108 protein-coding genes and 2 tRNA genes (2 of these 110 only partly in view) are annotated in these 111,419 nt (G+C 63.0%); 49 read left to right on the top strand and 61 right to left on the bottom strand.

Annotated elements, in window-relative coordinates:
• On the bottom strand, positions 1-85 hold the 5' end (the start) of the coding sequence (locus tag GJV18_RS07460) for an SDR family oxidoreductase (protein ID WP_160344061.1). The gene continues 983 nt to the left of window position 1, outside the view; the window shows 85 of its 1,068 coding nt (coding positions 1-85); its start codon is at positions 83-85; its stop codon lies off the left edge, out of view.
• A gap of 76 nt (positions 86-161) precedes the next feature.
• On the opposite strand from GJV18_RS07460, the gene GJV18_RS07455 reads away from it, so the two are divergent.
• Positions 162-533 carry a MerR family DNA-binding protein gene (locus GJV18_RS07455; RefSeq protein WP_160344060.1) on the top strand — a complete coding sequence of 124 codons (372 nt, stop codon included), beginning with the start codon at positions 162-164 and terminating at the stop codon, positions 531-533.
• Here the strand turns inward: GJV18_RS07455 and GJV18_RS07450 are convergent.
• The 21 genes from GJV18_RS07450 to trmJ form a co-directional block, all read right to left on the bottom strand.
• Entirely contained in the window at positions 520-1,302 is a 783-nt protein-coding gene (locus GJV18_RS07450; protein WP_160344059.1) for an amidohydrolase, read from the bottom strand. The two genes, GJV18_RS07455 and GJV18_RS07450, sit on opposite strands and share 14 nt — an antisense overlap.
• A gap of 79 nt (positions 1,303-1,381) precedes the next feature.
• Positions 1,382-2,530 (bottom strand): pyridoxal phosphate-dependent aminotransferase, encoded by a 1,149-nt coding sequence (locus tag GJV18_RS07445; RefSeq protein ID WP_160344058.1) that lies wholly within the window; start codon positions 2,528-2,530, stop codon positions 1,382-1,384.
• 249 nt (positions 2,531-2,779) lie between these two features.
• Positions 2,780-4,252, bottom strand: a complete 1,473-nt coding sequence (gene der / locus GJV18_RS07440) for a ribosome biogenesis GTPase Der (protein ID WP_160344057.1) — start codon at positions 4,250-4,252, stop codon at positions 2,780-2,782.
• A 115-nt stretch (positions 4,253-4,367) separates the two neighbouring features.
• Complete coding sequence (gene bamB / locus GJV18_RS07435) at positions 4,368-5,519, bottom strand: outer membrane protein assembly factor BamB (RefSeq protein ID WP_160346030.1); 1,152 nt, start codon at positions 5,517-5,519, stop codon at positions 4,368-4,370.
• Positions 5,512-6,096, bottom strand: coding sequence for a tetratricopeptide repeat protein (locus tag GJV18_RS07430; RefSeq protein WP_218572065.1), 585 nt, complete (start codon positions 6,094-6,096; stop codon positions 5,512-5,514). Before GJV18_RS07430 ends, bamB begins: the two co-directional genes overlap by 8 nt.
• A gap of 136 nt (positions 6,097-6,232) precedes the next feature.
• Positions 6,233-7,522: a histidine--tRNA ligase gene (gene hisS, locus GJV18_RS07425; protein ID WP_160344055.1), complete on the bottom strand. Its 1,290-nt coding sequence runs from the start codon at positions 7,520-7,522 to the stop codon at positions 6,233-6,235.
• 19 nt (positions 7,523-7,541) lie between these two features.
• Positions 7,542-8,651 (bottom strand): flavodoxin-dependent (E)-4-hydroxy-3-methylbut-2-enyl-diphosphate synthase, encoded by a 1,110-nt coding sequence (gene ispG / locus GJV18_RS07420; RefSeq protein ID WP_160344054.1) that lies wholly within the window; start codon positions 8,649-8,651, stop codon positions 7,542-7,544.
• Position 8,652: 1 nt separating this feature from the next.
• On the bottom strand, positions 8,653-9,660 hold the full coding sequence (locus GJV18_RS07415; protein WP_160344053.1) for a RodZ domain-containing protein: 1,008 nt from the start codon (positions 9,658-9,660) through the stop codon (positions 8,653-8,655).
• Positions 9,660-10,418, bottom strand: coding sequence for a type IV pilus biogenesis/stability protein PilW (gene pilW / locus GJV18_RS07410; protein WP_160344052.1), 759 nt, complete (start codon positions 10,416-10,418; stop codon positions 9,660-9,662). Before pilW ends, GJV18_RS07415 begins: the two co-directional genes overlap by 1 nt.
• 19 nt (positions 10,419-10,437) lie before the next feature.
• Positions 10,438-11,580 (bottom strand): 23S rRNA (adenine(2503)-C(2))-methyltransferase RlmN, encoded by a 1,143-nt coding sequence (gene rlmN / locus GJV18_RS07405; RefSeq protein ID WP_160344051.1) that lies wholly within the window; start codon positions 11,578-11,580, stop codon positions 10,438-10,440.
• Between the two features lie 23 nt (positions 11,581-11,603).
• A complete protein-coding gene (gene ndk / locus GJV18_RS07400) occupies positions 11,604-12,035 on the bottom strand; it encodes a nucleoside-diphosphate kinase (RefSeq protein WP_043308688.1) in 432 nt (143 codons plus the stop codon).
• A gap of 93 nt (positions 12,036-12,128) precedes the next feature.
• Positions 12,129-12,329 carry a Fe-S cluster assembly protein IscX gene (gene iscX / locus GJV18_RS07395; RefSeq protein ID WP_160344050.1) on the bottom strand — a complete coding sequence of 67 codons (201 nt, stop codon included), beginning with the start codon at positions 12,327-12,329 and terminating at the stop codon, positions 12,129-12,131.
• A 14-nt stretch (positions 12,330-12,343) separates the two neighbouring features.
• Entirely contained in the window at positions 12,344-12,685 is a 342-nt protein-coding gene (gene fdx / locus GJV18_RS07390) for an ISC system 2Fe-2S type ferredoxin (RefSeq protein WP_160344049.1), read from the bottom strand.
• A 2-nt stretch (positions 12,686-12,687) separates the two neighbouring features.
• Positions 12,688-14,553 (bottom strand): Fe-S protein assembly chaperone HscA, encoded by a 1,866-nt coding sequence (hscA, locus tag GJV18_RS07385; RefSeq protein ID WP_160344048.1) that lies wholly within the window; start codon positions 14,551-14,553, stop codon positions 12,688-12,690.
• 52 nt (positions 14,554-14,605) lie between these two features.
• A complete protein-coding gene (gene hscB, locus GJV18_RS07380) occupies positions 14,606-15,127 on the bottom strand; it encodes a co-chaperone HscB (protein WP_160344047.1) in 522 nt (173 codons plus the stop codon).
• Positions 15,128-15,135: 8 nt separating this feature from the next.
• The gene (iscA, locus tag GJV18_RS07375) at positions 15,136-15,459 is read right to left on the bottom strand and encodes an iron-sulfur cluster assembly protein IscA (protein WP_160344046.1); all 324 of its coding nucleotides are present in this window, start codon (positions 15,457-15,459) and stop codon (positions 15,136-15,138) included.
• Between the two features lie 12 nt (positions 15,460-15,471).
• Positions 15,472-15,858 (bottom strand): Fe-S cluster assembly scaffold IscU, encoded by a 387-nt coding sequence (iscU, locus tag GJV18_RS07370; protein ID WP_090442874.1) that lies wholly within the window; start codon positions 15,856-15,858, stop codon positions 15,472-15,474.
• A gap of 41 nt (positions 15,859-15,899) precedes the next feature.
• Complete coding sequence (locus tag GJV18_RS07365; RefSeq protein ID WP_160344045.1) at positions 15,900-17,114, bottom strand: IscS subfamily cysteine desulfurase; 1,215 nt, start codon at positions 17,112-17,114, stop codon at positions 15,900-15,902.
• A 48-nt stretch (positions 17,115-17,162) separates the two neighbouring features.
• On the bottom strand, positions 17,163-17,654 hold the full coding sequence (gene iscR, locus GJV18_RS07360) for a Fe-S cluster assembly transcriptional regulator IscR (RefSeq protein ID WP_160344044.1): 492 nt from the start codon (positions 17,652-17,654) through the stop codon (positions 17,163-17,165).
• Positions 17,655-17,826: 172 nt separating this feature from the next.
• Positions 17,827-18,606 carry a serine O-acetyltransferase gene (gene cysE / locus GJV18_RS07355; RefSeq protein ID WP_160344043.1) on the bottom strand — a complete coding sequence of 260 codons (780 nt, stop codon included), beginning with the start codon at positions 18,604-18,606 and terminating at the stop codon, positions 17,827-17,829.
• On the bottom strand, positions 18,599-19,378 hold the full coding sequence (gene trmJ / locus GJV18_RS07350; protein ID WP_160346028.1) for a tRNA (cytosine(32)/uridine(32)-2'-O)-methyltransferase TrmJ: 780 nt from the start codon (positions 19,376-19,378) through the stop codon (positions 18,599-18,601). Before trmJ ends, cysE begins: the two co-directional genes overlap by 8 nt.
• A 144-nt stretch (positions 19,379-19,522) precedes the next feature.
• On the opposite strand from trmJ, the gene suhB reads away from it, so the two are divergent.
• Entirely contained in the window at positions 19,523-20,338 is an 816-nt protein-coding gene (suhB, locus tag GJV18_RS07345) for a type III secretion system regulator SuhB (protein ID WP_160344042.1), read from the top strand.
• A 61-nt stretch (positions 20,339-20,399) separates the two neighbouring features.
• On the opposite strand, the gene GJV18_RS07340 is transcribed toward suhB, so the two are convergent.
• The 6 genes from GJV18_RS07340 to queA all read right to left on the bottom strand — a co-directional run bounded on the left by GJV18_RS07340 (position 20,400) and on the right by queA (position 26,469).
• Entirely contained in the window at positions 20,400-20,930 is a 531-nt protein-coding gene (locus GJV18_RS07340; RefSeq protein ID WP_160344041.1) for a glycine zipper 2TM domain-containing protein, read from the bottom strand.
• Between the two features lie 138 nt (positions 20,931-21,068).
• Positions 21,069-21,974, bottom strand: coding sequence for a protein translocase subunit SecF (secF, locus tag GJV18_RS07335; protein WP_160344040.1), 906 nt, complete (start codon positions 21,972-21,974; stop codon positions 21,069-21,071).
• Positions 21,975-21,983: 9 nt separating this feature from the next.
• Positions 21,984-23,852 carry a protein translocase subunit SecD gene (gene secD / locus GJV18_RS07330; RefSeq protein WP_160344039.1) on the bottom strand — a complete coding sequence of 623 codons (1,869 nt, stop codon included), beginning with the start codon at positions 23,850-23,852 and terminating at the stop codon, positions 21,984-21,986.
• Positions 23,853-23,914: 62 nt separating this feature from the next.
• On the bottom strand, positions 23,915-24,250 hold the full coding sequence (gene yajC, locus GJV18_RS07325; RefSeq protein WP_160344038.1) for a preprotein translocase subunit YajC: 336 nt from the start codon (positions 24,248-24,250) through the stop codon (positions 23,915-23,917).
• Between the two features lie 39 nt (positions 24,251-24,289).
• On the bottom strand, positions 24,290-25,405 hold the full coding sequence (gene tgt, locus GJV18_RS07320) for a tRNA guanosine(34) transglycosylase Tgt (RefSeq protein ID WP_160346026.1): 1,116 nt from the start codon (positions 25,403-25,405) through the stop codon (positions 24,290-24,292).
• A 14-nt stretch (positions 25,406-25,419) separates the two neighbouring features.
• Positions 25,420-26,469 (bottom strand): tRNA preQ1(34) S-adenosylmethionine ribosyltransferase-isomerase QueA, encoded by a 1,050-nt coding sequence (queA, locus tag GJV18_RS07315; RefSeq protein ID WP_160344037.1) that lies wholly within the window; start codon positions 26,467-26,469, stop codon positions 25,420-25,422.
• Positions 26,470-26,582: 113 nt separating this feature from the next.
• On the opposite strand from queA, the gene GJV18_RS07310 reads away from it, so the two are divergent.
• The 3 genes from GJV18_RS07310 (at position 26,583) to GJV18_RS07300 (ending at position 27,919) form a co-directional block, all read left to right on the top strand.
• Positions 26,583-26,667, top strand: a tRNA-Leu gene (locus GJV18_RS07310).
• Between the two features lie 371 nt (positions 26,668-27,038).
• Positions 27,039-27,251, top strand: coding sequence for a cold-shock protein (locus GJV18_RS07305; RefSeq protein WP_090248782.1), 213 nt, complete (start codon positions 27,039-27,041; stop codon positions 27,249-27,251).
• A 173-nt stretch (positions 27,252-27,424) separates the two neighbouring features.
• On the top strand, positions 27,425-27,919 hold the full coding sequence (locus GJV18_RS07300) for an RDD family protein (RefSeq protein ID WP_160344036.1): 495 nt from the start codon (positions 27,425-27,427) through the stop codon (positions 27,917-27,919).
• A 90-nt stretch (positions 27,920-28,009) separates the two neighbouring features.
• Here GJV18_RS07300 and lptG read toward each other — a convergent pair whose 3' ends face one another.
• Positions 28,010-29,071 (bottom strand): LPS export ABC transporter permease LptG, encoded by a 1,062-nt coding sequence (lptG, locus tag GJV18_RS07295; RefSeq protein WP_160344035.1) that lies wholly within the window; start codon positions 29,069-29,071, stop codon positions 28,010-28,012.
• Complete coding sequence (lptF, locus tag GJV18_RS07290; protein WP_160344034.1) at positions 29,064-30,179, bottom strand: LPS export ABC transporter permease LptF; 1,116 nt, start codon at positions 30,177-30,179, stop codon at positions 29,064-29,066. Before lptF ends, lptG begins: the two co-directional genes overlap by 8 nt.
• A gap of 154 nt (positions 30,180-30,333) precedes the next feature.
• Between lptF and GJV18_RS07285 the strand changes: the two genes are divergently transcribed.
• The 7 genes from GJV18_RS07285 to rlmF all read left to right on the top strand — a co-directional run bounded on the left by GJV18_RS07285 (position 30,334) and on the right by rlmF (position 38,765).
• Positions 30,334-31,824, top strand: a complete 1,491-nt coding sequence (locus GJV18_RS07285; RefSeq protein ID WP_160344033.1) for a leucyl aminopeptidase — start codon at positions 30,334-30,336, stop codon at positions 31,822-31,824.
• A gap of 79 nt (positions 31,825-31,903) precedes the next feature.
• Positions 31,904-32,323, top strand: coding sequence for a DNA polymerase III subunit chi (locus GJV18_RS07280; RefSeq protein ID WP_160344032.1), 420 nt, complete (start codon positions 31,904-31,906; stop codon positions 32,321-32,323).
• Positions 32,324-32,332: 9 nt separating this feature from the next.
• Positions 32,333-32,731, top strand: a complete 399-nt coding sequence (locus GJV18_RS07275) for a DNA polymerase III subunit chi (RefSeq protein ID WP_160344031.1) — start codon at positions 32,333-32,335, stop codon at positions 32,729-32,731.
• Positions 32,732-32,844: 113 nt separating this feature from the next.
• Positions 32,845-35,676: a valine--tRNA ligase gene (locus tag GJV18_RS07270; protein ID WP_160344030.1), complete on the top strand. Its 2,832-nt coding sequence runs from the start codon at positions 32,845-32,847 to the stop codon at positions 35,674-35,676.
• 279 nt (positions 35,677-35,955) lie between these two features.
• A complete protein-coding gene (gene nhaD / locus GJV18_RS07265) occupies positions 35,956-37,335 on the top strand; it encodes a sodium:proton antiporter NhaD (RefSeq protein WP_160344029.1) in 1,380 nt (459 codons plus the stop codon).
• 58 nt (positions 37,336-37,393) lie between these two features.
• The gene (locus GJV18_RS07260) at positions 37,394-37,690 is read left to right on the top strand and encodes a winged helix-turn-helix domain-containing protein (RefSeq protein WP_160344028.1); all 297 of its coding nucleotides are present in this window, start codon (positions 37,394-37,396) and stop codon (positions 37,688-37,690) included.
• 70 nt (positions 37,691-37,760) lie between these two features.
• On the top strand, positions 37,761-38,765 hold the full coding sequence (rlmF, locus tag GJV18_RS07255) for a 23S rRNA (adenine(1618)-N(6))-methyltransferase RlmF (RefSeq protein WP_160344027.1): 1,005 nt from the start codon (positions 37,761-37,763) through the stop codon (positions 38,763-38,765).
• Between the two features lie 9 nt (positions 38,766-38,774).
• Here the strand turns inward: rlmF and GJV18_RS07250 are convergent, their stop codons facing one another.
• Both GJV18_RS07250 and GJV18_RS07245 read right to left on the bottom strand, forming a co-directional pair.
• Positions 38,775-40,013, bottom strand: coding sequence for an SLC13 family permease (locus tag GJV18_RS07250; RefSeq protein WP_160344026.1), 1,239 nt, complete (start codon positions 40,011-40,013; stop codon positions 38,775-38,777).
• Between the two features lie 175 nt (positions 40,014-40,188).
• Positions 40,189-41,556: a choice-of-anchor I domain-containing protein gene (locus tag GJV18_RS07245; protein WP_160344025.1), complete on the bottom strand. Its 1,368-nt coding sequence runs from the start codon at positions 41,554-41,556 to the stop codon at positions 40,189-40,191.
• 167 nt (positions 41,557-41,723) lie between these two features.
• Here GJV18_RS07245 and GJV18_RS07240 point away from each other — a divergent pair, with 167 nt between their 5' ends.
• A complete protein-coding gene (locus GJV18_RS07240) occupies positions 41,724-42,494 on the top strand; it encodes a substrate-binding periplasmic protein (protein ID WP_160344024.1) in 771 nt (256 codons plus the stop codon).
• A 105-nt stretch (positions 42,495-42,599) separates the two neighbouring features.
• On the top strand, positions 42,600-43,733 hold the full coding sequence (locus tag GJV18_RS07235) for an ABC transporter substrate-binding protein (RefSeq protein WP_160344023.1): 1,134 nt from the start codon (positions 42,600-42,602) through the stop codon (positions 43,731-43,733).
• 3 nt (positions 43,734-43,736) lie between these two features.
• Here the strand turns inward: GJV18_RS07235 and GJV18_RS07230 are convergent, their stop codons facing one another.
• Complete coding sequence (locus GJV18_RS07230) at positions 43,737-45,017, bottom strand: ABC1 kinase family protein (RefSeq protein ID WP_160344022.1); 1,281 nt, start codon at positions 45,015-45,017, stop codon at positions 43,737-43,739.
• Between the two features lie 171 nt (positions 45,018-45,188).
• Between GJV18_RS07230 and GJV18_RS07225 the strand changes: the two genes are divergently transcribed.
• Positions 45,189-45,980, top strand: coding sequence for a helix-turn-helix domain-containing protein (locus tag GJV18_RS07225; RefSeq protein WP_160344021.1), 792 nt, complete (start codon positions 45,189-45,191; stop codon positions 45,978-45,980).
• A 165-nt stretch (positions 45,981-46,145) separates the two neighbouring features.
• Positions 46,146-47,006: a poly(ethylene terephthalate) hydrolase family protein gene (locus tag GJV18_RS07220; RefSeq protein ID WP_160344020.1), complete on the top strand. Its 861-nt coding sequence runs from the start codon at positions 46,146-46,148 to the stop codon at positions 47,004-47,006.
• A gap of 114 nt (positions 47,007-47,120) precedes the next feature.
• Here GJV18_RS07220 and GJV18_RS07215 read toward each other — a convergent pair whose 3' ends face one another.
• The 3 genes from GJV18_RS07215 to GJV18_RS07205 are packed head-to-tail and all read right to left on the bottom strand — an operon-like array spanning position 47,121 to position 52,179.
• Positions 47,121-50,540 (bottom strand): AAA family ATPase, encoded by a 3,420-nt coding sequence (locus GJV18_RS07215; protein WP_160344019.1) that lies wholly within the window; start codon positions 50,538-50,540, stop codon positions 47,121-47,123.
• Positions 50,537-51,757, bottom strand: coding sequence for an exonuclease subunit SbcD (gene sbcD, locus GJV18_RS07210; protein ID WP_160344018.1), 1,221 nt, complete (start codon positions 51,755-51,757; stop codon positions 50,537-50,539). The genes GJV18_RS07215 and sbcD overlap by 4 nt, the downstream gene beginning before the upstream one ends.
• Positions 51,758-51,759: 2 nt before the next feature.
• Positions 51,760-52,179: an Lrp/AsnC family transcriptional regulator gene (locus GJV18_RS07205; protein WP_160344017.1), complete on the bottom strand. Its 420-nt coding sequence runs from the start codon at positions 52,177-52,179 to the stop codon at positions 51,760-51,762.
• A 128-nt stretch (positions 52,180-52,307) separates the two neighbouring features.
• Between GJV18_RS07205 and yjeH the strand changes: the two genes are divergently transcribed.
• The 5 genes from yjeH to GJV18_RS07180 all read left to right on the top strand — a co-directional run bounded on the left by yjeH (position 52,308) and on the right by GJV18_RS07180 (position 57,449).
• Positions 52,308-53,570, top strand: a complete 1,263-nt coding sequence (gene yjeH / locus GJV18_RS07200; protein ID WP_160344016.1) for an L-methionine/branched-chain amino acid transporter — start codon at positions 52,308-52,310, stop codon at positions 53,568-53,570.
• 49 nt (positions 53,571-53,619) lie between these two features.
• Positions 53,620-54,963, top strand: coding sequence for a TAXI family TRAP transporter solute-binding subunit (locus GJV18_RS07195; protein ID WP_160344015.1), 1,344 nt, complete (start codon positions 53,620-53,622; stop codon positions 54,961-54,963).
• 29 nt (positions 54,964-54,992) lie between these two features.
• Positions 54,993-55,448, top strand: a complete 456-nt coding sequence (locus GJV18_RS07190) for a methylglyoxal synthase (protein ID WP_160344014.1) — start codon at positions 54,993-54,995, stop codon at positions 55,446-55,448.
• 1 nt (position 55,449) lies between these two features.
• The gene (gene yejK, locus GJV18_RS07185; RefSeq protein ID WP_160344013.1) at positions 55,450-56,457 is read left to right on the top strand and encodes a nucleoid-associated protein YejK; all 1,008 of its coding nucleotides are present in this window, start codon (positions 55,450-55,452) and stop codon (positions 56,455-56,457) included.
• Positions 56,458-56,630: 173 nt separating this feature from the next.
• Entirely contained in the window at positions 56,631-57,449 is an 819-nt protein-coding gene (locus GJV18_RS07180; RefSeq protein ID WP_160344012.1) for a polyphosphate kinase 2 family protein, read from the top strand.
• Between the two features lie 189 nt (positions 57,450-57,638).
• Here the strand turns inward: GJV18_RS07180 and GJV18_RS07175 are convergent, their stop codons facing one another.
• The 3 genes from GJV18_RS07175 to GJV18_RS07165 all read right to left on the bottom strand — a co-directional run bounded on the left by GJV18_RS07175 (position 57,639) and on the right by GJV18_RS07165 (position 59,484).
• Positions 57,639-58,574, bottom strand: coding sequence for a glutathione S-transferase family protein (locus tag GJV18_RS07175; RefSeq protein WP_160344011.1), 936 nt, complete (start codon positions 58,572-58,574; stop codon positions 57,639-57,641).
• A 66-nt stretch (positions 58,575-58,640) separates the two neighbouring features.
• Positions 58,641-58,937 (bottom strand): GIY-YIG nuclease family protein, encoded by a 297-nt coding sequence (locus GJV18_RS07170; RefSeq protein ID WP_160346024.1) that lies wholly within the window; start codon positions 58,935-58,937, stop codon positions 58,641-58,643.
• A gap of 76 nt (positions 58,938-59,013) precedes the next feature.
• Positions 59,014-59,484, bottom strand: coding sequence for a nuclear transport factor 2 family protein (locus tag GJV18_RS07165; RefSeq protein WP_160344010.1), 471 nt, complete (start codon positions 59,482-59,484; stop codon positions 59,014-59,016).
• A gap of 121 nt (positions 59,485-59,605) precedes the next feature.
• On the opposite strand from GJV18_RS07165, the gene GJV18_RS07160 reads away from it, so the two are divergent.
• Positions 59,606-60,574: a GlxA family transcriptional regulator gene (locus tag GJV18_RS07160; protein WP_160344009.1), complete on the top strand. Its 969-nt coding sequence runs from the start codon at positions 59,606-59,608 to the stop codon at positions 60,572-60,574.
• Between the two features lie 42 nt (positions 60,575-60,616).
• Here GJV18_RS07160 and GJV18_RS07155 read toward each other — a convergent pair whose 3' ends face one another.
• From GJV18_RS07155 to GJV18_RS07140, 4 genes are all read right to left on the bottom strand, one after another.
• Positions 60,617-61,378 (bottom strand): amino acid ABC transporter ATP-binding protein, encoded by a 762-nt coding sequence (locus GJV18_RS07155; RefSeq protein ID WP_160344008.1) that lies wholly within the window; start codon positions 61,376-61,378, stop codon positions 60,617-60,619.
• Between the two features lie 11 nt (positions 61,379-61,389).
• Positions 61,390-62,487 carry an amino acid ABC transporter permease gene (locus tag GJV18_RS07150; protein WP_160344007.1) on the bottom strand — a complete coding sequence of 366 codons (1,098 nt, stop codon included), beginning with the start codon at positions 62,485-62,487 and terminating at the stop codon, positions 61,390-61,392.
• 10 nt (positions 62,488-62,497) lie between these two features.
• Entirely contained in the window at positions 62,498-63,682 is a 1,185-nt protein-coding gene (locus GJV18_RS07145; protein ID WP_178113418.1) for an amino acid ABC transporter permease, read from the bottom strand.
• Between the two features lie 97 nt (positions 63,683-63,779).
• Positions 63,780-64,808: an amino acid ABC transporter substrate-binding protein gene (locus GJV18_RS07140; RefSeq protein ID WP_160344006.1), complete on the bottom strand. Its 1,029-nt coding sequence runs from the start codon at positions 64,806-64,808 to the stop codon at positions 63,780-63,782.
• Between the two features lie 496 nt (positions 64,809-65,304).
• Here GJV18_RS07140 and GJV18_RS07135 point away from each other — a divergent pair, with 496 nt between their 5' ends.
• From GJV18_RS07135 to rhlB, 5 genes are all read left to right on the top strand, one after another.
• Positions 65,305-65,964 carry an alpha/beta hydrolase gene (locus GJV18_RS07135; protein WP_160344005.1) on the top strand — a complete coding sequence of 220 codons (660 nt, stop codon included), beginning with the start codon at positions 65,305-65,307 and terminating at the stop codon, positions 65,962-65,964.
• A 15-nt stretch (positions 65,965-65,979) separates the two neighbouring features.
• On the top strand, positions 65,980-67,878 hold the full coding sequence (locus GJV18_RS07130; RefSeq protein ID WP_160344004.1) for an acyl-CoA synthetase: 1,899 nt from the start codon (positions 65,980-65,982) through the stop codon (positions 67,876-67,878).
• Positions 67,879-68,097: 219 nt separating this feature from the next.
• Positions 68,098-69,036 (top strand): GGDEF domain-containing protein, encoded by a 939-nt coding sequence (locus tag GJV18_RS07125; protein WP_160344003.1) that lies wholly within the window; start codon positions 68,098-68,100, stop codon positions 69,034-69,036.
• Positions 69,037-69,094: 58 nt separating this feature from the next.
• Positions 69,095-70,258, top strand: coding sequence for a dipeptidase (locus GJV18_RS07120; RefSeq protein ID WP_160344002.1), 1,164 nt, complete (start codon positions 69,095-69,097; stop codon positions 70,256-70,258).
• Positions 70,259-70,387: 129 nt separating this feature from the next.
• Positions 70,388-71,821, top strand: coding sequence for an ATP-dependent RNA helicase RhlB (gene rhlB / locus GJV18_RS07115; RefSeq protein WP_325065246.1), 1,434 nt, complete (start codon positions 70,388-70,390; stop codon positions 71,819-71,821).
• A 150-nt stretch (positions 71,822-71,971) separates the two neighbouring features.
• Here rhlB and GJV18_RS07110 read toward each other — a convergent pair whose 3' ends face one another.
• The 7 genes from GJV18_RS07110 to ycaC form a co-directional block, all read right to left on the bottom strand.
• Entirely contained in the window at positions 71,972-72,955 is a 984-nt protein-coding gene (locus tag GJV18_RS07110) for a LysR family transcriptional regulator (protein ID WP_218571970.1), read from the bottom strand.
• 120 nt (positions 72,956-73,075) lie between these two features.
• Positions 73,076-74,527 (bottom strand): diaminopimelate decarboxylase, encoded by a 1,452-nt coding sequence (gene lysA / locus GJV18_RS07105; RefSeq protein ID WP_160344000.1) that lies wholly within the window; start codon positions 74,525-74,527, stop codon positions 73,076-73,078.
• A gap of 85 nt (positions 74,528-74,612) precedes the next feature.
• On the bottom strand, positions 74,613-75,380 hold the full coding sequence (locus GJV18_RS07100; protein WP_160343999.1) for an ATP-binding cassette domain-containing protein: 768 nt from the start codon (positions 75,378-75,380) through the stop codon (positions 74,613-74,615).
• Positions 75,377-76,120, bottom strand: coding sequence for an ABC transporter permease (locus GJV18_RS07095; protein ID WP_160343998.1), 744 nt, complete (start codon positions 76,118-76,120; stop codon positions 75,377-75,379). The genes GJV18_RS07100 and GJV18_RS07095 overlap by 4 nt, the downstream gene beginning before the upstream one ends.
• Positions 76,117-76,842, bottom strand: a complete 726-nt coding sequence (locus tag GJV18_RS07090; protein WP_160343997.1) for an ABC transporter permease — start codon at positions 76,840-76,842, stop codon at positions 76,117-76,119. The genes GJV18_RS07095 and GJV18_RS07090 overlap by 4 nt, the downstream gene beginning before the upstream one ends.
• 41 nt (positions 76,843-76,883) lie before the next feature.
• Positions 76,884-77,675: an ABC transporter substrate-binding protein gene (locus tag GJV18_RS07085; protein WP_160343996.1), complete on the bottom strand. Its 792-nt coding sequence runs from the start codon at positions 77,673-77,675 to the stop codon at positions 76,884-76,886.
• Positions 77,676-78,020: 345 nt separating this feature from the next.
• Positions 78,021-78,635 carry an isochorismate family cysteine hydrolase YcaC gene (gene ycaC / locus GJV18_RS07080; protein WP_160343995.1) on the bottom strand — a complete coding sequence of 205 codons (615 nt, stop codon included), beginning with the start codon at positions 78,633-78,635 and terminating at the stop codon, positions 78,021-78,023.
• 187 nt (positions 78,636-78,822) lie between these two features.
• On the opposite strand from ycaC, the gene GJV18_RS07075 reads away from it, so the two are divergent.
• Complete coding sequence (locus tag GJV18_RS07075) at positions 78,823-79,740, top strand: LysR family transcriptional regulator (protein WP_160343994.1); 918 nt, start codon at positions 78,823-78,825, stop codon at positions 79,738-79,740.
• A 144-nt stretch (positions 79,741-79,884) separates the two neighbouring features.
• Positions 79,885-80,310, top strand: coding sequence for a group II truncated hemoglobin (locus tag GJV18_RS07070; protein ID WP_160343993.1), 426 nt, complete (start codon positions 79,885-79,887; stop codon positions 80,308-80,310).
• Positions 80,311-80,313: 3 nt separating this feature from the next.
• On the opposite strand, the gene GJV18_RS07065 is transcribed toward GJV18_RS07070, so the two are convergent.
• A complete protein-coding gene (locus tag GJV18_RS07065) occupies positions 80,314-81,186 on the bottom strand; it encodes a LysR family transcriptional regulator (protein ID WP_160343992.1) in 873 nt (290 codons plus the stop codon).
• A gap of 103 nt (positions 81,187-81,289) precedes the next feature.
• Between GJV18_RS07065 and GJV18_RS07060 the strand changes: the two genes are divergently transcribed.
• Both GJV18_RS07060 and GJV18_RS07055 read left to right on the top strand, forming a co-directional pair.
• Positions 81,290-82,816, top strand: a complete 1,527-nt coding sequence (locus tag GJV18_RS07060) for an NADH-quinone oxidoreductase subunit L (protein WP_160343991.1) — start codon at positions 81,290-81,292, stop codon at positions 82,814-82,816.
• On the top strand, positions 82,813-85,254 hold the full coding sequence (locus GJV18_RS07055; protein WP_160343990.1) for a YbcC family protein: 2,442 nt from the start codon (positions 82,813-82,815) through the stop codon (positions 85,252-85,254). The genes GJV18_RS07060 and GJV18_RS07055 overlap by 4 nt, the downstream gene beginning before the upstream one ends.
• A gap of 103 nt (positions 85,255-85,357) precedes the next feature.
• On the opposite strand, the gene GJV18_RS07050 is transcribed toward GJV18_RS07055, so the two are convergent.
• Complete coding sequence (locus GJV18_RS07050; RefSeq protein WP_233280078.1) at positions 85,358-86,212, bottom strand: DUF6671 family protein; 855 nt, start codon at positions 86,210-86,212, stop codon at positions 85,358-85,360.
• 94 nt (positions 86,213-86,306) lie between these two features.
• Here GJV18_RS07050 and GJV18_RS07045 point away from each other — a divergent pair, with 94 nt between their 5' ends.
• The gene (locus tag GJV18_RS07045; protein WP_160343989.1) at positions 86,307-87,230 is read left to right on the top strand and encodes a LysR family transcriptional regulator; all 924 of its coding nucleotides are present in this window, start codon (positions 86,307-86,309) and stop codon (positions 87,228-87,230) included.
• A 4-nt stretch (positions 87,231-87,234) separates the two neighbouring features.
• On the opposite strand, the gene GJV18_RS07040 is transcribed toward GJV18_RS07045, so the two are convergent.
• The gene (locus GJV18_RS07040; RefSeq protein ID WP_160343988.1) at positions 87,235-88,176 is read right to left on the bottom strand and encodes an L-threonylcarbamoyladenylate synthase; all 942 of its coding nucleotides are present in this window, start codon (positions 88,174-88,176) and stop codon (positions 87,235-87,237) included.
• A 207-nt stretch (positions 88,177-88,383) separates the two neighbouring features.
• Between GJV18_RS07040 and GJV18_RS07035 the strand changes: the two genes are divergently transcribed.
• Entirely contained in the window at positions 88,384-89,547 is a 1,164-nt protein-coding gene (locus GJV18_RS07035; protein ID WP_160343987.1) for a GGDEF domain-containing protein, read from the top strand.
• Between the two features lie 16 nt (positions 89,548-89,563).
• Here the strand turns inward: GJV18_RS07035 and hemH are convergent, their stop codons facing one another.
• Positions 89,564-90,586, bottom strand: coding sequence for a ferrochelatase (gene hemH, locus GJV18_RS07030; protein ID WP_160343986.1), 1,023 nt, complete (start codon positions 90,584-90,586; stop codon positions 89,564-89,566).
• A 264-nt stretch (positions 90,587-90,850) separates the two neighbouring features.
• Positions 90,851-91,765, bottom strand: coding sequence for a TIGR01777 family oxidoreductase (locus GJV18_RS07025; protein ID WP_160343985.1), 915 nt, complete (start codon positions 91,763-91,765; stop codon positions 90,851-90,853).
• 194 nt (positions 91,766-91,959) lie between these two features.
• On the opposite strand from GJV18_RS07025, the gene GJV18_RS07020 reads away from it, so the two are divergent.
• The 12 genes from GJV18_RS07020 (at position 91,960) to GJV18_RS06965 (ending at position 102,412) form a co-directional block, all read left to right on the top strand.
• Positions 91,960-92,952, top strand: a complete 993-nt coding sequence (locus GJV18_RS07020) for an NAD(P)/FAD-dependent oxidoreductase (protein WP_160343984.1) — start codon at positions 91,960-91,962, stop codon at positions 92,950-92,952.
• Entirely contained in the window at positions 92,949-93,194 is a 246-nt protein-coding gene (locus tag GJV18_RS07015; protein WP_160343983.1) for a TIGR02450 family Trp-rich protein, read from the top strand. The genes GJV18_RS07020 and GJV18_RS07015 overlap by 4 nt, the downstream gene beginning before the upstream one ends.
• A 250-nt stretch (positions 93,195-93,444) precedes the next feature.
• Entirely contained in the window at positions 93,445-94,413 is a 969-nt protein-coding gene (locus GJV18_RS07010; RefSeq protein WP_160343982.1) for a YbgA family protein, read from the top strand.
• Complete coding sequence (locus GJV18_RS07005; RefSeq protein WP_160343981.1) at positions 94,410-95,354, top strand: MerR family transcriptional regulator; 945 nt, start codon at positions 94,410-94,412, stop codon at positions 95,352-95,354. The genes GJV18_RS07010 and GJV18_RS07005 overlap by 4 nt, the downstream gene beginning before the upstream one ends.
• An 11-nt stretch (positions 95,355-95,365) precedes the next feature.
• A complete protein-coding gene (gene phrB / locus GJV18_RS07000) occupies positions 95,366-96,808 on the top strand; it encodes a deoxyribodipyrimidine photo-lyase (protein WP_160343980.1) in 1,443 nt (480 codons plus the stop codon).
• Positions 96,805-97,233: a nuclear transport factor 2 family protein gene (locus tag GJV18_RS06995; RefSeq protein ID WP_160343979.1), complete on the top strand. Its 429-nt coding sequence runs from the start codon at positions 96,805-96,807 to the stop codon at positions 97,231-97,233. The genes phrB and GJV18_RS06995 overlap by 4 nt, the downstream gene beginning before the upstream one ends.
• Complete coding sequence (locus tag GJV18_RS06990) at positions 97,230-98,006, top strand: SDR family NAD(P)-dependent oxidoreductase (protein ID WP_160343978.1); 777 nt, start codon at positions 97,230-97,232, stop codon at positions 98,004-98,006. The genes GJV18_RS06995 and GJV18_RS06990 overlap by 4 nt, the downstream gene beginning before the upstream one ends.
• Positions 98,003-99,250, top strand: coding sequence for an NAD(P)/FAD-dependent oxidoreductase (locus GJV18_RS06985; protein ID WP_160343977.1), 1,248 nt, complete (start codon positions 98,003-98,005; stop codon positions 99,248-99,250). The genes GJV18_RS06990 and GJV18_RS06985 overlap by 4 nt, the downstream gene beginning before the upstream one ends.
• A 17-nt stretch (positions 99,251-99,267) precedes the next feature.
• Positions 99,268-100,068, top strand: coding sequence for a DUF1365 domain-containing protein (locus GJV18_RS06980; protein WP_160346017.1), 801 nt, complete (start codon positions 99,268-99,270; stop codon positions 100,066-100,068).
• Positions 100,055-101,326, top strand: coding sequence for an SAM-dependent methyltransferase (locus GJV18_RS06975; protein WP_160343976.1), 1,272 nt, complete (start codon positions 100,055-100,057; stop codon positions 101,324-101,326). The genes GJV18_RS06980 and GJV18_RS06975 overlap by 14 nt, the downstream gene beginning before the upstream one ends.
• A 40-nt stretch (positions 101,327-101,366) precedes the next feature.
• Positions 101,367-101,894: a DUF2878 domain-containing protein gene (locus GJV18_RS06970; protein ID WP_160346015.1), complete on the top strand. Its 528-nt coding sequence runs from the start codon at positions 101,367-101,369 to the stop codon at positions 101,892-101,894.
• Positions 101,895-102,094: 200 nt separating this feature from the next.
• Positions 102,095-102,412, top strand: a complete 318-nt coding sequence (locus GJV18_RS06965) for a YkgJ family cysteine cluster protein (protein ID WP_160343975.1) — start codon at positions 102,095-102,097, stop codon at positions 102,410-102,412.
• Between the two features lie 62 nt (positions 102,413-102,474).
• On the opposite strand, the gene GJV18_RS06960 is transcribed toward GJV18_RS06965, so the two are convergent.
• From GJV18_RS06960 to hemA, 6 genes are all read right to left on the bottom strand, one after another.
• On the bottom strand, positions 102,475-102,990 hold the full coding sequence (locus GJV18_RS06960) for an acyloxyacyl hydrolase (RefSeq protein ID WP_160343974.1): 516 nt from the start codon (positions 102,988-102,990) through the stop codon (positions 102,475-102,477).
• Positions 102,991-103,101: 111 nt separating this feature from the next.
• Positions 103,102-103,890, bottom strand: a complete 789-nt coding sequence (murI, locus tag GJV18_RS06955; RefSeq protein WP_160343973.1) for a glutamate racemase — start codon at positions 103,888-103,890, stop codon at positions 103,102-103,104.
• Positions 103,880-104,635: a molybdopterin-synthase adenylyltransferase MoeB gene (locus tag GJV18_RS06950; RefSeq protein WP_160346013.1), complete on the bottom strand. Its 756-nt coding sequence runs from the start codon at positions 104,633-104,635 to the stop codon at positions 103,880-103,882. Before GJV18_RS06950 ends, murI begins: the two co-directional genes overlap by 11 nt.
• 4 nt (positions 104,636-104,639) lie before the next feature.
• Positions 104,640-105,473: a peptide chain release factor N(5)-glutamine methyltransferase gene (gene prmC / locus GJV18_RS06945; RefSeq protein WP_160343972.1), complete on the bottom strand. Its 834-nt coding sequence runs from the start codon at positions 105,471-105,473 to the stop codon at positions 104,640-104,642.
• 120 nt (positions 105,474-105,593) lie between these two features.
• The gene (gene prfA / locus GJV18_RS06940; protein ID WP_160343971.1) at positions 105,594-106,676 is read right to left on the bottom strand and encodes a peptide chain release factor 1; all 1,083 of its coding nucleotides are present in this window, start codon (positions 106,674-106,676) and stop codon (positions 105,594-105,596) included.
• Entirely contained in the window at positions 106,673-107,953 is a 1,281-nt protein-coding gene (gene hemA, locus GJV18_RS06935; protein ID WP_160343970.1) for a glutamyl-tRNA reductase, read from the bottom strand. The genes prfA and hemA overlap by 4 nt, the downstream gene beginning before the upstream one ends.
• Positions 107,954-108,136: 183 nt before the next feature.
• Here hemA and GJV18_RS06930 point away from each other — a divergent pair, with 183 nt between their 5' ends.
• The 4 genes from GJV18_RS06930 to GJV18_RS18570 all read left to right on the top strand — a co-directional run.
• A complete protein-coding gene (locus GJV18_RS06930) occupies positions 108,137-109,867 on the top strand; it encodes a tetratricopeptide repeat protein (protein ID WP_160343969.1) in 1,731 nt (576 codons plus the stop codon).
• Positions 109,867-110,484 carry a lipoprotein insertase outer membrane protein LolB gene (gene lolB / locus GJV18_RS06925; protein ID WP_160343968.1) on the top strand — a complete coding sequence of 206 codons (618 nt, stop codon included), beginning with the start codon at positions 109,867-109,869 and terminating at the stop codon, positions 110,482-110,484. Before GJV18_RS06930 ends, lolB begins: the two co-directional genes overlap by 1 nt.
• Entirely contained in the window at positions 110,481-111,356 is an 876-nt protein-coding gene (gene ispE, locus GJV18_RS06920; protein WP_160343967.1) for a 4-(cytidine 5'-diphospho)-2-C-methyl-D-erythritol kinase, read from the top strand. The genes lolB and ispE overlap by 4 nt, the downstream gene beginning before the upstream one ends.
• A gap of 40 nt (positions 111,357-111,396) precedes the next feature.
• Positions 111,397-111,419, top strand: a tRNA-Gln gene (locus tag GJV18_RS18570) (it continues 152 nt past the right edge of the window).

Genomic DNA, 111,419 nt, shown 5'->3' with positions numbered 1-111,419 from the left:
CCGGATGGCCCCTGTGGGTGAGCAGGGCCAGCAGATGCTGACCGATAAAACCGCTGCCGCCGGTGACAAAACAGGGCTGCTGCATCGCCAATCCTCCTGATTTATTGATGACTCAGGCAGGCTAAACTATCGAGCACACTCTATAGTCAAGCGGGATTTGCATGCGCATCGGCGAATTGGAAAAACGCAGCGGCGCCAGCCGCCACACCCTGCGCTATTACGAAAGCCTGGGGCTGATCAGCGCCCTGCGCCGGGATAACAATTATCGCGAATACTGCCAGCAGACCTTGAGCGACCTGGATTTTATCCGGCAGGCTCAGGGCATGGGCTTTTCCCTCGGCGAGATCGGTGAAATCCTCAAGGCCCGCCGCGAGCAGCAGCTGGACTGCGCCCAGGGCGCCGCACTGGTCAGCCGCAAACTGGCCGAGGTGGAAAAAAAGCTGGCCGATCTGCAACAGCTGCGCGATTTTCTGCGCAGTGAAAAGCTGCGTCTGGAAGCCAGCGCCGCCGAGCAGGCGGCTAGGTCAGGCTAAAGCTGTCGGCGTCCATGTGAGCCGGGAAACGCTCGCGATAGGCCGCCAGCTCCGCAGCCTTGAGGGTTACCCGGAACACACCATCCACCGGCCCAGGCGCAAGCAGTTGCTCACCCTGATAGTCCAGCACCTGGGAATCGCCACTGTAGGCATAGCCCTTGCCGTCCTCGCCGATGCGATTCACCGCCGCCACATAACAGAGATTCTCGATGGCCCGCGCCGGTAGCAGACGGTTCCAGTGATTGCGCCGCGCGGCCGGCCAGTTGGCGGTATAGAGCAGCAGATCGGTGTGCTGCGGGTCGCGGCTCCATACCGGGAAACGCAGGTCGTAGCAGATCAGCGGACGCACCTGCCAGCCCCTGACTTCCAGTAACACCTGCTGCGTGCCCGCACTGTAGTGCTTGTGCTCGCCGGCCATGCGAAACAGGTGGCGCTTGTCGTAATGCGCCAGGCTGCCATCGGGCCGCGCCCAGAGCAGGCGATTGCGGTAGCTGCCATCGGCGGCCTGGATAATCAGGCTGCCGGTGACCACGGCTTGCAACGCCTGGGCCTGCTCACGCAGCCACTGGCTGGTGGGGCCGTCTTCGGGCTCGGCCAACGCTGCGGAGTCCATGGAAAAGCCGGTGCTGAACATCTCCGGCAGCACGACCAGATCGGCGCCACGGGCCTGCTCCAGCAGAGATGCGAAGTGCGCGCGATTGGCGGCCGGCTCCTGCCAGACCAGGCTGGTCTGGATCAGCGCCAGTTCAAGATCGGGTTTGTCGCTCATCTCATTTCACTCGCGTAGGGTGGATGTCGTTTTTCACACCCACCAAGCCCTGGTGAATAACGCTTAGCGGTTATCCACCCTACACCGCACAGAGTTTCTCCGCCGCCTGGCGCAGGGTTTCTTCACGCTTGGCAAAGCACAAGCGCACCAGACGCAAGTCCTGCGGTGGCTGCTGGTAGAACACCGATATCGGAATCGCCGCCACCCCATGCTCACGGGTCAGCCATTCGGCCATGGCTACATCATCCAGATCAGGGCAAATGGCCGAATAGTCAACCAGCTGGAAATAGGTTCCGGCGGCGCGGGTAAAGCTAAAGCGCGAACCCGCCAGCAGGTCGCAGAACAGATCGCGCTTGGCCTGGTAGAACGCCGGCAGCTCCTCCACATGCTCGGGATGCGCGGCCATATAGTCCGCCAGCGCCCATTGCAGCGGGGTCACGCCGCAGAAGCTGACGTACTGATGAACCTTGCGCAGCTCGGCGGACAGCAACGGTGGCGCCACCACATATCCGGTTTTCCAGCCGGTGACGTGGTAGGTCTTGCCAAAGGAACTGACCACAAAGGCACGCTGATACAACTCGTCATGAGCCAGGATGCTGGCGTGCTGGACGCCATCGAATACCAGGTGCTCATAGACCTCATCGCTGATCAGGTAGATATCGCGCTCGCGGATCAGTGCCGCCAGCTGATCCAGTTCGGCGCGGGAGATCAGCGCCCCGCTGGGGTTATGCGGGCTGTTGAGGATAACCAGGCGAGTCTTGTCGCTTAGCGCATCCTGCAGGCGCTGCCAATCGATACTGAACCCCGGCAAGGCCAGCGGCACATGCACACAGCGTCCGCCTGCCAGCTGCACCGAAGGCTCGTAGCTATCGTAGCTGGGGTCGAAGACGATCACTTCATCACCCGGCTGGATCAGTGCCTGGATGGCACAGAAGATACCCTGGGTCGCCCCGGGCACTATGGTCACCTCGCTATCTGCACTGACCGTTCGGCCATAGCAACGCGCCACCTTGGCCGCCACCTGCTCGCGCAGCGCCGGCAAGCCGGTCATCGGTGCGTACTGGTTATGCCCGGCAGCAATATGCCGCCCAACCGCCTCGCGCAGCGCCAGCGGGCCATCAAAATCAGGGAATCCCTGGGACAGATTGAGTGCGCCGGTTTCCGCGGCGAGCTGCGACATGCGGGTAAAGATGGTGGTGCCGACGTTCGGCAGCTTGCTGATAATCATCGAGGCAGCATCCGGCTTGAGTGCTAACAGGCTGTTGAAAAACGTAGGCGAGGCAGACAAGACAAGGCAAAAACAGGCGAGGAAGCGGAGTTTACGAGCTGTAAATGAGCATTCCGAGCCTGTTTTTAACGCAGTATTGTCAACGTAGGTAGGTTTTCATCAGCCTGGGAGTGATGGCGCAGGATAGCCGATCACCCAGAAAGGCAAAAGGCACCCGCAGGTGCCTTTATAGAGCGTTTGAGTCCAGGCTTAGCGCTTGTCCTTACGCTTTTTCTCGGCCTTCTTGTGGTGGCTCATCAGGCGCCGCTTCTTGTTCACCTGGCGATCGGTCAGGGTGTTTTTCTTACCCTCGTAGGGGTTCTCGCCTCCCTTGTATTCGATACGAATCGGCGTACCCACCAGTTTCAGTACGCGCCGGTAGGTGTTCTCCAGATAGCGCGTATAGGACTTGGGCACGGCCTCGACCTGGTTGCCGTGGATCACGATCAGCGGCGGGTTGGCGCCACCCAGGTGGGCATAACGCAGCTTGATGCGGCGGTTGTTGACCATGGGCGGGGCGTGATCGCTGACCGCATCTTCGAGAATCTGCGTCAGGCGGCTGGTGGGCCAGCGGGTGATGGCCGACTTGAACGAGGCCTGCACCGACTTGTACAGGTTGCCCACGCCGGTGCCATGCAGGGCCGAGATAAAGTGGATATCGGCAAAGTCGACGAAGAACAGCCGGCGCTGCAATTCGGTCTTCACGTAGTCGCGCTCGCTGGGCTCCATGCCGTCCCATTTGTTCAGGGCGATCACCAGCGCGCGGCCGCTTTCCAGCACGAAACCGAGCAGGTTGAGGTCGTGGTCCACCACCCCTTCACGGGCGTCCATGACGAACACCACCACGTTGGAATCCTGGATGGCCTGCAGAGTCTTGACCACCGAAAATTTTTCCACCGCTTCGAAGATCTTGCCGCGGCGGCGCACCCCGGCGGTGTCGATCAGGGTGTACTTCTCGTCATCGCGCTCGAAGGGGATATAGATGCTGTCGCGGGTGGTGCCAGCCTGGTCATAGACGATCACACGCTCTTCACCGAGCATGCGATTGACCAGGGTCGACTTGCCGACGTTGGGGCGGCCGATGATCGCCAGCTTGATCCCGTCCTTCTCACTCGGGCCGGGAATGCGCTTGGCTTCCTGACCTTCGAGCACAACCTCCTCTTCCTCGCCCTCTTCCGGCTCGCTGGCATCCTTGGGGAAGGAACCGAGCACGGCTTCGAGCATCTGGGTGATGCCGCGACCATGTGCGCCGGCAATGGCCAGGGACTCGCCCATGCCCATACTGGCGAATTCGGCGCGGGCCAGATCGGTGTCGAGGTTGTCGACCTTGTTGATCACCAGAAAGCTGCGCTTGTTACGCCGACGCAGGTGCTCGCCGATCATCTGGTCGGAGGCGGAAAGACCGGCACGGGCGTCCACCAGAAACAGCACGGCATCGGCCTCTTCGATGGCCTGCAGAGACTGCTCGGCCATCTTCGCGTCGATGCCTTCCTCGTCACCGGAAATACCCCCGGTGTCGATCACGATATAGGTTCGCCCCTGCCACTTGGCCTCGCCGTACTGGCGATCACGGGTCAGACCAGACAGGTCGCCGACAATCGCGTCACGGGACTTGGTCAAGCGGTTAAACAGGGTGGACTTGCCGACGTTCGGGCGGCCCACCAGGGCAATTACGGGAACCATCAGGCTCTCCACTTCGTTATTTCAGAAAATACAAAAGCCGCTGCACGGGCAGCGGCCGGATTTTTGTTTCGGCCTGACTGCACAGCAGCGATGCTGTGCAGCATAGCCAAAGGCGTTACTTGATGGTCAGTGCCACCAGGTTACCGCCATTGCCAAAGGCATACAGCCAGTCCCCCACCACCAGCGGACGGGCACGCAGACCATCACTGTCGATGCGCTCACGACCGACAAAACGGCCATCCACCTGACTGATCAGGTGCAGGTAACCTTCCAGGTCACCGAAGGCCACATAGCTGGAGAATACTTCCGGTGCCGACAGCTGGCGACGAGCCAGGGCATCGTTGCTCCACAGTGCCGAAGCGCTGCGCTCATCGATACCTTCCACGGTGCCACTGGCCAGGCTGACATAGACGTTGCCAAAGCCCTGGGCCACACCCACCGAGCTGGAGGCCTCGCGTTGCCAGAGGATACGGCCGCTTTCCAGTTCCATGGCAGCCACACGCCCCTGGTAGCTCACGGCATACAGGGTACCGCCAGACAGCAGCAGGCCACCGTCGATATCCACCACCCGCTCAAGTTCGGAGCGGCCTTGGGGAATGGCCACACGTTGTTCCCACACCGGGATGCCACGCTGGGCGTCCAGGGCAATCACCTTGCCGCTGGACAGTCCCGCAATGGCCAGACGATTGGTCAGCACCGGGCTGCCGGTGCCGCGCAGGGTCAATACCGCCGGGGTGTTTTCGAAAATCCAGCGCTGATTGCCGGTGTCGGCATCGAAGGCGATCAGGCGGTCATCCTGGGTCTGCACCAGCACCACATCGCCATTGACCGCAGGCGCGGACAGGACTTCGCTGGTCACCCGAGCGCGCCATTTCTCTTCACCGCTGCTGGCATCCAGGGCGATCACCTCACCCTTGAGCGTGCCCATGGTTACCAGACCATAACCCGCGCCCACGGCACCGGAAACCGGAACCTCCAGATCGTTCTTCCACAGCACCTTGCCACTCAGGCGATCCAGGGCCACGACCAAGCCTTCGACATCGGCGGCGAACAGGCGATCACCTTCGACAGCCGGGGTCAGCATATTGAAGGTTTCGCCCTGCCCCTTGCCAATGGAGCGACTCCACTCTTTCTTCAGCTGCACTTCGCGCTCAAACTTCGGCAGTTCGGCTGGCGGCAATTCCTTTTTGGTGTTGCTGCTGCAACCCACGACCACGACGGCCAAGGCCAGCACTGCGGCATTCTTCCAGCGCATCACGTCACGCATCCCCTTTTGCCAGGTCATCCAGCTTCATTTGCAAACCGCCGAGGGCGGCATCTTCGGAAACAGCGGCCTTGGCCCTGGTGTAAGCCTCATAGGCTTCATCATGACGGCCAAGACGAACCAGCAAATCACCGCGCAGCTCTTCACGACTGGCCAAGAAAGCGCCATCGGCGGCTTTGGCATCCAGCACCTGCAAGGCCTGCTCGGTCTTGTCCTGGGCCGAAAGCACCCGTGCTAAACGCTGCCGAGCCAGCTCGCCGAGGTTGTTGTCGGCGGGCTTATCGACGATGGCTTGCAGCTCAAGGGCTGCATCATCCAGCTTATTCGCCTCGACTGCCAGCTTGGCCACGAACAGACTGGCGTACTGAGCGTAGTGACTACCGGAGAACTCGCTTTTGAGTTTGCCGGCCAACTCGACAACCTTGGCAGTATCGCTCTGACCGGCAGGAGTAAGGGCTTCTTCCAGGAGCTGCTGATAAAGCATGGAGGCGCCATGGGACTGGTTGGCCTGGTATTTCTGCCAGCCTTGCCAGCCAAAAACCGCCACCAGCGCCAACAGCACCCCCGTCACCAGCGGCATGCCGTTGCGCTGCCACCACTCCTTGATTACCGCCAGTTCTTCTTCATCGGTACGCGAAACCACCCCAGTACTCCTATTCGCTTATGCTTATCGCAGGCGATAGCACACCTGCATTATTCGATATCTGCCGAAACACTCAGGCCTTGGCGATGCTCTCGCTCAGGTAGGCACCCAGGGCGTCCCAGGCAATACTCTGCTGTTCGCCCTGATCACGCAGCGGCTTGCAACCTACCACTTGCTGGGCCAGTTCGTCTTCCCCCAGCACCAGGGCATAGAGCGCACCGCTCTTGTCGGCCTTCTTCAGCTGGCTCTTGAAACTGCCTGCGCCGGCATTGACCTGCAGACGCAGACCCGGCACTTGATCACGCAACCGCTCGGCCAGGGCCAGGGCTGCCAGTTCGGCAGGCTCGCCAAAGGCGCAGAGGTAAACATCAACCTGACGTGCGATTTCGCCAGGCACTTTACCCAGAGTTTCCAGCAATAGCACCAAACGCTCGACCCCCATGGCAAAGCCCACCCCCGGGGTCGGCTTGCCGCCCATCTGCTCAACCAGGCCATCGTAGCGGCCACCGGCGCAGACCGTGCCCTGGGAGCCCAGCTCACTGGTCACCCACTCGAACACCGTCTTGCTGTAGTAATCCAGCCCGCGCACAAGCTTGGGATTGATGACATAGGGCACGCCGGCCGCATCCAGGCGGGCCTTGAGCCCCTCGAAGTGGGCCTTGGACTCTTCATCCAGGTAGTCTGCCAGCTTCGGCGCATCCACCAGCAGCGCCTGGGTTTCTGGCACCTTGCTGTCGAGCACACGCAGCGGGTTACTGCCCATGCGCCGACGGCTGTCTTCATCCAGCTGCTCGGCATGGGCGGTCAGGAACTGGACCAGGGCATCACGATAAACTGCACGCGCGGCGCTTGTGCCCAGGCTGTTGAGCTCCAGGGTGACCGCCTCGCGGATACCCAGCAGCTGCCACAGGCGCCAGGTCATGATGATCATCTCGGCGTCGATATCCGGGCCGTCGATATTGAAGACTTCCACGCCGATCTGGTGGAACTGGCGATAACGCCCCTTCTGCGGGCGCTCGTGGCGGAACATCGGGCCGATATACCAGAGTTTCTGAGTCTGCCCGCCACCGGCCAGACCATGCTCAAGCACGGCACGCACACAGGCCGCGGTGCCTTCAGGGCGCAGGGTCAGAGAGTCACCGTTGCGGTCATCGAAGGTGTACATCTCCTTCTCGACGATATCGGTGACCTCGCCGATGGAGCGTTTGAACAGCTCGGTGAATTCGACGATGGGCATGCGGATCTGCCGATAGCCGTAGCCATCCAGGAGATTGGCCACGGTGCCTTCGAAATAGCGCCAGAGAGGGGTCTGCTCGGGGAGGATGTCGTTCATGCCACGAATGGCTTGCAGAGGCTTGCTCAATTCTTTTCCTTAACGGGTATCAGCTGCGAACGATCAATGCGGCGTCAGCCGCCAGCTTGTCGGCCGCTTTCTGGCGGATCAGCTTTTCCAGCTCATCGACCAGGTTGTCATTGGTCAGTTTTTGCGCCGGTTTGCCGTCGATATAGATCAGGTTGGGCGAACCGCCAGTCAGGCCGATATGGGCCTCCTTGGCTTCGCCCGGACCATTGACCACGCAACCGATCACCGCCACGTCCAGCGGCACCAGCAGGTCTTCGACACGCTGCTCCAGCTCGTTCATGGTCTTCACCACGTCGAAGTTCTGCCGCGAGCAGCTGGGGCAGGCAATAAAGTTGATGCCCCGCGAGCGCAGACGCAGGGACTTGAGGATGTCGTAGCCGACCTTGATCTCTTCCACCGGATCGGCGGCCAGGGAGATGCGGATGGTATCGCCAATCCCCTCGGCCAGCAGCATGCCCAGGCCCACCGCCGACTTCACGGTACCGGAGCGCAGGCCGCCAGCCTCGGTGATGCCCAGATGCAGCGGCTGCTCGATCTGCTTGGCCAGCAGGCGATAAGCCGCCACGGCCATAAACACGTCGGAGGCCTTTACGCTGACCTTGAAGTCGGGGAAGTTCAGCCGATCCAGATGTTCGACATGGCGCAGGGCCGACTCAACCAGGGCCTCCGGGGTCGGCTCGCCATATTTCTTCTGCAGGTCTTTTTCCAGGGAACCGGCATTGACCCCGATGCGAATCGGGATGCCACGATCCCGGGCTGCTTCCACAACGGCCCGCACCCGGTCTTCGCGGCCGATATTGCCCGGATTGATACGCAGGCAGTCGACGCCCAGTTCCGCCACGCGCAAGGCGATCTGGTAATCGAAGTGGATATCGGCGACCAGCGGCACGCGTACCTGCTGCTTGATCTTGCCAAACGCTTCGGCGGCATCCATATCCGGCACGGATACGCGCACGATGTCGGCACCAGCATCTTCCAGGCGGCGGATCTGCGCCACGGTAGCGGCCACATCATTGGTGTCGGTGTTGGTCATGCTCTGCACGGCAATGGGCGCATCGCCACCCACCGGCACCGAGCCCACCCAGATTTTGCGCGACAGACGACGCTTGATCGGTGATTCACAATGCATCTTACTGCCCCAATTTCATACGAGCCGTTTCACCCGAGACAAAGGGCATGACGTCCACGGCACTGCCGTTGTAACTGACCTCGGCTCCCCGGGCAAAACCCAGGCGCAGCTCGAAGGGTGGCTTGCCGACCAGTTCCAGATTGTCGCCCTTGCGTTTGAGGGCGCTGAACAGCACCTTGCCATCGGCATCGGTCAATTGCGTCCAGCAGTCGGCCGTAAAATTGATATTGACCCGAGCCTGACCAGCCGCCAATGGCGCAGACACCACTACCGCCTCTGTCGCAACAGGCTCAGTAGCCGCAGCAATTTGAGCGCTTTCAGTTGCGGCGGGAACCTGAGCAGTCGCCTCAGGCTCTGGCGCAGCGTCCTCCACTGCGTCAGCTTGTACCTCAGTGCTGGCGGCTGCAGGGACCTCGGCAGTGCCTTCACCAGCGGACACCTCGCTCGCCAGTGGCAGCTGCAGTTGCGCCTCGCCCTGAACCAGTAGAACCGCCTGATCTTCGGGCTCATCCAGTGGATGGATCAGAGTAGTACCGTCGACACTCTCCACCTCAACCTGCTCGAAGCTGGCAGCCAGCCCCTGCTCGTCGCGCCCGGCACTCTGCTCTTGCCACCAGTAAAAACCGGCACCCGCCAACCCCAGCAACAAGACAAAGCTGACCAAGCGCAATACACGCTGCGAGTAACTGCGGGGCTCTTCAATATGCCCCAGACTGTGCACCGAGCAACCACCGGCATCGCTATTGGTGTACTGATCAAATTCCAGTACCAGCCGATTGGGATCAACCCCTAGCAGCTTGGCGTAGGTACGCACATAACCGCGGGCGAAGGTATGGCCCGGCAACTTGTCAAACGCTCCCGCTTCGATCTGGCTGACTCGTTGAACAGTCAAATTCAGCTGAGAGGCTACCTCGGCAACACTCCAGCCACGACTTTCACGGGCCTTGCGCAGCGTTTCGCCAGGATTGCTACGGGGAGCCGCCAGCACTTCGGGTTGCGCCGCTTTCATTATTGCTCCGACTTGTATTGCTGATATTCAGGGGTACCGGGATAGAGACGCCGCAACTGCAGCCCCAGGCTGGCAGCCTTGTTGCGGTCATCGAAGATTTTCGCCAGACGAGCGCCCAACAGCAGGCTGCGGGCATTCTGCTCGGACAGCTGGCTAAAACCCTCATAGTAATCGCGGGCCGGAACATAGAGCCCGTCTTCATAATTGAGCATGGCCATTTCCAGCAGGGCTCTAGGCTGGGCGCTGTTCAGGCGCAGCGAACGCTCGAAATAGGCTTTGGCCTGATCACGCTGCTTGAGCATCAGCGACGTCATACCGAGGTTTTCAAACACCCGGGAACGTTCTGGGTAGAGGGTGTCCTCAGCCGCCTGCAAATAACGCTGCGCTGCCTCTTCATAACGCTCCTGTTCATACAGAAAGCTGCCGTAGTTATTCAGTAACCGAGCGTCACCCGAACGCAGTGAGATGGCCTTGCGGTAATGCTCATCAGCCAATTTGGTTTCCATTTCAACTTGAAAAACCAAAGCCAATACTGCATGGGCATCAGCGCTTGATGAGTCAAGTTCCAAAGCCTTTCTCAACGGAATTTTGGCACGTTCGGTTTGCCCTTCTCGGACATACCCAATCCCCAACTGGACATAAGCATCGCGCGCCTCCTCACGTCCCTTGCTGGTACTCATCGGATCAACATCGCCAGTCGAGACACAACCCACCAGCAAACTGGCAAGCAGCAAGAAAAGCGCGGGGCGCAAGGTCATGGGCATCCTCCCTTTAGATTCACTTGGCGGCGGAACTCGGCGTATCGGCCTCGCTACTCAATTCACGCACGGCTATGTAGCGCTCGCTGCGACGGGTACGGTCCAGGACCTGGCCGACCAGCTGGCCACAGGCTGCATCAATATCTTCGCCGCGGGTAGTGCGAACGGTGACATTGTGCCCGGCTTTGTGCAGCAAGTCCTGAAAACGGCGGATGGCATTGTTGCTCGGGCGCTCGTAACCCGAATGGGGAAAGGGGTTGAACGGAATCAGATTGACCTTGCACGGCACATCCTTGAGCAGTGCGATCATCTCTTCAGCGTGTTCGGGCTTATCGTTGACATCCTTGAGCAGGGTGTACTCGATGGTCAGCACGCGTTTCTCGCCAAGGCGCGAGATATAGCGCTTGCAGGCATCCAGCACCACAGACAGGGGATACTTCTTGTTGATCGGCACCAACACGTTGCGCAAGGCATCGTTGGGTGCATGCAGGGACAAAGCCAGAGAGACGTCGATCACCTCGCCGAGCTTGTCGATCATCGGCGCCACGCCGGAGGTGGACAGGGTCACCTTGCGCTTGGAGATGCCATAGCCGAGGTCGTCCATCATGATGTTCATGGCGGCGACCACGTTGTCGAAGTTGAGCAGCGGCTCACCCATGCCCATCATCACCACATTGGTGATGGCACGATCAATCTTCGCCGGCACACTACCGAACGACTTGTTGGCGATCCACACCTGGCCGATCACTTCGGCCGCCGTCAGATCACTGTTGAAGCCTTGTTTGCCGGTCGAGCAGAAACTGCAATCCAGCGCACAGCCGGCCTGGGACGACACGCACAGCGTGCCCCGCGAGCCCTGGGGGATATACACGGTTTCCACACAACTGCCCGACGCCACTCGCACGACCCACTTGCGCGTGCCATCGGTGGAAATATCTTCGCTGACCACTTCCGGGCCGCGAATCTCGGCACAGGCCTTGAGCTTTTCGCGCAAGGCCTTGCCGACATTGCTCATGGCGTCGAAATCATCGACGCCAAAATGGTGAATCCACTTCATCACCTGACCGGCACGGAAGCGTTTTTCCCCGATACGCTCGAAGAACTGCTCCATTTCTGCCTGGGTCAGACCCAGCAGATTGATCTTGCCGATAGCATCAGTCATGGCTTCACCCTCACCGGCTTCGCTTAGCGAATACGGGCGCAAACTTCGGTAGCGGAGAAGAAGTAAGCGATTTCGCGAGCAGCGGAAGCTTCGGAGTCGGAACCGTGCACGGCGTTTTCGTCGATGGACACGGCGAAATCGGCGCGGATGGTGCCAGCAGCAGCTTCTTTCGGGTTGGTGGCTCCCATCAGCTCGCGGTTTTTCAGAACGGCGTCTTCACCTTCCAGAACCTGGACGATAACCGGACCGGAGGTCATGAAGGCAACCAGATCCTTGAAGAAGCCACGCTCGCTGTGCTCGGCGTAGAAGCCAGCGGCTTCGCGCTCGGACAGCTGAACCATTTTCGAAGCGACGACGCGCAGGCCGGCCTTCTCGAAACGGGTGGTGATTTCACCAATCACGTTTTTGGCAACGGCATCGGGCTTGATGATGGAGAAAGTGCGTTGAACAGCCATGTGAAACTCCAGAAACAATGAGTAAAACGAAAAATTAAACCCGCGAATTATACGCGGGTTCTGGTTAAAAGCGTAGGGCGCAACCTGCGCCCATCAGTCTGCCTCTTCGATCCAGGCCGCCTGTATGGCTTCCAGTACCTTCTCACCACCACGCTGCGGATCATCACTGAACTCCGGCAATTCCAGCACCCACCGATGCAGATCGACAAAGTTCACATAACGCGGATCCACATCAGGCTTGGCTTCTGCCAACTGGATGGCAATCTCCAGCACATCAACCCATTTCAGGCTCATGACAACTCCTTGAATCAGTGCGGTGCTTCCGAGGCGTGGTTGAGCGAATACTTGGGGATCTCCACGGTCAGATCTTCACGCCCGACGATGGCCTGACAGGACAGGCGCGACTGGGCTTCCAGCCCCCAGGCCTTGTCCAGCAGATCCTCTTCCAGCTCATCGGCCTCGTTCAGTGAATCAAAGCCTTCACGGATGATGCAGTGGCAGGTGGTGCAGGCACAGACGCCACCACAGGCACTCTCGATATCGATATGGTGCTCATGGGCCACATCGAGGATCGAAACGCCCGGCTCGGCCTCCACCACCAGACCATCCGGACAGAAGACCGCGTGGGGCAGAAAGATGATCTGCGGCATGTTTATTCCTCGATCTCGTTAAGACTACGACCGGCCAGGGCGGCCTTGACCGTGGCATCCAGACGGCGCGCGGCGAAGGCATCGGTCACTTGAGTCAGGCGCTTGGTCTGCTGCTCAATGGCCAGGCCATCATTGCCCGCCATCAGCTCGCGCAACTGCTGCATCTGCGCCTCGATGGCCAGGCGCTCATCGGCCTCCAGCAGACGCTCGCCATCAGCCAGCAAAGCGGCCTCGACCGCCTCCAGCAAGCGCTGGGCATCCACCTGCTGCTCACGCAGCACCCGCGCCACCTTGTCCTCGCCGGCATTCTGGAATGAATCCTTGAGCATGCGAGCAATTTCACCATCGGTCAGGCCATAGGACGGCTTGACCTGAATGCTCGCTTCCACCCCCGAAACCAGCTCACGGGCGGACACACTGAGCAGGCCATCGGCATCCACCTGGAAAGTCACCCGAATCTTCGCCGCACCCGCCACCATGGGCGGTATGCCACGCAACTCGAAACGCGCCAGGGAGCGACAATCACTGATCAGTTCACGCTCACCCTGCAGCACATGGATCAGCATGGCCGTCTGGCCATCCTTGTAGGTGGTGAACTCCTGAGCCCGCGCCACGGGGATAGTGGTATTGCGCGGGATCACCTTCTCCATCAGCCCGCCCATGGTTTCCAGCCCCAGGGACAGCGGAATCACGTCCAGCAGCAGCAATTCCTCGCCCTGACCACGCTGATTGCCAGCCAGGGTATCGGCTTGGATGGCGGCACCGATGGCCACCACCTGATCCGGATCGATATCGGTCAGCGGCTCGCGACCGAACAACTCGGCCACCGCCGCACGCACCCGCGGCACGCGAGTCGAACCACCGACCATGACCACGGCCTTGATGTCTTCCAGTTCGATCTGCGCATCGCGCACGGCGCGCCGGCAAGCCTTGAGGCTGCGCGCCACCATGGGCTCGATCAGGGCATTGAACTGCGCGCGACTCAGGCTTGCCTGCCAGTCGCCATAACTCAGCTGCGTCTCGGCATGCTTGGTCAGCGCTTCCTTGGCCGCACAGGCTGCCTCCAGCAGCAGGCGCTGCTGGGTTGGGTCAAGGTCAGAGGAGATACCCGCCTGCTCGACTGTCCAACCGGCAATGGCATGGTCGAAGTCATCACCACCCAGGGCGCTGTCGCCGCCGGTGGCCAACACCTCGAACACCCCGCCAGTCAGGCGCAGGATGGAAATATCGAAGGTGCCGCCGCCCAGATCGTAAATCGCCACCAAACCCTCGGCCTGCTGATCCAGACCATAGGCCACGGCCGCCGCAGTCGGTTCGTTGAGCAGACGCAGCACACTCAGACCAGCCAGCCGTGCGGCATCCTTGGTGGCCTGACGCTGGGCATCATCGAAATAGGCCGGCACAGTGATCACCGCCCCCACCAGCTCACCACCCAGCGCGGCTTCGGCGCGCTGGCGCAGCACCCTGAGAATATCCGCCGACACCTCCACCGGGCTCTTCAGCCCCTGCACGGTGTCGATAAAGGGCATATGGGATTCGCCCGCAACGAAACGATAGGGCAGCTGCTCACCCAGCTGCTTGACGTCTTCCAGACCACGCCCCATCAGGCGCTTGACCGACAGCACGGTGTTCAGCGGATCGCTGGAAGCAGCAGCCTTGGCCGGCTCACCGACAACCACATGATCGGCAAAGTAGCGCACGGCAGACGGCACTATCACCGCGCCAGACTCATCCGCCAGGGGCGCACTGAGGCCGCTGCGCACTGCAGCAACCAGGGAATTGGTGGTACCCAGGTCAATACCGACCGCCAACCGACGCTGGTGGGGTTGCGGGCTTTGTCCGGGCTCAGCGATCTGCAGTAGGGCCATGGTTAATCAATGCTTATCGGCTTGCAGGCACTCCACAGTGGGAGCGCGCGCGTTAATCGTCGAGGCGCTCTTCCAGTTGGCGCACCTCAAAGGAAAGCTTGTCGAGAAACTGCATGCGACGCATCAGGCGCTCGGCCTGCTCACGCTGCTGCGGATCATCCCAACAAACCGCGAAGCTTTCGTTGAGCTCATCCTGAGCCGCCTTCAAACGGCGCTTGAACGATGCCACACCGGCCAGATCGGCACTGTCCTGCAGGTCTTCCAATTCCTCGCGCCAATGCATCTGCTGCAAGAGGAACTCACCATCCTGCACCGTCACTTCCAGCGGCAACTCGGCACCACGCAGGGTCAGCAGGTAGCGCGCACGCTGCGGGGCACTCCTGAGCACCTGATAGGCTTCGTTGAGCTGCGCCGACTGCTCCAGCGCCAGACGCTGCTCACGTTCGGCTGCATCGGCAAAGCGGTCCGGATGCACATGCCGAGCCAGCTCGCGGTAACGAGCCGCCAGCAGATCCAGATCCACACGGAAATCAGGCTGTAAATCGAACAGGGCGAAGTGACAGGGACTACCCACAAGCGGCCTCAGATATTGAAGCTTTCGCCGCAGCCACACTCGCCGCGCACGTTGGGGTTGTTGAACTTGAAGCCCTCGTTCAGACCTTCCTTGACGAAATCCAGCTCGGTGCCATCGAGGTAGACCAGGCTCTTGGGATCGATGATCACCTTGACTCCGTGACTCTCGAACACCTGGTCTTCGCTGGCAGTTTCATCGACAAACTCCAGCACGTAGGCCAGGCCGGAGCAGCCCGTGGTGCGCACACCCAGGCGAATACCCTCACCCTTGCCACGCCCTTCGAGGGAGCGACGCACATGCTGGGCGGCGGCTTCGGTCATGCTGATAGCCATCGACAAACCTCCTTAGAGCAAACCTTTCTTCTGCTTGTAGTCGCGCACAGCAGCCTTGATGGCGTCTTCGGCGAGTACCGAGCAGTGGATCTTCACCGGCGGCAGGGCCAATTCCTCGGCCAGCTGGGTGTTCTTGATGGTTTCCGCCTCATCCAGGGTCTTGCCCTTCATCCACTCAGTGGCCAGGGAGCTGGAGGCAATGGCGGAGCCACAACCATAGGTCTTGAACTTGGCGTCTTCGATCACGCCCTGCTCATTGACCTTGATCTGCAGGCGCATCACGTCGCCGCAGGCTGGCGCACCGACCATGCCGGTGCCGACATCCGGATCCTGCGCGTCCATCTTGCCGACGTTGCGCGGGTTCTCGTAGTGGTCAATGACCTTTTCACTGTAAGCCATGCTGGTATTCCTCTCTCATCAGGGGCTGCTCAACGGCAGCTTTAGTGTGCTGCCCACTCGACCTTGGACAGATCCACACCCTCTTTGAACATATCCCACAGCGGCGACAACTCGCGCAGCTTGGTCACCGCCTCACGAACCTTGCTTGCGGCGTAGTCGATTTCTTCTTCGGTGGTAAAGCGGCCAAAGCTGAAACGGATGGAACTGTGTGCCAGCTCATCGTTACGCCCCAGGGCACGCAGCACATAGGAAGGCTCCAGGGAAGCCGAGGTACAGGCCGAACCGGAGGAAACCGCCAGATCCTTGAGCGCCATGATCAGCGACTCACCTTCGACATAGTTGAAGCTGAGGTTGAGGTTGTGCGGTACGCGGGCGGTCATACTGCCGTTGACGTACAACTCTTCCATATCCTTGAGCTGATCGAAGAAGCGGTTGCGCAAGGCCAGCACATGCTCGGCATCCTTGGCCATGTCTTCCTTGGCAATACGGAAGGCCTCACCCATGCCCACGATCTGGTGGGTCGGCAGGGTGCCGGAACGCATGCCGCGCTCATGGCCACCGCCATGGGTCTGGGCTTCCAGGCGCACCCGCGGCTTGCGCCGCACATACAGCGCTCCCATGCCCTTGGGGCCATAGGTCTTGTGCGCCGAGAAAGACATCAGGTCGACCTTGAGCTTGTCCAGGTCGATCTCGACCTTGCCGGTGGACTGGGCCGCGTCGACGTGGAAGAACACGCCGCGCGAGCGGGTCAGCTCACCAATGGCGGCGATGTCGTTGATGATGCCGATCTCATTGTTCACATGCATGATCGACACCAGAATGGTGTCTTCACGCAGCGCCGCCTCGATCATGGCCGGGGTGGTCAGGCCATCTTCGCCGGGCTCGATATAGGTGACTTCGAAGCCTTCGCGCTCCAGCTGGCGCATGGTGTCCAGCACCGCCTTATGCTCGATCTTCGAGGTGATCAGGTGCTTGCCCTTGCTCTTGTAGAAGTCGGCAATACCCTTGATGGCCAGGTTATTCGACTCTGTGGCACCGCTGGTCCAGACAATCTCGCGCGGGTCGGCATTGACCAGCTCAGCCACCTGGCGACGGGCATTCTCCACGGCTTCCTCGGCCTTCCAGCCAAATACATGGGAACGCGACGCGGGGTTACCGAAATTGCCATCCATGGTCAGGCATTCGCACATCTTCTGCGCCACACGAGGGTCAACCGGCGTGGTCGCGGAGTAATCGAGGTAAATCGGCAATTTCATTGATTCTCTCCTAATCAGGTATCAGGCCTGCTGGCCGGCGTCGCTCGCTTATTCGACGGCGGACGCTTCGATCTTATCCAGATGCGGCATCCTGCCATTGCAGCGGCGCTGATCCTGGCGCTGGGCAACTTCCTGCACCTCACGGCGACTGACCAGGTCGGCCAGGCTGATGCCGCTGAGGAATTCATGTATCTGCTGACTGAGGTCACACCACAGATGATGGGTCAGACAGGTATCGCCGGAATGGCAATCACCCTGCCCCTGGCAACGGGTGGCATCCACCGACTCATTGACCGCATCAATCACCTCGGCCACCTGAATGCCAGCCATATCACGCGACAGCTGATAACCACCGCCCGGCCCGCGCACACTGGAAACCAGGTTGCCGCGCCGCAGCTTGGCGAACAACTGCTCAAGATAGGAAAGGGAAATACCCTGCCGCTCGGAAATATCCGCCAGAGACACTGGGCCACGCTGAGCGTGCAACGCCAGATCAAGCATGGCGGTGACGGCGTAACGGCCTTTCGTAGTCAGTCGCATGAGAGCTACCGCGGAGTGACGATTTGGCGCGAGTATGCAATTCCCGAGTATTTAAGTCAACTATAAGACCTATTGATTTACTCGGAATTAGACCATCGGAGGGGCGCGCAGCATAACAAAATACCCCGCCCTGCGCCACGCGGGCGCACCCTTAACTTATTGGATCCGCAGGCTAGGCAGCCGGCTTGTCGTCGACTTCCTTGACCACATCGGCAAAGTCCTCATCGCGCAGCTGCGGCAAGTCCTTGGCGCAATAATCACTGCCCAGGGACTTCAGCGCGCCACACATGCCTTCCAGGCGGCTATCCACGGCGTGCAGATGATCGAGCAACTGACCAATGGCCCGCGCCACCGGATCCGGCATATCTTCACTGACACCATAGGCATCAAAGCCCAGCTTCTCGGCCATGGCCTGGCGCTTGGCCTGCTGCTCATCATCGACCTTGGCAATAACACGGCCGGGAATTCCCACCGCCGTAGCACCCGCAGGCACCGCCTTGGTGACCACCGCATTGGAACCGATCTTGGCCCCAGCCCCCACGGTAAAAGGCCCCAACACCTTGGCACCAGCCCCGACCACCACCCCATCTTCCAGGGTCGGGTGACGTTTGCCCTTGTTCCAGCTGGTACCGCCCAGGGTTACCCCCTGATAAAGCGTCACGTCATTACCGATTTCAGCTGTCTCACCAATGACGATGCCCATGCCGTGATCAATAAAGAACCGCCGACCGATCTTCGCCCCCGGATGAATCTCGATACCCGTGAGCCAGCGACCGAAGTTGGACACCACCCGCGCCAGCCACTTCCAGCCATAGCCCCACAAGGCATGGGCGACACGATGCAGCCACACCGCATGCAAACCGGGATAGCAGGTCACCACCTCGAAGGCATTGCGCGCCGCCGGGTCACGGTGGAACACGCTCTGGATATCCTCTCGCATGCGCTCAAACATCTGCCTTCCCCTGCTTATGGTGTTCACCACGTGCCGCCTTGATGGTTTCGGTCAAGATGCCACGCAAGATATTCATTTCCAACTTGCTCACCTCACTGCGGCCATACAGGCGACGCAGTCGCGTCATCAGATGCCGCGGCTTGGCCGGATCGAGAAAACCGATCTCCACCAACGCCTCCTGCAGGTGACCGTAAAAGGACTCCAGCTCGTCAGCCGTCACCGGCTGCGAACTCTGGATCGCCGTAGCCTCCAGCTTGAGCACCTTGGTCGGCTGATTCTGTGCCGCCAGCCAGGCCATGCGCACTTCGTAGGCCAGCACCTGCACCGCCGCCGCCAGGTTCAGCGAGCTGAACGCAGGATCGGAAGGGATATGCACATGATAATGACAGCGCTGCAGCTCTTCGTTGGTCAGGCCTGCATATTCGCGACCAAACACCAGCGCCACTTCACCGCCCTGGGCTGCCTGCTCGCAACTGGCCACGCCGCACTCACGCGGATCCAGCAGCGGCCAGGGGATGCGCCGATCGCGGGCACTGGTACCGAGCACCAGATTGCAACCCACCAGAGCCTCTTCCAGAGTCCCCACCACCTGGGCCGCATCGAGAATATCAGTGGCTCCAGACGCCCGCGCCACGGCATCGCCACTGGGAAAATCCAGCGGATCGACCAGCACCAGACGGGACAGGCCCATGTTTTTCATGGCCCGGGCAGCCCCCCCGATATTGCCGGGGTGACTGGTATTGACCAGGACAACGCGAATATTTTCCAGCAACTCAAGCACTCACATAACCGCAAGTTGGGCGCAAATCTTACCGAAGCAGGCGCACTTGCGCCATGCGAGACACAGCGGGCACTTCAACCGGCGAACTTTTCTGCTAGAATGGCCGGCTTTCTTTAACGACCCAGGTGAACTTCCATGCAGCCCATGCTGAATATCGCGCTGCGCGCAGCCCGTAGCGCCGGCGAAATGATCTTCCGCTCGACCGAACGCTTGGACGTCATCTCGGTCGACGCCAAAGAAGCCAAGGACTATGTGACCGAGATCGACCGCTCTGCCGAGCAGCTGATCATCCAGGCCCTGCGCAAGGCCTTCCCCAACCACGGCATCCTCGGCGAAGAAAGCGGCCTGAGCGAAGGCAGCGGCGACGGCGCCGATTACCTGTGGATCATCGATCCGCTGGACGGCACCACCAACTTTATTCGCGGCATCCCTCACTACGCTGTCAGCGTGGCCTGCAAATACCGTGGCCGCCTGGAGCACGCAGTGATCATCGACCCGGTGCGCCAGGAAGAATTCACCGCCAGCCGCGGCCGCGGCGCCGCCCTCAACGGTCGCCGCCTGCGCGTGAGCAGCCGCAAGAGCCTGGAAGGCGCCCTGCTCGGCACCGGCTTCCCGTTCCGCGACAGCCAGATGGACAACCTGGAAAACTACATCGGCATGTTCCGTAGCCTGGTTGGTCAGACTGCCGGCGTGCGCCGCGCTGGCGCCGCCAGCCTGGACCTGGCCTATGTCGCTGCCGGCCGCTTCGATGCCTTCTGGGAATTTGGCCTGTCCGAATGGGACATGGCCGCTGGCGCCCTGCTGATTCAAGAAGCAGGCGGCCTGGTCAGCGACTTCAGCGGCGGCCACGATTTCCTGGAAAAAGGCCAGATCGTCGCCGGCAACACCAAGTGCTTCAAGGCGGTACTGACCGCCATCCAGCCGCATCTGTCAGCCTCGCTAAAGCGCTGATCTGCAGAGCCAAACAAAAAGCGCCCCGCGGGGCGCTTTTTTGTGCTCGTTGATTCAAGCCTTAGTGCTGGCTGAGCACCAGCTGGCCATCACGCACCGGAATCTGCGTGCCCGGATCGCGATCCATGCGCACCGTATCAACCTTGTCGCCCAGCTGATACTTGACGTCATAGCCCAGCAGCCTCTCGCTGACATCGGTCACCGTGCTGCAACGGGTTTCGGTGGTGGTATAGGTGTCGCTGTTCTGCATATGCTCCTGCACCTTGTTGCCGGCATAGCCACCGCCCACGGCACCAGCCACAGTCGCCACCTTCTTACCCGTTCCTCCGCCTATCTGATTACCCAGCAGGCCACCCACCACTGCACCTACAGCTGTACCGGCGATACGGTGCTGATCCTGCACCGGCTTCTGCCTTGTCACCACCACATCATTGCAGACCTGACGCGGCGTCTTGATGGTTTCGTTGACCGGAGTCACCGCCAGCACTTCGGCATATTGCGGGCCACTGACCAGGCTATAGGTGGCCACTGCGCCACCAGCTGTAACACCCACCGCACCCAGGACCGTACCGACCAATAGGGACTTATTCATATTCGACTCCTTCGCTCTTGCACGCCCGCTCCACGCATGGGCCAGGCTGACTGTGTTCATTTGCTTGGAGTGAAAAAAAACCGGGCAAGTTCAACACTTGCCCGGCCCTTGTTTGCAACTGCGATGAACGCCACAGATTCAGGGACGCTCATCGACCTCCTCGGCAACGACCGGCGGAATCAGGTCATCAACGGTCAGATCCAGCCAGACCAATACCACGTTGGCGATATACACCGACGAATAGGTACCCGCTGTCACCCCAACGAACAGGGCAATGGAGAAGGCAAACAGGTTGTCGCCAGCGAATACCAGCAACGCGGCGATCGCCAACAACGTGGAAATCGAGGTCGCCAGGGTACGCAGCAGGGTCTGGGTGGTGGAGATATTGATGTTCTCGATCAGGCTGGCCTTGCGCAGCACGCGGAAGTTTTCCCGCACCCGATCGAATACCACGATGGTGTCGTTCAGCGAGTAGCCGATGATGGCCAGCAGAGCCGCCAGCACAGTCAGGTCAAAGGTGATCTGGAAGAACGACAGAATCCCCAGGGTGACGATCACGTCATGCACCAAAGAGATAATCGCCCCCAGGCCGAATTTCCACTGGAAGCGGAAGGCCAGGTAGAGCATCACCCCGCCCAGCGCCAGCAACAGGCCCAGGCCACCCTGATCGCGCAATTCCTCACCCACTTGCGGACCAACAAACTCGACCTTTTTCACCTCCAGCGCATCACCCGACTGGCGCAACGCGGCAGCAACCTTGACGCCCAGATCCGGGTCATCACCCTGCATGCGCACCACCACATCGGTGGTGGCGCCGAAGTTCTGCACCACCGCATCGCCATAGCCGGCAGCAGCCAACTGCTGGCGAATCTTGCCAAGATCGGCCGGCTGCTCGTAGCCCAATTCGATCTGCGTACCACCTGTAAAGTCCAGGCCCAGATTGAGCCCCTTGGTAAACAGACTGCCGAGAGCGATCAGGGTCAGTAGCACGGTAATGGCGAACGCGATATGGCGTACGCCCATAAAGTTGATTGTACGTGTCATCACAACCCCTTAAATCCACAACTTCTTGAAGTCACGGCCGCCGCAGGTCAGGTTGACCATGCTGCGGGTAACCAGAATGGCGGTAAACATCGAGGTGAGAATCCCCAGCGACAGGGTCACCGCAAAGCCCTTGACCGGCCCGGTACCCATGGCGAACAGGATCCCCCCCACCAGCAGCGTGGTCAGGTTGGCGTCGACGATGGCCGAATAGGCGCGATCAAAACCCTCATGAATGGCGCGCTGCACCGACATGCCATTGGCAATTTCCTCGCGAATACGCGAGAAGATCAGCACGTTGGCGTCCACCGCCATACCCATGGTCAGGACGATACCGGCAATACCCGGCAGGGTCAGGGTGGCGCTGAGCAGCGACATCAGTGCCAGCAGCAACACCATGTTCAGCCCCAGGGCGATGGTGGCCAAAACGCCGAAGAAGCGGTAGATCGCGACAATGAACAGCGACACAAAGAGCATCGCCCACATCGATGCCTCAATACCCTTGGCAATATTGTCAGCCCCCAGGCTTGGGCCAATGGTGCGCTCTTCGGCGAAATACATCGGTGCCGCCAAGCCACCAGCACGTAACAGCAGAGCCAGTTCCGAGGACTCACCCGGACCGTCAAGGCCAGTGATGCGGAAACTGCTCCCCAGTGGCGACTGGATGGTCGCCAGGCTGATGATCTTCTTCTCCTCGATAAAGGTCTGCACCTCCACCTCGGACTCGACACCATCCACCACCTGACGGACCAGGCGAGTGACCGGCTTCTGCTCGATAAAGATCACCGCCATGCTGCGCCCGACATTGTTGCGGGTGGCGCGGTTCATCAGATCGCCACCACGGCCGTCCAGACGGATATTGACCTGCGGGCTGCCGTTCTCGTCGAAACTGGCCTGGGCATCAGTCACCTGGTCACCGGTGATGATCAGATCGCGCTCCAGTTGCGCCGGAGGACGACCCTCCTGACGAAACTCGAACATCTCAACGCTGGCCCGTGGCGCATCCAGCTCGGCAGCCAGACGGAACTCCAGGTTGGCAGTCTTGCCCAGGATACGCTTGGCCTCGGCGGTGTCCTGCACCCCCGGCAGCTCGACCACGATGCGGTTGGCGCCCTGACGCTGCACCAGCGGCTCGGCCACACCCAGCTCGTTGACCCGGTTGCGCACGGTGGTGAGGTTCTGCTTGATGGAGTATTCACGAATCTCCACCACCTTGGCCTGACTCAGACTCAGGCGCAGCACCTGCTGTTCGTTACGCTCAACGCTGCTCAGCTCGAACTCATTGAAATCCTTGCGGATCAGCTGCTGAGCCTTCTCCAGGGTGGCCGTATCGGCGAAGCCCAGCTGAATGGCGCCATTGAATTCCGGCAGGCTGCGATAACGCACCCGCTCCTTGCGCAGCAGGGTCTTGACCTCGCCCTCATAGACCTTGCGTCGGGCTTCCAGGGCCTTCTCCATATCCACTTCCATCAGGAAGTGCACACCCCCGGACAGGTCCAGCCCCAGCTTCATCGGGCTGCCGCCCAGATTGCTCAGCCACTCGGGCGTGGTCTGGGCCAGGTTCAGGGCCACCACGAACTCATCGCTCAGGGCGCGGCGCACCACGTCCTTGGCCGGCAGCTGGTCTTCCTTGTCGACCAGGCGCAGCAAGCCGGCGCGACCCTGATTGGACACACTGCTGGCCTTGACCTGAATACCGGCCTCACTCAGAGCACGTGCCGCGCGGTCAAGATCGGCCTGCTCCACACGCATGGCCGAGCTGGTGCCACTGATCTGAATCGCCGGATCGTCCGGGTACAGGTTGGGAGCCGAATAGAGAAAGCCGATCACCAGCACAGCCAGGATCAGCAGGTACTTCCAGAGAGGGAACTTGTTGAGCATGACGCCGCCCGTTATGACGCGGGGCGCATAAAGCGCCCCGTCGAATGGTAAAGGTCTGTTGCTTAGATCGCCTTGAGGGTGCCCTTGGGCAGCGTGGCGGCGACGGCCACTTTCTGAATCTTCAGCTCGACGGTGTCGGACACCTCGATCACCACAAAGTCATCACTGACCTTGGCCACCTTGCCGGCGATACCACCGCTGGTGACGATCTCGTCGCCCTTCTGCAGGTTGCCGATCAGGTTCTTGTGCTCTTTGGCACGCTTGGCCTGGGGGCGCCAGATCATCAGATAGAAGATAACCAGAAAGCCAAGCAGGAATACCCACTCAAAACCGCTACCAGCAGGACCGGCAGCCGGTGCGGCACCTTCAGCGAACGCAGCGGGGATAAAAAAGCTCATGTAACACTCCTGTTGCAAGGGTCTTTAGACGTTGGAAAATCAGTCCAGCAGCGGCGTTGGCAAGCCACGTTTGGCATAGAAGGCATCGACAAAGGCGGCCAATGTACCCTGTTGAATAGCCTCGCGCAAACCAGCCATCAGCACCTGATAATGGCGCAAGTTATGGATGGTATTGAGCATGCTACCCAGCATTTCGCCGCACTTATCCAGATGATGCAGATAGGCGCGGGAGAAGTGTTTGCAGGTGTAACAGTCGCAGGTCGGATCCAGCGGCGAATCATCATGCTTGTGCACCGCATTACGGATCTTCAGCACCCCGGTATCGACGAACAGATGACCATTACGCGCATTGCGCGTCGGCATCACGCAGTCGAACATGTCCACTCCACGGCGCACGCCCTCGACCAGATCGGCCGGCGTGCCCACCCCCATCAGGTAGCGCGGCTTGTCCGCCGGCAACTGGGGCGGCAGGTAATCGAGCACCTTGATCATTTCTTCTTTCGGCTCGCCCACCGACAGGCCACCGATGGCATAGCCGTCAAAGCCGATCTGCTCCAGGCCCTCCAGGGAAACCTTGCGCAACTCCTCATGCATGCCGCCCTGGACGATGCCGAACAGTGCCGCGGTGTTGTCACCATGGGCCTCCTTGGAGCGCTTGGCCCAGCGCAGCGACAACTCCATGGAGCGCTTGGCCACATCGAACTCGGCCGGGTACGGCGTGCACTCATCGAAAATCATCACGATGTCCGAACCCAGGTCGCGCTGTACCTGCATCGACTCTTCCGGCCCCATGAATACCTTGGAGCCATCCACCGGCGAGGCAAAATACACGCCCTCCTCCTTGATCTTGCGCATCGCACCCAGGCTGAACACCTGGAAACCGCCGGAATCGGTGAGGATCGGCCCCTGCCACTGCATAAAATCATGCAGGTCGCCGTGCTTCTTGATCACCTCGGTGCCCGGGCGCAGCCACAGGTGAAAGGTATTGCCGAGAATGATCTGCGCGCCAATGGCTTCGATATCCCGCGGCAGCATGCCCTTGACCGTGCCATAGGTGCCCACCGGCATAAACGCCGGAGTTTCCACCACGCCACGGGGAAAGGTCAGGCGACCACGCCGCGCCTTGCCTTCGCTGGCAAGCAACTCAAAAGACATGCGGCAGGTGCGCGTCATAGCTGTTCCTCTGGCCCGCGTGGCGCGGGATTGCGGGTAATAAACATGGCGTCGCCATAACTGAAGAAACGGTACTGCCCTCCCACCGCCGCCCGGTAAGCAGCCATGGTTTCCGGGTAACCGGCGAAAGCCGACACCAGCATCAGCAAGGTCGATTCGGGCAGATGGAAGTTGGTCACCAGGGCATCGACCACATGCAGCGGGCGACCCGGGTAGATAAAGATATCGGTGTCGCCACTGAAGGCCTTGAGTACGCCATCGCGGGCGGCGCTTTCCAACGAACGCACGCTGGTGGTGCCGACCGCGACCACCCGGCCACCGCGAGCGCGACAGGCCGCCACTGCATCGACCACATCCTGGCCAACCTCAAGCCATTCGCTGTGCATATGGTGATCTTCGATGCGCTCGACGCGCACTGGCTGGAAGGTGCCGGCGCCGACATGCAGCGTGACGAAAGCGGTCGCCACGCCCTTCTCGCGGATCGCCGCCAGCAGCGCATCATCAAAATGCAGCCCGGCCGTGGGCGCCGCCACGGCCCCGGCCTTCTCGGCATAGACAGTCTGGTAGCGCTCACGATCAGCCGCCTCATCCGGGCGATCGATATAGGGCGGGAGCGGCATATGGCCGACCCTTTCCAGCAGCGGTAAGACCTCTTCACTAAAACGCAACTCAAACAGCGCGTCATGACGGGCCAGCATCTCGGCCTCGCCGCCGCCCTCGATATGGATCAGCGAGCCGGGCTTGGGCGACTTGCTGGAGCGCACATGAGCCAGCACGCGATGACTATCCAGCACCCGCTCCACCAGAATCTCCAGCTTGCCGCCACTGGCCTTCTGGCCAAACAGCCGGGCCGGAATCACCCGGGTGTTGTTGAACACCATCAGGTCTTCAGGCTGCAGGTACTCCAGCAGATCGGCAAACTGGCGATGAGCCAGGGCACCCGTGGGGCCATCGAGCACCAGCAAACGGCTGGCCCGGCGCTCGGCCAGGGGATGGCGGGCAATAAGAGTGTCAGGCAGCTCGAAATAAAAGTCGGCAACGCGCATGATCGGGAGGAGGTCATCTAGCAGGGCGGCAAAGCTTACCGGAAATCCCCTTTCCTGGCCACGCAAGTGGATTGACCAACCCCAACACCATCCCTATACTGCGCCGCCATTGTGCCCCGGTGGCGGAACCGGTAGACGCGGCGGATTCAAAATCCGTTTCCGAAAGGAGTGGGAGTTCGAGTCTCCCCCGGGGCACCATCAATTCGAAAAAAGGCCTTGAACTTCAAGGCCTTTTTTATTGCGTGGCAGAGACCTTCGCCCGCCCATGCAAGCCATCGAAAGCCCGCGCCAAATGACCCTGCCGGCGCTCAACAAGACGACTCAAAAGCTGCTGACATAACAGCCTGCAAGAGCGCTGTGGCAGGCGCTGGCCGGGGGTTGGCATTTGCCTAAAAGTTAGCGTAGAGTGCTGCAACTGTGTTTGCATGGGTCGCCGTGAATCGTGACCTGGTGCAGTAGATCATCAAGATCCGCTACATCCCGCCCGACTCGTATTACTCCTTGCAACCAGTCTCAGTCCTCTTATTATCTAGAGGCTGTCCTCAACTTTAGTTTCAAGGAAATACAACATGTCGAATCGTCAGAACGGTACCGTCAAGTGGTTTAACGACGAGAAAGGTTTTGGTTTTATCACTCCCGAAAGCGGTCCGGATCTGTTCGTGCACTTCCGCGCGATCCAAGGCAATGGCTTCAAGAGCCTGAAAGAAGGCCAGAAAGTCAGCTTTATCGCTGTACAAGGTCAAAAAGGCATGCAGGCTGACGAAGTCCAAATCCAGGAATAATCCTGCTGCCCGAAGAACCCCTGATGGTGACATCAGGGGTTTTTTTATGCGCGGGATATCCACATTGCGAACGTCGCCAGGCGACATTAAAAATGACCAGCAAGCATTTTTAGCCCGAACATGCCCGATGATTGCCGTCACTTCACCAACCGCTTGAGTAAAAAGAGCCGACCATGCCGAAACACCTGCTTAGCCCTCAAGGAGACTTTCCTAGCGCAGGGCTGATCCGCCGCCTCGCCGCCATCTTCTATGACTTTTTGCTGTGCATTGCCTTGCTGATTGTCGTCACCTTTGTCTACAAGCTGATTCTCATGGGGTTCTATGGCCAGGAACACCTGCAACAGCTGCATGACGCTGGCGCCATGGATACCGACCCCGTTCTGTCGACCCTTCTGTTTTTCAGCCTGTTTGGGTTTTTCGCCAAATTCTGGACCCACAATGGCCAGACCCTGGGCATGCAGGTGTGGGGGCTACGAATCCAGAATAAAGATGGTAGTGCCATCAGCCTATGGCAAGCCATGCTGCGCTTTCTGGTGGCTATCGGCTCCTGGCTAGCACTCGGCCTGGGCTTCGCCTGGATCCTGTGGGACAAGGACAAGCGCAGCTGGCATGACATCTACTCGGAAAGCCGAGTGGTGCAATTACCCAAGAATGTTCACAAGAAATAGATAGCCGAGATAACCGGCAGCACTCCTACATGACAGGCGCAAAAAAGCCGGCAGGGAAAACCCGAGCCGGCTTTTTTTATAGCTGAATGATCAGCCCGCGCGGCGCAGCAGCAGCAACCCGGCGCCAGCACAGATGGCCGCTGGCACCACCACGGCCAACAACGGCGAGAAGCCAAATACCAGGCTGGAAGGCCCCAGCAAATCCTGGGCAATCTTGAACACGAAGCCCACCAGCACCCCGGTGAATACCCGCTGCCCCAATGTCACCGAGCGCAGCGGGCCAAACACAAAGGAAATCGCCATCAGCACCAGGGCAGCCGTCACCAGTGGCTGCAAGACCTTGACCCAGAATGCCAGCCAATAACGGGCATTGTTCAAGCCCTGCTCGGCCAGGTAATGGGTGTAGCGCCACAACCCACTGATGGACAGGGACTCCGGCTCCAGAATCACGGTACTCAGCAGCTGGGGATCAAGCTCAACATCCCAGCGCTGCGAAGCCAGGGCCTCGATACGGGTCTGCTGCTTCTCAAAATGAGTTACCCGTATATCTTCCAGCACCCAGTGATCGCCCTGATGGGAAGCCAAACGGGCAAAACTGGAGGACAACAGGTTGCGCTGCTCATCGAACTGATAGCGAGTCACTCCGCGCAGCACGCCACGGGTAGTCACCGCATTGATGTGGATATATTCGCGCCCCTCGCGGTGCCACAAGCCATGCTTGCCGCTTTGCGCATCATCCTTGCCCTGGGTTTCCGCCCGATAGCTCTTGGCCATGCCTTCGGTCCAGGGCGCCACATACTCGCCCAGCAGAATACCGGCCAGCATAAGCACCAGCATCGGCCGCATAACTGCCCAGACGATGCGCATCAGCGACACACCGGCGGCGCGCATCACGGTCAATTCGCTGCTGCTGGCCAGGGTCCCCAGGCCCACCAGGCAACCAATCATGGCCGCCATCGGCAACATTTCATAAATTCGCCGCGGCGTCGTCAGCAATACATACCAGGCAGCATCCTGCACCCGATAGTTACGCTCGATATCCCCCAGCTCGTCGATAAAGGCAAACAACAGGCCCAGCCCGACGATAATGCCCAACACCGCAAGGATGCTCAGCAGCACACTGCTACCGATATAACGATTGAGCTTAACCATGGGCCAAACCTCCCTGGGTCCGACGCGCTCGCCAGCTCAAGCGCAACTGCTCCCAGTACAGCAACAACAGGCCCAATGCCGCGAAGCCGCCATGCACCAGCCACAGGCTGTAGAGCGCCAGCTTGCCCTTGTCGATCTGCCCTCTGACGGCAATCAACAGCGACAGGTAGATCATGTACAGGAACACCGCTGGCAACAGCTTGAGAAAGCGTCCCTGACGCGGATTGGCCTTGGACAGCGGCACCGCCAGCAGGGTAACGACCATGATCAATAGCGGCAGCGACAAACGCCAGTGCAGCTCGACACGCTCACGCGACTTGTCGCTCCCCCACAGTTCACGGGTTGGCACAGCCCCCATTTCACTGACTTCCTCGGCAACCTGGGGCTTGGGCAAGAGCACGCCGTAGGTTTCGTAGTGGACCTTGCGGTAATCGGCCTGCCCCGGCGTGCCGTCATAGCGATGACCATTTTCCAGCACCAGGTAACGACTGCCATCGGGCTGGACTTCCTGGCGCCCGGCATCGGCCACCAGCACAGAGATCCCACGCTCCTTGCCGCGACTGTCGAACTGCATTTCCGAGATAAAGACACCACCAAGCTGGCTGCGATCATCCGACAGCTCCTCGGTGTAGGTCACCCGACTGCCATTGCGCATGCCCTGAAAACGCCCTGGCACCAGGGTGTCGAACTCCGTCAGGCCCTTTTGCTGATTGAGCAGGCGCTCGACCTGTGCCATACCCTGGGGGGCCAACCCCATGCTCAGCCAGGCCACGGCCGCCGCCACCAGCAGCGCGGGCCCCATGGTCATGCCCAGCAGACGCTGCTGGCTCATGCCGGTCGCCGACAGCACGGTCATTTCCGATTCGAGATACAAGCGCCCGTACGCCAGCAAAATACCGAGAAACAGGCCCAGAGGCAGAATCAACGGCAGATAACCCGGAATCCGCAAGGCCATCACCATCATCAATACGCCGGGGTCCATCAAGCCCTGGGCAGCACTCTCCAGATAACGGATAAAGCGCCCACTGAGGATGATGATCAGCAGAACCGAGCTGACCGCAGTCAAGGTGACCAACACCTCACGGGACAAGTAACGAAAGACGATCAAACCAGACACTCCAGGGTTGTCAGGCTCCAGCGGCAGCGCTCACACTAGCCGCACCTATGTTTGCCCATATCCAGTCGGGCAGCCATTACGGGCCGTTGAAAATAGCCCGGCATTATCCTGCAATCACGACCATTTGTCTTGGGGGCCTCAGCTCATGCAATTTCTCGTCAAAAGTGCCCGCGCGGAAAGCCTGAAAACCGCCACTCTGGTTCTGCCTGTGGCTGAAGGCGCGCAATTAGGTGCCACCGCCCAGGCGGTTGACGCGGCCTGTTCAGGCGCTATCAGCGCCCTGCTCAAGCGCGGCGACCTGACCGGCAAGTTCGGCCAGACCCTGCTGACCCACGACCTGCCAGGCCTCAAGGCCGAGCGCGTACTGCTGGTCGGCTGCGGCAAGGATGACGAACTGTCAGATCGGCAACTGCGCAAGGTGATCAGCGCAACATACAGCAGCCTGAAGAACCTGGGCGGCAGTGACGCCGTACTGGCCCTGCAGGATATCCGGGTAAAAAACCGCGATGCTTACGGCACCGCCCGCCTGCTGGTAGAAAGCCTGGCGGACGCCACCTACCAATTCGACCGTTTCAAGAGCCAGAAGGCCGAAACCAGCGCCCTGAAGAAGATCACCCTGTGCTGCGCCAAAGCCGACCAGGCCGAGCTCGAACGCGCCGCTCAGCACGCCCAGGCCATTGCCACCGGCATGGCTTTTACCAAGGACCTCGGCAACCTGCCGCCGAACCTGTGCCACCCCAGCTACCTGGCCGAGGAGGCCAAGGCCCTGGGCAAGGCGCACAAGAACCTCAAGGTGGACATTCTCGACGAGAAGAAGCTCAAGGAACTGGGCATGGGCGCCTTCCTCGCCGTGGCCCAGGGCAGTGAGCAGCCGCCGCGCCTGATCGTCATGCACTACCAGGGTGGCAAGAAGAGCGACAAACCCTTTGCCCTGGTTGGCAAGGGCATCACCTTCGACACCGGTGGCATCAGCATCAAGCCCTCCGCCGGTATGGATGAAATGAAATACGACATGTGCGGCGCCGCCAGCGTGTTCGGCACCCTCAAGGCCGTACTCGAACTGCAACTGCCGATCAACCTGGTGTGCCTGCTGGCCTGCGCCGAAAACATGCCCAGCGGCCGTGCCACGCGCCCGGGCGATATCGTGACAACCATGAGCGGGCAGAGCGTGGAAATCCTCAACACCGACGCCGAAGGCCGTCTGGTGCTGTGTGACACCCTGACCTATGCCGAGCGTTTCAAGCCCCAGGCAGTGATCGATATCGCCACCCTCACCGGCGCCTGCATCGTCGCCCTGGGCAGCAACGTCGCCGGCCTGATGGGCAATAACGACGAACTGATCGAGCAACTGCTCGGTGCCGGCACCCGCGCTGACGACCGCGCCTGGCAGCTGCCACTGTTCGACGAATACCAGGAGCAGCTTGATAGTCCATTTGCCGATATCGCCAATATCGGCGGGCCCAAGGCCGGCACCATTACCGCAGGCTGCTTCCTCTCGCGCTTTGCCAAGGCTTACAGCTGGGCGCACCTGGATATCGCCGGCACCGCCTGGATCAGCGGCGGCAAGGACAAGGGCGCCACCGGCCGACCGGTGCCGATGCTGACCCAGTACCTGCTGGACCGTGCCAACGCCTGACAGGCTGTTGAACACCCCCTGCTAAGTCCAGCGACAGACCAGCCAAACTGGCCTGTCGCCGGGCTTACTGAGAAGCCCAATGCAACGAATTGAATTCTACGTACTGTCCTCCTCCAGCCTGGCCGAACGGCGTCGCGCCGCCTGCCAGTTGGCGCAAAAGGCCTGGCGTGCCGGCCTGCCGGTTTTTCTGCGCGGCAGCGATGCAGCCGAATGCAGCGAACTGGACGAGCTGCTCTGGCACTTCAAGCGCGAGAGTTTTATCCCTCACTCGCTGTATCATGAGCAGCCCGAGGCTCCGGTCGTCATTGGCCTGGATGAACATCCCATGCAGCCTCAGGGCGTGCTGATCAACCTGAGCAATAGTCTGTCCCCTCATGTCGAGCGCTTCAGCCGGGTGATCGAAATCGTCAACCAGGAACCCGAACGGCTTGCCGCCTGCCGTGAGAATTTCCGTACTTACCGTCAGCGCGGCTTTGATCCACAACGAGTTGAGCTCTAGCCGCACACAATGGACAAGCCCATCCCTCCGGAAAAACCGGCCCAACTGCTGAACGACCTGGAGTCGATCCGCGAACTGCTGGGCGATGCCGGCAACGAACCACCACTGCTGGTGGATTCCCTCGACCCCGACAGCATCCCCCTGCTCTCGGAGATCGTCACGCCGCCGCCAAGCGCTCTGCCACCGCCCCCCAAGCCACTGCCGCCACAAGTCCCGCCGCTGCGCGACACCCTGAGTCAGCGCCTGAACAGCGACAGTGAACTGAACCGCCTGGATAATGAACTGCGCGCCGCCGCCGAGCTGATCCTGCAGGATGTGATCGATGATTTTGTGCCGCAGATCGAGGCCGAGCTGAAAAAGCGCCTGCAGGCCCGGCTCAGCCGTCTGCTGCCACCACGTCGTTCGTAAGCCTCCCGCACACCCACCAGTCAGCCTTACCACGCGCGCCCTTACGTCACACAGGCCATCCCCGCTATACTTTCCGGCTTTTCCGTCTAGCCGTCATAAGGGTCCCGCCGCGCATGGACAAGACCTACCAGCCCCACGCTATTGAAACCGCCCTGTACCAGAACTGGGAGGCGAACAACTATTTCGCCCCGCAAGGTAGCGGTGAGCCCTACACCATCATGATCCCGCCGCCGAACGTCACCGGCAGCCTGCACATGGGCCACGGCTTCAACAACTCGATCATGGACTGCCTGGTCCGTTTCCGCCGCATGCAGGGTCGCAATACCCTGTGGCAGCCGGGCACCGACCACGCGGGCATCGCCACCCAGATGGTGGTCGAGCGCCAGCTGGCCGCCGACGGCATCGGCCGCCACGACCTGGGCCGCGAGAAGTTCCTGGAGAAGGTCTGGGAGTGGAAGGAACAGTCCGGCGGCACCATCACCCGGCAGATCCGTCGTCTGGGCAGCTCGGTAGACTGGTCGCGCGAGCGCTTCACCATGGACGAGGGCCTGTCCGAAGCGGTTAAAGAAGCCTTCGTGCGCCTGCACCAGGACGGCCTGATCTACCGCGGCAAGCGCCTGGTCAACTGGGACACCAAGTTCCACACCGCCATCTCCGACCTCGAAGTGGAAAACCACGACGAGAAAGGCTCGCTGTGGAACCTGCGCTACCCGCTGGCCGACGGCAAGAAGACCGCCGAGGGCCTGGACTACCTGATCGTCGCCACCACCCGCCCGGAAACCATGCTCGGCGATGCCGCCGTGGCCGTGCACCCGGAAGACGAGCGTTATAAAGCCCTGATCGGCAGCTTCGTCGAACTGCCCCTGCTGGGCCGCCGTATCCCAATCATCGCCGATGACTACTGCGACCCCGAGTTCGGCACCGGCTGCGTGAAGATCACCCCGGCCCACGACTTCAACGACTATGAAGTCGGCAAGCGCCACAACCTGCCGCTGATCAATATCTTCGATGCCGATGCGGCGGTACTGGCTCGCGCTCAGGTGTTCAATATCGACGGCAGCGTCAACGCCGAGATCGACGGCAGCCTGCCGGCCGAATACGCCGGCCTCGACCGTTTCGTCGCGCGCAAGCAGATCGTCGCTGCGTTTGAAGCGGCCGGCCTGCTGGAAAAGATCGAAGACCACGCGCTGAAAGTACCGAAGGGTGACCGCTCCGGCACCGTCATCGAGCCGTGGCTGACTGACCAGTGGTACGTCTCCACCAAGCCGCTGGCCGAGAAAGCCATCGCCGTGGTCGAGAGTGGCGAGATCCAGTTCGTGCCCAAGCAGTACGAAAATATGTATTTCTCCTGGATGCGCGATATCCAGGACTGGTGTATCAGCCGCCAGCTGTGGTGGGGCCACCGTATCCCGGCCTGGTACGACGAGGCCGGCAACGTCTATGTCGGCCGCGACGAGGCGGAAGTACGTGCCAAGCACAACCTCGGCGACGCCAACCTGCGCCAGGACGAAGACGTGCTGGACACCTGGTTCAGCTCGGGCCTGTGGACCTTCTCCACCCTCGGCTGGCCGCAGCAGACCGACTTCCTCAAGACCTTCCACCCCACGGATGTTCTGGTAACGGGCTTCGATATCATCTTCTTCTGGGTCGCCCGGATGATCATGCTGTCCACCCACCTGACCGGGCAGATCCCGTTCAAGACCGTGTACGTGCATGGCCTGGTGCGCGACGGCCAGGGGCAGAAGATGTCCAAGTCCAAGGGCAACGTGCTCGACCCGCTGGACATCGTCGACGGCATCGATCTCGAAGCCCTGGTGGCCAAGCGCACCAGCGGCATGATGCAGCCCAAGCTGGCCGAGAAGATCGCCAAGCAGACCCGCGCCGAGTTCCCCGAAGGCATCGCCGCCTACGGCACCGACGCCCTGCGCTTCACCAACCTGGCGCTGGCCTCCACCGGCCGCGACATCAAGTTCGACATGGGCCGCGTCGAGGGTTACCGCAACTTCTGCAACAAGCTGTGGAACGCCGCCAACTTCGTCATCGAGAACACCGATGGCCAGGACACCGGTGTCAACGACGAGCCGGTCGACCTGTCGCCGGTGGATCGCTGGATCATCTCCGCCCTGCAGCGCTGCGAGCAGGACGTGACCCGCCACCTCGACGCCTTCCGCTTCGACCTGGCCGCCCAGGCCCTCTACGAGTTTATCTGGGACGAGTACTGCGCCTGGTATCTGGAGCTGGTCAAGCCGGTGCTATGGGACGAGAACGCGCCGATCGAGCGCCAGCGCGGCACCCGCCGCACCCTGGTGCGCGTGCTGGAAGTGATCCTGCGCCTGGCCCACCCCTTCATGCCCTTTATCACCGAGGAAATCTGGCAGCGCATCAAGGCTCAGGCCGGCAAGGACGGCGCCACCCTGATGCTGCAGCCCTGGCCGGTAGCAGCCGAGGAGCGTATCGACGCGAACGCCGAAGACGATATCGAGTGGGTCAAGCAGCTGATGCTCGGGGTACGGCAGATTCGCGGCGAAATGAAGATCTCCATGGCCAAGCGCATCGACATCATCGTGCAGAACGCGGGTAGCGAAGACCTACGCCGCCTGGCCGACTTCGAACCGCTGCTGAGCAAGCTGGCCAAGCTGGAGTCGGTACGTGTGCTGGCGGCTGGTGAAGAAGCGCCGATGTCCGCCACCGCCCTGGTCGGCGAGATGCAGGTGCTGGTGCCGATGGCCGGGCTGATCGACAAGGACGCCGAACTGGCGCGCCTGGACAAGGAAATCGGCCGCCTGCAGGGCGAAGTGCAGCGCGTTGGCGGCAAGCTGGCCAACCAGGGCTTCGTCGCCAAGGCGCCGGCCGAGGTACTGGACAAGGAGCGCGCCAAGCTGGCCGAAGCCGAACAGGCCCTGGCCAAGATGGTCGAGCAGCGCGGCAAGATCGCCGCGCTATAAGCCCGAAGCACCAAGAAGGCCCGCTACGCCATGCGTACGGGCCTTTTTTCTGCACATATCGCAGCCAGCGAAAAGCGTGACGGCAGACATTTTTACCTGCCTGCTGAAGGCTTAGGGTGTCGCGGCAAAAGCCGTGTGCATCTTAAGTAGCAATGCTAATTAGAGGTCGCATACGCGTATGACGACCCTGCCATTTTGGGTGAAAATCAGGCAATCTCTGTCTAATTGTAAAAATTTATGGCAAATCCCTTCTAAACCCTCAAACCTGGACCCCAAACCATGTATGCGTTAATGGCGTTAATCTTCGTCCTTGGCTATCTATGCATCGCCTTGGAACACCCCCTGAAAATCGACAAGGCCGCCTCGGCACTCCTGACGGCGGTGCTGGCCTGGACCGTGCTGGTACTCGGCGCAGAGAGCATCACCCCGATGATCGCCGCCGCCCTGGAACACGGCAGCAGCGACACCTCGCACTATGCGGTGAGCGAGTTGCGCCATCACCTGGGGGAAATCTCCGAGATTCTGTTCTTCCTGATGGGCGCCATGACCATCGTCGAGCTGATCGACGCCCATGAAGGTTTCAAGGTCATCACCGACCGCATCCGCACCACCAAGCGCGTGCACCTGCTGTGGCTGGTAGGGCTGATCACCTTCTTCCTGTCCGCCGCGCTGGACAACCTGGCCACCACCATCGTCATGATCTCGCTGCTGCGCAAGCTGATTGACGACCAGAAGGAGCGCTGGTTCTACGCCGGCATCGTGGTCATCGCGGCCAACGCCGGCGGCGCCTGGTCGCCCATCGGCGACGTCACCACCACCATGCTGTGGATCGGTCACCAGATCACCGCCAGCGGTATCGTGGTCAAGCTGATCATCCCCAGCCTGGTCTGCCTGCTGGTACCGCTGACCATCATGAGCTTCGTGCTCAAGGGCGATATCAAGCCGCCCAAGCTCAAGGAAAGCCGCGAAAGCCGCCGCGACCCCACCACTCCCTTCGAGCGCAATCTGGTGTTCTGCATGGGCCTGAGTGCGCTGATCTTCGTCCCGGTATTCAAGACCGTGACTGGCCTGCCGCCCTATATGGGCATCCTGTTTGGCCTGGGTATCCTGTGGATCACCACGGAAATCCTGCACCGCAGCAAGAACACCGAAGACAAGGATCCGCTCTCGGTGGTCGGCGTACTGCGCCGGGTCGACGTGCCCAGCGTGTTGTTCTTCCTCGGCATCCTGCTGGCGGTCTCCAGCCTGTCCACCGCCGGTCATCTGATCGAAGTGGCCACCTACCTCAAGGACAGCCTGGGCAACGTCTACAGCATCGCCATCTCCATCGGCCTGCTGTCGGCGGTGGTGGATAACGTGCCGATGGTCGCCGGTGCCATGAAGATGTACCCACTGGTCAGCCCGGAAGCACTGGCCGCCGCCAGCGCCGAAGAACTGCCCTGGCTGAGCAACTTCGTGGTCAACGGCAACTTCTGGGAAATGCTCGCCTACAGCGCCGGTACCGGCGGCAGCTGCCTGATCATCGGTTCGGCCGCAGGCGTGGCCGCCATGGGCATGGAGAAGATCAACTTCCTCTGGTACCTCAAGTACATCACCGGCCTGGCCTTTGCCGGCTATATCGCCGGTGCCCTGACCTATATGGCCATCTTCGCCATGTAATCAGTACTGCAAACGGGCGCCCTGGTGGCGCCCGTTTTCTTTGCCGCAAGGACCATCCATGGAAATAAGCAAAACTCGCTCAAGCTTCTACCGCCGCCTCTATGTCGCCTGGCTGATCCACAGTGGCACCGCCACCAGCGTACCTGCGCTGATGAACACCACCGGAATGCCCAGGCGCACCGCCCAGGACACCCTGAGCGCCCTGGCCGAACTGGATATCCACTGCGACTTCGTGCAGCAATCCGGCGAACGCCATAACGCCGGGCACTATGCGATTGAGGACTGGGGGCCGATCAACCCGGACTGGATTGAGCGCAATCTAGGGCAGATCAAGACGTTGCTGGGTTATCCCTGAGCGATAGTTTCGCCAGTGGCGTCCCGGCTATGGGAAAATCCGCCCCCCCCTGCCCTGACCCGCCAACACCATGCCCAAACCCGCCAAGCCGTCACCGACGAAAGTCACCAAAGCTCCTGCTGCTGGCTCCGCCAGCAAAGGCCAGTTGCACCCACGCAACAAGCACCAGGGTCGTTATGACTTTCCCGCCCTGATCAAGGCCAGCCCTGAGCTGGCGGCCTTTGTGATCATCAATCCCTATGGCAACCCGAGCATCGACTTTGCCAACCCGCAAGCGGTCAAGGTCTTCAACCGGGCGCTGCTCAAGCAGTTCTATGGCATCAGTCATTGGGATATTCCGGCGGATTATCTGTGCCCACCGATTCCCGGGCGCGCCGATTACCTGCATTACCTGGCCGACCTGCTGGCCGCTGGCAATAACGGCGAGGTGCCCCGTGGCGCCCGGGTGCGCGCGCTGGATATAGGCGTTGGGGCCAACTGCATCTACCCGCTGCTGGGCAATCGCGAATACGGCTGGCAGTTTCTCGGCGCCGATATCGCCGCCAGTGCCATCGCCTCGGCCAAGGCCATCGTGCAGTCCAACCCGGGCTTGAGCGAGGCCATCGAGCTGCGCCAGCAGAACGACAGCGAGCATATCTTCCGGGGTCTGCTACAGCCTGACGAGCGCTTCGACCTGACCCTGTGCAACCCACCCTTCCACGCCAGTGCCGAAGAAGCGGCCAGCGGTAGCAAGCGCAAATGGCGCAACCTGGGCAAGCTCGACCCCAAGCGCAAACTACCGGTGCTCAACTTCGGCGGCCAGGCGGCAGAGTTGTGGTGCCAGGGCGGCGAAGCGGCCTTTGTCAGCCGTTTGATCAAGGAAAGCGCCGAGATCGGCCAGCAGGTGCTGTGGTTCAGCAGCCTGATCTCCAAGGCCGGCAACCTGCCCGGTGTTTACAGCGCACTGAAAAAGGTCGGCGCCCTGCAGGTACAGACCGTGGAAATGGCCCAGGGTCAGAAGCAGAGTCGCTTTGTCGCCTGGACCTTTATGACGCCTGCACAGCAGCAGGACTGGCGGCAGGCGCGCTGGCAGTAGCACCTGCGTCTACCAGCTCAGCCAGCCGCCCAGGACCAGCCAGATACCCGCCAGACTCATACTCAACAGGGTCACCGGCACGCCGCTGCGGGCAAAGTCGACAAAGCCCAGCCGTACGCCCTGGCGCCGCGCGCTTTCGGCGACGATCAGATTGACCACGCTGCCGATCAGCAGCAGGTTACCGGCCAGCGTCGACATGATCGCCAGGCCCACCAGCAGCGACTCGGACGCCTCGGGCTGCACGCCCAGCAGCAGAATCACAAAGGGCACATTGCCAATCAGATTGCTGGCCAACAGCGATGCACTGGCCAGAGAGATCACCCCTTCGGGCAACAAGCCCAGCTGCGCCAGGCTGCTGGCCATACCCGCCACCTGCGGCAGGCTGAGCGCCGCGCCGGTGACCACAAACAACCCGGCGAACAGCAGCAGCAGGTTCCAGTCGACCTTGTGCACATAGTCGCGGCTATCCACCCGCCGCGAAATCATCACCAGGGCGGCGATCAACAGCGCGGAAATCTCCCGCGGCATATCGGTGGAAAACAGCCCGAGCAGCACCAGGCTGGCCAGCAGCGGCTTAAGGTAGCTATGGGCACCATAGATCCGCTCCACCGGGGTTTCCTCCTGCAGCAGCGATTTGGCAGTGCCCCAGCGTTTGCGCCATTGCGACCAGATCACCCCGTAGGTAATAAGCAGTGCCGCCAGTGCGGGCGGGGCGGCAATCCAGCTGTAGGACCAGAAATCCAGGCCACCGGCCTGGCCGATCAGAATGTTCTGCGGATTACCGATCAGGCTGGCGCTGGAGCCGGCATTGCACGACAGCGCCAGGGCCAACAGAAATGGCCGTGGATCCAGGCCGCGCGCCAGCAGGCTATGACACAGCAGCGGGGTCAGGGCGAAGGCGACTATGTCATTGACCAGCAGCGCCGACAGCACCCCGCCGAGCACCACCACGCCCAACAGCAGCAGCGCCGGCTGCTCGGCATAGTGGCTGAGTTGCTGATTAAGCCAGGCATAGACGCCGGAGAAATCGAACTGCGCGCTGATCAGCATCAGCGCCAGCAGCAGCAACAGCGCGCCGGCATCCAGATGGTTGGCCGCCTCAGTTGGTGACTGCGCACCGCTGACCAGCAGCAATACCGCCGCGCAACCGGCAATCCAGCTGCGATCGATGCGCAGGCCACGAATGCCCCCGGCAGCCATGCCCAGGTAGGTCACTACAAACAGAATTGAAACGACCCATAAGATCATGCTGCGGCCATCCCCTGTTACCCGCGTGATTGCGCTGCAGCACTCTAAAGGGCTCAGCGTTGGCGGGGAACTGGCGGCATGGAAAATCTTGATAAGCAGGGTGTGCCGTGCGCACCTGGGCATTCACGAACGCTTGGTGCACGCAGCGCACCCTACAGGATCAGGCTACAGCGCTTTACTTAAGCAGCTCGAACAGCGCGACGTTGCCACTTTTCTCCAGACCAGTCACCAGAAAGTGCCGGCCATTGTGCTCGACATGGGCCAGCCCCTCCGGCGCCAGCTTGCCGGAACCTGCGCCTTCGCCCGCTCCGACCACCTGCACGACCTTGAGTTGTGCCGGCTGATCCAGATCGATCAGGGCCAGGGCGTCGGCGCGCTCCAGGGTCGCCACCGCCAGGCGCTTGCCGAAGGCATCGAAGCTGACCACCCCTTCCGGCTCGCTGCCCTTGTTGGGGCTACGCGCATCCGGGTAGACACCGGCCTGGGCGGCCATGTCATCGAGCTGACTGCCGGTATCGCCGAGCAGCTGGCCGCTTACGGCATCGAACACGCTGACCGTGCGCCCGCCACCGCTGGGCAGGCCAGCCTTGGTCTTGGCAATTTTCGGATCGGTATCACCTTCATCGGCACTGATCAGGTAACGGCCATCGGCACTCACGGCCAGGGCATCCGGCTCACGCAGGGCAAACAGCTCGGCAGTCGGGGCATACTGGCCGTCATCGAGGATATCAGCGGCATGGCGCACGGTGCCGAGGCCGAACACCTTGTCCAGCTTGCCCTGCAACACATCGACCACGGCAATGGCGTTGTTCTCCTGCAGGCTGACGTAGGCACGGGTGCCGTCCGGGCTGAAGGTCACGTACTCCGGCTCGATATGCTCGGGGCTGGTGCCAAAGGGGATCTTCAGCTCTTCACCGTCGATCATCCGCTCCACCAATCGCTTGTGCTCGGCCTGGGTCGCCCCTTCAACACCGGCCAGGTCCGGCAATGTGATCAGGCTGTGCTTGGCTGCCGCCACGCCAGCACGAAGATCGATCAGGCTGATCGAGCCTTCGTCACTGCGAAAGCCCTCACCGTCGCGCACATAGCCCTCACCTTCATTGGCCACCACCACGAAGTCGCCCTTGGGCGAAAACGCCAGGCTGTCCGGCCAGATGCCGATCTCTACAGTGTTAAGCAGCTTGCCATCGGCTGCCGCGCGAAACTCGACCCGGCCGTTTTTCAGGCCATCGCTATTGCGGATGCACACGGCAAACAGATCGTCGCTGGGATGAAAAATCGCCGAAGTGATTTCCCCCATGCCTTCGGCCACCAGGCTGTGCCGGGCAATGCGGTTGAGGCCCTTGGCCGGGTCGAGCTGAAGGATATCCACCTGACCCTGGGCACTATTGGAGACAATCACCCGCATGCTGGAGACCTGCACACTGACGATTTCCGTGCCCTCTGGATAACCGCTCTGGTAGAGCGCCAGGGGTTTCAGCTCAAGGGCAGACGCCAGGGGAGTCAGGGTTAAAAGCGCACAAAGTGTAGGGATTCGCAGCACAGCAACTATCCTTATGCAAAGACATGGGGGATTGAACAAATCCGCAGCAGTCTTCACCCGCAGGATGACGCTTTAATGAAGCCCTGATGGCATTTCATCCATAGCGCCAAGCTGGTATTACTGCGCCATCGGCAAATTGCATCTCCGACCCAGACCGAGGGGTATCAATGAAGTGGCGTAACCTGTTCATTCTGCTGTGCTGGTTCTGCTGGCTGCCCGATCTGACAGCCCAGACCAAGGATCTAAAGGAGCTGAAAATCAGCGTCGGTGACTGGCCGCCCTACCTCTCCAGCGACATGAAGCACAATGGCGTCATCGCCCACCTGATCAGCGACCTGCTGGCCGATGAGGGTTATCGGGTCACCTTCCGCTTTCTGCCCTGGCCACGGGCCTATGCCTCGGCAGCCGCCGGCCAGTTCGATGCCACCGCGGTATGGATGCACAAGGCCGAACGTGAAGCGGACTTTCACTTTAGCGCGCCGTTGCTGGACGAGCAGTTCGTGTTTTTTCACCTCAAGTCCATGCCCTTCGACTGGCAAACCTTCGATGACCTGACCGGCATGAACCTTGGTGGCGGCCTCGAGTACAGCTACGGCCCTGGCTTTGATGCCTTTCTGGAAACCGGCAAGGTGAATATCGAGCGGGTGTCCACGGATCAGCAAAACTTCGAGAAGCTGCTCAAGGAGCGCATTGCGCTCTACCCTCAGGAAATGAATGTGGGCTATGCCGCCCTGCGCAGCCAGTTCAGCCCCGAGGACCAGGCCAAAATCACCCACCATCCCAAGCCGCTTCTGGTCAACCTCAGCTACCTGATGCTGCCCAAGAGCCTGGAGGGTAGCCCGCAATTGCTGGAGCGTTTCAATCGCCGCCTGCAGCTCTATCGGGAAAGCGGCCGATATCAACGCTATTTTGACGACCTGCAACAGGGAAAATACTGAGAGATTGCTTGCCGCCCCAAGGCCATAATCGACCATTTGACTGATTGAACCAGTGACGCCTCAACGCACCCCGTGCGTCCAACGGCCCCACCAAGGAGTGATGCAATGGCATACCGACAGCTGCTCTACGCTGTCATCAGCGGCCTGCTGCTGAGCACAAGTCCGGCTCAGGCCGAACAGGGTGTGACGATGGATGAAGTCCGCATTGGCATGGTCAATGCGCAGAGCGGGCCTGCCGCCGGCCTGGGTCGTGGCATGCGTAACGGCGTCGAAACCTACTTCAAGCGCATCAATGCCGAGGGCGGCGTGCATGGCCGGCGCATCCAGCTGATCAGCAAGGACGATGGCTACGAGCCCGCCCGTACCGCAACCCAGACCCAGGCGCTGATCGAGGTGGATCAGGTGTTCGCCCTGCTCGGCTATGTCGGCACCCCTACTTCCCGGGCAGCAATGCCCATTGCCCTGCGTCAGCAGGTGCCCTACCTGTTCCCGTTCACTGGCGCCGAGTTTCTGCGTACGCCCGTGCGCAAGTGGGTGTTCAACCTGCGCGCGTCCTACTTCAATGAAACCGAGGCCCTCGCCGAGCTGATCAGCGAACGACTCAAACTGGGTCGCATCGCCCTGCTGATGCAGGACGACTCCTTTGGCGAAACGGTCAAGAGTGGCCTGGCCGGGGCCCTTTACCAGCGAGACCGGCAGATAGATGCCGAGGCGCGCATCCTGCGCAACGACCTGGCGGGGGTACAGCAGGCCATCACCAAACTGGCGCTGAGCCAACCCGAGGCCATCGTCTTTATCGGCACCTACAAGCAACTGGCGGCCGCCATTGGCGAGGCCAGGGCCCAGGGGCTAGAAGCACAGTTCTTCAGCGTTTCCTTTGTCGGCACGGAGAACCTGATCAGTGAGGCCGGCGCACTGGCCGAAGGGGTGTATATCAGCCAGGTCATGCCTTCGCCCCACGACCCGTCCCTGCCCCTGGTCAATCGCTATCTGCAGGACATGGCGCCGGATGCTGTGGGCTACACCTCACTGGAAGGCTATCTGGCTGCCGCCACCCTGGTCGAAGCCCTGCAGGCCAGTGGTCCGCAGCCGACCCGCCAGGGTTTTGTCGCCGCCCTGCAGCAACTGGATACCGATCTAGGTGGTTTTGCCGTGAAGTTCTCGGCCAATAACCATCAGGGCTCCAATGCGGTGTTTATCACCCGCGTGCAGGCCGGCCAGGCCTTACCCCTGGAGTAACCCTCAGCGCGCGGCAATGGCCTCCTGCAGCAGGTCGGCCACCGGCATGGCCACCCCCAGGCGCTGAAGATTCCAGTAATGCCCTTCCAGCGTGCGATTGACCAGCAGGGTCGCGGGGGCCGGCTGCAGGCTGCCCAGGGCACCCACGACATCCGGCAACAGGCGCTGAAGCTGTTCGTGCAGTGGCGTCGCAGCAAAATCCCAGTGCACGCCAGGCTGCAGCAATGGCCCGAGTAGCTTGTACAGCTGACGATACAGACCATAGGGCGTGGTGGATTGCGGCTGGCGCGTGCCGAGCGCCTGGAAGGCCTGCTCAAGCTGCTCACCATCGCGCGCCTGCAAGGCTTTGTAAGTGTGCACATAGGCCGCCAGCAGCTCGGCCGACAAGCTGTGTACGCAACCGAAGTCATACACCACCAGTTCGCCCGCAGTGGTGTAGGCGAAATTGCCCGGATGCGGGTCGGCATGCAGCAGGCCCAGCTCAAACGCCTGGCTGCTCAGCCAACGCAGCAGGGTCAAGGCCAGGCGCTCACGAGTTTCCCGGCTGGCCTGGCCAACCTGGGCAAAGGGCAGGCCGGCCTCCTCACTCAAGGCCAACACCCCAGGGCGACACAGATCCACCTGCGGCTCAGGTAAGCGCAGCCCGGGCCAGCCGAGAAAATGAGCACGAAAGGCCTGCAAACGCGCCATCTCCGCCGGATAGTCCAGCTCGGCCTCGATCACCGTCGCCAGTTCCTGGTACAGGCCTTCCAGCTGTGCAGCCGGGGCGCGTAGCAAGCGACCCAGCGGTAGCAAACGGCGCAGCTGGCGCAGGTCGGCGGCACAGATCTCGGCAATCCCCGGGTACTGCACCTTGAGCACCAGCGCCCGGCCGTCCAAGGCCCGCGCGCGGTGTACCTGGCCCAGGGAGGCGGCCGCAAAGGGTTGCTCGTCGATGTGCGTAAAGAACTGACCCAGGTCAGCGCCGTACACCTGCTGCAAATGCCCGCGCAGGGCGCTGAAGGGCAAGGCCGGCACGCGGTTCTGCAGGTTGCCCAGGGCGCTTGCTATCGGCGCGGGCAATACATCCTGCCATTGCGAAGCCAACTGCCCGAGCTTGAGCACCGGGCCTTTCATCTGCCCCAGCACCTCGCCCAGCTGATCGGCCACGGGCTGCCAGTCGATCCCCGTGCGCCCGGGCAGCAGACTTTGCCCCATGACGCTGCCGGCGATGCGCGTGGCAGTACCCGTCAACTTGAGAAAGCGCCCCAGTGCAGAAACTGGGGGCAGGGAGTTTTTACCCATAAGCAGCCGCTCGTTGGATCTATGACCAGCCAAATGTTCAGGTCTGTGAGGATAGTCCCTTTCTCCTCGGGCCAAGCATTACGTCAGGTCGATTATTCCCCCTTCTGGGTGAGTGGCAGCGCAACCCGACGCGACTACCCTCGGCAGCTGTCCAGCGCTAGAGCCAACCCCATGCTTGCCGCTTTGCCGCACCGCCTCTACCTCTGGGAGCGTCGCACGCTCTACCTCGGCCCGCTGCGTTCGCCAGCGCAGCTATCGCTCGCCGCCTCACGGTTGTTGATTGGTCTGCACGGCAGCATCCGCTTTCGTCACCACGGGCACCAGCACGACTCCTACGCTCGCAGCCTGTTGCTGCCGGTAGGCTGGCAAGGCACGGTTGACAGTGGTCGACAGTGGGTAGCGGACTGTCACCTGGACGCCACCGGTTTCGATTATGCCGTGCTGCGTCAGCTGGCCACGCATCAGACGCAGGCCGCCTATTGCGACCTGAGCAACGAGCCGCTGCTGATCAGCGCCTTTGATGAGGTCAGCCAACACCTGGCGCCGCCCGACGTCCTGTACCCGCAACTGGATGCCTGGCTGAACCCGCCCGAATGGGTCAAACGCACCGCCTTTCGCTGCGATCCACGCATTCTCACCACCCTGCAACGGATCAAGGCCAGTACCCAGGAAAACCTCAGCGTTGCCAGTTTGGCCCAACAGGTTGGGCTCTCGACCTCACGCCTGGCCAACCTGTTCAAGGAGCAGATCGGCATCCCGATTCGCCGCTACCGCCTGTGGTATCGGCTTTTCCTTTCAACCCAGCGTATCGCTTGCGGTGCCAGCGTCACCGAGGCCGCATTGGAGGCGGGTTTCGCCGATGCCGCGCACTTCACGCGCACCTATCGCAGCATCCTCGGCATTCAGCCCTCGGCACTCACCAGGCCACGCGCCGGGTTGCACGTCTTCGTCGAAGGCCGCTAGCGGCTGTCGGGTTTAACGCGGCGCTGGTGCGCTCAAGCCATGGCAGTCAGTTCATTCAAGCCCTGAGTCTGGCCAGCAGTTAGCGTAGTGACAGGTCGCCTGGCCGCCTGAATCTGTCTGTGCGTGACGGGGCCTGCCCTACAACAATAAAAACCTGGAGACACCATGCTTTGGATTCCTGTTAAAGCCCCTCGATTCGCCTTGTGTGCTGCCTTGCTGCTGGGCAACGCTGCTGCCCACGCCGCATTGCCGCCGGCCAACCCGGGTGCCGATTCGGTGTGTGCTTACACCAGCGGCCTGTCCTCGTGGAATTACTCATCGGCCAGGGTCACCTATCCCTGTGGCCTGAGTAAGTCCACCTACCCAGCCACCACCCTGACAGGCGGCTACGCCAATACCAAAGAGGACATGACCTGGCTGGCCAACCACCTGACCAGCCACGGCTACATTGTTATCACCATCACGCCCAACAATATCTTCGGCGCACCGCCCGGTTGGTCGACAGCGCACAAGGGCGGCATCAGCAAGCTGCAGGCGGAAACCAAGCGCAGCAGCTCGCCGATCTTCAAGAAGGTGGCAACCAACAAACTGGGCATCACAGGCTTTTCCATGGGCGGTGGCGGCGCGTTGTTGGCGGCGGCTGATCTGAAAACACAGATTGCCGTGGCCCTGCCCCTGGCCCCCTACCTGGGCTTCAGCTCGCCCAATTATTCGAGCATCAGCGCCAAGACCCTGATCCAGGCAGGTGCCAGCGACAGCGTGTCCTACCCCTCTGTCGTCGCCAGCTATTACCAGTCGCTGCCAGCATCCATCAGCCGTGCACTGACCACCTTCAGGGGCGCCTCCCACCTGGACTGGATCAACAGCGGTAGCGCCACCCAGCATGCCCGCTTCAAGACCCTGGTGACCGCCTGGATGAAGGTGTATCTGGATGGCGACAGCACCTACCAGACCCACCTGGATGGTGCCGAACATAGCCGCCACCTGGCCGAGGACTGGTTTACCCGTTTCGAGTATGTGAAATAAGGCCAGTCGCGCTCGCCAGCGCTAGCGGCCATTCAAGGCCGCGATGAAATGCCAGCAGGGACGCTGCGCATGGCTTTATGGCCTTGAGCAAAGCATTGTTCAGCGCCTCTCCCCTCAAAGGGCAAAGCGCTTATCCAGCCCGCTGTAGCCCAAGCCCACACCCTTGTGCACTTTCAGCTGTACCGGGATACGCTCCTTGAGCGCTTCCACATGGCTGATCACACCGATCATCTTGCCGCTGGCGTTGAGGTTATCCAGGGCGTCCAGGGCCACTTCCAGGGTTTCGCCGTCGAGGGTACCGAAGCCTTCGTCGAGAAACAGCGAGTCGATGCTGGTCTTGTGGCTCACCAGGTCGGATAACGCCAAAGCCAACGCCAGGCTGACCAGAAAACTCTCGCCGCCGGACAGGGTCTTGGTGTCGCGCGCCGCATCGGCCTGCCAGGTGTCGATCACCTCCAGCTCCAGTTCGCCGCTGCTGCGCCGCGCCAGCTGATAACGACCGTGCAGGCGTTCGAGCTGCTGATTGGCCAGATAAACCAGATGATCCAGGGTCAGGCCCTGGGCGAACTTACGGTACTTGGCGCCATCGGCCGAGCCGATCAGGCTGTTGAGTTGCTGCCATAGATCGTACTCGCCCTGCTTGGCGCTAATCGCGGCGAACAGGCTCTGCTGGCCAAGCCTGCGCGCATCGTCTCCCTGCAACTGGGCGCGGATTTCGCCCTGGCGTTCACTCAGGTTTTTCAGCTGGGCATTAAGCGCGAGCAACTGCTCGTCCAGTTGCGCCAGGCTAAGCGCGGTGGCCGGATCAGCCTGTAGCACGGCCAACTGCTGCACGGCAGCACGGGCCAAGGCCTGGGCATCACTCAGGGTCTTGTCCAGACGCTGACGCAATTGCTGCAACGCCGTGCGTTGCGCCTCATCCAGCAGGGCAGCCAGATAATCGGCCTCGGCCTTAAAGGGACTGTCGGCCAGCGCCACCACCCACTGCTGTTCGGTCTGTTGCAGACGCGCCTGTTCATCCTGCAGGCGGCTGGCCAGGGCCTGGCGGCTACCGGCAAGTTGCTGCTGACGACGCTGCGCCTCTTCCAGCTGCAATTGCGCCTGCTGCAAGGCCGCCTGAGTATCGGCAGGCTTGGCCAAGGCCGGTTGATCGGCCAGGTCCAGGGCACTCCAGCGCTGCTGCCAGTGCTCTGCCTGCTGCGCGGCAGCCTGCAGGCCATGTTCCAGTTCGCTGAGCTGGCGCTGCAAATCCAGGCTTTGCTGCTGATTGTGCTGCCAGCGCTGCCATTCGGCCTGACGCTCGGCCAGCCAGGCGCTGGCGTCGTCCGGCAACTGATAGCCGAACTCGGCCAGAGCCTGGCTTAGGCTGGCTGTCCGCACCTCGGCAACCTGCTGCAATTGTTGCAAGCGCAGTTGGCCTTGCTCGCTCTGCTCCTGGCGCTGCTGCAACTGCAGACGATGAAGCGCCTGCTGCTGTTCCAGCTCGCTGCACGACTGCTGCAAACCCAGCCGCGCCTGCTGGCATTGTTCGAGATTGCTATTGAACTGTTGCAGCTGCTCCAGTTGCTGCTGCAGTTGTTGCAGCTCAGCGCCTTGTTGCGCCTGCTGCTCAGCCAGGGCAATGGCGTCGACCAGCGGGTTTTCCAGCTGCGTATTAAGCGTCTGCCAGCGTTCGCCCTGCTCGGCCTGGGTCTGCTGGCCGCGCTCAAACTGCTGCTGTTGTTGCTCCAGACGTGCGGCGAGCTTTTCCAGCTCGCCGGCCAGTTGCCGGCCTTGTTCAGTCAAAGCCTCCAGTTCGCGACGCTTGCTGTTAAGCAGTGCTTTGGTCGCCGACACATCCAGGGCCTGGTAGGCGCTGATCGCCGGGTGGGACTCGGAGCCGCACAGCGGGCAGGCCTCGTCGGGTTGCAGCTGGGCGCGATGGGCTTCCAGGGCCTGAATTCGCTGCTCCTGCTCCAGCAGTTTTTCCTGGGCCTGCACCTGTTGCTGCAGATCCTTGTAGCTCAGGCGCAACTGCGCCACTTCGCTGCCCTTGGCCTGATGCTGCTCACGCAGCTGCGCCAGGGCGCTGGCCAGCTCGCTCTGCTCGGCCACCAGACGCTCCCGGGCCGTGGCCAATTCGCCCAGCTGAGTCAGCACAGTGCCCTGGAGATGCAGCTGCTGCCAGCGCTCACGCAGGGCCGCCTCACTGCGCCCGGCCAGCAACGCCTGCTGTTGCTGCTGCGCGGCGTTTTCCTGTTCGCGGGCCTGCTGCAGGCGGCTCTGTTCGGTGCCGAGCTGTTCAGCTTGCTGACTCAGCTGCACCTGCTGGGTGGCGATGCTATCTTGCAGTTGCTGCTGGCTCAGTTGCAGCTGAGCGATTTCCTCGGCCAACTGCTGACGAGCTTTAAGCTGCTCGCCCCAGCGACCCAGCTGCTCGCCCAGTTGCCCATGCTGCGGCTGCGCGGCCAGTTGTTGCTGCACCTGCTGCAGACGTTCGGCCAGCTGCCGATGCTGCGCCTGGCAATCGTGCAGCAGCCAGGCGCTGAGTTCGCGGGCCTGCCAGCTGTGTTCGGCAATGGCCTGCTCGGCCTGCCGCTGCTCGGCGGCGTTGTGCTGAAGGCTTTGCTCGGTCTGGGCCAGGCTCTGGCGCGCCTGCTGCCAGTCATGGTGCAGCGGTTGCAAACGCAGGGCCGGTTCGCTGGCGGCCAGTTGCGCCAGCTGCGGCTGGGCCAGCTGCAACTCCTGCTGCGCCTCCTGCTCGGCCTGCTGGCTGGCGTGCAACTGCGCCTGGGCCTTGTCCAATTCCTCACACCAGCGGCGCTGGCGCTGCAACTCGGCCTGCTGCGCGCCCAGGGCGGTTTGCTCAATAGCCAGCTGCGCGGCCTGGGCCTGCAACTCGGCGCGCTGCTCCTCGCTGAGCAGCTCGACCCCTTCGGCCTTGGCGCGCAGTTGATCGAGCGCGACTTTCGCCTCGCGGGTCTGCTCAAACACCCGCTGAGAAATCTGCCCGTAGATATCGGTGCCGGTCAGCTCTTCCAGCAGCTCGGCGCGCTGGTTGGCATTGGCTTCAAGAAAGGCAGCAAAACCGCCCTGGGCCAGCAGCATGGATTTGGTAAAGCGCTCGAAATCCAGGCCGGTGAGGCGCTCGGTTTCGCGCAGTTTCTCGTTGATTTTGTCGGTAATGATCTGCCCGTCGGCAGCGGCCAGCTCGACCTTGGGCGCCTGCAACGCGCCATCGGCCTTGTCGCGGGCGCGGCGCTGACTCCAGAAGGCGCGGTAGCCGACGCCTTTGACCTCGAACTCGACCTCGGCCAGGCAGTCGGCGGTATGCCGGCTCATCAGCTCGTTGGCGCTGGCCGACACCGTGCTCATCCGCGGCGTGCGGTGGTACAGGGCCAGGCAGATGGCGTCGAGCAGCGTGGTCTTGCCCGCGCCGGTCGGCCCGGTGATGGCGAACAGGCCGTTGTCCTTGAACGGCTCGGCGGTGAAGTCGATCTTCCACTCGCCCTTGAGCGAGTTGAGGTTTTTCAGGCGCAGGCTAAGGATCTTCATAGCTCGCCCTCGCGCAGCTCGCTGACCACCTGCTGATACAGCCCAAGCAGGCCCTGCTGCTCGGCTTCGTCCAGGCTTTCACTGCTCAGGCGCTGGGCGAATACGTCCTCCACGCTGAGCTCATCCAGGGTTTCCCTGGCCTGGCCTTGCAGGCCGGCCACTGCATTGCCGCGCTCGCGGCGGATACGCAGCACCTCCACCGGCAAGCCCTCACACAGGGCGGAGATACGCAGCTGCAAGTCGCTCAGATAATCGTCAGTGCCAACCAGCACTTCCAGCCAGACCGGCTGCTCGGCGCTGCCCTGCTTGGCCGCCTCCCGAATGGCGCTGTCCAGTTCCTTTAGCGAGCCGCGCAGCGACAACAGCGGCTGAAAGCATGGCACCGGTAATGGCTGAATACTGCGCAAAGCGCTGCCCTCCAGCTCCACCAGCAGCACTTCCTTCTGCTGCCGGGCTTCATCAAAACTCAACGCAATCGGCGAGCCGCAGTAACGGATATGCTCAAGGCCGCCGACCTTCTGCGGCCGGTGGATATGCCCCAAGGCGATATAGGCCGCCGGCGGAAAGGCGCTGGTGGGAAAGGCCTCCAGGCTGCCGACATAGATCTCGCGCACCGAGTCGCTGGCACTGGCACCGACTGTGGTCAGATGGCCCGTGGCAATAATCGGCAGGTCGTCGCCCAGCTCGGCACGTTTGGCCTCGGCCAGGGCATAGAGGGCCTGGTAATGCTGCTGGATTGCCTGCTGCAGCGACAGCTGCTTGTCCTGAGCACTCTGCCCAGCCTGGCTCTGCAGCACATCGCGCGGGCGGATAAAGGGAATGGCGCAGAGAATCGCCCCCGGCGAGCCATCGCGCCGATGCAGCACCAGCAGTTGCTCATCCAGCGGCTCGCAGACGCCGGGAATTACCCGCGTACCCAGTTGCGCCAGCAGCGTCTTGCTCTCACCGAGCATGGCCACCGAGTCATGGTTACCGCCGAGCACCACCAGCTCGCAGCCGGTGCCGCGCAACTCGACGATAAAGCGGTTGTACTGCTCACGGGCGTAGCTGGGCGGCGCGCCGGTGTCGAAGATATCGCCGGCAATCAGCACGGCATCCACCTGATGCGCGCGCACCTGCTCGATCAACCAGGTGCAGAAGGCCTGATGCTCGGCCTGGCGGGTCTTGCCCATAAAGTGCTGGCCCAGGTGCCAGTCGGATGTATGCAGAATGCGCATGCCTAGAACACCCAATCCTTGACCACCATATGGGTCTTCACTTTCTGCATGCCGGGGAAGTTTTCGATCTCGCCGCGAATCTCGCTCAAACGCTGCATCGAAGCAGCTTCGATCACCACCAGCATATCGGTCTCGCCGCTGATGCCGCTGCAGCGGCGCACCTCGGGGAACACGCGCATCAGCTCGACATAGTGCTCACAGCGCCCGCCCTGATAGAACAGTTCCAGATAGGCCTTGATCGCCGCCTCACCCGGCAGCGCCACCTGGGCGTGATAGCCGCCGATCACGCCGCTGTGCTCCAGCTGACGAATCCGCTCGCTGACGGCCGAGCGCGATAGATTGACCTCGCGGGCGATCTGGCTGACGGGTAAACGCGCATCGGCGCGCAACAGGGCGAGTATCTGCTGATCGAACTTGTCCACGCGGGGCTCTCGGAAAAGGCAATTTGACGGCCAGTTGCGCCAACTCGTCGGTAAAAGCCGACGCTTCGCCAGCAGCCTGCAACAGCTGGGCGATTTAACATGGCGAACGAAACCGCAGAGCATACAACATGAGTCGTCTAAGTCAGGAACTGGGCCTGCTGCAAGGGATTGGCCTGCTGAGTACCTCGCTGCTGGGCACCGGGATTTTCGTGATCCCGGCGCTGGCCGCCACCGCTGCCGGCGAAGCGTCGTTATGGGCCTGGATGCTGCTGATCGCCCTGGTGCTGCCGGTGGCCTTTACCTTTGCCCAACTGGGCCGCCACTTCCCTCATGCCGGCGGCGCGCCGCACCTTATAGGCCGCGCCTTCGGTGCGCGGATGGAACGCCTGAGTGCGCTGCTGTTTCTCGCCGTGCTGCCGGTGGGTTTGCCGGCGGCGCTGAATATCGCCAGCGGTTTCTGGCAGGCACTGTTCGATCTAAGCCGTGGCCAGGCCCTGGCGATCCAGCTGGCCACCCTCGCCGCCATGTTGTTGCTCGGCCAACGCCCGGCCAAGGCCAGCGGGATGATTCAGGGCGGTATAGCCGTGGCGATTATCGTCACCATTGCGCTGATCTGGTGGGTGGGCGATCTGCCCGTCAACAGCCAGCCGCTACTGCCAGCGATCAGCGGTTCCTGGCACCTGCTGCCGGCGGCGCTGGGGGTGATGTTCTGGTGTTTTGTCGGCATCGAGGCCTTTACCCATATGGGTGAGGAGTTCAAGAACCCCGAGCGCGACTTCCCCCTGGCCCTGCTGTTCGGTGTGCTGCTGGCCGGCCTGGTGTACTGGGCCTGCTCGGTGGCGGTTCTAAGCCTGCATACCTATGGCGATGTGCAGACCGACGCGGCCTCCCTGCCGCGTATGCTCGACCTGCTGCTGGGCGAGCAGGCACGCTGGATAGCCGCCACTGTCGGCTACCTGGCCTGCTTCGCCTCGATGAACGTCTATATGCAGGGCTTCGCCCGGCTGATCTGGAGCCTGGCCGACGAAGGCAAGCTGCCCGCCCCCCTGGCCCAGCGCAACCAGCACGGCGTACCGGTCCGCGCCCTGCTGCTGGTGATCCTGGCCTGCGCCCTGTGCACCGGCCTGGCCCAGTTGTTCAGCCTGACGGTGGACGACCTGATCCGCTACGCCAATGGCAATTTCGTGGTCATCTACCTGCTGAGCATGGCTGCAGGCTGGGTACTGCTGCGCGGCATATGGCGCGCTCTGGCCGCCTTCAGCGCACTGCTGTGCACCCTGGTGTTGCTGATGCTCGGGGTGGATGGCGGCTATGCCCTGGGGCTTCTGGCCCTGCTGGCGCTGCTGGATTACGCCCGCGAAACACGAGGACAGCGCCTGAGGGTGACCTGAACAGCTTCAGACCACTATGCTTGGGGCAGTAACCCAGAAAGGATGCCCCATGCCCCGTGTACTCAATGACCTGAAAATCATGCTGCTGGCCAACCTGTGGATAGTACCGGTGGTGGCCGGCCTGGTCTGGGCATTGTTCCAGTTTGTCGCCCCGCCACCGCCGATGACCGCCAGCATGGCCACCGGCACCCAGGGTGGCGCCTACCAGAAGTTCGCCGAACAGCTCAAGGCCGAGCTGGCCAAGGAGGGCTTCGAGCTGACCCTGGTGCCCACCTCCGGCTCGCGGGACAACCTGCAGCAACTGCTGGCCGAGCAGCCCCAGGTGCAGATCGCCCTGGTACAGAGTGGCCTGGAGCGTCAGCTGAGCGGGGAGCAGCAGGCGCTCCTGCAAAGCCTGGGGGCCATCTATCAGGAACCCCTGTGGCTGTTCCATCGCCGCGACATCGAGCTCGACCGTATCGCCGACCTGCTGCCCCTGCGCCTGGGCCTGGGGGGTGAAGGCAGCGGCACCCGCGCAGCCGGCGAGGCGATCCTCGCGGTCAACGGCATCCACCCCGAGCAGTACCCCGCCAGCTGGCAGAGCCTCGGTGGCGGCAAGGCCGCTCGCGCCCTGCAGGCCGGCGAGCTGGATGCAGCCTTCTTTGTCGGCCCGGCGGAAAACACCCTGGTGCAGCAACTGGCCGCCCATCCCGAACTGCAACTGGCGCACTTTCGCCGCGCCGACGCCTACGCCGCGCGCCTGCCCTTCTTCAATCGGGTAACGGTAGGCGAAGGCCTGCTGGACCTGGCACGCAACAGCCCGTCCCGGGACACTCAGGTGCTGGCACCGGTCGCCACCCTGGTGGTCAACGAGGACTTCAACCCCGGCCTGGTGCCGCTGTTTCTCGCCGCCAGCCGCGAGGTAATGAAGAACGGTACCCTGCTCGACGCCGCCGGCAGCTTTCCCAGCGCCGAGCCACGCACCTTCGAGCTGCACAAGGATGCCGAGCATTATTACGCCAAGGGCCTGCCGATCCTGCAGCGCTATCTGCCGTTTCGCATCGCCTCCCTGGCCGACCGCTATATCATCCTGCTGATCCCCCTGATCGTGGTGATGATCCCGCTATTCAAGGCAGTGGGGCCGATCTACCAGTGGCGCATCCGCGCGCGCATCTACCGCTGGTACAAACATCTGCGCGAAATCGACCGCAAGCTGCATACCGGCACCCTCCCCGACGTACTGGATCGGGAAATCGAGCGCCTGGAACAACTGGAGGACGAACTGGCCTCAGTGGACGTGCCGCTGTCCTACTCCAACGAGCTGTACGAACTGCATGTGCACCTGCGCTATGTGATCGAACGCCTGCATACCCTGCAGAAGCGCCGGGCGACCCCGGGCGAGTCCCTGGGGTAAACTGCGCAGCCTGAACAGGAGTCCCCAGCATGCAGTTCCAGCGCAAGCACCTGCCGGCCCAGAAGACCATTGCCATGGTCGCCCACGACCATATGAAAGACGAGCTGCTGGCCTGGGCCCAGCGCCACCGTGCGCAGCTCAGCCAGCATCGCCTGTGCGCCACCGGCACCACCGGGCGCCTGCTCGCCGAGCACCTGAAACTGCCGGTAGAGTGCCTGATGTCCGGCCCACTGGGCGGTGACCAGCAGATTGGTGCCGGCATTGCCGAGGGCCGTATCGACCTGCTTGTGTTTTTCTGGGATCCGCTCTGCGCCCAGCCCCATGACCCCGACGTCAAGGCCCTGCTGCGCATCGCCGCGCTGTGGAATATTCCGGTGGCCTGCAACGAAGCCAGCGCCGACATGATGTTCAGCTCCTCCCTGCTGGACGTTGCGCTTGAGCGCCGCGTCCCCGATTACAGCGATTACCTCAAAGGCCGCACCTGATATGCCGATCCGCCACTGCATCGTCCACCTGATCGACAAGAAACCCGATGGCAGCCCCGCCGTGCTGCATGCCCGGGACACCGAACTGGCCAGTTCCCAGGCCATCGAGAACATGCTCGCCGATCTCAACGAAAGCTATAACGCCAAACAGGGCAAGGCCTGGGGCCTGTTCCATGAAGAATCCGGGGCTTATCCGTTCAGCGGCTGGCTCAAGCGCTACCTGGACGGCGAGCAGGACTTCACCGCATTCAGCCGCCAGGCCGTCGAGCAGCTGCAGAAGCTGATGGAGGAATCCAACCTGTCCACCGGCGGCCATGTGCTGTTCGCCCATTACCAGCAGGGCATGACCGATTACCTGGCCATTGCCCTGCTGCATCACAGCGAAGGGGTGGCGGTCAACGAGGCGCTGGACGTGACTCCGGCCAAGCACCTGGATCTGGCCCAGCTGCACCTGGCGGCGCGGATCAATATCAGCGAATGGCGCAACAACCCCCACTCCAAGCAGTACATCTCCTTTATCAAGGGCAAGAACGGCAAGAAGGTTTCGGAGTACTTCCGCGACTTTATCGGTTGCCAGGAAGGGGTCGATGGCCCGGGGGAAACCCGCACCCTGCTCAAGGCCTTCAGCGACTTCGTGGAAAGCGAGGATCTACCGGAGGAACAGGCCCGCGAGAAGACCAAGACCCTGGTCAGCTATGCCGCCAGCCAGGCCAAGCAAGGCGAGCCCATCACCCTCGACGAGCTGTCCGGACTGATCGATGAGGACCGCCCCCGCGCCTTTTATGAACATATCCGCAACAAGGATTACGGCATGGCCCCGGAGTTTCCGGCGGACAAACGCACCTTGAGTCAGTTCCAGCGCTTTACCGGCCGCGCCGAAGGCCTGTCGATCAGCTTCGAGGCGCATCTGCTCGGCTCGAAGATCGAGTACGACGAAAGCAGCGACACCCTGGTGATTCGCAATCTGCCCACCCAGCTCACCGATCAGCTCAAGCGGCGCAAGGGCTAACAGGCCGCTGAAAAACTACCTACGTTGCCGATTCGGCGTTAAAAACAGGCTCAAAATGCTCATTTACACCAGTAAACGCCGCTTTTTCGCCGCTTTGACCAGCCGGAGGCTGTTACTACGTAGCGCCTTGCCTCGGCTGCCTCGCCTACGTTTTTAAACGACCTGCCACAGCCATGAGTCGACTGCCGGACGACCTGCTTGATTCCTGCCGATGCAACCCGACGGCACCCTTCGGGCAAGATCCGGCGCGGGATTTCGGCCTGGACAAATGCGCGGCTCAGCAGGCGCTGGCCGAACTGCGGCCCTGGCTCAATCGCCAGCAGCGCATGCTCTGGGCCAACCGGCGCGATGCGCTGCTGCTGATCCTGCAAGGCACCGACTGCTCGGGCAAGGATGGGGTGATCCGCCGCGTGCTCAACGCCATTGACCCGCAGGGCTTGCGCCTGCACAGCTTTGCCCGGCCCGACGCCTGCGAGCAGCGCCATGATTTTCTCTGGCGCTACCAGCGCCGTCTGCCCGGCCCCGGTCTGCTTGGGGTATTCAACCGCAGCTATTACGAAGGGCTGATCAGCGACCCCCTGGATGGCCTGTGCAGCGACGCCGACCTGCCGGCGCGGCAACAGGCGATTATCGGCCTGGAAAGCCAGTGGCCGCAGCAGCACCTGCAGCCCTTGAAGTGCTTTTTGCATATTTCCAAAGCTGAGCAGTATCAACGCCTGTGCGAGCGTCTGGAGAAACCCCACAAGCGCTGGAAGCTGCATGCCAGCGACCTGCACAGCTACCGTGAGTATGACCTGCGCCAGCAGCGCTGGGCCGAACAGCTCAGCGCCACCCATACTCCGGCAGCGCCCTGGTATGTGATCCCGGCGGAACACCGCTGGATGCGCGACTGGCTGGTGGCCAGCCTGCTGGCCCGGGAGTTGGAACGCCTGCAGCTGGACTGGCCGGATAACCCGGCACCCTTCAGCCTGGACGATCTGCGGTCCGATTAAGGCTATGCCCCAATAGCCTGTTGCGTTCGCTCAGCTCCACTGAACTTAAGATGGACTGGTTCTGTAGGGTGCGCCGTGCGCACCGCTATTGCGCTGCCAAACGTGGTGCGCACAGCGCCCCCTACCTATAGCCGCCTCTGCATGGCAGGCCTAAGCCTGCCGTACTGAGCACATAGCGGCTTCAGCCCCTTACAACGCCTTGATGGCAAAGCCCATACGCGGAAAGTGTACATGCACCGTACCGGCGCGAGGGTCTTCACGGCGCAGGATCAGCTCTTCACGCCCGGCATAAAGCAGCTCACCCTCCACCCCATCGACGCCATAGTCGATGGCCGCGATGCTCACCCGCTGACCCGCGACAAAGCCATTGGGGTCGCTAAAGGCCTCATCCGGCAAGGCCGCCGGGGTGGCCTCAAAGGCAATGGCCACGGCCTCTTCGCCGCTCAGCTCGCTGCTGGAGCCATGGCCGAAATCCAGCACGCGGTTAAGCCAGGTGGCCACCGCTGGGTAATCATCCACCAGGGGCGCGGTCACCGGGCTGCTGCGCAGGAACCACAGCGGGTGAGCCATGGCGATATCGGCAAGAGACGGTTCGCCGAAGAGGAAATCGCCCTGCTCGCGCTGCAACTGCTGCTCAAGACGGCCCATCAACACCGGCCACTGATGCTGGGCCTGCTCCAGCGGCAGACGGGTGGCCAGGCCGCCGTCGAACAACTTGGCGCGGTCGGCGATAAAGGCCTTGAGAAATTCCGGCGGCAGCTTGCCAAAACGGGCGGCAATGGAGGCTGGCTGAAACACCAGGCTTACCGCGTGCAGAAAGACCTGGGAGTCGGCCCATTGGGCAAAGCAGGCGACATTGAACTCCTGGCCTTCGGGAAACAGTGCCGGAGTGCTCTTTTCCGCTTCCAGGCGGCGGGCGATCAGCGCGGTGTCGCAATAGATATCGGCGCCCACCTGCAGCACCGGGGTCTTGCGGTAGCCACCGGTGAGGGCGGTCAGGTCCGGCTTGGGCATCACCGGCGGGATCATTACCGAGCGCCAGGACAGCTGCTTGAAGCCGAGCATCAGGCGCGCCTTCTCGGCGAAGGGCGAGGTCGGGTAATGGTGCAGGATCAACTCGTGCATAACAGGCTCCGCAGCAGTCAGATAAGGCAATCAGCTTAACCCTGCCCAGCGCCGGGGCCTACCCGCCTATGCTGATGGCACGTTATCAGCCGCAGCGATAACAGGGCTGGCCGCGACCAGGCTTTCCTTGGCCGCCTTGCCCAGGGCCTTGATCGCCCGCTCGCGGCGCAAAGCCTCGCCCTTGCCGGCGCAGGCTTCGATATAGACCAGGGCCTGAGCCGGGCTGGAATGGAAAAAGCGCGCACCCTTGCCGCTCTGGTGCTTGGCAAAGCGTTTGTGCGGGTCATCGCTGATACCGCAGTACAGCGCGCCATTGGCGGCCCGCACCAGGTAGACAAACCAGGGTTTGGCGGCAGCAGGCATCTCGACAGGGCTTACATCTGGCATCGGTTAAATCAGCAGACAGTCAACACGGCCGCCGAGCTTAACAGAGGCGCCCTTAACGATTCTTCTGGAAGGCCGCCAGGCCCTTGCCCGCCTGCTGGCGAATGGCGTTCTGCACAAAGGGCGCCCAGCCCAGCAAACGGCCCTTGAGCCCCAGGGCCTGGGCTGCCCAGCCCCACAGGTCGAACTGGTCGCGGTGCTCGCTGATCTTGCCATCACGAAAACGAAAGCGGGCATCGATCCGATTCACCACCCGGTTACCGGTCTGGCTAAAGGTGTAGCTGGCCACCCAATGCGCCTGGCCACTGTGTTCGTCCGCCGTCACGCCATCGAAGGTCAGGGAGAAATCCTGGGCCTTGGCACAGAGCATGCGCCACATATCGTCGGCATCCGCCCCGCGCAAATCGGTAAATACCGGGTCGCTGAACTGCACATCCTCGGCATAACAGGCGGCCATGGTTTCGGCATCGCGCTGCTGGAACGCCTGGTAGAAACGGGTGATCAGTTCGACATTGGCCTGGGACATGGGATCAAGACTCCGAATAAGGGACTGCCTGCAGTATTGCCCCGAGGGAGGCAAAGCGCGATTGGCGGTAAAGACAATTTTGTGTCAATAATCGCCAAACCCTGCATAACGCCGGTCACCTATGCTCAAGATCGCCCTGTATATCTGCCCGCAAACCGTCTGCTCCAGCCTGAGCATGGCTATGGACGCCTTTAACCTGGCCAATCAGCTGGCCGCCCGGCCGCTGTTCCAGCTGCAGCGTGTCAGCCTGGATGGCCAGGCAGTGGAGCTGGACTTTGCCCGTATCGCGGTCGATGGCGACCTGCGCCTGGCGGAACAGGCTGACCTGATTCTGCTGCCCGCCACCGGCAGCGCCATCGAGCGCAATCTTGCGCACAATGCCGCTCTGCTGCCCTGGCTGGCGCAAAGGCCACCAGCACAACAGCTGGCCAGCCTGTGCAGCAGTGCCTTTCTGCTGGCCGCCAGCGGCCTGCTCGACGGACGCCGCGCCACGACTCATTGGGCCCTGGCCCGGCAGTTCCGCCAGCGTTTTCCCCAGGTCGAGCTGCAGATCGAACAACTGCTGTGCGAGGACGGTCACCTGCTCAGTTCCGGCGGCGCCCATGCCGGGCTCGACCTGTGCCTGCACCTGATCGGCCAGCATGCCGATAACGAGCTGGCGCGCCAGGTGGCCAATGCCCTGGTGTTCGACAGCCAGCGCGGCCAGCAGTCTCGCTTTGCCCCGTTATTGCCGGAGATCAGGCGCGACAGCCCTCTGGCGCCGCTGCTGCAGTGGTTGCAGGCCCATCACGGCGAAGCCATCGACCTCGCCCGCCTGGCCCAGCAGGCCCACTGCTCACCGCGCACCCTGTTGCGCCGGTTCAAGGAAAACACCGGACTGACGCCCCACGATTACCTGCAGCGCCTGCGCATCACACAAGCGCAACGGGCACTGTCGCAGCACAGCGCGTCCCTGGAACAGATCGCGACCCAGGTCGGCTACGCCGACCGCGCCACCTTTGCCAAAGTGTTCAAGCAGCTCTGCGGCGAAACACCCGGGGCCTTTCGCAAAGTGCTGCGAGGCGCGCCAGAAAGCCGCCTCCCAGAATAAAAAAGGGAGCCCGCAGGCTCCCTTCTCGTCGGCGCGACCGTCTCAGTGCAGGATCTGACTGAGGAACAGCTGGGTGCGCTCGTTCTGCGGGTTGGTAAAGAAGGTATCCGGGTCGGCCTGTTCGACGATCTCGCCCTTGTCGAGGAAGATCACCCGGTTCGCCACGGTACGGGCAAAGCCCATCTCGTGGGTCACGCAGAGCATGGTCATACCGTCTTCGGCCAGGCTGACCATGGTGTCCAGTACTTCCTTGACCATTTCCGGATCGAGGGCCGAGGTCGGCTCGTCGAACAACATGATCTTCGGCTTCATGCACAGCGCCCGGGCGATCGCCACCCGCTGCTGCTGACCGCCGGAGAGCTGCCCCGGGTACTTGCCGGCCTGCTCCGGAATGCGCACGCGCTCAAGAAAGTGCATGGCAATTTCCTCGGCCTGACGTTTGGGCATCTTGCGCACCCACATCGGCGCCAGGGTGCAGTTCTGCAGCACGGTCAGGTGCGGGAACAGGTTGAAGTGCTGGAACACCATGCCTACCTCGCGGCGCACCGCTTCGATGTGCTTGAGGTCCTGGGTCAGCTCGGTGCCATCGACCACGATGCGCCCCTGCTGGTGCTCTTCCAGACGGTTGAGGCAGCGGATGGCGGTGGACTTGCCCGAGCCGGACGGACCGCAGAGCACGATGCGCTCGCCGGCCTGCACGCTCAGGTTGATGTCCTTGAGCACATGGAACTGGCCGTACCACTTGTGCACGCCCTGCATCAGGATCATCGGCTCGGCGCTGGGTTGCTTGTTTGCTTCAGACATGGAAAAAACTCCTAACGCTTATGGCCGGTGTCCAGCTTCCTCTCCAAATGCATGGAGTAGCGGGACATACCAAAACAGAAAATCCAGAACACCAGGGCGGCGAACACATAGCCTTCGGTGGCCATGCCAAGCCAGGCCGGGTCGGTGGTCGCTTGCTTGATGCTGTTGAGCAGGTCGAACAGGCCGATGATGATCACCAGGCTGGTGTCCTTGAACAGCGCAATAAAGGTATTGACGATGCCGGGGATCACCAGCTTGAGCGCCTGCGGCAGGATCACCAGGCCCATCATCCGCCAGTAGCCCAGGCCCATGGCCGCAGCCGCTTCGTACTGCCCCTTGGGAATGGCCTGCAGGCCACCGCGCACCACCTCGGCGATATAGGCCGACTGGAACAGGATGACCCCGAGCAGGGCGCGCATCAGCTTGTCGAAGTGCATGCCTTCGGGCAGGAACAGCGGCAGCATCACCGAGGACATAAACAGCACGGTGATCAGCGGCACGCCGCGCCAAAACTCGATAAAGGTCACGCAGATGACCCGAATCGCCGGCATGTTCGAACGCCGTCCCAGGGCCAGCAGAATGCCCAGAGGCAAGGCGCCGGAAATACCCACAGCAGCAATCACCAGGGTCAGCAGCAAGCCGCCCCACTGGCTGGTGGAGACCACCGACAGGCCGAACAGACCGCCATGCAGCAGCCAGTAGGCCAGCACGGGGTAAACCAGCAGAAAGCCCAGGCCATACAGTGCCTTGCGCGGCATCTGCGGCACAAACAGCGGCGCCGCGCCGATAATCGCCAGCCACAGGGTGGCATCCACCCGCCAGCGCAACTCGGTGGGATAGAAGCCATACATGAACTGGCCCAGGCGCTGCTGCACAAACACCCAGCAGGCGCCGCCGCTGGTGCAGTCGGCGCGGGTGGTGCCGGTCCAGTCGGCATTGATAAAGGCCCACTGGATGATCGGCGGCACAATCAGCCAGATCAGGTAGATGGCAAAGAAGGTCAACAGGGTGTTGAACCAGTTGGAGAACAGGTTGGCACGCAGCCAACCCAGGACACCGACACTGAGCACCGGTGGCGGCAGATCGGGTTTGAAACTATGGGTCTGCATGGGCTGCTCCTTACCGCTCGATCAGCGCAATGCGCTTGTTGTACCAGTTCATCAGCAGGGAAATGCTGATACTGATGGCCAGGTACACGCTCATGGTGATGGCGATCACCTCGATGGCCTGGCCGGTCTGATTGAGCACCGTACCGGCAAACAGCGAGACCATGTCCGGGTAGCCGATACCGGCCGCCAGGGAGGAGTTCTTCGCCAGGTTGAGGTACTGACTGGTCAGCGGCGGAATGATCACCCGCAGGGCCTGGGGAATGATCACCAGACGCAGCGTGTTGCCCGGCCGCAGGCCCAGGGAGCGTGCCGCTTCGGTCTGCCCGTGGCTGACCGCCATGATCCCGGAGCGCACGTTCTCGGCGATAAAGGCGGCGGTGTAGATGGTCAGGGCCAGGGTCAGGGCCATCAACTCGGGGATCAGCACCCAGCCGCCACGGAAGTTGAAGCCGGAAAGCTCCGGTACGCTCCACACCAGCGGGTTGCCGCCAATCAGTACGGCCAATCCGGGGATCAGGATGATCATGGCCAGCGACGCCCAGAAGGCATGGAACACCTGACCGGTGGCTTCACGCCGCGCCTTGGCCCAGCGGCCCATGACGACGATGGCGGCAATGGTTGCCAGCAGCACCAGGGCAAAGGGCCAGAAGTTCTCCGACGGCCCCGGCGACGGCATATACAGGCCGCGACTATTGAGGAAGAAGGTGTCGTTGATGCCCAGGCTGTCCCGTGGTCCCGGCAGGGTCAGGAACACCGCGAAGTACCAGAACAGAATCTGCAGCAACGGCGGGATATTGCGGAAGGTCTCGATGTAGACCGTGGCCATCTTGCTGATCAGCCAGTTAGGCGACAGCCGCGCCACCCCGAGGATAAAGCCGAGAATGGAGGCCAGGACGATGCCGATAAAGGACACCAGCAAGGTGTTGAGCAACCCCACCAGGAACACCCGGCCATAGGTATCGCTTTCCGTGTACTCGATCAGGTGCTGGGCAATACCGAAGCCTGCACTGTTGCCGAGAAAGCCGAAGCCGGAAACGATGCCGCGTTTTTCCAGGTTGGTCTGGGTGTTGTCGAAGAGATACCAGCCGAGCGCCACGACGGCGATAACGGCAATAATCTGAAAGACCCACGCGCGCACCTGGGGATCGGTCCAGACCGAACCCCGGGGACGCGGGACATTAGCACTAGTTTGCATAACAGCCCTCTTTGAAGCATCGCGCCCGCTGGCGCGGGGGCGATGTTCATCTGATCAGGAACGACAACGGGGTGCCCAAGGCACCCCGTTGCAAGGGTCAGCGCACAGGCGGCGCGTACTGCAGACCACCGTTGTTCCACAGGGCATTGAGGCCACGCTCAATCTTCAGTTCGCTGCCGGCACCGACATTGCGATCGAAGGACTCACCGTAGTTACCCACTTGCTTGACGATCTGCACGGCCCAGTCTTTGGGCAGTTTCAGATCCTTGCCGAACTCACCTTCAGTCCCCAGCAGGCGGGCGACGTCCGGGTTCTTGGTGTCTTTGGCAGTTGCTTCAACGTTTTCCGAGGTCACGCCCAGCTCTTCGGCGTTGACCATGGCAAACAGCGACCAGCGCACGATGTTGAACCACTCGTCATCACCCTGGCGTACCACTGGGCCCAGGGGCTCCTTGGAGATCACTTCCGGCAGCACCACGTACTGATCCGGGTTGGCCAGCTTGATGCGCTGCGCGTACAGCTGCGACTGGTCGGAGGTCAGCACGTCGCAACGGCCGGCTTCCACCGACTTGGCGCTCTCGTCGGAGGTATCGTAGGTGATGGGGGTGTACTTCATGCCGTTGGCACGGAAGTAGTCGGAGAGGTTCAGCTCGGTGGTGGTACCGGCCTGGATGCACACGGTGGCGCCGTCCAGTTCCTTGGCGCTGGCGACACCCAGCTTCTTGTTCACCAGGAAGCCCTGGCCATCGTAGTAGTTGACACCGGTAAAGTTCAGGCCGAGCGCCGCGTCACGGGAGCTGGTCCAGGTGGTGTTACGGGAGAGGATATCGACCTCGCCGGACTGCAGCGCGGTGAAGCGCTCCTTGGCGGTCAGCGGACTGTACTTGACCTTGGTCGCGTCGCCGAACAGGGCGGCGGCCACAGCGCGGCACACATCCACGTCCAGACCGAAATAGTTGCCCTTCTCGTCCGCATAGGAGAAGCCAGGCAGACCATCACTGATACCGCATTGCACGAAACCTTTTTTCTGCACCGCGTCGAGGGTTGCGCCCGCTTGTGCAAAACCACTGACACCGAGAACTGCAGCGGTGGTCAGTACTGCCAGGGTGGATTTCACCATCTTCATTAAAACCTCCAGTTGCTTTTGTTGTGTTGGAGTCTCGACCCTTGCACCGTACCCTTGTGGGGCATGTTGTGGGTTTCGGCAGCGAAAACCGCAACCAGTACAGCAGGTCATTGCGCGAGTTTAGTCGTGGATTGGCTATCCAACCATGTGGATTTGCCATCCCACCCCAAAGCTTCGCCCACTCATGGATGTCATGAGCCAGAGACAGGTAGCACGTGACTTATCGCTCAGGATTAAAGCCCCCCAGACGAACAACCGGCCTCTGTGTGCATGGCCGCCTGTTGCGTACCCCGATCGATCGCCGTGTTACCGGCACCTACAAGGTCATCTGTCTCCATGGTCTTAGCAAGGCCCGTACCAGCACCGCGCCCGCAACACCATACGGACAGGTCAAGAGCAAAACTTGTACCCTGGCGACAACTTCTTATCAGATTGCTCATACAGCCGTTTTAACCTGCGCACTGAATCAGCGCACACGCACCACTGCGGAGCCTCTATGCACGAACCCTTGATCCTTCAGCCCACACATACTGCCGACGCCTGTGTCATCTGGTTGCACGGCCTGGGCGCCGACCGTTACGACTTCCTGCCGGTGGCCGAGGCGCTGCAGCAGCGTCTGCCCAATTGCCGTTTCGTCCTGCCCCAGGCGCCGACCCGGGCAGTGACCATCAATGGCGGCTACGCCATGCCCAGCTGGTACGACATCCTGGCCATGAGCCCGGCCCGGGCCATCGACCGCGAGCAGCTGGAAGCCTCGGCGCAGCAGGTGATCGAACTGCTGGAAGCGCAGCGCGACAGCGGCATCGACCCCAGCCGCATTATCCTCGCCGGCTTCTCCCAGGGCGGCGCGGTGGTGCTGCATACCGCCTACCTACGCTGGCAGTTCCCCCTGGGCGGGGTGCTGGCACTGTCTACCTATGCCCCCACCTTCAGCGACAACACCGCCGTACCGGATACAAAAAGACAACTGCCCGCACTCTTTCTACATGGCAAATTCGACGACATCGTATTGCCAGCCATGGGCCGCGCCGCCCACGACTTCCTGGCCGCTGCCGGGGTCCCGGTCGAGTGGCGCGACTATCCGATGGGGCACGAAGTGCTGCCCGAGGAAATCCGCGATATCGCCGACTGGCTGGCGCAGCGCCTGCACACCTGAACAGTGAGAACAAACATGTCCGTCACCCCTGCCATCAAGAGCCTTGCCGACGTCCGCCAGATCGAACAGACGCCCCTGAGCGCACGCGATCTGCCCGCCAGCACCTATGCGCTGATCCAGCGCACGGCCGCGGCCCAGCCGGATGCCCCGGCACTGTCCTTTATCCTGCAGGGCACGGCGGACGAAACAGCCTACCGACTGAACTACGCCGAGCTGCTGGGCAAGATCACCCAGACCGCCAACGCCTTCCATCGCCTCGGCCTGCGTCCGGGCAAGGCCGTGTCCTTCCTCTTGCCCAACCTGCCGCAGACCCACTTCACCATCTGGGGCGGCGAGGCGGCCGGCATCGTCAATGCGATCAACCCGCTGCTCGACGCCGAACATATCGCCGAGCTGATCGAAGCCTCCGACTCTGAATTGCTGGTAACCCTGGCGCCCTTCCCCGGAACCGACCTGTGGGACAAGGTGGCGGCCTTGCGCGGTCAGCTGCCCAAGCTCAAGGCCATCCTCTGCGTGGACATGGCCAATTTCCTCCCCGAGCCCCAGCGCAGTGGCCTCAAGGCCCAACGCGGGGCGCTGCCGGAGGGCGTGCGGGATTTCGACGAAACCATCGCCGTCTGCCCGGCCGACCATCTGGAAAGTGGCCGGATCATCCAGGCCGACGAGATCGCCAGTTACTTTCACACCGGTGGCACCACCGGTACGCCCAAGCTGGCACCCCACAGCCACGGCAACGAAGTGGCCATGGCCTACAGCATGAACCTGGTGACCGACTTCGGCCCGGGTGACGTGACCCTCTGCGGCCTGCCGCTGTTCCACGTCAACGGAGTGATCGTCACCGGCCTGACCGCCTTCCTCGGCGGCGCCGAAGTGCTGCTGGCCACGCCCCAGGGCTATCGCAACCCCAATCTGATCGGCAACTTCTGGAAGCTGATCGAGCGGCACAAGGTCAGTTTCTTCAGCGGCGTACCGACCATCTATGCCGGCCTGTTGCAGGTGCCCAGCGAGGGCCATGACCTGAGCTCGCTGAAATATGCCCTGTGCGGCGCCGCGCCGATGCCGGTGGAGCTGATCCACCAGTTCGAGGCCAAGACCGGCCTGACCCTGATCGAAGGCTACGGCCTTACCGAAGGCACCTGCGGCAGCTGCGCCAACCCGCCGGCCGGGGAGCGTCGCCCGGGTTCCATCGGCCTGCCGATTCCCTACTGCGAAGTGAGCATCAAGGTGCTCGACGAGCAGGGCCAGTACCTGCGTGAAGCAGCGGTCAACGAGATCGGCAACCTGTGCATACGCGGCGCCACGGTATTCAAGGGCTATCTGCAGGCCAGCAAGAACGCCGGCATCTGGGTCGACGGCGACTGGTTCAACACCGGCGACCTGGGCCGCATCGATGCCGATGGCTACGTCTGGCTGACCGGGCGCAGCAAGGACCTGATCATCCGCGGCGGCCACAATATCGACCCGCAGATGATCGAGGAGGCGCTGCACAAGCACCCGGCCGTGGCCCTGGCCGCCGCCGTGGGCAAGCCCGACCTCAAGGCCGGCGAACTGCCTGTGGTCTATGTGCAGCTCAAGCCCGGCATGCAGGCCAGCGAAGCCGAACTGCTGGAACATGCCGCCGCCCATATCCCTGAGCGCGCCGCCGTGCCCAAGGATGCCTGGATCATCGACGCCATCCCGCTGACCGCAGTGGGCAAGACCTTCAAACCGGCGCTGCGCTTCGACGCCATTGCCCGGGTCTACCAGGCCGCCCTGAGCGAACTGGCACCCGGCATCCGCGTCGAGGTGCTGAGCGACGACCAGGCCGGCCAGCTGGCCCATATCCATCTGCCGCAGCGCGACGCGGCCCTGGAAGCGGCCATCGCCGAGCGCCTGGGTGGCTATGCGGTGGGTTTTATCCTGCACGGCGCCTGAACCCCCTCGCGGGCACCCGCACCGGGTGCCCTATCCAAGGCATGGCCAGCGGGAAAATGTGACCATGACGTCAAAAAACATACCGCTGGTCGCCGCTGGTCAGCGAGGGATTGTCAGCACAAATTATCGGGCATAAGGTCGCTGCAGGTGTTCGCCCAGGATGCAGGGAGCGTTAGCGATGCCCGTGCTTATTTCGACTTCGCACCATCGGTTGGCGCCATGAAGAGCGTCAAGTGGCAGGCCGACCCCGAGCAGCTGCAGCGCCTCAAGCTGTTCAGCAATGTCGCCGTCGACAGCATCAACCTGCTGCTCAAGGAATTTCGCGCCTGCGAACTGGAACTGGGCGAAGTCCTGCTCTCCCCCTTCAACCGCAATCAGTACCTCTACCTGCTGCTCGAAGGCCAGCTGGAAGTGCATGTCGGCTCCCTCGACAGCGCCCCGGTGAGCACCCTGGGCAGTGGCGAATGTGTGGGCGAAATCAGCTTTATCGACAACCAGTGCCCCTCGGCCTATGTGCTGGCCAGCGTGCCCAGCCTGGCCCTGCGCCTGCACCGCGAATCGCTGTTCAAGCTGTTCCAGCACTCCCCGGAACTGATGCAGAACATGCTTGAGCTGCTCTGCCAGCGGGTACGCCAGGGCAATTCGCTGATCCAGAGCAGTGAAAAACACGCCAATGTCGATGCGCTTACCGGCGCCTATAACCGCCGCTGGCTGGAACGTATCTTCGAACGGGAAAGCACTCGCTGCGCCTTCAATGGCAAGCCGCTGTCCATGCTGATGCTGGATGTGGACCACTTCAAGGCCTACAACGACCAGCACGGCCACCTGGCCGGCGACTACGCCCTGTGCATGACCAGCAACACCCTGAGCAACCAGCTGCGGCCCAAGGACAGCCTGATTCGCTATGGCGGCGAGGAATTTATCATCCTGCTTCCGGAGCAAGGCCTGGACGACGCCAAGCACATCGGCGAACGCCTGCGCCAGGCGCTGCACCGGATCAGCGCCTTCCACTCCCCCATCGGCGTCCTGCCCGGCGTCACCCTGTCCATCGGCCTGGCCCAGATGCAGGCCAAGGACAGCCTCAATGCCCTGATCGCCCGGGCCGACAGCGCCCTGTACCGGGCCAAGCAACAGGGCCGCGACCGCATCTGCTGCTGACCTGATCCACGCACGCCTGCTACATTCCGGGCATAACAATAAGCCCCGGAATGCTCCCATGCGCAAAACCCTGCTGATCCTGCCGCTGCTCGCCCTGGGCGGTGTCGCCTTTTTTACCCTGCCCAACCTGCTCGACCGCCAGATGAATAGCGTCGAGACACCTGCGCCTTACAGCGCCGGAACAGCGGCCACGCAGCTGCACCAGCAACTGTTTATTGCCGACCTGCACGACGACGCCCTGCTCTGGGAGCGCAACCTGCTGCAGCGCTATGACTTCGGCCACTCCGACCTGCCGCGCCTGCTCGAAGGGCGCGTGGCCCTGCAGGTGTTCTCCACCGTGACCAAGACCCCGCGCGGCCTGAATTACGAGCGCAACGCCGCCGACAGCGACAATATCACCCTGCTGGCCATGGCCCAGCGCTGGCCACGGGAAACCTGGAACAGCCTGCTGCAACGCGCCCTGTATCAGGCCGACAAGCTGCAACAGGCCAGTGCCGCCAGCCAGGGCAAGCTGAGCCTGATCCGCAGCCGCGCCGATCTGGCCGCCTTCTACCAGGCCTGGCAGCAGGACCCGCAGCGGGTTGCCGCATTGCTGGCCACCGAGGGCCTGCAACCGATCGAAGGCCAGCTGGAGAATGTCGATGCCCTCTATGACGCGGGCTTTCGTATCGCAGGATTAACCCACTTTTTCGACAACGAAGTAGGCGGCTCGGCCCATGGCCTGGACAAGGGTGGCCTGACCCCACTGGGCCGCCAGGTGATCCGGCGCCTGGAAGAGAAACAGATGCTGATCGATCTGGCCCACGCCTCGCGCCCGTTGATCGATGACGTCTTGGCCATGGCCACGCGCCCCGTGCTGGTGTCCCATACCGGGGTGGCAGGCACCTGCCCCGGCCCGCGCAACCTCAGTGATGCCCATATCAAGGCCATCGCCGCCACCGGTGGGGTGATCGGCATCGGTTACTGGGATGCGGCGGTCTGCGCCACCTCGGTCGAAGCCATCGTCCGCGCCATGCGCCACACCGCCGAGCTGGTTGGCGTCGAGCATGTGGCCCTGGGTTCGGACTTCAACGGCACCGTGCATACGCCCTTCGACGTCACCGGCCTGCCGCTGCTGACCCAGGGCTTGCAGCAGGCCGGCTTCAGCCAGGCGGACATCGCCGCCATCATGGGCGGCAATGTGCAACGCCTGCTGCTCGCCAGCCTGCCCGCGGAGTCATGAGTCATTGACGGCCACTGGCGCAGGCTCGTCGCGACACTGGCCGTTTTGTCAAGCCGCAGTACTTCGCCGCGCCGGGTTCTTGCATTACACTGGCGCCCGTTCATTCCTTAACCAATCGAAGAGATGCCCGTGCTCAAAGCACTGAAGAAAATGTTCGGCAAGGACGAGGGCCCGCAGCCAGAGGCTGTCAGCCCGGCCACCGCACCCGCAAGCGCTGATCACCAACCCTCCCCGAGCGACCGTGCCAACCAGCAGCCAGCGCGCGACAACGCCCCCAAGGCCAACGCGCAGACGACCGCCAGCAAAGCCAAGAAGCCGCGCCGTGAACGCCCGGCCAAGCAGGTGGACAACTGGAAGCTGGAGGACTTCAAGGTCGAGCCGGCCGAAGGCAAGACCCGCTTCCACGACTTCAAGCTCTCCCCCGAGCTGATGCATGCCATCCATGACCTGGGCTTCCCCTACTGCACGCCGATCCAGGCCGGCGTACTGGGCTATACCCTGAGCGGCCGCGACGCCATCGGCCGGGCCCAGACCGGCACCGGCAAGACCGCCGCCTTCCTGATCTCGATCATCACCCAGCTGCAGCAGACCCCGCCGCCGAAAGAGCGCTATATGGGCGAGCCGCGGGCGCTGATCATCGCCCCGACCCGCGAGCTGGTGGTGCAGATCGCCAAGGACGCCGCCGAGCTGACCAAGTACACCGGCCTCAACGTCATGCAGTTCGTTGGCGGCATGGACTTCGACAAACAGCTCAAGCAGCTGGAGTCGCGCTTCTGCGACATCCTGGTGGCCACCCCGGGCCGTCTGCTGGACTTCAACCAGCGCGGCGAAGTGCACCTGGATATGGTCGAAGTGATGGTGTTGGACGAAGCCGACCGCATGCTCGACATGGGCTTTATCCCCCAGGTGCGGCAGATCATCCGTCAGACCCCGCCCAAGGGCGAGCGCCAGACTCTGCTGTTCTCCGCCACCTTCACCGACGACGTGATGAACCTGGCCAAGCAGTGGACCACCGAACCGGCCATAGTCGAGATCGAACCGGAAAACGTCGCCAGCGACACGGTGGAACAGCACGTCTATGCCGTGGCCGGCAGCGACAAATACAAGCTGCTGTACAACCTGATCACGCAGAACGATTGGACGCGGGTGATGGTCTTTGCCAACCGCAAGGACGAAGTGCGGCGCATCGAAGAACGCCTGACCCGCGACGGCGTCAGCGCCGTGCAGATGTCCGGCGACGTGCCGCAGCACAAGCGTATCCGCGCCCTGGAAGGCTTCCGCGAAGGCAAGATCCGCGTGATGGTCGCCACCGACGTGGCCGGCCGTGGTATCCATGTCGATGCCATCAGCCACGTGATCAACTTCACCCTGCCGGAAACCCCCGACGACTACGTGCACCGCATCGGCCGCACCGGCCGCGCCGGCAGCAGCGGCACCTCGATCAGCTTCGCCGGCGAAGACGACGCCTATGCCCTGCCGGCCATCGAAGAACTGCTGGGGCGCAAGATCACCTGCGAAATGCCACCGGATGAACTGCTCAAGCCGGTACCGCGCAGGCACTAAGCCGGTAACAGAAATGAAAAAGGCGAAGCCCGCAGGCTTCGCCTTTTTCATTATGGCCCCCTCGTAGGAGCGGCCCATGGCCGCGAACCTGCCTGGTCGCGTGCAGATCGCGGGCGTGGCCCGCTCCTACAGGGAATTGTGCCCTGCCGATCAAACCTTGAAATAACGCGCCCGCACCGCCGCTACCGAGGCCTCGCGCAGCAGGCCGATAAACAGTTGCTCCACATCCGTCAGCAGCTGGTTTTCCGGGGTCACCAGGTACACCTCGTTGACCGGCAGCTCGTCGTAGGGCGGCAGCTGGAACAGCAGCTTCTGCGCCACAAAGGGTTTGGCGCCTTCCACCGTCAGGGCGCCGAAGCCGAGGCCGGCGAGAATCAGCCGGCGCACTTCCTCCTCGTTGGGCGACACCGCCACCAGGCGGCCCCAGAACTGCTGCTCGGTGCGTACCGAGTTGACCGCACTGAGGCCCTCGCCGGGCTGGTCGCTCTCAAAGGAGACATAGGCCAGGCCACGCAGATCCGCGGCAGTCAGGTTGTCGCGACCGAACAGCGGGTGGCGCGGGCCGCAGTAGAAGGCCATCTGCTCGTAGCCGAGCAGGTCGAAGTGCAGGCCGGTCTGGGCGGTCTTCTTGTTGCTGATGCCAATATGCAGGCTACCCCGGGCCACCGCGTCGACTATGTCGGCGCTGGGCTGGGAGCTGAGGCTGATCAGCACATTGGGGTAGAGGCGGTGAAACTCGGCCAGGCTGTCGTCAAAGGGTTGGCAGCTGACATGGCTGGCCACCTGGATATGCAGCTCGCCGAGCACCGCGCCGGCCTCGCCAGCATACTGCTCGGCCATCTTGCCGATAATGCTGCCGGCCGAGGAAATGTACTCGTAGACCCGCAGGCCCTGCTCGGTGAGGGAGAACATACCCTTCTTGCGCTGGATCAGGCGCATGCCCAGGTGCTCTTCCAGACGCTTGAGCGCATTGCTCACGCTGGGCTGGCTGAGCGACAGCTTGCGCGCCGCACCGGTGATGCTGCTTTCCTCGACGATGACCAGAAAGGTGTACAGCAGGTTCCAGTCCAGGTTGCGCAACAGGCGCTCGCGGGGCGACAGCATGATCGAGAGTTCTCCCAGGCAGGCCGTCATCTCGGCCACTCCGGGAGCAACAGTGCACCCTTCACGCGCCCTGGCGCAAGGCTTGCGTAGGGTGCGCCGTGCGCACCAGCCGGTTGTGGGTTGCCGGTGCGCACGGCGCACACTACCTGCTCAGTCCAGATCATGGGCCAGCAGGTCGGCATACTCGCCACGGCGACGAATCAGGCGGCTGCCCTGTTGCAGATCCACCAGCACAGCGGCGGCGGACTGACGGCCGCAATACTGGCTCATCATCTCCAGGGCGTAGGCGCCGACATCCAGCAGGGCGATCACATCGCCCTGGGCGGTGGCCGCCGGCAGCTCGCGCAGGTTGGGCTGGTGCACCAGCACCTGTTCCAGCACCGCGCGATGCTCGGCCAGCGCCGGCTCTTCGGCGATCAGGTCCGCCACCGCGCCCTCGCCCTCGATGTCGTAGTAGGTGTCGCTGCTGTCACACAGCGGCCCGGCCATGCGGCAGTGCTGCGTGTCCCTATCCTCCGCGCGGGAGGCGTTGAGCATATGGAAGTACCAGCCGTTATACAGGTCGAACAGCACACTGTAGCCGGCATCCAGATAGAACACCGGGCGGCCCTGGCGCTGCTTGTGCGCCTCGATGCGGGTCAAGAGGATGGCCGTGTCGCTGACCATGCTGCGCCCCGGCTCGACGATCAGCTCGATCTGCTCACCCAGGGCCTGGGACACCGGTTTGATCAGCTGTTCGGCGAGCTGGGCGAAGTCCACCGCCGTGCGATAGTTGGCGCGGTAGTGCGGCGCCACGCTGTCGAAGTTGGCCTCGGCGCTGCTGTAGTTCTTCGGGAAGCCGCCGCCCAGGTTCAGGTGCTCCAGCGGGTAAGGCAGGCGCTCGGCCACCTGGCGTACATAGTCGATCAGGAACTGCGCCTCGGCCTGATACACCGCGATATCGGTGATCTGGGTGCCGATATGGGCATGCACGCCGACCAGCTTGAGTGCATCGGAATGGGCCAGGATCAGCTCGATGGCCTGGTTCTGCTCGGCGGCGGTCATGCCGAACTTGGAGGCCGAGGTGCCGGTCTGCCAGCCGGCGGCGGCGCCGCCCTGGATCTCCGGGATGATGCGCAGGCTGACCCGCGCCTGGCGGCCCAGCTCGGTCGCTACGCCGAGAATGCGTGAAAGCTCCGAGAGCGAATCGACGTTGATCGCCTTGATCCCGGCAGCGATCACCTCGCGCAGCTCGCCCACCTGCTTGGCCACGCCGTTGAACACCATCTGCGTCGGGGCGAAGCCGGCGATCTGCGCCTTGTAGAACTCGCCGCCGGAGTTGACCTCCAGATCCAGGCCGCAATCCTTGAACACCTTGAGCACCGCTAGGTTGGCGCAGGCCTTGCTGGCGAAGCAGACCCGGGTATTGGCATGCGCGCGGCGGAAGTTATCCAGGATATCGCGGGCGTTCTTGCGCAGCTGGCTTTCCGAATAGACGAACAGCGGCGAGCCATAACGCTCGACCAGATCAAGGGCACTCACCCCGTCGATCAGCAGCTGGTTATGGGCGCTTTCCAGGTGCTGCGCACGTTTCCAGGGGTACAGGGAGACAACTTGGCTCATGGGTATGACTCACTCAGGTAGGGTGCGCTGTGCGCACCATCGCGTTATTGGGGGATCAGCGGTGCGCACGGCGCACCCTACAAATTCAATACTGGCTGGCCAGCAGGCGGCGCAGATTGTCCGATTGCGGGGCGTTGAACAGCTGGTCGGGGCTGCCCTGCTCCTCGATGCGGCCCTGGTGCAGGTACACCAGCTTGGATGACACCTCGCGGGCGAAGCGCATCTCGTGGGTAACCATGATCATGGTGCGCCCCTCCTCGGCCAGCTCGCGGATGACCTTGAGCACCTCACCTACCAGTTCCGGGTCCAGGGCCGAGGTGGGTTCGTCGAACAGCATCACCTCCGGGTCCATGGCCAGGGCGCGGGCAATCGCCACCCGCTGCTTCTGCCCGCCGGACAGGCAATCGGGGTACATCTGGCATTTCTCCAGCATGCCGACCCGGGCCAGCAGCTTCTTCGCCTGGGCTTCCACATCGGTGCGGTTGCGCTTGTGCACCAGGCAGGGGCCGAGCATCACGTTCTCCAGCACGGTCATGTGCGACCACAGATTGAACGACTGGAAGACCATGGCCAGACGCGAGCGCACCCGTTCGATCTGCCGCTGAAAACGGCGCGAACGGCCGCCGCGGCGATTGGCGACCAGCTCCAGCTCCTCGCCCTGCACCCGCAGGCGGCCGCTGTCGGGGAATTCCAGCAGATTCATGCAGCGCAGCAAGGTGCTCTTGCCCGAGCCGCTGGAGCCGATGATGCTGATCACGTCATGCTTCTCGGCGGTCAGCGAGACGCCCTTGAGCACCTCGATACCGGCAAAGGTCTTGTGCAGGTCTTCCACCTGCAAGGCGGCGTTGCTCATAAGGAAACTCCGGCGGATACCCGCTTGGCAGCAGGCGCAGTGACAGGGGTGGGCGCCTGGCGCAGGCGCTGGTGACGGGTCAGGCACAGCTCCAGGCGACGCCAGAGCCAGACGAAGGCACTGGTCATCAGCAGGTAGAGCACGGCCGCCCAGAGGTATACGGACAAATCGAAGGTCTGCGAGAAGATGCGCCGGGTCTGGCCCATGACATCGAACAGGGTGATCACGCTGACCACCGCACTGCCCTTGAGCAGCAGGATGATCTCGTTGCCCAGGGCCGGAAAGGCGATGCGGTAGGCATTGGGCAGGATGATGGTGCGGTACTGGTTGAAGCGCGACAGGCCCATGGCCACCCCCGCCTCGATCTGCCCGTAGGGCACCGCGCGCAGACCGCCGCGCAGGATCTCGATCTGATAGGCCGCGGAGTTGAGGACAAAGGTCAGCAACGCGCAGTAGTAAGGGTCACGGAAGAACCACCAGAGTCCCAGCTGGCTCAGCTCGGCGCGGAACTGCCCGGAGCCGTAATAAACCAGGAACAGCTGGGCCAGCAGCGGCGTGCCGCGAAAGAACGAGACGAACAGGCGGATCGGCCAGCGCAGCAGGCCGCGCTCGCTGCAACGCACGATGGCCAGGGGCAACGCCAGGGCGCAGGCCAGCAGCGCGGCGATGGCGGTGAGTTGCAGGGTCAGGCCGGCACCGGCCAGCAGCTGGCCGGAAAAACGCATCATGAGTTCCATCATGCCGCGGCCCCTCCCATGCGCTGGCCGCGGTTGGCGCGACGCTCCATCCGGCCCAGCAGGTATTCGCAGAGCAGGCACACCAGCCAGTAGGCCAGGCACACCACGAGGAAGAACAGAAAGGGCTTCTTGGTCGCACCGACGGCGATATTGGCCATGCGCATCAGGTCGCTCAGGGCGATCACCGAGACCAGCGCGGTGTCCTTGAGCAGGTTGATCCACAGGTTGCCCAGCCCCGGCAGAGCCAGGCGCAGCAGTTGCGGCAGCTCGATCACCCGGAAGATGGTCAGGCGACGCAGGCCCATGGCCTCGCCCGCCTCACGCTGGCCGCCATCCAGGGCCTGCCAGGCGCCACGCCAGACTTCGCTGGAATAGGCGGCAAAGACCAGGCCCAGGGCCAGCACCCCGGCAATAAAGGGGCTCAGCTCCAGATAGCCAGCTTCGGGGTTGTACCAGCGCAGCAGGGCATTTAGCCCCATGCCCACACCGTGGTAGATGATAAACAGGGTGAGCAGCTCGGGCAGGCCGCGCAGCGTGGTACTGAAGGCCAGGGCCAGGGCCCGCGCCGGGCGCGCGCCAAACAGCGCCAGCGCCGCCACGGCCAGGCCCAGCAACAGGCCCAGCGGCAGGGTGGCCAGGGCCAGGGCCAGGGTCACCCCCAGGCCCTGGAGCAACTCGTCGCCCCAGCCGGCATCACCAAAGCTCAGGTAAGTGAGCCAGTCCATAACAGATCCTCTTCTCGTTCAGCGGGTCAGCAGCGCGAGGCTTACTGCTCCAGGGTCAGCAGGTTGACCGAGAAGAACTTGTCGTTGATCGCCTGGTAGGTGCCATCGGCGATGATCGCGGCCAGGGCCTGGTTGAGTTGCTGACGCAGTGCCTCGTCTTCCTTGCGCACGGCCATACCGACCCCTTCGCCCACATACTTGGGATCGCTGATCGGCTCGCCGGCCAGGCGGCAGCAGCTGCCATCGGTGGACTTCTGGGTCCAGTCGAGCATGGGGATCATGTCGCCGACCTGGGCATCCAGGCGCCCGGAGGCCAGATCCAGGTTCACCGCATCCTGGGTCGGATACAGGCGCACATCGGAATCGGGGAACATGGCCATCAGATAATCGGCCTGAGTGGTGGCGCCCTGAGCACCGATGGTCTTGCCGGCCAGCGCCTGGGGGCTGAAATCGTTCAGGGTGGAATCCTTGGTCACCACGAAGGTCATCGCCGACTTCTGATAGGGGTCGCTGAACGACACCATCTGCCGGCGCTCCTCGGTGATAAACATGGAGGCGATCACCACATCGTACTTGCGCCCCAGCAGCGCCGGGATAATGCCGTCCCAGTCCTGGGCCACCAGGCTGCACTTGACCTGCATGCGTTCGCACAGGGCCTGACCGATCTCGATATCGAAGCCGGCCAGCTTGCCGTCTGCGGTGTAGTAGTTGAAGGGCGGGTAAGCGCCTTCGGTGGCCAGGCGCAGGGTCTTGCCTTCAGCGGCCTGCACACCCGCCAGCGGCGCCAGGGCAAAAGCGCTGCACAGCAGCAGGGAACGGAGAGTCTTATTCATCTTGTTGTCCTCTGGATCGGGGTTCGCTGTGAAGCCGGCTGTCACCTGCACGCCCACTTCACACCACACTGGATGACCAAGCGGTCACCACCGCGAGCCAAGAATCCGCCTGCACCTCGCATTTATCAAATGTATATTTATTATGTTATGCATAATCCTGAGCTATGTATTAACCCAGAAAAAACCCGCTACACCGGAGCGGCGCAGCGGGTTGGCGCGAGGAAACTGTCTGATGCCGCTCACTTGAGCCAGGCCGAACGCATTCAGTCCCCTCGCCCCTCTGGGGAGAGGGGAGCAGAATGCGCATGACCGTCAGTGAGCAGCACCAGGCCGCTACCCTCCGGACTACTTCTGGCTATAACTCTGAATCAGGTTGGCATAGGCCGGCAGATGGCCGCCGAGGATGCCACCGAAGCCTTCGATATCGTTGCGCCAGTCGCGGTGCAGTTCGCAGCCGACGCTGAACCAGTTGAGCATCTGCGCTCCGGCGTGGGCCATGCGCATCAGCGCGGCATCACGCACGCTGGTATTGAAGGTGCCGGAGGCGTCGGTGACGACGAACACCTCGTAGCCGGCCTCCAGCGCCGACAGGGTCGGAAAGGCCACGCACACATCGGTAACCACACCGGCGATGATCAGCTGCTTGCGCCCGGTAGCCTTGATCGCGTTGACGAAGTCCTCATTGTCCCAGGCGTTGATCTGCCCCGGCCGGGCGATATAGGGCGCATCGGGGAACAGGGCCTTGAGCTCGGGCACGATCGGCCCGTTGGGGCCATTTTCAAAACTGGTGGTGAGGATGGTCGGCAGGTTGAAGAACTTGCCGATATCGGCCAGGGCCAGCACGTTGTTCTTGAACTCGTCCGGCGTGTAATCGCGTACCAGCGACAGCAGGCCGGCCTGGTGATCGACCAGCAGCAGAACCGCGTCGTCCTTGTTCAGTCGCTTGTAGGTAAAAGACATGATGAACCTCCTGGGAATGGGCATTAACCGGGCGCCACAGGGCGCAGGGGGGTGAATACACAGCCTAGCCCCCGGGGGCGCCGCCGACCTCCCGGCTGGCGGCGAAATGACTTTTCGCCCTGAGCGAACAATCCACCGCCCTGGTTGCAGTTATGCTTGCTCGAATCACCACGGCATGCGGGGCGCCATGAAACTGGATCTGCAGGAAATCGAGACCTTCCTTCAGGTGGTGGAGCTGGGCAGTGTCAGCCTGGCCGCCGAACGCCTGGGGGTGGTCAAGTCGGTGGTCAGCAAGCGCCTGAGCGATCTGGAGCGGCGCCTGGGGGCCAAGCTGCTGTACCGCTCCACGCGCAAGGTGACGCCCACCGAAAGCGGCCTGCAGTTCTACCCCCGGGCCAAGGCGGCCCTGGCCGCGCTGCATGAGGCGGCCGAGCTGGCCAGCCTGGATGACAGCGGCCTGTGCGGCAGCCTGCGCATCCTCGCTCCCATGAGTTTTGGCACCCTGTGGCTGGCGCCGCTGCTGGCCGAGTTTATGCAGCAGCACCCGCGCATCCAGCTGGCCCTGCAACTGGATGACCGCATCAGCGACTTCGAACGCGAGGGCTACGACCTCTGCCTGCGCGTCTCACACCTGCGCGACAGCGCCCTGATCGCCCGCGAGCTGGCGCCCAGCCCACGGGTGCTGTGCTGCAGCCCGGCCTATGCGCAGCGCCACGGCCTGCCGCAGCGCCCCGAGCAGATCCTCTACCATGCCTGCATCGGCTACAGCAATGTGGCCACCAGCCAGGTCTGGTCGTTCGAGCGCCTCGATGCGCCCGGTGAACCGCTCAACCTCTCGCCCAGCGGCCGCTTTACCAGCAACAACGGCGAGGCCATGCGCGATATGGCCATGGCCGGCCTGGGGCTGGCCGTGCTGCCGGTGTTTATCGTGCAGCGCCAGCTCGACGAGGGTTCGCTACAGGTACTCGAACCCGGCGTGCGGCCCACCGACAACTGGATCCACGCTCTCTACCCACGCTCACGCCGCGCCTCGCCCAAGGTGCTGGCGCTGTGCGACTTTCTCCAGCAGCGCCTGGCCAACCCGCCCTGGCAGCAGCGCTTGTAGGAGCCAGCTTGCTGGCGATGCTGTTAACCCGCCAAGATCGCCAGCAAGCTGGCTCCTACAGAAAAAGCTGTTCATGCTCTGAGTGGCCAGCATGCCCAACCCATCCTGGCCCCTTACAATGACGGCTTTTCCCGAGAGCTTGCCATGTCCCCTACCCCCAGCTACGGCGTCGGCGACGCCTCCTACCAAGCCGCCGGCGGCATCGACGGCCTGCGCCGGCTGGTCGCCGATTTCTACCAGCTGATGGATGAGCTGCCCGAGGCTGGCGCTCTGCGCCGCCTGCATGCCGACAGCCTGGAGCTGGCCGCCGACAAGCTGGCCTGCTTTCTCAGCGGCTGGCTGGGTGGGCCCAAATTGTTCCAGGAAAAATACGGCAGCATCGCCATCCCGGCCTTCCATGCCCAGTGGCCGATAGACGACAAGCTGAGCGAAGCCTGGCTGACCTGCATGGCCGCCGCCATCGCCCGTCAGCCCTATACGGCGGATTTCGCCGAGTATCTGCTGACCCAACTGCGTGTACCGGCGCAGCGGATTGTGCAGGCCAGTCGCAACAGACACGGGCATCCCTGAGGCTCAGTGGCCGGCCAGCAGTTCCTCGACAATGCTCAGGCCGAAATGTCGCTGCAGGGTCACGGCAAAGAACTGCTCGGCGATCTGCGGAATTTCCGCGTAAAGCTCCAGCACCCCGGCCTGCAGCTCATCCTGCACCACCACCGCCGGCAGCAGGGCCATGTCTCCGGAGTCGCGCGCCAGCAGGCGCAGCATGGCCATATCATCGACTTCCGCGCAGATCAGCGGATGCAAATCGTGGCTGTTGCAGTAGAGCTCGAACTGGCTGCGAATATCGCTGCTGCGCCCCGGCACGATCAGACGCGCCTGCTGCAGGTCGGCCGGCAGGCTGAATGCCTGGCGCCCGCTCCTGGGCGGCCCCACCAGGCACACGCGCTGGCGGTCCAGCAGGCGGCAATGCCAGGCCCGCTGGCCGTCACCACTGACCGCCTGATTGGTCAGCACCACATCCAGCTTGTGCAGAGCCAGGCGCTCCAGCAACTCATCCAGGCTGCCCGACTCTAGGGTGATGCGTACCTGGGCACGGCCGAGAAAGGGCCTTAGCAGATTCTCCTGAAAGTTGCGCGACAAGGTCGCCACCGCACCGATGCGCAGCGGCTGGTTTTCCCGCTGGGCACCCTGCAGGGTCATCTGCAGCTCACTGCCCAGGGCAAAGATGCTCTCGGCATAATCCAGCACCAGCCGGCCGGCTTCGGTGAGCAGCAGGCTGCGCCCACTGCGAATAAACAACGCATGCCCAAGGTCATCTTCCAGGGCGCGGATCTGCGTGGAGAGGGCCGATTGCGACACGTGCAGCGCCTGGGCCGCCCGGGTGAGGTTGCCCTCCTTGGCCACGGCCCAGAAATAGTGCAGGTGATGGAAGTTGAGTCGGCGCACATATCATTCCAATTAAAAGAACGATTCATTCATATCAATCTATTTTTAATAGTTCAACACCTGCCGGAGACTAGGCCCATTGCCCGTCTTCGGAGATCCACCCATGCCGATCACCCTGCCCCCCCTGCTCGAACTGCTGCCCTGGCTCTACGCCCTGGCCCTGCTCCCGGTTTGCCTGCTGCGCAGGCGCAACGCCTTCTGGTGGCCTGCCCGCGGCGCCGGCTACCTGGGCCTGTGCCTGGTGCTGCTGGCCGGGTTGCAGGCGGCCCTGAACGGACAAGACGATGATCGACTGGGGCTGGCCATGGCCGGGCTGGTCGGCCTGCTGGCCCTGGTGATCATCGACTATTCCCAGCGCTATCTGGAGGGTGAGCCAGGGCAACGGCGCTATGTGCTGGCCCTGCTGGCCACCCTGGCGGCCATCGCCACTGTGGTGACCAGCCAGGATCTGTACTGGCTGGTCGGCGCCTGGATGGTGTCCAGCCTGTGCCTGCACCAACTGCTGACCTTCTACCGCGACCGCCCTCAGGCGCTGGTGGTGGCGCACAAGAAGTTTCTCGCCAGCCGTCTGGCCGATGTCTGCCTGATCCTGGCCACCGTGCTGCTGGTACGGGCCAGCGGCGACAGCACTATCGCGGTCATTCTGCAAACGGTAAACGACCGTCTTCAGGCCGGTGGTGAGCTGGGCGGGGATCTGCAACTGGCGGCGCTGCTGCTGGCCCTGGCGGTGATCCTCAAATCCGCGCAACTGCCGGTGCATGGCTGGCTGATCCAGGTGATGGAGGCGCCAACCCCGGTGTCGGCCCTGCTGCACGCCGGGCTGGTCAACCTCGGCGGCTTCCTTATCCTGCGCTTTGCCCCGCTGTTTTCCGCCGCCGTGCCGGCGCAGAGTCTGCTGGTCGTGGTTGGCGGTCTGACCGCGGTGATCGCCGCGCTGGTGATGATGACGCGCATCAGTATCAAGGTGCGCCTGGCCTGGTCGACCTGCGCGCAGATGGGCCTGATGCTGCTGGAATGCGGCCTGGGCCTCTACGAACTGGCGCTGGTGCACCTGCTGGCCCACTCGCTGTACAAGGCCCACGCCTTCCTCGCGGCCGGTGACACCGTGAACCTGTACCGCCAGCACGCCCTGCACCCACAGGCGCCCAAAACCGGCCTGGGCGATCTGCTCATGGCTCTGCTCCTGGCCGGTCTGACCCTGGCACTGCTGCAGGGGCTGTGGACCTGGCTGCTGCCGGCCCAGGCGCTGCCCCTGGTGGCCCTGGCCATTCTGGCCATCGGTCTGGCGCCCTGGTGCCTGCGCCGTGGCCAGGTGCTGTTCGGGCTGAGCATATTTGCCCTGCTGCTCGGCGCCTACCTGCTCTGGCACCAGGCCGCCGCCTGGGTACTCGGGCAACCGAGCCCCGCTGCCCCCTGGCCGCTGACCGTGCTGGCGCTGCTGCTGTTTCTCAGCCTCTACCTGCTGCAGGCGCTGATCCTGGCCCGCCCCCAGGGCACCCTGGCGCAAAGGCTGTACCCGCTGGCGTTTGCTGGCTTCTACCTGGATGAACACTTCACCCGTCTGACCTTCCGCCTCTGGCCGGTGCGCACGCCCGCCCCACTGACCTCGCCCTCTGGAGATCGCCCATGACTGCCCTCGAACACTTCGCCAGACTCGACCGGGATGCGTTGCATTTGGCGGCCCAGCAGGCCTGCGAGCGGATCGCCCCGACCTGGCCGCTGGACCGCATGATCGCCGTCAGCCCACTGTGGGAGCGCCGCGAGCAACCCTGGCAGCAGGTTGCCGAACAGCTCTGGCAACGGGCCGGCAGCCGCCTGACCCTGAGTGCCGAGGACTACCGGCAGGCCTGGCAGGAGGGCCGCATCGCCGCGCAGCACCTGCAGCAGGCCCTGGCCGAGCAGGACAAGCCCTGGACCATCGAGCAACTGGTCCAGGCCCTGGATGCGCCAGCGCAAGCAGACGCAGGCCTGCCCCTGCTGGAAGACCTGGCCGACCCCAGCATCCCACTGCCGGGCTGGCCGCTGCTGATCACCCAGCAGATCGGCCAGTGCTGCGCCGCCTGGTTCGACCGCGAACAGGCCGACTGGCGCCCGGATGAAGGCGCCGGCCTGTACCAGAGCTGGCGCAGCAGCATGCTGGCCGATCGCGGCCTGAGTGTGCTCAGCGACTGCCGCAACCTGCATGAGCGTATCGCCGAGCTGCCGCTGCAACCCCAGACAGCACTGGAGGTGGCGGTGCAGCGCCTGGGCTTGAGTACCGAAGACTGGGCGCCCTGGTTCGACTGCCTGCTGCTGCGCAGCCTGGGCTGGGCCTCCTGGTGTGCCTATCGGCGCTGGCAGGCACGCCTGCAGGGCGAGGATGAGCAGACCCTGCTGGAACTGCTGGCCATCCGCGCGGCCTGGGAATGGCTGGTGGATGATCGCCAGCGCGACGCCCAGAGCCGCTGGCAGCGTTGGCGCGCGGCCTGGCAGGCACGCCTGCAGCAGCCGCCCTCGACCGCCTGGCAGGCCTTGCAGCTGTGGCAGCGGGCCGACGAGCTGGCCTGGCAGGCACAGCTGCAACGCAAGCTGTGTCGGACAGAATCGGCGGCGTTGCCCCAGGCGCCGCTGGCCAAGCTGTTCTTCTGTATCGATGTGCGCTCCGAGCCGCTGCGCCGCGCCCTGGAACAGGTCTGCCCGGCCCTTGAGACCGGCGGCTTCGCCGGCTTTTTCGGCCTGCCCATCGCCTATACCCCACTGGGCACCGCCGCCACCCGCCCACAACTGCCGGGCCTGCTGGCGCCGCAGCTGCCGATCAGCGACGGCAGCGGTGATGCGGCGCAGGATCAGCGCCTGGCTCAGGCGCGCCAGGCACGCCTGAGCCGCAAGGCGCGCTGGCGTCTGTTCGAGCGCCTGCCGGCCTCCACCTTCAGCCTGGTCGAGAGTGTCGGCCTGGGCTATGCCGCAGCCTTGCTCGGGCGCACCTGTGGTCTTGCCAGCGGCCCGCAAGAGCCCCACCGCAGCGCCTGGCGCAGCAGTGAGTGGCAGCAACTGCAGCCCCGGCTGCCAGAGCTGCCGCTGGCGCAGAAGGTCGATCTGGCCGCGCGCATCCTCCAGGCCATGGGCCTTAACGGCCCGGTGCCGGCGCTGCTGGTGCTGATCGGGCACGGCAGCCAGAGCGCCAACAACCCTCAGGCGGCCGGACTGGACTGTGGCGCCTGCTGCGGCCAGAGCGGCGAAGTCAACGCCCGCCTGCTGGCCAGCCTGTTAAACGACACCGAGGTGCGCGCCGAACTGCACACCCGCGGGCATAAGCTGCCGGCGCACTGCCATGTACTGGCCGGTCTGCACAACACCAGCACCGATGAGGTACAGATCTTCGCCGAACAAACTGTTCCCGCAGCCCTGGCCGCGGACTGGCAACGCCTGCGCCAGGCCCTGAACGCTGCCGCGCAGCAGGTACGCGGTGAACGTGCCGCCAGCCTGGGCCTGCCCCGGGAGCAGCCGGGCAAGCTGCTCGGGCTGCTGCGCCGACGCGCCCGTGACTGGGCCCAGACCCGCCCCGAATGGGGCCTGGCCGGCAACGCCGCGTTTATCGCCGCGCCGCGTGCGCGCACCCGTGACGTTGACCTGCAGGGGCGTGCCTTCCTGCATGACTACGACTGGCGCCAGGATAGCGAGGGCGCCGTGCTGGAGCTGATCATGACCGCGCCCATGGTGGTGGCGCACTGGATCAACCTGCAGTACTTCACCTCCACCACCGACAACCTGCGCTTCGGCAGCGGCAACAAGCTGCTGCACAACGTGGTGGGCGGGCATATCGGCGTGTTCGAGGGCAACGGCGGCGACTTGCGTATCGGCCTGGCGCGTCAGTCGGTGCACGACGGTCGGCAATGGATGCACCGCCCGCTGCGCCTGCATGTGCTGATCGAGGCGCCGCAGGCGATGATCGACCGGGTGATCGAGGCGCACGCCGTGGTACGCGATCTGGTTGAGCATGGCTGGCTGTACCTGCTGCGCCTGGACGGTCAGCCGGCGCAACTGGAGCGCCGCACGGCCTCCGGCTGGCAGCCGCTGCCAGCGGTTTGAGCAATAGCGGCCGCGTCCAGAGGGCGCGGCCTTAGCAGAGCCATTCGACGCCAGTGGTCTGAGGCAAGTAGCGGCAAGCGAGTAGCGCAGAAGGCGAGGCTATTTATGGGTTGCACTGCTCGCATTGACTGGCACCGGCCAGTTGGCTGACGGGGTGACGCTCCTCATGCTGGCAGGCCGGACACTGCCAGATATGCGCAGCAGTCAGCGCGGTACCCCACCCGCAGTCGGCACAGAGCAAACCCGGCTCACTGCGGGCGATGGCAAAGCCCGGTGCCTGACAGCTCGGGCAGTGATTTTTCAGCTTGCGCGCCAACTGTTCGGCGGCGTCGCGGATTACCACCTGGCGCAGCGGGTTCATATGGGCGCGCATATCGGTTTCCAGCCAGGCACTGGGTTCGCGCGCCAGCAGCCATTGCAACTGGTCGAGCAGCCAATCTCGCTCGCGGATGCCCTTGCGGAACCAGGCTTCACCGGGGCGCCCGAAGATCAAGGCATGTTCGGGAAAACGCGCACGCTGCATAAACGCCACGGCGGCATCCAGACTGTCGACCGCAGCCTGGGCGTAGTTGGTCGCGCCCGAGCCGGCCAGGGCGAACACTTCATACTGGCGCTCGGCATCCCATAGGCAGAGCACCTCATAGTCCCAGGGCATCCAACCAATGTGCGGGTCGCGACCGAAGCTGCCTTCACTGCCCAGGCCATAACGTGCACCACCGAGAGAGGCCGCCAGCCTGGCCTTGGCCAACGCCGTGTCATGGGCGCTGCCGGTGCGTGCCACTTCACGGCTGAAGGTGCCGAAATGATCGGTGTCGTAACGGCTCACCGGCTCGACAAAAAATCCCAGCGGCGCCAAGGCATCGATCACCAGACGAGCCTTGTCGTGACAGGTAAGAAAGGCGATGCACGGGCGAGTGCCCGTGCGCGGATAACCCTGGGAAGAAAGCGCGACCGACATGGTAAAGCCCTCTGATAACTGACAGGGCCATTCTCGCCACCCACTGATATAGTCAAAAATAGATTATCAACCAATAAAGCATAGGTTTTCAGCAATGCAAAGACCGCGCTTTCATACCCGTCAGACCACCTTCCGCCAGTTGGAAACCTTCCTCGCCGTGGCCGAGCGCCTGAGCGTGACCGAAGCGGCCCGCGCCCTGCACCTGGCCCAGCCGTCGGTGTCGACCCAGGTCGCCAAGCTGGAGCAGGCCCTGGGCATGCCGCTGTTCGAGCAACTGGGCAAGCGCCTGCACCTGACCGATGCCGGACGCGAGGTGCAGGCCGGGGCGCGGGAAATCTTCGATGCCCTGGATCGCCTGGAGATGCGCCTGGCCCAGCTCAACGGCCTGACCGCCGGGCAGCTCAGGCTAGGCGCAGTGACCACCGCCAAGTACCTGGTGCCACGGCTGCTCGGCCCCTTCTGCCGGCAGTATCCGCAGGTCGAGGTGGAGCTGAATATCGCCAATCGCTCGGAAGTGATCCGCCGCCTGGAGGACAACCGCGACGACCTCTATGTGTTCAGCCAACCACCCCGCCACCTGGACCTCGAAGCCGTGCCCCTGGCCGACAACCCGCTGGTGGTGATCGCCCCGGCCGGGCATCGCTTCACCGGTCAGCGCATCCGCTGGGAGCAGCTGGCGACGGAGCCTTTCCTCAGCCGCGAGTCCGGCTCCGGTACGCGCCTGGCCATCGAGGAACACTTCGCCCGCCATGGCTGGAACCTCAGGCCGCAGATGACCATCGAGAGCAATGAGGCCATCAAGGAGTCGGTGGCGGCGGGCCTGGGCATCGCCATCCTCTCGCGCCACACCCTGATCCACACCGCACCGGGCAACCTGGTGGAGCTGGATGTGGAGGACTTTCCCATTCCCAACCGCTGGTATCTGGTGCGCTGGCGCACCAAAAGCCTGTCGCCGGCAGCGCAGGCCTTCAGCCGCTTCGCCGAAGTGCCGCTGGCGACTCCGACGCTACCGGCCTGAGCACCTAGAGCCGCTGGCTGGCACGGGCCAGGCGATCGTGCACCGCACCCCAGGCGTCCTGCAGCGGCGGCAGCTGGATATACAGGCGTTCCAGGCCCAGGGCGTCGAGCCGATAGAGCGCGGCGTAAAGCCCTGCGGCATAGGCCTGCGGCTCATCACCCAGATCCACCGCCGGCCCCTGGCTGAGCAGGGCCTGACCACACCAGAGCCAACCGCAACGCGGGGATGCCAGCGCCTCGAAAGGCGCCTGTACAAAGGCCAGGGTCGGGGTGCTGGGCGCATAGTGACGATGATGCTGGCCGGGCGCGCGCACGCCACCATCCTGACCTTCCAGTGCTTCTCCGAGCACCGCCTCCAGACTGGCCTGACTGAGCATGCCGCGGCGCAGCAGACGCGGGCGATCCCCCGGCAGCAGGCTGACGATGCTCGACTCCAGCCCCACCTGGCAGGGCCCACCGTCGAGGATATGCAGGTCGCTGTCGGCAAACTGCTGCGCCACATGGGCCGCGCTGGTCGGACTGATCGACATATAGCGATTAGCCGAAGGCGCCACCAGGCCACCGCCAAATGCCGCCAGCAGCGCCTGCGCGCTCGGATGTGCCGGCACCCGCAGGGCCACGCTGTCCTGGCCGGCGGTGACGCTGCGCGAGACCTCGTCACGGGCCGGTAGCACCAGGGTCAGCGGCCCAGGCCAAAAGGCAGCCATCAAACGCTGCGCGGCGGGCGCAACCTCGGCAGCCCACTGGCCGGCCTGGCTGGCATCATGCAGATGGACGATCAGCGGGTTGCTGCTGGGCCGCCCCTTGAGGGCAAAGACCTTGGCCACCGCCTCGGCGTTCGCAGCATCGGCGGCCAGGCCGTAGACGGTTTCGGTGGGCATGCCGAGCAGGTCGCCGGCTCGCACTCGGGCCACGCAGCGTGCAAGATCGGTGGTGATGATAGGCATGCCAAGCTCTCCAGCGATGGGATACGGCCGGTAGACGGCCAACAGCCGCGCACTCTACAAAGTTCGGCGGGTTTGGGAAATCATCGAGCAACGCCGCACCGGCCATCAGCGACTCAGGTCGCATCGCCTTGGCCAGAGAAAGCCGCTAATCTAGCTCGCATAGATGCCATCCTGACATCACAGCCCAAACGAATCGGAGCATTTGCGTTGCCTATCGGCGGTATCAACTGGCAGGCCCTGACTCAGCAGCAATGGCGCGCTGAGCAGCTGGAGCACAACCTGCACCGCCTGAAACTGGCTGCGCCCCTGGCGCCGCCAGTCAACCTGCTGCATATCTGGATGTTCTGGGGCCGGCCGGTACAGTCGGACAATGAGGCGCTGTGGTTGCAAGGCATCATCCTGGCCCATGTCGGCATGCTGCTGTTTTTCACACTTCTTGCCCTGGCTGCCTGGTGGCTTGAGCCACGCCCGCACTGGCAGCGCGTACGTCAGGCCTGCGTCAGTATCGGCATTCTCGGCACCCTGGGCTTTGCCGCGCTGATCAGCAGCATCGATCAGCTGGTGACCAGCAATATCACCCCGCTGCTGGTGGGCTGCACCCTGGTGGCGCTGGTCTTTCTGCACCGTCCGCTGAGCGCCCTGCTGCTGTTTGCCGGCACCCTGGGCCTGTTTATCTGGGGCATCGGCCAGACCCAGAACGACCCGGCACTGCTCCTGAGCAACCGGGTCAATGGCCTGTCCATCTGCGCCATTGCCCTGGCCCTGGCCTGGTCGCAGTGGCGTCACTTCGCCAAGATCCAGAGCCAGCAACAGCGCCTGGAGAGCCAGCAGCAACTGCTGGAGCAACAGAATGCACGCCTCAGCTACCTGGCCGAACACGATCCCCTGACCGGCCTGCTCAATCGCCGCGCCTTTGGCGAAATCGTCAACCACGAGCTGCTGCGCGCCGAACGCAATGGTCAGCCGCTATGCCTGCTGATGCTCGACCTCGATCATTTCAAGCAGATCAACGACCACTACGGCCACCCGGTGGGCGATAGCGTCATTCGCCAGACCGCCAGCCTGCTGGCCAGCCAGGTGCGTGCCAGCGACAGCCTGGCCCGTATCGGTGGGGAGGAGTTCGTGCTGCTGTTGCCCGAGTGCGACCTGCAGCAGGGCCGGCAGATTGCCGAACTGCTGCGCCAGCGCGTGGAGCAGCAGCTACGCCGGGTAGATGGTCTGGAGCTAGGGCTGACCGTCAGCATCGGCCTCGCCGCCATCCCCGCAGGGCATTTCTGCAGCTACGCCAGCCTCTACGCCGCCAGCGACCGAGCGCTGTACCAGGCCAAGCACAAGGGGCGTAATCGGGTGGAATACCAGGCGCCTGCATAGCGGGCCACCCGTCACTTCAAAGCATCAGGGGCGCGCGCTCGCTCAGGGTTTTCAGCGCCGCCACCCAGCTGGGGTGATCGTTCAGGCAGGGCACCAGCTGCAGGCTCTCGCCACCGGCCTCGACAAACTGCTCGCGGCCGCGGTCGCCGATCTCTTCCAGGGTTTCGATGCAGTCGGCGACGAAGGCCGGGCACATCACCAGCAGCTTCTTCACCCCCTGGGCCGCCAGTTCGTCCAGACGGGTTTCGGTGTAGGGCTCGATCCACTTGGCCCGGCCCAGGCGTGACTGGAAGCTTACCGACCACTGCCCGTCCTTGAGCCCCATGCGCTGGGCAAACAGCTCGGCGCTGCGCAGGCACTGGGCGCGGTAACAGCCGGCCAGCACCTCGGGCGACGCCGTGCGGCAGCAATCATCGCCCTTGAGGCAGTGGCCGCTAGGGTCAAGCTTGTGCAGGTGGCGCTCCGGCAGACCGTGAAAGCTCAACAGCAGGTGATCGAAGCCCTGCTCCAGATAGGGCCGGGCGCTGTCGACCAGGGCATCGAGGTATTCCGGCTGCTCGTAGAAGGGCGGCAGGATGGAGAAGCGGATCGGCAGGTTGTGCTCGCGCACCACCCGCTTGGCTTCCTCGATCACGGTGGTGGTGGTGCTGTCGGCGAACTGCGGATAGAGCGGCGCCAGGGTCACCTGGGTGATGCCCTGCCCGGCCAGGCGGGTCAGCACGGTGTGCAGCGACGGCTCGCCATAACGCATGGCCAGCTCCACCGGGCCCTGGGTCCAGGCGGCTTTCATCGCTTGCTGCAGGCGCTTGCTCAGCACCACCAGGGGCGAACCGTCTTCCCACCAGATCGAGGCATAGGCATGGGCCGAGGCGGCCGGCCGCTTGATCAGGATCAGCGACACCAGCAGCCGGCGCAGCGGCCAGGGCAGGTCGATGACATAGGGGTCCATCAGAAACTGGTTGAGGTAGCGCCGTACATCGGCCACTTCGGTGGAGGCCGGCGAACCCAGATTTACCAGCAGCAAGGCGTGATCGGTCATGCGTAGTCCTAGGGTCTGTTAACGTTTCGCGGCGAACCGCGTTGCTGCGCCAAATTGCGCCAGGCAAGGCGCGGGGCGCAGGTAATGGTTGCTCCCTTGCCAAGCCCTGCAACGCCGCCTGGCACAATTTGCCGCGCAACCCGAAGGGCCGGGCCTGTTTTTACGCGATGCTGCGTTTCTCGTCACTCATTTGGAACGACCAAACTTCGTAACTCATGCCTTGCCTCGCGTAAAAACGGGCTCCGGCGCGGCCGCAGCGAAACGTCAACAGACCCTATCTGGTTGGCCCAGCAGATCCGCCAGGGCCACATCCAAGTGAGTGAAACGAAAACTGAAGCCTGCATCGAGCAAGCGCGTCGGCAAGGCACGCTGTCCGCCCAGGAGCAACCCGGACAGCTCGCCCAGGGCCAGGCGCAGGACAAAGGCCGGTGCCGGCATAAAGGCCGGACGGTGCAGCTCACGGCCCAGGGCCTGACTGAGCTCGCGGTTGCGCACCGGGTTGGGCGCGCAGGCATTATAAGGACCGCTGGCCTGCTCCTGCTGCAGAAGAAAATCAATCAGGGCGATCTGGTCACTGATATGAATCCATGGCATCCACTGCCGGCCACTGCCCAGGGGGCCACCCAGGCCCAGCTTGAATGGCAGCAGCAGGCGCTTGAGCAGGCCGCCCTCGGCCGCCAGCACCAGGCCGGTGCGTAGCAGCACCACGCGCATGCCCAGGGTTTCGGCACGCAGGGCGGTTTCCTCCCAGGCGCCGCACAGCTGGGCGGGAAAGTCATCGCAGACCTGGGGCGAGTCCTCATGCAACTCACGCTCGCCGCCATCGCCATACCAGCCCACCGCCGACCCGGACAGCAACACCCGGGGTTTGTGCGCACGACTCTCCAGCCAGGCCAGCAGCTGCTCGGTCAGGCCGATGCGGCTGGCCCACAGCAGCGCCTTGCGCTTGCGCGTCCAGGGCCGGTCGGCAATCGGCGCACCGGCCAGGTTGACCACCGCATCCACGGGCTTATCGGTCAGTTCTTCCAGGCGGCCAATACCGCGCACATCAGCCCCGCACAGGCGCGGCACCTGCTGCGGCGTGCGGCTCCACACGGTCAGCTGATGCCCCTGCTGCGCCCAGTGCCGACATAGCGCACGGCCGATCAGGCCGGTACCACCGGTCAGGAGAATATGCATGGCATGTTCCTCGCTTAAGCCAACAATCAAGGATGCCGGCTCACCAATTTATGTCGCGCCGTGCCTTTATAAAGACGGCCAGTTGTCTTAACTATAGGTAGGCGCGATTGATAGCGGCATAGCTTATACATAAAAACCATATTGTATAGCTTTTGTCTAAAGCGTAGCCTAGTGCCCACGAGACGAGGTTAATCATGAGCACAGTTCACCCTATCGCCATTATCGGTACCGGCATTGCCGGACTGTCCGCCGCCCAGGCCCTGCACAACGCCGGCCACAGCGTACAGCTGTTCGACAAGAGCCGTGGCAGTGGCGGGCGCATGTCGAGCAAGCGCAGCGATGCCGGCGCCCTGGATCTGGGCGCGCAGTATTTCACCGCCCGCGATCGCCGCTTTGTCGAGGTGGTGCAGCAGTGGCAGGCCCGTGGCTGGGTCGCCGAATGGACACCGAGCCTCTACAACAGCCGCAACGGCCAGCTCAGCGCCTCACCGGACGAGCAGGTACGCTGGGTCGGCGCCCCGCGCATGAGCGCCATTACCCGCGCCCTGCTTGGCGCCCTGCCGGTGCATTTTTCCTGCCGCATCACCGAGGTGTTTCGCGGTGAACAGCACTGGCACCTGCTGGATGCCGAAGGCAACAGCCATGGCCCCTTCAGCCATGTGATCGTCGCCACCCCGGCACCCCAGGCCACCGCCCTGCTGTCCAGCGCACCCAAGCTGGCCAGTGCCGCCGCCGGCGTGGCCATGGATCCGACCTGGGCCGTGGCCCTGGCCTTCAATACGCCCCTGGAAACCCCCATGGAAGGCTGCTTTGTGCAGGACAGCCCGCTGGACTGGCTGGCGCGCAACCGCAGCAAACCCGGGCGCGACACGGCCATGGACACCTGGGTGCTGCACGCCAGCAGCAACTGGAGCAAGCAGCACCTGGACCTGGACAAGGAGGCCGTGATCGAACAGCTGCACGGCGCCTTCGCCGAGATGATTGGCTGCGCCGTACCCGCTCCGGCCCTGAGCCTGGCCCATCGCTGGCTCTATGCCCGCCCGGCCACGGCGCACCAGTGGGGCGCCCTGGCCGATGCCGACCTGGGCCTGTATGCCTGTGGCGACTGGTGCCTGTCGGGGCGGGTCGAGGGCGCCTGGCTCAGCGGCCAGGAAGCGGCCAAGCGCCTGCTTGAGCACTTGCAGTGACAGCGTCAAGCACTCAAGTCGGTGGCAAACACCGACTTAACCCACGCAAGCTGCTGCTGTCGAAGTGGACAGCCGTGCAGCCGCAGCAGCGTGAGAAGCACTTTCTGGTCACCGAACTGATCCGTGACGAAGACGAGCAGGTGCAGCAGGTCGAACTGCAAGCGGTGCTCAGCAAACGCACCTGGCAGCTGGACTGGCGTGAACTGCAGGATGCCGAGCGCTGGCTGATGGGCTGGCGCTAGCCTGGCGTCGGCCCCTTCCCTCTCCCCCATTACCACTGCCCCCGAGAAAGCCTGGGTTCGTAGGGTGCGGCGTGCGCACCGCTAACCCGCTGCCGAACAGGGTGCGCACGGCGCCCCTACCCCCGCCCTCCAGATTTTCATTACAACAGCTGTACAAAATAATTGACTTGTACAATATCAGCCCTATGATGGAGACAAGTTGTACAGAAACCATTCCCTGTACAAGTAAGCATCATCAGAGGTTGCCCCCATGAGCCAACGCCACTCCTTCACCGGCAAACCCAAACTGGGTATCAGCGCCTGCCTGCTCGGCGCCGAAGTCCGCTACAACGGCGGGCACAAGGAGTCGCGGTTATGCAGCCGCACCCTCAACGAGTATTTCGACTTCGTACCGCTGTGCCCGGAGGTGGCCATTGGCCTGGGAACGCCGCGCGAGCCGATTCGCCTGGTGGGCGACCCACAGGCCCCGCGCGCGGTAGGTACGGTCAATCGCGCGGTGGACGTCACCGCGCCCCTGGCCGCCTATGGCGAGCGCGTGGCCGAGGAGCAGACCGAGCTGTGCGGCTATATCTTTATGCAGCAGTCGCCGTCCTGCGGTCTGCACCGGGTCAAGGTCTACCAGGACAACGGCCGCCCCAGCGAGCCTCAGGGCCGCGGCATCTTTGCCCAGGCCTTCTGTGCCCGTCACCCGGATCTGCCGGTGGAGGAAGACGGACGCCTGAATGACCCGATCCTGCGCGAGAACTTCATCACCCGGGTCTTTGCCTACGCCGAGTGGCAACAGTTGCTGCGCCAGGGCCTGACCCGCAAGGCGCTGATCGACTTCCACTCGCGCTACAAATACCTGCTGATGGCCACCCACCCCATGCAGTACAAGGCCCTCGGCCGTCTGCTCGGCAACCTGGCCCAGCACGATCTCAATGAGCTGGCCCCACACTATTTCAGCCAGCTGATGGAGGCGCTGAAGCACTGCGCCACCCGCCGTACCCACAGCAATGTGCTGCAGCACCTCTGCGGTTACCTCAAGCAGAACCTAAGCCGTGAAGACAAGGCCGAAATCCAGCAGCTGATCGGCCAGTATCGCCAGGGCGTGGTGCCTCTGGTGGTGCCCATGACCCTGCTCAAACATCACTTCCGCCGTCACCCGGATGACTACATCGCGCAGCAGGTCTATCTGCAGCCGCACCCGGAAGACCTCAGCCTGCGCAATGCCCTATGAGTCATATCGAGTCTAACGAGCGCGCAACCGGCGCCGACGATTACCAGGACGCCATCGCCCAGGGCTTTATGCCCATTCGCGAGGTGGCACGCCTGACCGGGGTCAACGCCGTGACCCTGCGCGCCTGGGAGCGCCGCTATGGCCTGATCGTGCCGCACCGCACGCCCAAGGGTCATCGCCTGTACTCCAACGAGCATGTGGCGCATATCCACAACATCCTCACCTGGCTCGGCCGCGGCGTTTCGGTCAGCCAGGTCAAGGGCCTGTTGCGCAGTGGCCAGCCGGCGTTCAGCGAAGCCACCTCGCAGTGGGAAGAGAAACGCCAGCGCCTGCAGGAATGCATCTGCAACCTCAATGAGCGGCGTCTGGACGAGTGCTTCAATACCGAACTGGCCCTCTACCCGCCCCAGACCCTGTGCCAGCAGCTGCTGTTGCCACTGCTGGAGGAGCTGGAGCTGCGCTGGCGCAATCCCTGCGGCGCCCAGGCCGAACGGGTGTTCTTCTTCTCCTGGCTGCGCAGCAAGCTGGGCGCGCGGCTGTACCACAACAATCGCCAGCACGGCGGCGCCACCCTGTTGCTGATCAATGTATCGGATCTGCCCATGGCCCCCGGCATGTGGCTGACCGCCTGGCTGGCCAGCAGCGCCGGCTGCCCGGTGGAGGTCTTCGACTGGCCCCTGCAGCCCACCGATCTGGCCCTGGCGGTTGAGCACATCCAGCCCCGGGCGGTGCTGCTGTATTCCAGCCAGGCGCTCAATACCGGGCATCTGCAGCGCCTGCTGGCAGGCTATGACTGCCCCTGCCTGATTGTCGGCGAAGCGGTGCAGATCCATCTGGACGAACTCAACAGGCTCTGCGCGCACAACCCGGATCTGGCCCTGGCCCAGGATCCCCTGGCGGCGCTGCACAGCCTGACCGATCTCAACCTGCTCGACAGCTGACGGAACTCAACATGCGGCAATTGATCTGGTTTCGCACCGACCTGCGGGTACAGGACAACAGCGCCCTGGCCAGCGCCATGGCCAGCGGTCCGACCCTGGCCCTGTACCTGATCAGCCCCGGACAGTGGCTGATGCATGACGATGCGCCGTGCAAGGTCGACTTCTGGCTGCGCAACCTCAAGGCCCTGGCTGCCGAGCTGGGCAAACTCAATGTGCCGCTGCTGGTGCGCACCGCCGATGACTGGAGCGCCGCGCCCCAGGTCGTTGCCCAGGTTTGCCGCGAGCTGGAGATTGCCAGCGTGCAGGTCAATCAGGAGTATGGCGTGCATGAAAGCCGCCGCGACCAGGCGGTGGCGGCCGAACTGGAGCAGCAAGGCGTGAGCTTTCGCAGCCACCTGGATCAGCTGTTCTTCCAGCCCGGCAGCGTGCTGACCCAATCCGGCAACTACTTTCAGGTCTACAGCCAGTTTCGCAAGGTCTGCTACCAGCGTCTGCACAGCGCCCTGCCCCGACTGGTCGCCACGCCCAAGGCGCAGGCAAGCCTGGGCATCCCAAGCGACCCAATCCCTGAGCAGGTCCCAGGTTTTGCCCAGCCCACGGCCGAGCTGCGCCAGCTCTGGCCAGCAGGTGAAGGCGAAGCTCAGCGGCGGCTGCAGGCTTTTGCCAGTGAGCAGATCGACTTCTACCAGAGCGCCCGGGACTTTCCCGCCCAACCCGGCACCAGCCAGCTGTCCGCCTACCTGGCCGCCGGGGTGATTTCGCCGCGCCAATGCCTGCATGCCGCACTGGCCGCCAACCAGGGCGAGTTCGACAGCGGCAACCCGGGCGTGGTGAGCTGGATCAACGAGCTGCTCTGGCGCGAGTTCTACAAGCACATCCTGGTGGGCTACCCGCGGGTGTCCATGCACCGCGCCTTCCGCGCGGAAACCGAGGCGGTGGCCTGGCGTGATGCGCCACGCGAACTCAAGGCCTGGCAGGAGGGGCGCACCGGTTTCCCGATCATCGATGCGGCCATGCGTCAGCTCCTGGCCACCGGCTGGATGCACAACCGCCTGCGCATGATCGTGGCCATGTTCCTGACCAAGAACCTGCTGATCGATTGGCGCGAGGGCGAGCGTTTCTTTATGCGCCACCTGATCGACGGCGACCTGGCGGCCAACAACGGTGGCTGGCAGTGGAGTTCCTCCACCGGCACCGACTCGGCGCCCTACTTCCGCATCTTCAACCCCCTCAGCCAGTCGGAGAAATTCGACCCGGACGGGCGTTTTATCCGCCAGTGGCTGCCGGAACTGGGCGGGCTCAACAAGCGCCATATCCATAATCCTGCGGCCATGGGCGGATTGTTCGGTCTGGCCGAGTATCCCGCGCCCATGGTCGATCTGAGCAAGAGCCGCGCCCGCGCCCTGGCCGCCTTCAAGCAGCTGCCGCACCTGGCCGGCGAGGAGGCCCTGTGAGCGATTTCCTGCGTCAGTTCGCCCAGGACTTTGCCGGGCTGAACAAGGACAACCTCGACACCCTGGGCCAGCTCTACAGCGAGGATGCGCTGTTCTGCGATCCCCTGCATGAGGTGCGTGGCCTGGCCAATATGCGCCGCTATTTCGCCGAGATGTACGCCAACGTCAGCGAACTGCGCTTTGATTTCTATGGCTTCGACCAGGCCCGCGAAGGCGAAGGTTACCTGCGCTGGACCATGAGCTATCGCCACCCGCGCCTGGCCAAGGGCCAGTTGATCCGCGTGGAAGGCTGCTCGCACCTGCAGTGGAATGCCAGCGGCAGGGTCTACCGTCACCGCGACTATTTCGATGCAGGCAACCTACTCTATGAACACCTGCCACTGATGGGTCAGGTGATTCGCTGGCTGAAACGGAGACTGGCATGAACGCGAATGCACGACGCATCTGGCTCACCGGCGCCAGCAGCGGTATCGGCGCCGCCCTGGCCGAACAGCTGCTGCAACAAGGCCACCGCCTGGCCCTCAGCGCCCGCAGCATCGAGCCCCTGCAAGCGCTGGCCAAGCGTTACCCGCAGCAGGTACTGGTGGTGGCCGGCGATCTCAGCGACCCCGACCAGGTGCGCGCCATTGGCGAGCATATCGCCCAGGTCTGGGGCGCCCTGGACTGCGCCATTCTCAATGCCGGCACCTGCGAGTACGTCGAGGTCAGGCATTTCGAGGCGGCCATGGTCGAGCGGGTGATGCGCGCCAACCTGTTTTCCGCCAGCTACTGCATCGAGGCTACCCTGCCGCTGCTGCGTCTGGGCAACCGCCCGCAACTGGTCGGCGTGGGCAGCTCGGTGACCTATATGCCGCTGCCACGGGCCGAGGCCTATGGCGCCTCCAAGGCCGCCATGCGCTACCTGTTCGACACCCTGCGCATCGATCTGCATGCCGAAGGCATTGCCGTGACCCTGGTCAGCCCGGGCTTTGTCGACACGCCGCTGACGCAGAAGAACGACTTCCCCATGCCCATGCGCTGGCCCGTGGAAAAAGCCGCCCGGCATATCGCCGAACGTTTGCAGCGCCAGCCGCTGGAAATCAACTTCCCCGGCCCCTTTATTGCAATCCTCAAGCTGCTCGGCAGCCTGCCCCTGCGTGTGCAGGTGGCCCTCGGCGCCAAGCTGGCACGCAATCAAGTTCATAAGGACACTCCATGAGAATCGCCATTATCGGCAGCGGCATCGCCGGATTGACCTGCGCCTACCTGCTTAACCGCAAACACGCCATCACCGTGTTCGAGGCTGGCGACTGGATCGGCGGCCACACCCATACCGTGGATGTCGAGGTCGGCGGCCAGCACTATGCGGTGGACACCGGTTTTATCGTGTTCAACGACTGGACCTACCCCAACTTTATCCGCCTGCTGGGCCAGCTGGGCGTGGGCTTCAAGGACACCGAGATGAGCTTCTCGGTCAGCGACCCGCTCAGCGGCGTGGAATACAACGGGCATAACCTCAACACCCTGTTTGCCCAGCGCCGCAACCTGTTCTCGGCGAAATTCATCGGCATGGTGCGCGATATCCTGCGCTTCAACCGTGAGGCGCTGAACGACCTGAACCAGCAGCGCATCGCCAGCAATATGACCCTGGGCGACTACCTCAAGGCCAACGCCTACAGCGAGCGCTTTATCCAGCACTACATCGTGCCCATGGGCGCGGCGATCTGGTCGATGTCGCTGAACGACATGCTCGGCTTCCCGCTGCAGTTCTTCGTGCGCTTCTTCAAGAACCACGGGCTGCTGTCGGTCAGCGACCGGCCGCAGTGGTGCGTGGTCGAGGGCGGTTCCAGCAGCTATGTAGCGCCGCTGACCGAATCCTTCCGTGAGCGGATCCGCCTCAATTGCCCGGTCACCCGGGTCGAGCGCGACGCCGATGGCGTCACGGTGCATAGCAGCGCCGGCAGCGAGCGCTTCGACAAGGTGATCTTCGCCTGCCACAGCGACCAGGCCCTGGCCCTGCTGGCCCAACCCACCGGTACCGAGCAGGACATCCTCGGCGCCCTGCCCTATGCCGACAACGACGTGGTGCTGCACACCGATACCCGCCTGCTGCCGAACCGCAAGCTGGCCTGGGCCAGCTGGAACTATCGCCTGGGCGGGCCGGCCGATCAGCCGGCGGCGGTGACCTACAACATGAATATCCTGCAGGGGATTCAGAGCGACACCACCTTCTGCGTCAGCCTGAACCAGACCGCCGCCATCGACCCGAGCAAGATCCTGGCGCGCTACACCTATGCCCATCCGCAATACAGCCTGGCCGGCATGGCCGCCCAGGCGCGCTGGGAAGAACTGCTCGGCGCCAACCACAGCTATTTCTGCGGCGCCTACTGGGCCAATGGCTTCCACGAAGACGGCGTGGTCAGCGCCCTGCGCGTGGCCCGCGAATTTGGCGAGGCCCTGTAGTGAACGGCGCTCCCGTGATAAACAGCGCCCTGTACAGCGGCTGGGTGCAGCACCGGCGCTTCGCCCCGCGTCTGCACAATTTCCGCTACCGCATGGGCCTGCTCTATCTCGACCTGAGCGAGCAGGACGCCGTGCTGGCACTGTCGCCCCTGGCCGGCAGTAGCCGCTTCGCGCCTTTTGCCTTTTGCGAAAGCGACTACCTGCCGCAATTCACCCAAGCCGGCATCAAGCTGATCGATGCCGTGCGCCAACGGGTCAGCGAGGCCCTGGGCCATACGCCCCTGGGCCATATCGGCCTGCTGACCCAGCCACGCAGCTGGGGCCTGAGTTTCAACCCGGCGAGCTTCTTCTATTGTCATGAGGCCGATGGCCAGCTGGCGGCGATTCTCTGCGAGGTCAGCAACACGCCCTGGGGCGAGCGCTATCACTATGTGCTGCCGGCCCAGGGCACGGGTCACCAGCACTTTGCCGTGGCAAAGGCCTTTCATGTCTCGCCTTTCCTGCCCCGGGAACTGGAGTACCGCATGAGCTTCGGCCCGGTGGGCGAGCGCATCGGCATTCATATGGCCGACTGGAACGGCGCGGAGAAAGTCTTCGATGCCAGCCTCAGCCTGCAGCGCACTGAACTGAATCGCGCCAGCCTGCACCGCTATCTGCTGAAGTTTCCCTGGATGACCGGCAAGACCGTCGCCGCCATCTACTGGCAGGCCCTGCGCCTGCTGCTCAAACGCATCCCCCTGTTCAGCCACCGGGCCGCCGAAGGTGAGTTCCGCGTCGCCCGCCCTGTCTCGAAGGAAGTGCCCCATGAAAAGCTCTAGCCTTGTCTCCGCCAAGAACAGCGTCCGCGCCGGTAGCGGCATCGGTGCCAGCCTTTTGCGCCGCGCGGTACTGCGCCAGCTCAAGCAGTTGCGCCATGGCCAGCTGATCGTGGTTGAGGGCGATGAACGCATGGAATTCGGTGACCCCCACTCCAGCCTCAGCGCCGAAATTCAGGTGCTGGATCCGGCCGTGTGGGGCCTGGTGGCCAGCAATGGCTCGATCGGCTCCGGCGAAGCCTATATCCATGGTTACTGGAGCACTCCGGATCTGACCGCAGTCATCCGCGTATTCGTCAGCAACCTGGAGGTGCTGGACGCCATGGAAGGTGGCCTGGCCCGCCTTGGCCGCCCCCTGGTACAGGGCCTGCACTGGCTCAACCGCAACACCCGCAAGGGTTCACGACGCAATATCTCCGCCCACTACGACCTGGGCAACGAGCTGTTCGAGCAGTTTCTCGACCCCACCATGATGTACTCGGCGGCCATGTTCAAAGGTGCCGATGACAACCTGGAACAGGCCCAGCTGAACAAGCTCGAACGCATCTGTCAGAAGCTGGCGCTGAAACCCGGCGACCACCTGCTGGAAATCGGCACCGGCTGGGGCAGCATGGCGATCTACGCCGCCAGCCACTATGGCTGCAAGGTCACCACCACCACCCTGTCGCGTGAACAATTCGCCTACACCGAACAGCGGGTCAAGGAACTGGGCCTTGAAGGCCAGATCACCCTGTTGCTGGAGGATTACCGCGACCTGGGCGGGCAGTACGACAAGCTGGTGTCCATCGAGATGATCGAAGCCGTGGGCCATCGTTTTCTGCCCACCTACTTCCAGCAGTGCGCCAACCTGCTCAAGCCCGACGGGCTGATGCTGCTGCAGGCCATCACCATCCGTGACCAGCGCTATGAGCAGGCGAAAAACGCCGTGGACTTTATCCAGCGCTATATCTTCCCCGGCGGCGCCCTGCCCTCGGTGAACAAGATGCTGGAAATCGTCAGCAGCAAGACCGATATGAACCTGCACCATATGGAAGACTTCGGCCTGCACTACGCCCGTACCCTGCGCCTGTGGCACGACAACCTGCGTCAGGCCCGGCATAATCTGGAGCAGCTCGGCTACGACGACTACTTCTACCGCCTGTGGGAGTTCTACCTGTGCTACTGCGAGGGCGGTTTTATCGAGCGCACCATCGGCACGGCACAGCTGCTACTGGCCAAACCGGCCGCCAAACCCGCCCCGCTGCTGGGCCAACTGCACTGATCTTGCCGAGTACGCCAAAGGATTCCCAATGCCCGCACAGCTGCCCAAACTGATCGTCAATACCCTGCTGTTTCAGCTCGGCTGGTTCGCCTGTGTCTTCGGCGGTGACAGCCTGTGGCTACTCTGCGTACCGGCCGTCCTGGCCGTGCACCTGCTCTGGACCAGCAGCTGGGCGGCGGAAGGCAAACTGCTGGCCAGCGTATTTATTGCCGGCAGTGCGCTGGACAGCTTTCTGCTCAACCTCGGCGTATTCGATTTCGGTGAACCACGCACCCTGATCCCACTCTGGCTGGCCAGCCTGTGGCTGCTCCTGGCCACCACCCTCAACCATTGCCTGGCCTGGACCGCACAACCCTGGTGGCGCGGCAGCCTGCTGGGAGCCATCGCAGCCCCTTTGTCCTACTACGGCGGCGCGCAGATCGCCGGGGTCGCCCTGCCCTATGGCACCTGGCAAAGCCTGCTGCTGATCGGCGCCATCTGGGCGGTGGTGATGCCGGTGCTGCACGGCTTCGCCAAGCTCTACCGCAGCCAGTACGAGCAGACCCTGCGCACCCGCCAATCCGCGTAGGGTTGGGACCGCCCCGTGGAAAACCGCGCCGGGTTTCCAGCAACACCGCCATACCCGGTGGATGGATAAAGCGCCATCCACCCTACAAGGCTCTGTAGGGTGCACCGTGCGCACCGAGCCGCTCATCCAGCCGGTGCGCACAGCGCACCCTACATCGGCACACCGCTGCGGCTTCAGTCAGATGGCGTACACTGCGCGGCATGAGTCAGACCATCCCCCACACCCAACTCGCGGACGAACCCGCCGTCAGCTGCAGCAACTGCGCGGCCTGCTGCTGCCAGCTGGAAGTCATGCTGATCACCGACACCGGCGTACCGCCGCGCTTTATCGACACAGATGACTGGGGCGGTGAAGTGATGCGCCGCCTGGACGACGGCTGGTGCGCGGCCCTGGACCGCGACAGCATGCGCTGCACCATCTACGAGGTGCGCCCGTTGATCTGCCGCGAGTTCGAAACCGCCTCCCCCGAGTGTCTGGATGAGCGCAAGGGCATGACGGGCATTTATCGCCCGGTGTGAGCCATCGCCGCGAACAGGTTGATCGCGGCCATGGCTGCGGGGAATGGCGGACGGCAAAAAGCCTAGAAACGCATGCGGTAATGCAGGGTATACGCCTCGACACCGTCATTGGGCTGTTTCAAACCGGCATTGGAATAATGCACCGCACGCACGCCGATCTCCTGCCCGGCAAAGCGCACACCAAAACCCAGACGGTCTTCAAACTGCAAGGATGACCCCAGGTCGTTGTCTTCGACTTCGGTATGGGCAAAGGCGGCTATGCCAATACCGGCTTCGATATAGGGCGTGAAGCGCTCGCCGGCAAACTCGTAGACAAACACCGGCGCCAGCGACAGGCTGTGGTTGCTGGAAGTCTCATCGCCATCCCAGAAGGTATAGCCGGCATCCCAGTAACCGGTCAGCCGGCCCACATCGCTGGCAAACCAGCTGCGATTGAAATCGAACTGCGCGCCCAAACGATAAACCATGGTCGAATCGCTCGACTGACCAATGGCGAAGGTCATATCCGCCGCCTGAACGGCCGCCGCTTGCCCCAAGGATAGAGCTGCAACAGCAGCCCACGTCACGATTTTGTGCATGGCAATAATCCTTTCCCACCCATTAACGAAATGCCGAGCATTGCTCCCCCAAAGTATAGAAAGCATTACGCAACAGGGTGGGGCCGTTAGCCTGGTATCGCCGCTAGCAGGTTATATCTGCGCAACCTGCGCCGTTTCCCCCCACAACTGCGGCAGCACCGCCTGCATCGCTGCAGGTGTGGCACTGGACCAGAAGCGCGCAGCTTGCGCCGGCCCCTGGGCCAACAAGTCGCGCTCACCTAACAGGCGCTGCAGATGCCTAGCTACAGCCGCACCGGTGTCGATCAGGCTGACCGACTCCGGCAGCAGGCGGCGCAGCAGCGGCTTGATAAAGGGGTAATGGGTGCAGCCGAGGATCAGGGTATCGCAGCCCTCGTCCAGCAGCGGCCGGACAAAGCCCTGCAGCAGCGCGGCGGTGGCCGGCGTATCCAGCTCGCCCGCCTCGATGCACTCCACCAGCCCCGGGCAGGGCTGGGTAATCACCCGTACATCGCTGGCAAAACGGTCGAGCAAGGCAGCGAACTTGGCGCTTTTCAGGGTGCCGGTGGTGGCCAGCACACCGACCACGCCGCTGCGGGTCGCCGCCGCTGCGGGTTTCACCGCTGGCTCCATGCCAATGATCGGTAGCATTGGATAACGCTCGCGCAACTCGGCCACCCCGGCGGCGGTGGCGGTATTGCAGGCCAGCACCAGAGCCTTGGCGCCCTGGGCCAGCAGATGCTCGGCAATCAGGCCGCAACGCTGGCGGATAAATTCCGGACTCTTCTCGCCATAGGGCACATGGCCGCTATCGGCCACATAGAGTAGCGACTCGTTGGGCAGCAGGGCACGAATCTCGCCCAGCACCGACAGGCCGCCGACGCCGGAGTCGAATACACCAATGGGCGCGTTACTCGACATGGCCAGCGCACACGCTACAGCCCGGGTCGCGCTTGACCTTGAGTTCACGAAAGCGCGTACCCAGGGCATCGATCAGCAGCAGGCGGCCCACCAGCGGCTCGCCGAAGCCGGCCAGCAGCTTAAGGGCTTCCAGGGCCTGCAAACTGCCCACCAGCCCCACCAGCGGGCCGACCACGCCGGCTTCGCTGCAGGTCAGCTCGGCCTCGCTGCCGTGGCCGTAGATGCAGTGGTAGCAGGGGCTGTCGTCGCGGCGCGGGTCGAATACCGAGAGCTGCCCTTCCAGGCGAATCGCCGCGCCGCTGACCAGCGGCACCCTGGCCGCCACGCAGGCGGCGTTGACCGCCTCGCGGGTGCTGAAGTTGTCCGAACAATCCAGCACCACATCCACCGCCGCCACGGCGCCGGCCAGGGAGTCGGCATCCAGGCCATGGGGGTGCAGCTGCAGCTTGAGCTGCGGATTGATCGCCAGCAGGCGCTTGGCCGCCGACTCCACCTTGCTCAGGCCGATGCTGGCTGTATCGTGGGCGATCTGCCGCTGCAGGTTGGTCAGATCCACCGTATCGAAATCCGCCAGGTGCAGCTCGCCCACCCCGGCGGCAGCCAGGTACAGCGCCACCGGCGAGCCCAGGCCACCCAGACCGACAATCAGGGCGCGGCTGTTCTTCAGGCGCAGCTGGCCGTCGATATCGATCTGCGCCAGCAGAATCTGCCGGCTGTAACGCAGCAATTCTTCATCCGTCAGCATCTGTTCACCCATGCTTGAAACGTCCCAGGCTGATGCGCTCATGGCCTGCCAGATCGCGGCGGCTGTGCACCTCGTTAAAGCCGGCAGCGGCGAGCAACGCACGCACCTGCTCAGCCTGATCGAAACCATGCTCCAGCAGCAGCCAGCCGTCATTGTCCAGATAAGTCGGTGCCTGCGCGATGATCAGGCGGATATCGTCCAGGCCATCGGCGCCGGACACCAGGGCGCTGCTCGGCTCGAACCGCACATCGCCTTCACCCAGATGCCGATCATCGGCACGGATATAGGGCGGGTTGCTCAGAATCAGGCCATAGCGCTGCCCCGCCAGGGCGTCGAACCAGTGGCTCTGGAGAAAACCGGCATTACCCAACTGCAGACGCTGGCGATTGCGCTCGGCCAGGGCCACCGCCTCGGCCACCCGATCCACCCCAGTCAGCCGCCAGGCCGGCCGCTCGCAGGCCAGCGCCAGGGCGATGGCGCCGGTGCCGGTGCCCAGGTCCAGGGCAGCCAGCTTTGTTGCCGGCAACAGCTCAAGGGCGCTTTCCACCAGCAGCTCGGTGTCCGGGCGGGGAATCAGGGTATGACTGGCAACTTCCAGCTCCAGACTCCAGAAGCCCTGATGACCGAGGACATAGGCCACCGGCTCGCCGCAGCGGCGGCGCGCCAGATACTCGTCGAAGCGTGCCAGCTGCTCGGCATCCGGCTCACGCTCCGGCCAGGTGCGCAGGTAGCTGCGCGGTTTGCCCAGGGCGGCGGCCAGCAGCAACTCGGCGTCCAGTCGCGGCGTCGGCGAGTCCGGCAGATCGGCGGTAGTGAGCAGCGTTTCGATGCTGGCCATGGTTCTCTCGTAGGGTGGATCGCGTTTTAACGATCCACCGTGCAGGTTTGTGGTGGATGAAAACGGCGTCATCCACCCTGCGCATCCGCTGTAACTGACAGCGAGTGCGCAGTGCTGCGGTCAGTCCCCGAGTGCCGCCAGCTGGTCGGCCTGGTATTCGGCCAGCAGCGGTTCGATCACGGCCTCGACACCGCCGGCAATCACTTCATTCAGCGAATACAGGGTCAGGTTGATGCGGTGATCGGTCACCCGGCCCTGGGGGAAATTGTAGGTGCGGATACGTTCGGAGCGGTCCCCCGAGCCCACCAGCAGCTTGCGCGTGTCGGAGATTTCCTTGTGCGCGGCGGCTTCCTGCTGATCCTTGAGCTTGGCCGCCAGCCAGGCCATGGCCTTGGCGCGGTTCTTGTGCTGGGAGCGCTCTTCCTGGCACTCGACGACCGTCCCCGTGGGGATATGGGTGATGCGGATGGCCGAGTCGGTGGTGTTGACGTGCTGGCCACCGGCGCCGGAGCTGCGGTAGGTGTCCACGCGCAGGTCGGCCGGGTTGATATCGATGGCCGCCTGCTCGTCCGGCTCCGGCAGCACCGCCACGGTACAGGCCGAGGTATGGATACGGCCCTGGGACTCGGTCTCCGGCACGCGCTGCACGCGATGGGCGCCGGACTCGAACTTGAGTTTGCCGTAAACATTGTCGCCCTCGACCCGGGCGATCACTTCCTTATAGCCGCCATGTTCGCCCTCGCTGGCCGAGAGCACTTCGACCCGCCAGCCCTGGCGTTCGGCATAGCGCGAATACATGCGGAACAGGTCGCCGGAGAAGATCGCCGCTTCATCGCCGCCGGTGCCGGCGCGCACTTCCAGATAGACGTTGCGCGAATCGTTGGGGTCCTTGGGCAGCAGCATGCGCTGCAGGTTGCTCTCCAGACCAACCAGGGCCTCGCGGGCCTCGGCCACCTCTTCCTCGGCCATGGCGCGCATGTCCGGGTCGCTGTCCTTGAGCAGGGCCTGGGCGCCTTCCAGATCACCCTGCACCTTGCGCAGCTCGCGGTAGGCGGCGATCACCGGTTCGATCTCGGCGTATTCCTTGGAATAGGCGCGGAACTGGCTCTGGTTGGAAATCACTTCGGCATCACCAAGCAACGCCGTCAGCTCTTCGAAGCGGTCGCTCAGGTTATCCAGCTTGTTCAACAGTGAGGCTTTCATTGCAACCCTTTATCGGATGGCGTGCCCTCGTCGAGGGCGAACAGTTCCTGGGCCAGGTCCAGGGCATCGAGGCGCCCGGCGGCGGTCAGTTTCTTCATCTGCACGCTGGGCGCATGCAGCAGTTTATTGGTCAGGCCGCGGGCCAGTTGCGCCAGCACCTGCTCGGCATCGCCGCCATTGGCCAGCAGACGCTGGGCCTTGGCCAGCTCCTCGTCACGCAGACGCTCGGCCTGCTGGCGGTAGGCACGCAGCACATCCACCGCGAGCAGTTCGCGCAGGCGCTGCATAAAGTCCTGGGTGCCGGCGGCGACCATTTCCTCGGCGGCCTGGGCTGCGCCCTGACGACTCTTGAGGTTTTCCTCGATGACCTCGTGCAGGTCGTCGACGGTATAGAGGTAGACGTCATCCAGCTCGCCAACCTGGGGTTCGATATCCCGCGGCACGGCAATGTCGACCATGAAGATCGGCTTGTGCTTGCGCTTTTTCAGCGCCCGCTCCACCGCGCCCTTGCCCAGGATCGGCAGCTGGCTGGCGGTGGAACTGATGACGATATCGCTATTGACCAATTCATCCGGGATCTCCGAGAGCAGCACCGCATGGGCGCCAAACTGCTCGGCCAGCTGGCTGGCGCGCTCCAGGGTCCGGTTGGCCACCACGATGCGCTTGATGCCCTGGTCATGCAGATGACGCGCCACCAGGCTGATGGTCTCGCCGGCGCCGATCAGCAGGGCCTGGCTGCGGTGCAGATCACTGAAGATCTGCTTGGCCAGGCTGACGGCGGCAAAGGCCACCGAAACCGGGTTCTCGCCGATGGCCGTATCGGTGCGCACGCTCTTGGCGGTGCTGAAGGTGGCCTGGAACAGGCGCCCCAGCAGCGGCCCCACGGTGCCGGCCTCGCGGGCCACGGCATAGGCGGACTTGAGCTGGCCGAGAATCTGCGGTTCACCGAGGATCATCGAATCCAGGCCGCAGGCTACGCGCATCATATGACGCACAGCAGCGTCATCCTGATGCACATAGGCACAGGCGCGCAGTTCGTCCAGATTGAGCTGATGGAAATCCGCCAACCAGCGCAGCACCTCATCGGCGCTCAGCTGATCCTGCTCCAGATACAGCTCGCTGCGGTTGCAGGTGGAGAGAATCGCCGCTTCGCGGCTGGGCGTCAGACGACACAGCTGCTGCAGGGCCTCGACCAGCTGCTCCGGGGTAAAGGCAACGCGCTCGCGCACCTCTACCGAGGCGGTCTTGTGGTTGATACCAAGGGCAATAAAGGCCATGCACAGTCGCTGAGATAAATTTAAGCCGGCAATTGTCCTACTTCGACCGATACAGAACAACCACCGCCCGCTTTTTTGACTGGCAGGTCAGCACGGCAGCTACAACCCAGTTCACACAAGCCCCATGGGCTTGCCATCCGCCTTGTGTCATGATGGCCCGACCGCAGGCTGGACCCACTATCTATGAATAAACCCTTTGCCCTGCTGACCGCCCTTGCCTTGCTCGGCGGCTGCCAAGTCTTCAGCCCCTCCAGCCCCGACGGCCAACCGCCGGTGGAGGAAGCGCTTAGCGCCCAGGCGCCCGCCACAGCCAAGACCTACGCCTCATTCAGCCAGGACACCCTGCTGGCCCTGCTGACCGCCGAGCTGGCCGGGCAACGCAACCGCTTCGATATCGCCCTGGGCAACTATGTCGAGCAGGCTCAGCTGACCCAGGATGCCGGAGTGGCCGAGCGTGGCTTCCGGATCGCCGAATACCTGGGCGCCGAACAAGCCGCCCTGGACACCAGCCTGCTTTGGGCCAAGAACGCCCCTGACAATATCGACGCCCAGCGCGCCGCCGCCGTACAGCTGGCCCGTGCCGGCCGCTATGACGAATCCATGAACTTTATGGAAAGCGTGCTGGCGGGCCAAGGCGACACTCACTTCGACTTCCTCGCCCTGTCCGCGGCGGAAACCGACGCCGATACCCGCGCAGGCCTGCTGCAAAGTTTCTCGCGCCTGCTGGACAAGCACCCGGACAACAGCCAGTTGCAGTTCGGCAAGGCCCTGCTGCTGCAACAGGATCAGCGCCCGGAAGAGGCACTGGCGCTGCTGGAGCAGCAACCGAAACAAGCACGCCCGGCCGCTTCCATCCTGCTCCAGGCCCGCCTGCTGCAGGGCCTGGAGCGCAATGACGAGGCCCTGCCGCTGCTGGAAAAGGGTATCGAGCAATATCCCGAGGACAAGCGCCTGCGCCTGACCTATGCGCGCCTGCTGGTGGCCGAGGATCGCCTGGATGATGCCAAGGGCGAATTTGTCGCCCTGCTGCAACTGCACCCCAATGATGATGACCTGCGCTTCTCCCTGGCCCTGATCTGCCTGGAGGCCGAAGCCTGGAGGGAAGGCATCGTCTACCTGGAAGAGCTGGTCGAGCGCGGCAGCCATGTGGACGCCGCCCACTACAACCTGGGCCGTGCCTATGAGGCCCTGGGCAAGCCCAGCAGCGCCCTGATCGAATACGCCCTGGTCGGCCCCAGCAATGACTTCCTGCCGGCCCAGGCCCGCCAGAGCGAACTGCTGTTTCAACAACAGCGCGGCGAAGAGGCGGCCGAGCGCCTGCGCAAGGCCCGGGAAAGCCAGCCCGACTACGCCATCCAGCTGCACCTGATCGAAGCCGAGGCCTGGAGCAAGCAGCAGGATCACGAGCGCGCCTGGCAGGTAATCGAACAAGCCCTGGAACAGTTCCCGGAAGACCTCAACCTGCTCTATACCCGCGCCATGCTGGCGGAGAAGCGTGGCGACCTGGATCAGCTGGAGCGCGACCTGCGCTTTATCATCGAGCGCGAACCGGACAATGCCATGGCCATCAATGCCCTGGGTTATACCCTGGCCGACCGCACCACACGCTTGGATGAAGCCCGCGCCCTGATCGAAACCGCCTACCAGCTCAACCCCAGTGACCCGGCCATTATCGACAGCATGGGCTGGGTGCAATACCGCCTGGGCAACCTGCCACTGGCGGAACGCTTCCTGCGCCAGGCCCTCAAAGACTTCCCCGACCCGGAAGTGGCCGCCCATCTGGGCGAAGTGCTCTGGGCCCAAGGCCGAGAAGATGAAGCGCGCGAGCTGTGGGCGCGCTACCTCAAGCAACATCCAGACAGCCCCATCCTGCGCAGCACCCTGCAGCGCCTGACCGGAACCGAGACCCCCTGATGCAACTGCGCCACCTGCTTGCCGCCAGCCTGATCATCCTGCTCACCGGCTGCGCCGGCCTCACCCCCCGCGAATCCCTGGAGGGCCAGGGCGATGCCGGTCTCTGGCAAGCCCACAAGCAACAGATCACAAAACTGGATGCCTGGCAGATCAACGGCAAGGTCGGGATTCGCGCCCCCCAGGACTCCGGCAGCGGTACCCTGTTCTGGCTACAACGCCAGGACTACTACGATATCCGCCTGTCCGGCCCACTGGGTCGCGGCGCCGCCCGCCTGACCGGACGCCCCGGTGCCATCCTGCTGGAAGTGGCCAACCAGGGCCGCTACCAGGCCGACTCCCCGGAACAACTGCTGCAGGAGCAGCTGGGCTTGAATCTACCGGTGTCCCATCTGCTCTGGTGGATTCGCGGCCTGCCCGCACCGGACAGCAAGAGCCGCGTGACCCTGGACGGTTCCAGCCGCCTGGCACGCCTGGAGCAGGACGGCTGGCAAGTCGACTACCAACGCTATGCCAAGCAGAATGGCTATGCCCTGCCAGAACGCCTCAAGCTGTTCGGCCACAACCTGGAAGTCACCCTGGTGATCAAGGACTGGCAGCCGCGCCAGCTCGGTCTATGAACAACCCGGCAATACCCGCCAGCGCCGAACTGATTTTGCCGGCGCCGGCCAAGCTCAACCTGATGCTGCATATCCTCGGCCGCCGCGCCGACGGTTACCACGAGTTGCAGACCCTGTTCCAGTTTCTCGACTTCGGTGACGAGTTGGGCTTTGCCCTGCGCAACGATGGCCAGATCCACCTGCATACCGAAATAGCCGGCGTGCCCCACGACAGCAACCTGATCGTGCGTGCCGCACGCCTGCTGCAGGCGGCCAGCGGCACAGCCCTGGGCGCCGATATCTGGCTGGACAAGCGCCTGCCCATGGGCGGCGGCATCGGTGGCGGCAGCTCGGATGCCGCCACCACCCTGCTCGGTCTCAACCACCTGTGGGGTGCTCAGCTCAGCGAAGACCAGTTGGCCGCACTAGGCCTGCAGCTGGGCGCCGATGTACCGGTATTCGTCCGCGGCCGCGCGGCGTTCGCCGAGGGTGTGGGCGAGCGCCTGACCCCGGTGACGCTGGAGGAACCCTGGTTTCTTGTCGTCGCCCCGCAAGTCTTTGTCAGCACAGCAGAAGTTTTCTCCGACCCCGAGTTGACACGCGATACGCCGCCCATTAAAGTTCGCAGCCTTCTTGCAGGGGGTGGTCATAACGACTGCCTGCCAGTGGTTCAAAAGCGCTATCCTGAAGTTCGTAACGCTTTGATATTGCTGAACAAATTTGTTCAAGCAAAACTGACTGGCACTGGAGCTTGTATATTTGGGAGCTTCCCAAATCGGGACGATGCTGATAAAGTCGCCCGCCAACTTCCAGACCATTTGCCAAGTTTTGTAGCTAAGGGTCGTAACATCTCGATGTTGCAACGCACGCTCGAAGCACTGGCCAGGAAGTGAATGCAAGCTGTCAGCGGTTCTAAACAGCGGGTTGTACAGTAGGGGCGTCGCCAAGCGGTAAGG

Source organism: Pseudomonas xionganensis, from assembly GCF_009763245.1.
Classification (GTDB): domain Bacteria; phylum Pseudomonadota; class Gammaproteobacteria; order Pseudomonadales; family Pseudomonadaceae; genus Aquipseudomonas; species Aquipseudomonas xionganensis.
The sequence above is the reverse complement of the archived record's forward strand: the minus strand, read 5'-3'. Positions and strand labels throughout refer to the sequence as shown.

What these genes read in the sequence shown, in the direction of transcription:
- GJV18_RS07455 (WP_160344060.1), top strand. Translation starts at nt 162, where the DNA reads ATGCGCATCGGCGAATTGGAAAAACGCAGCGGCGCCAGCCGCCACACC.
- GJV18_RS07450 (WP_160344059.1), bottom strand. Translation starts at nt 1,302, where the DNA reads ATGAGCGACAAACCCGATCTTGAACTGGCGCTGATCCAGACCAGCCTG.
- GJV18_RS07445 (WP_160344058.1), bottom strand. Translation starts at nt 2,530, where the DNA reads ATGATTATCAGCAAGCTGCCGAACGTCGGCACCACCATCTTTACCCGC.
- der (WP_160344057.1), bottom strand. Translation starts at nt 4,252, where the DNA reads ATGGTTCCCGTAATTGCCCTGGTGGGCCGCCCGAACGTCGGCAAGTCC.
- bamB (WP_160346030.1), bottom strand. Translation starts at nt 5,519, where the DNA reads ATGCGTGACGTGATGCGCTGGAAGAATGCCGCAGTGCTGGCCTTGGCC.
- GJV18_RS07430 (WP_218572065.1), bottom strand. Translation starts at nt 6,096, where the DNA reads ATGCCGCTGGTGACGGGGGTGCTGTTGGCGCTGGTGGCGGTTTTTGGC.
- ispG (WP_160344054.1), bottom strand. Translation starts at nt 8,651, where the DNA reads ATGCATTGTGAATCACCGATCAAGCGTCGTCTGTCGCGCAAAATCTGG.
- GJV18_RS07415 (WP_160344053.1), bottom strand. Translation starts at nt 9,660, where the DNA reads ATGAAAGCGGCGCAACCCGAAGTGCTGGCGGCTCCCCGTAGCAATCCT.
- pilW (WP_160344052.1), bottom strand. Translation starts at nt 10,418, where the DNA reads ATGACCTTGCGCCCCGCGCTTTTCTTGCTGCTTGCCAGTTTGCTGGTG.
- rlmN (WP_160344051.1), bottom strand. Translation starts at nt 11,580, where the DNA reads ATGACTGATGCTATCGGCAAGATCAATCTGCTGGGTCTGACCCAGGCA.
- ndk (WP_043308688.1), bottom strand. Translation starts at nt 12,035, where the DNA reads ATGGCTGTTCAACGCACTTTCTCCATCATCAAGCCCGATGCCGTTGCC.
- iscX (WP_160344050.1), bottom strand. Translation starts at nt 12,329, where the DNA reads ATGAGCCTGAAATGGGTTGATGTGCTGGAGATTGCCATCCAGTTGGCA.
- fdx (WP_160344049.1), bottom strand. Translation starts at nt 12,685, where the DNA reads ATGCCGCAGATCATCTTTCTGCCCCACGCGGTCTTCTGTCCGGATGGT.
- hscA (WP_160344048.1), bottom strand. Translation starts at nt 14,553, where the DNA reads ATGGCCCTACTGCAGATCGCTGAGCCCGGACAAAGCCCGCAACCCCAC.
- iscA (WP_160344046.1), bottom strand. Translation starts at nt 15,459, where the DNA reads ATGGCTATCAGCATGACCGAAGCCGCCGCCCAGCATGTGCGTCGCTCC.
- iscU (WP_090442874.1), bottom strand. Translation starts at nt 15,858, where the DNA reads ATGGCTTACAGTGAAAAGGTCATTGACCACTACGAGAACCCGCGCAAC.
- GJV18_RS07365 (WP_160344045.1), bottom strand. Translation starts at nt 17,114, where the DNA reads ATGAAATTGCCGATTTACCTCGATTACTCCGCGACCACGCCGGTTGAC.
- iscR (WP_160344044.1), bottom strand. Translation starts at nt 17,654, where the DNA reads ATGCGACTGACTACGAAAGGCCGTTACGCCGTCACCGCCATGCTTGAT.
- cysE (WP_160344043.1), bottom strand. Translation starts at nt 18,606, where the DNA reads ATGTTTGAGCGCATGCGAGAGGATATCCAGAGCGTGTTCCACCGTGAC.
- suhB (WP_160344042.1), top strand. Translation starts at nt 19,523, where the DNA reads ATGCAGCCCATGCTGAATATCGCGCTGCGCGCAGCCCGTAGCGCCGGC.
- GJV18_RS07340 (WP_160344041.1), bottom strand. Translation starts at nt 20,930, where the DNA reads ATGAATAAGTCCCTATTGGTCGGTACGGTCCTGGGTGCGGTGGGTGTT.
- secF (WP_160344040.1), bottom strand. Translation starts at nt 21,974, where the DNA reads ATGACACGTACAATCAACTTTATGGGCGTACGCCATATCGCGTTCGCC.
- secD (WP_160344039.1), bottom strand. Translation starts at nt 23,852, where the DNA reads ATGCTCAACAAGTTCCCTCTCTGGAAGTACCTGCTGATCCTGGCTGTG.
- yajC (WP_160344038.1), bottom strand. Translation starts at nt 24,250, where the DNA reads ATGAGCTTTTTTATCCCCGCTGCGTTCGCTGAAGGTGCCGCACCGGCT.
- tgt (WP_160346026.1), bottom strand. Translation starts at nt 25,405, where the DNA reads ATGTCTTTTGAGTTGCTTGCCAGCGAAGGCAAGGCGCGGCGTGGTCGC.
- queA (WP_160344037.1), bottom strand. Translation starts at nt 26,469, where the DNA reads ATGCGCGTTGCCGACTTTTATTTCGAGCTGCCTGACACTCTTATTGCC.
- GJV18_RS07305 (WP_090248782.1), top strand. Translation starts at nt 27,039, where the DNA reads ATGTCGAATCGTCAGAACGGTACCGTCAAGTGGTTTAACGACGAGAAA.
- GJV18_RS07300 (WP_160344036.1), top strand. Translation starts at nt 27,425, where the DNA reads ATGCCGAAACACCTGCTTAGCCCTCAAGGAGACTTTCCTAGCGCAGGG.
- lptG (WP_160344035.1), bottom strand. Translation starts at nt 29,071, where the DNA reads ATGGTTAAGCTCAATCGTTATATCGGTAGCAGTGTGCTGCTGAGCATC.
- GJV18_RS07285 (WP_160344033.1), top strand. Translation starts at nt 30,334, where the DNA reads ATGCAATTTCTCGTCAAAAGTGCCCGCGCGGAAAGCCTGAAAACCGCC.
- GJV18_RS07280 (WP_160344032.1), top strand. Translation starts at nt 31,904, where the DNA reads ATGCAACGAATTGAATTCTACGTACTGTCCTCCTCCAGCCTGGCCGAA.
- GJV18_RS07275 (WP_160344031.1), top strand. Translation starts at nt 32,333, where the DNA reads ATGGACAAGCCCATCCCTCCGGAAAAACCGGCCCAACTGCTGAACGAC.
- GJV18_RS07270 (WP_160344030.1), top strand. Translation starts at nt 32,845, where the DNA reads ATGGACAAGACCTACCAGCCCCACGCTATTGAAACCGCCCTGTACCAG.
- nhaD (WP_160344029.1), top strand. Translation starts at nt 35,956, where the DNA reads ATGTATGCGTTAATGGCGTTAATCTTCGTCCTTGGCTATCTATGCATC.
- GJV18_RS07260 (WP_160344028.1), top strand. Translation starts at nt 37,394, where the DNA reads ATGGAAATAAGCAAAACTCGCTCAAGCTTCTACCGCCGCCTCTATGTC.
- rlmF (WP_160344027.1), top strand. Translation starts at nt 37,761, where the DNA reads ATGCCCAAACCCGCCAAGCCGTCACCGACGAAAGTCACCAAAGCTCCT.
- GJV18_RS07250 (WP_160344026.1), bottom strand. Translation starts at nt 40,013, where the DNA reads ATGATCTTATGGGTCGTTTCAATTCTGTTTGTAGTGACCTACCTGGGC.
- GJV18_RS07240 (WP_160344024.1), top strand. Translation starts at nt 41,724, where the DNA reads ATGAAGTGGCGTAACCTGTTCATTCTGCTGTGCTGGTTCTGCTGGCTG.
- GJV18_RS07235 (WP_160344023.1), top strand. Translation starts at nt 42,600, where the DNA reads ATGGCATACCGACAGCTGCTCTACGCTGTCATCAGCGGCCTGCTGCTG.
- GJV18_RS07230 (WP_160344022.1), bottom strand. Translation starts at nt 45,017, where the DNA reads ATGGGTAAAAACTCCCTGCCCCCAGTTTCTGCACTGGGGCGCTTTCTC.
- GJV18_RS07225 (WP_160344021.1), top strand. Translation starts at nt 45,189, where the DNA reads ATGCTTGCCGCTTTGCCGCACCGCCTCTACCTCTGGGAGCGTCGCACG.
- GJV18_RS07220 (WP_160344020.1), top strand. Translation starts at nt 46,146, where the DNA reads ATGCTTTGGATTCCTGTTAAAGCCCCTCGATTCGCCTTGTGTGCTGCC.
- GJV18_RS07215 (WP_160344019.1), bottom strand. Translation starts at nt 50,540, where the DNA reads ATGAAGATCCTTAGCCTGCGCCTGAAAAACCTCAACTCGCTCAAGGGC.
- sbcD (WP_160344018.1), bottom strand. Translation starts at nt 51,757, where the DNA reads ATGCGCATTCTGCATACATCCGACTGGCACCTGGGCCAGCACTTTATG.
- yjeH (WP_160344016.1), top strand. Translation starts at nt 52,308, where the DNA reads ATGAGTCGTCTAAGTCAGGAACTGGGCCTGCTGCAAGGGATTGGCCTG.
- GJV18_RS07195 (WP_160344015.1), top strand. Translation starts at nt 53,620, where the DNA reads ATGCCCCGTGTACTCAATGACCTGAAAATCATGCTGCTGGCCAACCTG.
- GJV18_RS07190 (WP_160344014.1), top strand. Translation starts at nt 54,993, where the DNA reads ATGCAGTTCCAGCGCAAGCACCTGCCGGCCCAGAAGACCATTGCCATG.
- yejK (WP_160344013.1), top strand. Translation starts at nt 55,450, where the DNA reads ATGCCGATCCGCCACTGCATCGTCCACCTGATCGACAAGAAACCCGAT.
- GJV18_RS07180 (WP_160344012.1), top strand. Translation starts at nt 56,631, where the DNA reads ATGAGTCGACTGCCGGACGACCTGCTTGATTCCTGCCGATGCAACCCG.
- GJV18_RS07175 (WP_160344011.1), bottom strand. Translation starts at nt 58,574, where the DNA reads ATGCACGAGTTGATCCTGCACCATTACCCGACCTCGCCCTTCGCCGAG.
- GJV18_RS07170 (WP_160346024.1), bottom strand. Translation starts at nt 58,937, where the DNA reads ATGCCTGCTGCCGCCAAACCCTGGTTTGTCTACCTGGTGCGGGCCGCC.
- GJV18_RS07165 (WP_160344010.1), bottom strand. Translation starts at nt 59,484, where the DNA reads ATGTCCCAGGCCAATGTCGAACTGATCACCCGTTTCTACCAGGCGTTC.
- GJV18_RS07160 (WP_160344009.1), top strand. Translation starts at nt 59,606, where the DNA reads ATGCTCAAGATCGCCCTGTATATCTGCCCGCAAACCGTCTGCTCCAGC.
- GJV18_RS07155 (WP_160344008.1), bottom strand. Translation starts at nt 61,378, where the DNA reads ATGTCTGAAGCAAACAAGCAACCCAGCGCCGAGCCGATGATCCTGATG.
- GJV18_RS07150 (WP_160344007.1), bottom strand. Translation starts at nt 62,487, where the DNA reads ATGCAGACCCATAGTTTCAAACCCGATCTGCCGCCACCGGTGCTCAGT.
- GJV18_RS07145 (WP_178113418.1), bottom strand. Translation starts at nt 63,682, where the DNA reads ATGCAAACTAGTGCTAATGTCCCGCGTCCCCGGGGTTCGGTCTGGACC.
- GJV18_RS07140 (WP_160344006.1), bottom strand. Translation starts at nt 64,808, where the DNA reads ATGAAGATGGTGAAATCCACCCTGGCAGTACTGACCACCGCTGCAGTT.
- GJV18_RS07135 (WP_160344005.1), top strand. Translation starts at nt 65,305, where the DNA reads ATGCACGAACCCTTGATCCTTCAGCCCACACATACTGCCGACGCCTGT.
- GJV18_RS07130 (WP_160344004.1), top strand. Translation starts at nt 65,980, where the DNA reads ATGTCCGTCACCCCTGCCATCAAGAGCCTTGCCGACGTCCGCCAGATC.
- GJV18_RS07125 (WP_160344003.1), top strand. Translation starts at nt 68,098, where the DNA reads ATGAAGAGCGTCAAGTGGCAGGCCGACCCCGAGCAGCTGCAGCGCCTC.
- GJV18_RS07120 (WP_160344002.1), top strand. Translation starts at nt 69,095, where the DNA reads ATGCGCAAAACCCTGCTGATCCTGCCGCTGCTCGCCCTGGGCGGTGTC.
- GJV18_RS07110 (WP_218571970.1), bottom strand. Translation starts at nt 72,955, where the DNA reads ATGACGGCCTGCCTGGGAGAACTCTCGATCATGCTGTCGCCCCGCGAG.
- lysA (WP_160344000.1), bottom strand. Translation starts at nt 74,527, where the DNA reads ATGAGCCAAGTTGTCTCCCTGTACCCCTGGAAACGTGCGCAGCACCTG.
- GJV18_RS07100 (WP_160343999.1), bottom strand. Translation starts at nt 75,380, where the DNA reads ATGAGCAACGCCGCCTTGCAGGTGGAAGACCTGCACAAGACCTTTGCC.
- GJV18_RS07095 (WP_160343998.1), bottom strand. Translation starts at nt 76,120, where the DNA reads ATGATGGAACTCATGATGCGTTTTTCCGGCCAGCTGCTGGCCGGTGCC.
- GJV18_RS07090 (WP_160343997.1), bottom strand. Translation starts at nt 76,842, where the DNA reads ATGGACTGGCTCACTTACCTGAGCTTTGGTGATGCCGGCTGGGGCGAC.
- GJV18_RS07085 (WP_160343996.1), bottom strand. Translation starts at nt 77,675, where the DNA reads ATGAATAAGACTCTCCGTTCCCTGCTGCTGTGCAGCGCTTTTGCCCTG.
- ycaC (WP_160343995.1), bottom strand. Translation starts at nt 78,635, where the DNA reads ATGTCTTTTACCTACAAGCGACTGAACAAGGACGACGCGGTTCTGCTG.
- GJV18_RS07075 (WP_160343994.1), top strand. Translation starts at nt 78,823, where the DNA reads ATGAAACTGGATCTGCAGGAAATCGAGACCTTCCTTCAGGTGGTGGAG.
- GJV18_RS07070 (WP_160343993.1), top strand. Translation starts at nt 79,885, where the DNA reads ATGTCCCCTACCCCCAGCTACGGCGTCGGCGACGCCTCCTACCAAGCC.
- GJV18_RS07060 (WP_160343991.1), top strand. Translation starts at nt 81,290, where the DNA reads ATGCCGATCACCCTGCCCCCCCTGCTCGAACTGCTGCCCTGGCTCTAC.
- GJV18_RS07055 (WP_160343990.1), top strand. Translation starts at nt 82,813, where the DNA reads ATGACTGCCCTCGAACACTTCGCCAGACTCGACCGGGATGCGTTGCAT.
- GJV18_RS07050 (WP_233280078.1), bottom strand. Translation starts at nt 86,212, where the DNA reads ATGTCGGTCGCGCTTTCTTCCCAGGGTTATCCGCGCACGGGCACTCGC.
- GJV18_RS07045 (WP_160343989.1), top strand. Translation starts at nt 86,307, where the DNA reads ATGCAAAGACCGCGCTTTCATACCCGTCAGACCACCTTCCGCCAGTTG.
- GJV18_RS07040 (WP_160343988.1), bottom strand. Translation starts at nt 88,176, where the DNA reads ATGCCTATCATCACCACCGATCTTGCACGCTGCGTGGCCCGAGTGCGA.
- hemH (WP_160343986.1), bottom strand. Translation starts at nt 90,586, where the DNA reads ATGACCGATCACGCCTTGCTGCTGGTAAATCTGGGTTCGCCGGCCTCC.
- GJV18_RS07025 (WP_160343985.1), bottom strand. Translation starts at nt 91,765, where the DNA reads ATGCATATTCTCCTGACCGGTGGTACCGGCCTGATCGGCCGTGCGCTA.
- GJV18_RS07020 (WP_160343984.1), top strand. Translation starts at nt 91,960, where the DNA reads ATGAGCACAGTTCACCCTATCGCCATTATCGGTACCGGCATTGCCGGA.
- GJV18_RS07010 (WP_160343982.1), top strand. Translation starts at nt 93,445, where the DNA reads ATGAGCCAACGCCACTCCTTCACCGGCAAACCCAAACTGGGTATCAGC.
- GJV18_RS07005 (WP_160343981.1), top strand. Translation starts at nt 94,410, where the DNA reads ATGAGTCATATCGAGTCTAACGAGCGCGCAACCGGCGCCGACGATTAC.
- phrB (WP_160343980.1), top strand. Translation starts at nt 95,366, where the DNA reads ATGCGGCAATTGATCTGGTTTCGCACCGACCTGCGGGTACAGGACAAC.
- GJV18_RS06990 (WP_160343978.1), top strand. Translation starts at nt 97,230, where the DNA reads ATGAACGCGAATGCACGACGCATCTGGCTCACCGGCGCCAGCAGCGGT.
- GJV18_RS06985 (WP_160343977.1), top strand. Translation starts at nt 98,003, where the DNA reads ATGAGAATCGCCATTATCGGCAGCGGCATCGCCGGATTGACCTGCGCC.
- GJV18_RS06975 (WP_160343976.1), top strand. Translation starts at nt 100,055, where the DNA reads ATGAAAAGCTCTAGCCTTGTCTCCGCCAAGAACAGCGTCCGCGCCGGT.
- GJV18_RS06965 (WP_160343975.1), top strand. Translation starts at nt 102,095, where the DNA reads ATGAGTCAGACCATCCCCCACACCCAACTCGCGGACGAACCCGCCGTC.
- GJV18_RS06960 (WP_160343974.1), bottom strand. Translation starts at nt 102,990, where the DNA reads ATGCACAAAATCGTGACGTGGGCTGCTGTTGCAGCTCTATCCTTGGGG.
- murI (WP_160343973.1), bottom strand. Translation starts at nt 103,890, where the DNA reads ATGTCGAGTAACGCGCCCATTGGTGTATTCGACTCCGGCGTCGGCGGC.
- GJV18_RS06950 (WP_160346013.1), bottom strand. Translation starts at nt 104,635, where the DNA reads ATGCTGACGGATGAAGAATTGCTGCGTTACAGCCGGCAGATTCTGCTG.
- prmC (WP_160343972.1), bottom strand. Translation starts at nt 105,473, where the DNA reads ATGGCCAGCATCGAAACGCTGCTCACTACCGCCGATCTGCCGGACTCG.
- prfA (WP_160343971.1), bottom strand. Translation starts at nt 106,676, where the DNA reads ATGAAAGCCTCACTGTTGAACAAGCTGGATAACCTGAGCGACCGCTTC.
- hemA (WP_160343970.1), bottom strand. Translation starts at nt 107,953, where the DNA reads ATGGCCTTTATTGCCCTTGGTATCAACCACAAGACCGCCTCGGTAGAG.
- GJV18_RS06930 (WP_160343969.1), top strand. Translation starts at nt 108,137, where the DNA reads ATGAATAAACCCTTTGCCCTGCTGACCGCCCTTGCCTTGCTCGGCGGC.
- lolB (WP_160343968.1), top strand. Translation starts at nt 109,867, where the DNA reads ATGCAACTGCGCCACCTGCTTGCCGCCAGCCTGATCATCCTGCTCACC.
- ispE (WP_160343967.1), top strand. Translation starts at nt 110,481, where the DNA reads ATGAACAACCCGGCAATACCCGCCAGCGCCGAACTGATTTTGCCGGCG.